This is a genomic window from Streptococcus suis, from assembly GCF_046032115.1.
In the GTDB taxonomy this organism is placed as follows: Bacteria; Bacillota; Bacilli; order Lactobacillales; family Streptococcaceae; genus Streptococcus; species Streptococcus suis_AJ.
The window spans coordinates 1-110,298 of sequence record NZ_JARQOZ010000003.1 but is presented as its reverse complement, the minus strand read 5'-3'; the positions used below and the strand labels follow the sequence as shown (position 1 = coordinate 110,298).

Annotated in this window: 101 protein-coding genes, 1 tRNA gene and 2 pseudogenes; 89 read left to right on the top strand and 15 right to left on the bottom strand. The window is 41.4% G+C overall.

Annotated features, from left to right (window positions below):
* Positions 1 to 84: 84 nt before the first annotated feature.
* The 25 genes from P7J36_RS02260 to tpiA all read left to right on the top strand — a co-directional run bounded on the left by P7J36_RS02260 (position 85) and on the right by tpiA (position 27,936).
* A complete protein-coding gene (locus tag P7J36_RS02260) occupies positions 85 to 432 on the top strand; it encodes a TrbC/VirB2 family protein (RefSeq protein ID WP_029175407.1) in 348 nt (115 codons plus the stop codon).
* A 10-nt stretch (positions 433 to 442) separates the two neighbouring features.
* Positions 443 to 1,519, top strand: coding sequence for a hypothetical protein (locus P7J36_RS02255; RefSeq protein WP_029175406.1), 1,077 nt, complete (start codon positions 443 to 445; stop codon positions 1,517 to 1,519).
* Positions 1,520 to 1,540: 21 nt separating this feature from the next.
* A complete protein-coding gene (locus P7J36_RS02250) occupies positions 1,541 to 2,413 on the top strand; it encodes an LPXTG cell wall anchor domain-containing protein (protein WP_408551055.1) in 873 nt (290 codons plus the stop codon).
* A gap of 26 nt (positions 2,414 to 2,439) precedes the next feature.
* Positions 2,440 to 6,834, top strand: a complete 4,395-nt coding sequence (locus tag P7J36_RS02245; protein ID WP_408551054.1) for an SspB-related isopeptide-forming adhesin — start codon at positions 2,440 to 2,442, stop codon at positions 6,832 to 6,834.
* A gap of 168 nt (positions 6,835 to 7,002) precedes the next feature.
* Positions 7,003 to 7,359 carry a hypothetical protein gene (locus tag P7J36_RS02240; RefSeq protein ID WP_024409885.1) on the top strand — a complete coding sequence of 119 codons (357 nt, stop codon included), beginning with the start codon at positions 7,003 to 7,005 and terminating at the stop codon, positions 7,357 to 7,359.
* Between the two features lie 12 nt (positions 7,360 to 7,371).
* Positions 7,372 to 9,936 carry an SEC10/PgrA surface exclusion domain-containing protein gene (locus tag P7J36_RS02235; protein ID WP_408551053.1) on the top strand — a complete coding sequence of 855 codons (2,565 nt, stop codon included), beginning with the start codon at positions 7,372 to 7,374 and terminating at the stop codon, positions 9,934 to 9,936.
* A 3-nt stretch (positions 9,937 to 9,939) separates the two neighbouring features.
* Complete coding sequence (locus tag P7J36_RS02230; RefSeq protein ID WP_024409883.1) at positions 9,940 to 10,578, top strand: hypothetical protein; 639 nt, start codon at positions 9,940 to 9,942, stop codon at positions 10,576 to 10,578.
* A 3-nt stretch (positions 10,579 to 10,581) separates the two neighbouring features.
* Positions 10,582 to 11,145, top strand: a complete 564-nt coding sequence (locus tag P7J36_RS02225) for a hypothetical protein (RefSeq protein WP_024389274.1) — start codon at positions 10,582 to 10,584, stop codon at positions 11,143 to 11,145.
* 14 nt (positions 11,146 to 11,159) lie between these two features.
* The gene (locus P7J36_RS02220; RefSeq protein ID WP_024389275.1) at positions 11,160 to 11,582 is read left to right on the top strand and encodes a single-stranded DNA-binding protein; all 423 of its coding nucleotides are present in this window, start codon (positions 11,160 to 11,162) and stop codon (positions 11,580 to 11,582) included.
* Positions 11,583 to 11,774: 192 nt separating this feature from the next.
* The gene (locus P7J36_RS02215) at positions 11,775 to 12,032 is read left to right on the top strand and encodes a hypothetical protein (protein ID WP_024389276.1); all 258 of its coding nucleotides are present in this window, start codon (positions 11,775 to 11,777) and stop codon (positions 12,030 to 12,032) included.
* Complete coding sequence (locus P7J36_RS02210) at positions 12,025 to 15,174, top strand: VirD4-like conjugal transfer protein, CD1115 family (protein WP_408551052.1); 3,150 nt, start codon at positions 12,025 to 12,027, stop codon at positions 15,172 to 15,174. Before P7J36_RS02215 ends, P7J36_RS02210 begins: the two co-directional genes overlap by 8 nt.
* 98 nt (positions 15,175 to 15,272) lie before the next feature.
* Entirely contained in the window at positions 15,273 to 15,752 is a 480-nt protein-coding gene (locus P7J36_RS02205; protein ID WP_172015969.1) for a hypothetical protein, read from the top strand.
* 119 nt (positions 15,753 to 15,871) lie between these two features.
* Positions 15,872 to 18,169, top strand: a complete 2,298-nt coding sequence (locus tag P7J36_RS02200) for a pLS20_p028 family conjugation system transmembrane protein (protein ID WP_408551051.1) — start codon at positions 15,872 to 15,874, stop codon at positions 18,167 to 18,169.
* A gap of 4 nt (positions 18,170 to 18,173) precedes the next feature.
* Positions 18,174 to 18,458: a BRCT domain-containing protein gene (locus P7J36_RS02195; protein WP_024389280.1), complete on the top strand. Its 285-nt coding sequence runs from the start codon at positions 18,174 to 18,176 to the stop codon at positions 18,456 to 18,458.
* A 137-nt stretch (positions 18,459 to 18,595) separates the two neighbouring features.
* Positions 18,596 to 18,901, top strand: coding sequence for a hypothetical protein (locus P7J36_RS02190; RefSeq protein ID WP_408551050.1), 306 nt, complete (start codon positions 18,596 to 18,598; stop codon positions 18,899 to 18,901).
* Complete coding sequence (locus tag P7J36_RS02185) at positions 18,901 to 19,548, top strand: hypothetical protein (protein WP_024389282.1); 648 nt, start codon at positions 18,901 to 18,903, stop codon at positions 19,546 to 19,548. The genes P7J36_RS02190 and P7J36_RS02185 overlap by 1 nt, the downstream gene beginning before the upstream one ends.
* 15 nt (positions 19,549 to 19,563) lie before the next feature.
* Positions 19,564 to 21,513, top strand: a complete 1,950-nt coding sequence (locus P7J36_RS02180; protein WP_408551049.1) for a virulence factor — start codon at positions 19,564 to 19,566, stop codon at positions 21,511 to 21,513.
* 13 nt (positions 21,514 to 21,526) lie between these two features.
* A complete protein-coding gene (locus P7J36_RS02175; RefSeq protein ID WP_029175399.1) occupies positions 21,527 to 21,787 on the top strand; it encodes a hypothetical protein in 261 nt (86 codons plus the stop codon).
* 13 nt (positions 21,788 to 21,800) lie between these two features.
* Positions 21,801 to 23,138, top strand: a complete 1,338-nt coding sequence (locus tag P7J36_RS02170) for a CHAP domain-containing protein (protein ID WP_408551048.1) — start codon at positions 21,801 to 21,803, stop codon at positions 23,136 to 23,138.
* Between the two features lie 12 nt (positions 23,139 to 23,150).
* Positions 23,151 to 23,738: a hypothetical protein gene (locus tag P7J36_RS02165; RefSeq protein WP_029175397.1), complete on the top strand. Its 588-nt coding sequence runs from the start codon at positions 23,151 to 23,153 to the stop codon at positions 23,736 to 23,738.
* A 152-nt stretch (positions 23,739 to 23,890) separates the two neighbouring features.
* The gene (locus tag P7J36_RS02160) at positions 23,891 to 24,709 is read left to right on the top strand and encodes a ParA family protein (protein ID WP_024389287.1); all 819 of its coding nucleotides are present in this window, start codon (positions 23,891 to 23,893) and stop codon (positions 24,707 to 24,709) included.
* On the top strand, positions 24,709 to 24,981 hold the full coding sequence (locus P7J36_RS02155) for a hypothetical protein (protein WP_029681423.1): 273 nt from the start codon (positions 24,709 to 24,711) through the stop codon (positions 24,979 to 24,981). The genes P7J36_RS02160 and P7J36_RS02155 overlap by 1 nt, the downstream gene beginning before the upstream one ends.
* Before the next feature lie 2 nt (positions 24,982 to 24,983).
* Positions 24,984 to 25,307, top strand: a complete 324-nt coding sequence (locus tag P7J36_RS02150; RefSeq protein ID WP_024389288.1) for a hypothetical protein — start codon at positions 24,984 to 24,986, stop codon at positions 25,305 to 25,307.
* A gap of 121 nt (positions 25,308 to 25,428) precedes the next feature.
* Positions 25,429 to 26,757 (top strand): ISLre2 family transposase, encoded by a 1,329-nt coding sequence (locus tag P7J36_RS02145; protein WP_029175396.1) that lies wholly within the window; start codon positions 25,429 to 25,431, stop codon positions 26,755 to 26,757.
* Positions 26,758 to 27,183: 426 nt separating this feature from the next.
* The gene (gene tpiA, locus P7J36_RS02140; RefSeq protein ID WP_408551047.1) at positions 27,184 to 27,936 is read left to right on the top strand and encodes a triose-phosphate isomerase; all 753 of its coding nucleotides are present in this window, start codon (positions 27,184 to 27,186) and stop codon (positions 27,934 to 27,936) included.
* 327 nt (positions 27,937 to 28,263) lie between these two features.
* On the opposite strand, the gene yidA is transcribed toward tpiA, so the two are convergent.
* Both yidA and P7J36_RS02130 read right to left on the bottom strand, forming a co-directional pair.
* Positions 28,264 to 29,073, bottom strand: a complete 810-nt coding sequence (gene yidA, locus P7J36_RS02135; protein WP_408551046.1) for a sugar-phosphatase — start codon at positions 29,071 to 29,073, stop codon at positions 28,264 to 28,266.
* The gene (locus tag P7J36_RS02130; protein ID WP_029171514.1) at positions 29,063 to 30,376 is read right to left on the bottom strand and encodes an HD domain-containing protein; all 1,314 of its coding nucleotides are present in this window, start codon (positions 30,374 to 30,376) and stop codon (positions 29,063 to 29,065) included. The genes yidA and P7J36_RS02130 overlap by 11 nt, the downstream gene beginning before the upstream one ends.
* A gap of 98 nt (positions 30,377 to 30,474) precedes the next feature.
* On the opposite strand from P7J36_RS02130, the gene P7J36_RS02125 reads away from it, so the two are divergent.
* The 3 genes from P7J36_RS02125 to P7J36_RS02115 all read left to right on the top strand — a co-directional run bounded on the left by P7J36_RS02125 (position 30,475) and on the right by P7J36_RS02115 (position 34,657).
* A complete protein-coding gene (locus P7J36_RS02125) occupies positions 30,475 to 31,362 on the top strand; it encodes a sulfite exporter TauE/SafE family protein (RefSeq protein WP_074391758.1) in 888 nt (295 codons plus the stop codon).
* Positions 31,363 to 31,373: 11 nt separating this feature from the next.
* On the top strand, positions 31,374 to 31,760 hold the full coding sequence (locus tag P7J36_RS02120) for a YwiB family protein (protein ID WP_408551045.1): 387 nt from the start codon (positions 31,374 to 31,376) through the stop codon (positions 31,758 to 31,760).
* A gap of 209 nt (positions 31,761 to 31,969) precedes the next feature.
* Positions 31,970 to 34,657 (top strand): cation-translocating P-type ATPase, encoded by a 2,688-nt coding sequence (locus P7J36_RS02115; RefSeq protein ID WP_408551044.1) that lies wholly within the window; start codon positions 31,970 to 31,972, stop codon positions 34,655 to 34,657.
* A 277-nt stretch (positions 34,658 to 34,934) separates the two neighbouring features.
* Here the strand turns inward: P7J36_RS02115 and P7J36_RS02110 are convergent, their stop codons facing one another.
* Complete coding sequence (locus tag P7J36_RS02110; protein ID WP_408551043.1) at positions 34,935 to 35,324, bottom strand: hypothetical protein; 390 nt, start codon at positions 35,322 to 35,324, stop codon at positions 34,935 to 34,937.
* A gap of 133 nt (positions 35,325 to 35,457) precedes the next feature.
* On the opposite strand from P7J36_RS02110, the gene P7J36_RS02105 reads away from it, so the two are divergent.
* The 6 genes from P7J36_RS02105 to ftsX all read left to right on the top strand — a co-directional run bounded on the left by P7J36_RS02105 (position 35,458) and on the right by ftsX (position 40,588).
* Positions 35,458 to 35,874 carry a TM2 domain-containing protein gene (locus P7J36_RS02105; protein WP_004298733.1) on the top strand — a complete coding sequence of 139 codons (417 nt, stop codon included), beginning with the start codon at positions 35,458 to 35,460 and terminating at the stop codon, positions 35,872 to 35,874.
* A gap of 170 nt (positions 35,875 to 36,044) precedes the next feature.
* Positions 36,045 to 36,533, top strand: a complete 489-nt coding sequence (locus tag P7J36_RS02100; protein WP_408551042.1) for a VanZ family protein — start codon at positions 36,045 to 36,047, stop codon at positions 36,531 to 36,533.
* A 40-nt stretch (positions 36,534 to 36,573) separates the two neighbouring features.
* Positions 36,574 to 37,701: a tRNA epoxyqueuosine(34) reductase QueG gene (gene queG / locus P7J36_RS02095; protein WP_408551041.1), complete on the top strand. Its 1,128-nt coding sequence runs from the start codon at positions 36,574 to 36,576 to the stop codon at positions 37,699 to 37,701.
* 34 nt (positions 37,702 to 37,735) lie between these two features.
* A protein-coding gene (prfB, locus tag P7J36_RS02090) for a peptide chain release factor 2 (protein WP_408551059.1) occupies positions 37,736 to 38,831 on the top strand; the annotation gives its coding sequence in 2 pieces (ribosomal slippage) (positions 37,736 to 37,807 and positions 37,809 to 38,831; 1,095 coding nt in all).
* Between the two features lie 142 nt (positions 38,832 to 38,973).
* On the top strand, positions 38,974 to 39,666 hold the full coding sequence (gene ftsE, locus P7J36_RS02085) for a cell division ATP-binding protein FtsE (protein WP_002936190.1): 693 nt from the start codon (positions 38,974 to 38,976) through the stop codon (positions 39,664 to 39,666).
* Positions 39,659 to 40,588, top strand: a complete 930-nt coding sequence (gene ftsX, locus P7J36_RS02080; RefSeq protein WP_408551040.1) for a permease-like cell division protein FtsX — start codon at positions 39,659 to 39,661, stop codon at positions 40,586 to 40,588. Before ftsE ends, ftsX begins: the two co-directional genes overlap by 8 nt.
* A 52-nt stretch (positions 40,589 to 40,640) precedes the next feature.
* Here the strand turns inward: ftsX and P7J36_RS02075 are convergent, their stop codons facing one another.
* From P7J36_RS02075 to P7J36_RS02065, 3 genes are read right to left on the bottom strand one after another with little or no spacing between them, the layout of a single operon-like run.
* Entirely contained in the window at positions 40,641 to 40,793 is a 153-nt protein-coding gene (locus tag P7J36_RS02075; protein ID WP_004298744.1) for a hypothetical protein, read from the bottom strand.
* Entirely contained in the window at positions 40,793 to 42,937 is a 2,145-nt protein-coding gene (gene feoB, locus P7J36_RS02070; RefSeq protein WP_408551039.1) for a ferrous iron transport protein B, read from the bottom strand. Before feoB ends, P7J36_RS02075 begins: the two co-directional genes overlap by 1 nt.
* Positions 42,934 to 43,404 (bottom strand): FeoA family protein, encoded by a 471-nt coding sequence (locus P7J36_RS02065; RefSeq protein WP_408551038.1) that lies wholly within the window; start codon positions 43,402 to 43,404, stop codon positions 42,934 to 42,936. Before P7J36_RS02065 ends, feoB begins: the two co-directional genes overlap by 4 nt.
* A gap of 168 nt (positions 43,405 to 43,572) precedes the next feature.
* Here P7J36_RS02065 and P7J36_RS02060 point away from each other — a divergent pair.
* The 16 genes and pseudogenes from P7J36_RS02060 (at position 43,573) to P7J36_RS01985 (ending at position 59,386) form a co-directional block, all read left to right on the top strand.
* Positions 43,573 to 43,645: transfer RNA gene (locus P7J36_RS02060), tRNA-Thr, on the top strand.
* Positions 43,646 to 44,213: 568 nt separating this feature from the next.
* Positions 44,214 to 45,941 carry an ABC transporter ATP-binding protein gene (locus tag P7J36_RS02055; RefSeq protein ID WP_024408167.1) on the top strand — a complete coding sequence of 576 codons (1,728 nt, stop codon included), beginning with the start codon at positions 44,214 to 44,216 and terminating at the stop codon, positions 45,939 to 45,941.
* Positions 45,941 to 47,680: an ABC transporter ATP-binding protein gene (locus P7J36_RS02050; protein WP_408551037.1), complete on the top strand. Its 1,740-nt coding sequence runs from the start codon at positions 45,941 to 45,943 to the stop codon at positions 47,678 to 47,680. Before P7J36_RS02055 ends, P7J36_RS02050 begins: the two co-directional genes overlap by 1 nt.
* 53 nt (positions 47,681 to 47,733) lie before the next feature.
* Positions 47,734 to 48,429, top strand: coding sequence for an HAD family hydrolase (locus P7J36_RS02045; protein ID WP_408551036.1), 696 nt, complete (start codon positions 47,734 to 47,736; stop codon positions 48,427 to 48,429).
* A gap of 153 nt (positions 48,430 to 48,582) precedes the next feature.
* Positions 48,583 to 49,152, top strand: coding sequence for a carboxymuconolactone decarboxylase family protein (locus P7J36_RS02040; RefSeq protein ID WP_408551058.1), 570 nt, complete (start codon positions 48,583 to 48,585; stop codon positions 49,150 to 49,152).
* Between the two features lie 255 nt (positions 49,153 to 49,407).
* On the top strand, positions 49,408 to 50,109 hold the full coding sequence (locus P7J36_RS02035; RefSeq protein ID WP_408551035.1) for an N-acetylmannosamine-6-phosphate 2-epimerase: 702 nt from the start codon (positions 49,408 to 49,410) through the stop codon (positions 50,107 to 50,109).
* Between the two features lie 57 nt (positions 50,110 to 50,166).
* Positions 50,167 to 51,480: an ABC transporter substrate-binding protein gene (locus P7J36_RS02030; protein WP_408551034.1), complete on the top strand. Its 1,314-nt coding sequence runs from the start codon at positions 50,167 to 50,169 to the stop codon at positions 51,478 to 51,480.
* A gap of 156 nt (positions 51,481 to 51,636) precedes the next feature.
* Entirely contained in the window at positions 51,637 to 52,524 is an 888-nt protein-coding gene (locus P7J36_RS02025) for a carbohydrate ABC transporter permease (RefSeq protein WP_029186299.1), read from the top strand.
* Between the two features lie 13 nt (positions 52,525 to 52,537).
* The gene (locus P7J36_RS02020; RefSeq protein ID WP_024376836.1) at positions 52,538 to 53,368 is read left to right on the top strand and encodes a carbohydrate ABC transporter permease; all 831 of its coding nucleotides are present in this window, start codon (positions 52,538 to 52,540) and stop codon (positions 53,366 to 53,368) included.
* Positions 53,369 to 53,386: 18 nt separating this feature from the next.
* Positions 53,387 to 53,842, top strand: a complete 456-nt coding sequence (locus P7J36_RS02015) for a NanQ anomerase/TabA/YiaL family protein (RefSeq protein WP_408551033.1) — start codon at positions 53,387 to 53,389, stop codon at positions 53,840 to 53,842.
* 32 nt (positions 53,843 to 53,874) lie between these two features.
* Positions 53,875 to 54,528 carry a DUF624 domain-containing protein gene (locus tag P7J36_RS02010; RefSeq protein WP_408551032.1) on the top strand — a complete coding sequence of 218 codons (654 nt, stop codon included), beginning with the start codon at positions 53,875 to 53,877 and terminating at the stop codon, positions 54,526 to 54,528.
* Position 54,529: 1 nt separating this feature from the next.
* A complete protein-coding gene (locus tag P7J36_RS02005; RefSeq protein WP_408551031.1) occupies positions 54,530 to 55,450 on the top strand; it encodes a dihydrodipicolinate synthase family protein in 921 nt (306 codons plus the stop codon).
* Between the two features lie 9 nt (positions 55,451 to 55,459).
* Entirely contained in the window at positions 55,460 to 56,350 is an 891-nt protein-coding gene (locus P7J36_RS02000) for an ROK family protein (RefSeq protein ID WP_408551030.1), read from the top strand.
* A gap of 8 nt (positions 56,351 to 56,358) precedes the next feature.
* The gene (locus tag P7J36_RS01995; RefSeq protein ID WP_408551029.1) at positions 56,359 to 57,321 is read left to right on the top strand and encodes an acetylxylan esterase; all 963 of its coding nucleotides are present in this window, start codon (positions 56,359 to 56,361) and stop codon (positions 57,319 to 57,321) included.
* Between the two features lie 148 nt (positions 57,322 to 57,469).
* Positions 57,470 to 57,850, top strand: a pseudogene (locus P7J36_RS01990) (beta/alpha barrel domain-containing protein); the annotation flags it as partial.
* 27 nt (positions 57,851 to 57,877) lie between these two features.
* A complete protein-coding gene (locus P7J36_RS01985; protein WP_398582571.1) occupies positions 57,878 to 59,386 on the top strand; it encodes a PTS transporter subunit EIIC in 1,509 nt (502 codons plus the stop codon).
* A gap of 103 nt (positions 59,387 to 59,489) precedes the next feature.
* On the opposite strand, the gene P7J36_RS01980 is transcribed toward P7J36_RS01985, so the two are convergent.
* Entirely contained in the window at positions 59,490 to 60,302 is an 813-nt protein-coding gene (locus tag P7J36_RS01980) for a MurR/RpiR family transcriptional regulator (protein WP_408551028.1), read from the bottom strand.
* A 99-nt stretch (positions 60,303 to 60,401) separates the two neighbouring features.
* Between P7J36_RS01980 and ybeY the strand changes: the two genes are divergently transcribed.
* From ybeY to P7J36_RS01920, 12 genes are all read left to right on the top strand, one after another.
* Positions 60,402 to 60,899: an rRNA maturation RNase YbeY gene (ybeY, locus tag P7J36_RS01975; protein ID WP_024376829.1), complete on the top strand. Its 498-nt coding sequence runs from the start codon at positions 60,402 to 60,404 to the stop codon at positions 60,897 to 60,899.
* The gene (locus tag P7J36_RS01970) at positions 60,880 to 61,281 is read left to right on the top strand and encodes a diacylglycerol kinase family protein (RefSeq protein ID WP_002935751.1); all 402 of its coding nucleotides are present in this window, start codon (positions 60,880 to 60,882) and stop codon (positions 61,279 to 61,281) included. The genes ybeY and P7J36_RS01970 overlap by 20 nt, the downstream gene beginning before the upstream one ends.
* Before the next feature lie 16 nt (positions 61,282 to 61,297).
* Positions 61,298 to 62,197, top strand: a complete 900-nt coding sequence (era, locus tag P7J36_RS01965; RefSeq protein WP_024376828.1) for a GTPase Era — start codon at positions 61,298 to 61,300, stop codon at positions 62,195 to 62,197.
* 146 nt (positions 62,198 to 62,343) lie between these two features.
* Positions 62,344 to 62,781 carry a GNAT family N-acetyltransferase gene (locus P7J36_RS01960; RefSeq protein WP_024376827.1) on the top strand — a complete coding sequence of 146 codons (438 nt, stop codon included), beginning with the start codon at positions 62,344 to 62,346 and terminating at the stop codon, positions 62,779 to 62,781.
* 276 nt (positions 62,782 to 63,057) lie between these two features.
* Positions 63,058 to 63,885, top strand: a complete 828-nt coding sequence (mutM, locus tag P7J36_RS01955) for a DNA-formamidopyrimidine glycosylase (RefSeq protein WP_408551057.1) — start codon at positions 63,058 to 63,060, stop codon at positions 63,883 to 63,885.
* A complete protein-coding gene (gene coaE / locus P7J36_RS01950; RefSeq protein ID WP_105151439.1) occupies positions 63,878 to 64,480 on the top strand; it encodes a dephospho-CoA kinase in 603 nt (200 codons plus the stop codon). Before mutM ends, coaE begins: the two co-directional genes overlap by 8 nt.
* Positions 64,467 to 65,672, top strand: coding sequence for a multidrug efflux MFS transporter (locus P7J36_RS01945; protein ID WP_408551027.1), 1,206 nt, complete (start codon positions 64,467 to 64,469; stop codon positions 65,670 to 65,672). The genes coaE and P7J36_RS01945 overlap by 14 nt, the downstream gene beginning before the upstream one ends.
* Complete coding sequence (rpmG, locus tag P7J36_RS01940; RefSeq protein WP_012775228.1) at positions 65,672 to 65,821, top strand: 50S ribosomal protein L33; 150 nt, start codon at positions 65,672 to 65,674, stop codon at positions 65,819 to 65,821. The genes P7J36_RS01945 and rpmG overlap by 1 nt, the downstream gene beginning before the upstream one ends.
* A gap of 46 nt (positions 65,822 to 65,867) precedes the next feature.
* Positions 65,868 to 66,101, top strand: coding sequence for a preprotein translocase subunit SecG (gene secG, locus P7J36_RS01935; protein WP_012027334.1), 234 nt, complete (start codon positions 65,868 to 65,870; stop codon positions 66,099 to 66,101).
* A 50-nt stretch (positions 66,102 to 66,151) separates the two neighbouring features.
* Positions 66,152 to 68,521 carry a ribonuclease R gene (gene rnr / locus P7J36_RS01930; protein WP_408551026.1) on the top strand — a complete coding sequence of 790 codons (2,370 nt, stop codon included), beginning with the start codon at positions 66,152 to 66,154 and terminating at the stop codon, positions 68,519 to 68,521.
* Positions 68,522 to 68,523: 2 nt separating this feature from the next.
* Positions 68,524 to 68,991: an SsrA-binding protein SmpB gene (smpB, locus tag P7J36_RS01925; protein ID WP_002935771.1), complete on the top strand. Its 468-nt coding sequence runs from the start codon at positions 68,524 to 68,526 to the stop codon at positions 68,989 to 68,991.
* Between the two features lie 391 nt (positions 68,992 to 69,382).
* Positions 69,383 to 70,552 carry a low temperature requirement protein A gene (locus P7J36_RS01920; RefSeq protein ID WP_408551025.1) on the top strand — a complete coding sequence of 390 codons (1,170 nt, stop codon included), beginning with the start codon at positions 69,383 to 69,385 and terminating at the stop codon, positions 70,550 to 70,552.
* A 263-nt stretch (positions 70,553 to 70,815) separates the two neighbouring features.
* Here the strand turns inward: P7J36_RS01920 and P7J36_RS01915 are convergent, their stop codons facing one another.
* Positions 70,816 to 71,859 carry a zinc-binding dehydrogenase gene (locus P7J36_RS01915; protein WP_408551056.1) on the bottom strand — a complete coding sequence of 348 codons (1,044 nt, stop codon included), beginning with the start codon at positions 71,857 to 71,859 and terminating at the stop codon, positions 70,816 to 70,818.
* Positions 71,860 to 72,013: 154 nt separating this feature from the next.
* On the opposite strand from P7J36_RS01915, the gene tehB reads away from it, so the two are divergent.
* The 3 genes from tehB to P7J36_RS01900 all read left to right on the top strand — a co-directional run bounded on the left by tehB (position 72,014) and on the right by P7J36_RS01900 (position 77,397).
* Entirely contained in the window at positions 72,014 to 72,874 is an 861-nt protein-coding gene (gene tehB / locus P7J36_RS01910) for an SAM-dependent methyltransferase TehB (RefSeq protein ID WP_408551024.1), read from the top strand.
* Positions 72,875 to 72,960: 86 nt separating this feature from the next.
* Positions 72,961 to 74,826: a C69 family dipeptidase gene (locus P7J36_RS01905; RefSeq protein WP_408551023.1), complete on the top strand. Its 1,866-nt coding sequence runs from the start codon at positions 72,961 to 72,963 to the stop codon at positions 74,824 to 74,826.
* A 120-nt stretch (positions 74,827 to 74,946) separates the two neighbouring features.
* Positions 74,947 to 77,397, top strand: a complete 2,451-nt coding sequence (locus P7J36_RS01900) for a heavy metal translocating P-type ATPase (RefSeq protein ID WP_408551022.1) — start codon at positions 74,947 to 74,949, stop codon at positions 77,395 to 77,397.
* Between the two features lie 57 nt (positions 77,398 to 77,454).
* Here P7J36_RS01900 and P7J36_RS01895 read toward each other — a convergent pair whose 3' ends face one another.
* The gene (locus P7J36_RS01895) at positions 77,455 to 77,775 is read right to left on the bottom strand and encodes a winged helix-turn-helix transcriptional regulator (RefSeq protein ID WP_408551021.1); all 321 of its coding nucleotides are present in this window, start codon (positions 77,773 to 77,775) and stop codon (positions 77,455 to 77,457) included.
* Positions 77,776 to 77,886: 111 nt separating this feature from the next.
* Here P7J36_RS01895 and P7J36_RS01890 point away from each other — a divergent pair, with 111 nt between their 5' ends.
* From P7J36_RS01890 to P7J36_RS01830, 13 genes are all read left to right on the top strand, one after another.
* The gene (locus P7J36_RS01890; protein ID WP_408551020.1) at positions 77,887 to 79,083 is read left to right on the top strand and encodes a dipeptidyl aminopeptidase; all 1,197 of its coding nucleotides are present in this window, start codon (positions 77,887 to 77,889) and stop codon (positions 79,081 to 79,083) included.
* 73 nt (positions 79,084 to 79,156) lie between these two features.
* Entirely contained in the window at positions 79,157 to 79,642 is a 486-nt protein-coding gene (gene tpx, locus P7J36_RS01885; RefSeq protein ID WP_099777119.1) for a thiol peroxidase, read from the top strand.
* Between the two features lie 236 nt (positions 79,643 to 79,878).
* Positions 79,879 to 80,745, top strand: a complete 867-nt coding sequence (locus P7J36_RS01880; RefSeq protein WP_408551019.1) for a helix-turn-helix domain-containing protein — start codon at positions 79,879 to 79,881, stop codon at positions 80,743 to 80,745.
* A gap of 235 nt (positions 80,746 to 80,980) precedes the next feature.
* Positions 80,981 to 81,109: a hypothetical protein gene (locus tag P7J36_RS01875; protein ID WP_257104730.1), complete on the top strand. Its 129-nt coding sequence runs from the start codon at positions 80,981 to 80,983 to the stop codon at positions 81,107 to 81,109.
* 20 nt (positions 81,110 to 81,129) lie between these two features.
* A complete protein-coding gene (locus P7J36_RS01870; protein ID WP_029170865.1) occupies positions 81,130 to 81,720 on the top strand; it encodes a TlpA family protein disulfide reductase in 591 nt (196 codons plus the stop codon).
* Between the two features lie 367 nt (positions 81,721 to 82,087).
* Complete coding sequence (locus P7J36_RS01865; protein WP_408551018.1) at positions 82,088 to 82,987, top strand: ATP-binding cassette domain-containing protein; 900 nt, start codon at positions 82,088 to 82,090, stop codon at positions 82,985 to 82,987.
* Positions 82,977 to 83,684 carry a hypothetical protein gene (locus P7J36_RS01860; RefSeq protein WP_408551017.1) on the top strand — a complete coding sequence of 236 codons (708 nt, stop codon included), beginning with the start codon at positions 82,977 to 82,979 and terminating at the stop codon, positions 83,682 to 83,684. The genes P7J36_RS01865 and P7J36_RS01860 overlap by 11 nt, the downstream gene beginning before the upstream one ends.
* A gap of 19 nt (positions 83,685 to 83,703) precedes the next feature.
* Positions 83,704 to 84,270 (top strand): hypothetical protein, encoded by a 567-nt coding sequence (locus tag P7J36_RS01855; protein ID WP_398582109.1) that lies wholly within the window; start codon positions 83,704 to 83,706, stop codon positions 84,268 to 84,270.
* 1 nt (position 84,271) lies between these two features.
* Positions 84,272 to 86,293: an ATP-binding cassette domain-containing protein gene (locus tag P7J36_RS01850; protein ID WP_408551016.1), complete on the top strand. Its 2,022-nt coding sequence runs from the start codon at positions 84,272 to 84,274 to the stop codon at positions 86,291 to 86,293.
* A 201-nt stretch (positions 86,294 to 86,494) separates the two neighbouring features.
* On the top strand, positions 86,495 to 86,938 hold the full coding sequence (locus P7J36_RS01845; RefSeq protein ID WP_408551015.1) for a MerR family transcriptional regulator: 444 nt from the start codon (positions 86,495 to 86,497) through the stop codon (positions 86,936 to 86,938).
* Positions 86,935 to 87,849 carry an amidohydrolase family protein gene (locus P7J36_RS01840; RefSeq protein WP_408551014.1) on the top strand — a complete coding sequence of 305 codons (915 nt, stop codon included), beginning with the start codon at positions 86,935 to 86,937 and terminating at the stop codon, positions 87,847 to 87,849. The genes P7J36_RS01845 and P7J36_RS01840 overlap by 4 nt, the downstream gene beginning before the upstream one ends.
* On the top strand, positions 87,850 to 88,509 hold the full coding sequence (locus tag P7J36_RS01835) for a putative quinol monooxygenase (RefSeq protein WP_408551013.1): 660 nt from the start codon (positions 87,850 to 87,852) through the stop codon (positions 88,507 to 88,509). It abuts the gene before it with no gap.
* A gap of 62 nt (positions 88,510 to 88,571) precedes the next feature.
* On the top strand, positions 88,572 to 89,705 hold the full coding sequence (locus P7J36_RS01830; protein WP_408551012.1) for a low temperature requirement protein A: 1,134 nt from the start codon (positions 88,572 to 88,574) through the stop codon (positions 89,703 to 89,705).
* A 33-nt stretch (positions 89,706 to 89,738) separates the two neighbouring features.
* Here P7J36_RS01830 and P7J36_RS01825 read toward each other — a convergent pair whose 3' ends face one another.
* The 4 genes from P7J36_RS01825 to P7J36_RS01810 form a co-directional block, all read right to left on the bottom strand.
* The gene (locus P7J36_RS01825) at positions 89,739 to 90,263 is read right to left on the bottom strand and encodes a hypothetical protein (protein ID WP_408551011.1); all 525 of its coding nucleotides are present in this window, start codon (positions 90,261 to 90,263) and stop codon (positions 89,739 to 89,741) included.
* Positions 90,264 to 90,535: 272 nt separating this feature from the next.
* Positions 90,536 to 91,417, bottom strand: coding sequence for a hypothetical protein (locus P7J36_RS01820; protein ID WP_408551010.1), 882 nt, complete (start codon positions 91,415 to 91,417; stop codon positions 90,536 to 90,538).
* A 12-nt stretch (positions 91,418 to 91,429) separates the two neighbouring features.
* Entirely contained in the window at positions 91,430 to 92,290 is an 861-nt protein-coding gene (locus P7J36_RS01815) for an ABC transporter ATP-binding protein (protein WP_408551009.1), read from the bottom strand.
* Between the two features lie 2 nt (positions 92,291 to 92,292).
* The gene (locus P7J36_RS01810; RefSeq protein ID WP_408551007.1) at positions 92,293 to 93,510 is read right to left on the bottom strand and encodes a hypothetical protein; all 1,218 of its coding nucleotides are present in this window, start codon (positions 93,508 to 93,510) and stop codon (positions 92,293 to 92,295) included.
* A 418-nt stretch (positions 93,511 to 93,928) separates the two neighbouring features.
* On the opposite strand from P7J36_RS01810, the gene P7J36_RS01805 reads away from it, so the two are divergent.
* The 9 genes from P7J36_RS01805 to P7J36_RS01765 all read left to right on the top strand — a co-directional run bounded on the left by P7J36_RS01805 (position 93,929) and on the right by P7J36_RS01765 (position 105,075).
* The gene (locus P7J36_RS01805; RefSeq protein WP_408551006.1) at positions 93,929 to 94,801 is read left to right on the top strand and encodes a helix-turn-helix domain-containing protein; all 873 of its coding nucleotides are present in this window, start codon (positions 93,929 to 93,931) and stop codon (positions 94,799 to 94,801) included.
* Between the two features lie 152 nt (positions 94,802 to 94,953).
* On the top strand, positions 94,954 to 95,091 hold the full coding sequence (locus P7J36_RS01800; protein ID WP_408551004.1) for a hypothetical protein: 138 nt from the start codon (positions 94,954 to 94,956) through the stop codon (positions 95,089 to 95,091).
* A gap of 40 nt (positions 95,092 to 95,131) precedes the next feature.
* Positions 95,132 to 95,467: a helicase BlpT gene (locus P7J36_RS01795; RefSeq protein ID WP_408551003.1), complete on the top strand. Its 336-nt coding sequence runs from the start codon at positions 95,132 to 95,134 to the stop codon at positions 95,465 to 95,467.
* A 90-nt stretch (positions 95,468 to 95,557) separates the two neighbouring features.
* Entirely contained in the window at positions 95,558 to 96,259 is a 702-nt protein-coding gene (locus P7J36_RS01790; protein ID WP_172028152.1) for an ABC transporter ATP-binding protein, read from the top strand.
* A gap of 11 nt (positions 96,260 to 96,270) precedes the next feature.
* Positions 96,271 to 99,636, top strand: coding sequence for an FtsX-like permease family protein (locus tag P7J36_RS01785; protein ID WP_408551002.1), 3,366 nt, complete (start codon positions 96,271 to 96,273; stop codon positions 99,634 to 99,636).
* Positions 99,637 to 99,716: 80 nt separating this feature from the next.
* A complete protein-coding gene (locus P7J36_RS01780; RefSeq protein WP_408551001.1) occupies positions 99,717 to 101,024 on the top strand; it encodes a hypothetical protein in 1,308 nt (435 codons plus the stop codon).
* 75 nt (positions 101,025 to 101,099) lie between these two features.
* Entirely contained in the window at positions 101,100 to 103,736 is a 2,637-nt protein-coding gene (gene polA / locus P7J36_RS01775) for a DNA polymerase I (protein ID WP_408551000.1), read from the top strand.
* Positions 103,737 to 103,748: 12 nt separating this feature from the next.
* A complete protein-coding gene (locus P7J36_RS01770) occupies positions 103,749 to 104,504 on the top strand; it encodes a hypothetical protein (RefSeq protein ID WP_024398989.1) in 756 nt (251 codons plus the stop codon).
* 130 nt (positions 104,505 to 104,634) lie between these two features.
* Complete coding sequence (locus P7J36_RS01765; RefSeq protein ID WP_408550999.1) at positions 104,635 to 105,075, top strand: CoA-binding protein; 441 nt, start codon at positions 104,635 to 104,637, stop codon at positions 105,073 to 105,075.
* A gap of 608 nt (positions 105,076 to 105,683) precedes the next feature.
* On the opposite strand, the gene P7J36_RS01760 is transcribed toward P7J36_RS01765, so the two are convergent.
* Positions 105,684 to 106,526: a DUF975 family protein gene (locus tag P7J36_RS01760; protein ID WP_408550998.1), complete on the bottom strand. Its 843-nt coding sequence runs from the start codon at positions 106,524 to 106,526 to the stop codon at positions 105,684 to 105,686.
* Between the two features lie 172 nt (positions 106,527 to 106,698).
* Between P7J36_RS01760 and tgt the strand changes: the two genes are divergently transcribed.
* Positions 106,699 to 107,841 (top strand): tRNA guanosine(34) transglycosylase Tgt, encoded by a 1,143-nt coding sequence (gene tgt / locus P7J36_RS01755; protein WP_002935810.1) that lies wholly within the window; start codon positions 106,699 to 106,701, stop codon positions 107,839 to 107,841.
* A gap of 234 nt (positions 107,842 to 108,075) precedes the next feature.
* A pseudogene (locus P7J36_RS01750) lies at positions 108,076 to 109,383 on the top strand (transposase).
* A 109-nt stretch (positions 109,384 to 109,492) separates the two neighbouring features.
* Here P7J36_RS01750 and P7J36_RS01745 read toward each other — a convergent pair.
* Positions 109,493 to 109,639, bottom strand: a complete 147-nt coding sequence (locus P7J36_RS01745; protein ID WP_014636443.1) for a hypothetical protein — start codon at positions 109,637 to 109,639, stop codon at positions 109,493 to 109,495.
* Positions 109,640 to 110,298: the final 659 nt, after the last annotated feature.

Sequence of the window (110,298 nt, the reverse complement as noted above, 5' to 3'; positions counted from 1 at the left end):
CAATAGTCAAGTTAACATTATTACACTCATTAAAAATTTGGGATTGAAAAATCCCCATAAACTTATTTTACGAGGAGGGCTTCTATGAAGGACACATTGACAAATTATTTCGGTGAAGTGAAGACCAAAGGCAGGAACTACTTGCTCAGTCTATCACTCTTTCTATCAGGCATCTTGACAAATACCGTCTATGCAGATGATCCTTTCGCAAAAACAGAAGAGTTAGCACAACAAGGTATTACTAAAGTGCAAGGAATTGGTATCGTGATGTTTGGATTGGCTGTTGTAGTGACTGGTCTAATCTATGGGTTCGGTGGTCGTGAACTTAAAGCAGGGATTAAGAAGCATTGGGTAGCTATTGCTATTGCGATTATTGCTGTTTCTGCTGGACCAAGTATCATTGAGTGGTGCTTTAACTTTGTGAAGGGGTAAGGTGGTTACAATGGCATTTATACCTTTTAAGAAAAGCAATAAATGCTTGGTGACAGATGACTTATTTCTTGAAGTGATCTGGGAAGATGGTAAGTCTCCAGATGATGATAGTGAGCTTCTTGGTATTATTGAAGGACTGGACCAACAGTATCTAGATTCCTTCCAGCATACCATTGAAGAGTCGCTACCTTATCTAACCTTCCTGCAAGCAGAACGACTATTTCAGGCTTTAAAAGAGGTTTACGGTCAGGTGCAGCTGAAAAAGGTGGCTATTTGCCACCTGGAAGGAAGAGAGGCGGTCTCTGAAGGGGAAGTCTATGCCAGCTCTTTCATCATTGATCGTAGGTATCAGAATTTACTCTTACCACTGATTCAATCTATTATGACTGAACTAGATTTTCAGCATTATACTTACCAGGAAAAGCGTGAGTATTTCATCAACCAGATTTATCCATCTTATAAAGCTAGTCTGGGGCTCCCAGAGTCAGCCCTGCCACTTTTTCCAGAAGAAGGGGAACAGGTGCTAGGTAACTCCTATCAACCGAGTCCAGTATCGAGCGTTTCAATGAATGCAACTCCAACAGTCCCTCATCAAGCTCCTAAAACACAATCCCTGAAGAAGGTGTACCTACTCATGGGACTTATTGGAGTATTGGCTCTCGGAGGGATAGCTTCATCTATCATTGCATATACGCAACTGGCCAAGCAGAATGAACAGGTTGCTTATCTCTATCAAGAATTAAAGCATACCCAGCACTTAGTAAGTACGGAGCATCAAGTAGATGTCTTCAGTCGCTACTTTTTACCAAATTATTATTCTGGTCAAAAAGAAAACCTGGTGGATTTTCTGTCTGATGGAGATGCAAAGTATACTGTCCCTAAAATAGGAACGCTGCAATCGGTGATTCTGGAGCAGATGACTTATGATTCAGATGCTAAGGAATATCAAGTTACCTATGTTCTTGCCGTCAAGCAGGAGGAGAAGACCACAAGTCTACGCCTTAGTTTCACGGTCAAAGTCTCGGAATCTAGTAAATACGGTTTTGTGGTGACCACAGAGCCAATGGAAACCAGTTATCTTAAATAAAAATGAAAGGAAATGCAACATATGAGAACCAAGGACTTATATGATGAAAATAACACACTGAAGCTAACCGTAGTATTTGGGTTGGCAACGGGGGCAGTCTTAACCTATGGTCAGCCTGCATATGCAGAGAACACCGCTTTAGAAACTTCTGCAACGGAAGTTGTGGCACTGCCAACTGATCCAGTTACCCCTGTTCCAGCGGACAATGCGGGGGATGATTCACCAGCTGAGAGCGAAACGACTGTCGATGTTTCAACTGTTCCAACTGATTCAACTGTTCCAATGACACCAACGAATACGACGGAAGAAATTCCAGTCGATCCGACATTGCCAACGGAAACTTCTGGTGAGACAACAGAAACGCCTGAAGCACCAAAGGAGTCAGAAACTCCAACTACCCCAGGGATGACTGAGACACCAACTGACTCTACCGTTGTTCCTCCAAGCGAGCAACCAAACACCACAGAACCGTCAACGGCAGTTGTAACTGACAACCAGCCTACAACACCGACTACGCCACAAGCAACCGAAAATAACAACACTCAAACGGCACCATTACAGCCTCAAGTAGATCCATCTCCTACGGTTGAAGAAGATTTTGAACCAATCGTAACGGACCAAGGCTACACTGTTATCAGTACTGAGAATAGTGTTGTTACGGTTGCTAACGTCGATGGTACAAGGTCGACAGGGAAAGCTGAAGACTTTGGTGGCGTAACTAATCAAAACGGAACCGTTTCTTTCATTACGAAAGAAGGGAAGAAGGAAACTTTGCCAGAAACAGGGGTAGTGGAGAATATCGCACTAACATTACTCGGATTTTTACTCCTATTATTCGGCTTTGTCATTTCTGGCAAAAATAATACATCAGAATCACACTACATTTACTTGTAAAATCAGAAAAGGATGAGATTTAAGGTATGAATAGAAAAGAAATTTTTAACAAATCGGCAGAAACTCAAGCACGCCAACGTTTGGTGACCACGAAGGCTTATGGTCTCGTATCAACAATCGCAATTGCAGGTGCAATTACTGTTGCAGGTGCTAATACTGTATCAGCTGATGAAGTAACGACATCAGTTGTGACAGAAACAGTGGTCACAACGGATAATCCAGCTACTAACCTGGTTGAAGTTCAGCCAGCTACACCAGTTGAAAATACGGACCTGCAAGCCCAAGCCAATACAAATACTGGGGCAATTGTAACACCAGTTGAAATGCCAGCACTTGATCGGGCAGTTGCAGAGGCAGAGGCAAACGGTGTAGTAGTGACTAAGGGTGAGACAGTGGTCCACGAAAGCCTTGAAGCTGCTCAACGTGATACAGCTAATCAGGAAGCGGTCGTTAAAAATGCAGAAGCTGAAAAAGTCGAAAACAATGAAGAAATAGCAGCTGCAAAGGCTACGAATGCCCAAATTGATGCAGACAATACAGCAGAAGCAAGACGTGTTGAAGAGGCCAATAAACAAGGTCAAGAAGCAACAGACCAGCGGAACAAAGCTGGCCAGGAAGCAGTAGATGCACGTAACAAGGCAGGTCAAGAAGCGGTAGATGCTCGCAATCAGGCTAAACTGGATGATATTGAAGCTGAAAAGTTAGCAGTTGAGGAGCGTAATAGGGTCGGTCAAGAATCAGTAGATGCTCGAAACAAGGCAGGTCAAAAAGCAGTTGACGAGCGTAACGCTAACGCTCTGGCAGAATGGGAAGCCAACAAAGAAACCATCATCGCAGCTGATGAAGCAGCAATGGCTGGCTATAACGAACGTAAAAAAGCAAATGAAGAAGCTAACGCAAAAGGTCAAGCTGAAGCGGATGCAAAAAATGCGGCATTGAAGGCTGAGTATGACAAAGCTCTCAAAGAATACAATGACTTGCTTGCTGAAAATGATGAAATTCAGAAACGGAACGATGCTGCAACGGCAGCCGCAAAAGCAGAAAATGAACGCTTGCAGGCGGAGTATCAAGCTAAATTGGTTGAAATAAAGTCAAAAATTGGTACAGAAGGTAATTTGTCAGAATTAACCTATCAATCTTTAGAATTTAATTCTGAACCAAATGCACATTATGAAGCATCTGGGGTCATCAATAAAAACGATTACGGATTTGTGTTACAAGATGGGGAGAGCTTAATACTGACCTATACAGGTATCGAAAATTCCACATACAATAACACAAAAATTGGTAAGGTAGTTTATACATATACCGCTAAAGGAGATGCTGTCAATTTGTCTCCCCTACAAGATCCAACCGTAACAATAAACTTTGTTGGAATGAATGGTTTAACAAGTGCAGGTGAAACTAGACTCGGATTTAAAGCGGAGTATTATGACGAAACAGGGAAAATAATTGAATTTACCAACGATACGCCAGCTCTTATTAGTCTTTCGTCCCTGAATAGAAACTCACCTTATTCTGGAACAGGAACAGGTGAAGGAGTGGAGCTTACAAGTAGTAATACGACCTTTATTCCAATCGTTGGTTCAACTATTGCAAAAGATGGGAATAAAATCTACTCCTCTATTATTGATAATTCTAACTCTGATAGAGGCGCACGATTTGACGGTACTAAAGGAGGGGTAGTTACAAATGATCCTAATAATTACTGGGATACATTAGATGGACCTCTTCGTTGGTATGGTGCAGGTGTACTAAAAGTTGATAGTGGTACAAATATTTCATTTGATATTGTGAATAATTGGGCAAACTCGGAACAAGGTAACACGGGGGCATACTATTTTGGCTTCAATACTAGGGTTGCTGCTCCTGTGTTACCTCCATTACCACCCCTCAAAGAAGTAACCCCAGAGAAGCTAAAACCAGTTCCTGCTACGCCACCAAAACTTGAAACGGTAACCTTTACCCCAACACCGTTCAATGAAGAACCACCAGCGCCATCTAAAATTCCAAACGAACCAACGTTTGAAACGTTCACTCCAGAGGTCTTTACCCCTGAAACATACACGCCTACGCCATATTCTCCTGAAGTCTTTGTTCCTGAAACATTTACCCCAGAGGTATACAATCCAATCACACCAGTTGTGAAGCCACATGTACCTGTTCCAGAATCGAAAACCATTAAAGCAACGGTCCATCCAGTTGCGGTCAAGGATGCTCCTGCGATTACAAAAGACGTTGTCAATACTGAAGGCACTAGCATCGATGGTGAGTTGGTTGCGAAAAATTCAACTGAGACGTGGGTACTCAATCCAGGGACACTGAAGGCTGGTCGGGAAGCAATGACTTCCGTTGTTCTATCAGATCCTTTCCCAGCTGGAACAAAACTCTTCAAAGATGAGACCGCTAAACTCAGTCCAGAATGGTTGGTTTCCTATGATGAAACTGGCAAGGCAATTGTGACTTTATCTGCAAACGGGCTTGCCAAGGTCAACGCAGACTTGGCTAAAGATTTCGTCCTTCCGACATTTAATGCTATCTTCACGGTATTGAATGATGCTGCGACGTACAAGAACGCTTACACAATGACTTTGACAACTAAGTCAGGTAAGACCTATACTGCAACATCTAACACGCCAGTGATCTACACACCAGGTTCTGAGACTCGTACCTACAACGGTAACGTAGTCGTGCGCTACTTTGACGTAGATACAAACGTCAAAATTGCCCCTAACCAAGCAGACCTCGAAGATGCAAAAGTTGGCACAGCGTATGATACAACGGACCAAAAACAAGAAGTCATCGCGCACGAAGGTAAGCTGTATAAACTTACTTCAAAAGTAGTTGGTTCTGAAACTGGTAAGGTGACTGACGGAACCATCTATGTTGATTACTTCTACAAAGTGGTTGAAAATGAACCAGGAAAAGGTAACGTAGTTATCCACTATGTGAACGAAGATGAAAAGACAGTCGCAAATGACGTTGTAGACTCTTCAAATGTTCCAACAGGTACAAGCTACGATACCACAGACTACAAACCTGGAAGGATTACAACTGAAGATGGAATCGAGTACGAACTGGTTCCTGAAAAGACAATTGGTCAGGAAACTGGAGAAGTTATCGAAGGAACTATGGAAGTGACATACGTTTACAAACGTATCACACCACGTCCAGAGACACCAACTCCAAATGATAGCTTGATTGAGCCAGAGAAACACCTTTACCAAGTGGGTCAGATAAGCGGAGCTAATTTGGATGGTCTTCAGTTACTTCCAAACAAAACATATTCCTATACCGCTGTTACAGACAACAATCAATATAAAGGGCTAAAAGCAACTCAGGGAGAAATTCTCAAAGGCTTCCTACCACTGGTTGATGATCCTCAAGACAATACAGTTCTGTTTGACTTCTCTACCCTGAAGACAACCCTAGCTGATGGCCGTGATGTATCTTCTGACTTTGAAGTGCGGTCTTATGAAAGTCTTGAAAAAGCGGATGCTGAAGTTGTAGCTATCCTAAAAGCTGCTAGAATTTCTCCAGATGGGTATTTCTCAGTTGTAGTTCCTAAAGGTCTAGATTTTGAGGGCTACTTTAACAAGTACGTGTTCACTGGTTTGAACCTGTTCCATACCTTTGACGCTAAGACAGAGGATTATATTGGAGACTTTAGCAATAAAGTATGGCAAATTGACTTTGGAAATGGCTACGCAGGCAATACGGTAGAAAACAACGTGCCAAAACTGGATGGTATTAAGAAGGTCCTGGAGTCAATCGGTTCTAATAAAGATCTGACTGACGGTACCATTGAATTGGGTCAAACCTACCCAGCTAAGCTTTCTTTCCCAGTTGTCAAGACAACGATTGATGGCAAGTTGAAATCACTTTATGGTATTGAAAACTTTGATGAAAACTTTGACGAGTACAACGGTGAGTTTTATGCCTTTGCTTCAGGTGATATGAAACTCAAAGACGGTTCAATCATTAAACTAGATGAAGAACTGACTCGCTACATTGTCCAAGAGTTGATTCGAGATGAAAAGACAGGACAAGTCGTGGCGGTTAAGTACACTGTGAATCCTGAGTTCTATGACCTTCTAGCAGAAGGAGAAGAAATCAAGATCGATGTCTACTCAATGTTGAAACGTATCACTTACGGTGAAAATATTGAAAATGAGTGGATAGTCTATGTTAACGATGTTGAAGTAGATAAGGATATTGTTACGACCGACACACCTAAGCCTAAGGCAGAAACGCCAGAGGTCCCAGAAACTCCTGTTACTCCAGAAACGCCAGTAGCTCGTGCGCAGACACTTCCTGCAACAGGTCAAGAAAGCTCTATGGCTTTGGCTGCACTCGGTGCAAGCATGGCAATAGCAGGACTTGGCTTAGCTCGTCGCAAGCGTGATTCTGAAGTTGACTAGCCTTTAATTGCAAAAATCCAGGTTCTTACAGGACTTGGATTTTTTGCAAAAAGTCAATGATAAAAAAAAACAAAAATCATTGACTTTGCAGATTTTATAGTGTATAATAATATTGTCCTAGAAAAAGTGTAGGGTAAATAACAGCAACTGAGAAAGGGGGGAGCTTTATTGAAAAAGTTGCATCTCAAGCTATCCAGTAAGGCTCATGCAAGATTAACCAAATATATTGAAGAGCAGTACACAGTGCTTGAAACCACTAGAAGTAGGGATGGAACCTTGGAGATGACCATTAGGTCGAGGAGCGAAAAACCTCCTGAGGTAGAAGAGATTCTAGTAAGCGAATACCTTGCCTGGAAAAAGTTAAAACAAGAGAATCCTTCAGTTGGAACGTGGTACCATGTCCGACATGGAGAACCTTACGGGTTATCTGGATGGCAAGTTAAACGCATTCTAGAGAAAGCTGGGGTGTATGATCCTAGCTTACAAAATGGAACACACTATAAAATCAAAAATAAAGAAAGTTAAATAGGTGATAAAATGGAAAAGAAATTAGTTAAAGGTTTGGCAGCTGTGGGTCTCTTGACTCTTGGATTAGGTTCTGTGACAACTTATGCAGAAGAAACTACACTAACTCCAGAAGTTGACAATGCTCCAGAAACTGTACAAGCTGAGAAGGTTGCTGATACAGTAGTAACAGCAGAACAAGTTTCAGAAGCGAAAGCAGAATTGGATGGCACTACGCAAGAGGTGACTAAGGCGCAAGCTAACGAGCAAACTGCTCAAAAGCAAGCAAGTCAAGCTAGCAACGATGTAGAGCAAGCCCAGGCTGAAGTTACTGAAGCCCAGGCTCTTGTAGCTGAAGCGACACCTGAAGTGATTGCAGCACAAGAAACTAAGGTAGCAGATACCAAGGCAGCAGTAACTCAAGCTGAAGAAGCGGTAGCAACTGCTGAATCATCTGTAACAGAAGCAAAAGGTGCAGTAAATCAACAACAGGTTGTTGTAGCTGCTGCAGAAAAGGCAGTTTCTAAGGAGCAAGCTGATGTAGACCAAGCACAAGCTGAAGTTAACAATGCTCAAGCTATCCTAGACGGTACGGGGCAGTCTAAACTCATTGCAGAAAGAGAAGCAGCTGAGCTTGCCGTTGTTGAAGCGGGAGCGGCTGTAACAGTAGCAGAAGGTGACTTGGTGGCAGCTAAAGAAGCAGATAAAACACGTACTATCATGCTTGATGCTAGCGAAACGAGCCTCAGAAACAGAGGGGTTGACGTGGCTAATGCTAAGAGTGCCTTGGATCAAGCAAACGTGACCGCTCAAAATGCGGCTACAGCCTTGTCAGAAGCGAACAAAGACTTGGCGGCAGCAACACAATTGGTTGACAGCTTGACGAAAGAATTGGCTAGTAAGAACACTATCACAGTTCCAGCAGGATATGCGGAGGCACTCAAAGCCTTTGCAGCAGATAAAACAGAAAGCAACAAGTCAGCAGTTGCTAACGCTTCTGCAACAGGAGTTTCGCTAAACCAGTTCAAGTCACTGGATAGCGACAAGAAAATTGTGATTTCTGATGTCAACAACTTGTCTCAAGCACAACGTGAGGAGTTGACACTTTTTGCGGTTGACTTGATGAACCAAGTTCGCAAACAAGTAGATACTTCAGCTGTTGTTGCTAATTTGTCTGCTATCTCATTTGCAGATGATGTAGCAAACACTTCAAAATCTTTAGGCCATGACTTGCAAGCTATCCCAGCCGCAGCAGGCAGAAAAGGATTAGACAGCACAGATGGCGTAAACTACTATGAGAACTTCTCATCTGGTTACTTTGATCCACGACAAACTGTTACGATGGATGACCTGAAGAAAGCAGTCTACAACACGATTTCTGAAATGCTGTTTGATGATGCAGACTCAAATTGGGGCCATTCAACTTCACTTGCAGGAGTTCGTACCACAACAAACTCCAAATATATCGGTCTTGATGTGAGCAAGCTTGACTATGAGTTTTCAACTGGAAATACAATGCCACTTGGACGAGTTCATATCCTGGGAGTATCTGATACTCAAATTGAAGATACTAGCAAGTTTGATACCACTTCAAACCTATCATCACGTAACATTGATAATGAGTTAGCGGCAGCTAAGTCTGCTCAATCAACTGCCCAAGTAACTCTCTCAAAAGCTCAAACAGCAGACTCTGATGCTAAAGCTGCGCAAACCTTAGCTCAGAGCAATTACAACAGCGCTCTAGTTGCTCAAACAAGAGCACAGGAGGAACTTTCCTACTGGCAAAATAAAACAGTACAAACTCCTGGAGCCCTTGCAGCACTTCAAACTGCTAAAGATAACCTGACAGCTGCTGAAGAACGTGCCAAGGCAGCACAGGATGCGGTAAATGCTTTCTCAGCCGACGTTGCGACTAAAAAAGCTAACCTTGATGAGAAGAAGGCTAAATTAGCAACTCAAAAAGCAGAGTTGCAAACTGTTAAAGCTAACTTGGATAAAGAAAAGCAAGAGCTTGAAAACTTGCAGGCTAAAGTCACTGAGTTTGAATCAACTCTTGCAAAAGCTAAGTCAACTCTTGCAACCACAAAATCTAACCAAGTAGCAAGCGAGAAACGCTTGAATGACTTGCTAAATGCTGATGACGTCCTTGCCAAAGCACAAGCGAAATTAGATGCGGCTAAAGCTACCTTGGCAGAAAAAGCGGAAGCGCTTGAAAAAGCGAAGTCAGTTCTTGCTGATTTGCTCGAAAAACAAGCGATTGACCAAAAAAATTACGATATCCTTTTGGCCCGCTTTACAGCACAAGAGGAAGCGAAACGCCAAGCAGAACTAGAAGCCAAGCGAGTAGCCCTTGAGACAACAGGACAAGTTGCTATTCCAGTTGTAGATGTAGCAGGTAAAATTGTTGACTATGTGGCTGGGAACAAACCAGCACCAGCAGGAACAACCAAAGCTGCTGCTCGTCCAGTTTCTACCTCATCTAGCAAGAAGGGAGCATTGCCTGAAACAGGTGATGCAGGAAGCATGGGACTTCTGGCAGTAGGTTTGATGACTTTGTTCTCAGCGGTTGGTTTGGGAAACAAACGAAAGAAAGGTTAATCAATGCTAGAACTGTTGATTTTTTCAAAAAATGTGACGAAGATTGTCAGACCTTTGCTTGTATCACTTATTTTGGTCGCAGCGGCAGCGTATGCCGTTACGACCTATACAAGTGAAGAGATTGCTGAAATCATCAAGTGGGGAACCCTTGGAATGTCCGCTATTTTGTTGGTCATTGGCAGCATTGTCGCAAGCGTAACCGAGGATTACCGTCGCTATATCAAGTATCCATATCGGTTGATTCTCTGGAGCGCCTCTCTGACCTTGTTAGGGATATTGGTGTGGCAGACTGACGGGGTTCTTATCCTAGTAAATTCCGTGCCGTATTTGGTGGGTGCCTGGATTGTTCTTACGCTCTACCATAGACAATTTAAGCGATTGATTACAAGTCTTGTCTTGAAATCTGAGCTTGATGACGAGCTGGACTACATTCCACACGATATTGAGAAGTCAGCAGCGATGGTAGCCAGTCAGATGGGAAATTCCATTAAAGAAAAGTACCGAAGTAAAATTAAGACAGTAGCCCTCACTCCAGGTAGGAACGGAGACACAAAGCTGATGGATTTTCCAGTCGGATTTGTGACAAATAAAAAGCGCCCTTCAGTACTATTTGAATTGATCGCAGCACTAGAAATGGAGTGAGAAATGACAGAACAGCAAAAAGCAGTTATTACCAAGGAACAAGCTAGATTTTTGGCACATCTTGAGCTGAAAAGCTATGCTGTCAAAATGGATGCCATTGCCAGAGCAAATACAGAACTGACTTTTCAGAGTGATTATGACCGAGAAGAGTTTGTGAAGGCAGTCATGGCAGATGATTGGGTCATTGACACGGGCCATTATTTAATCAATGTATTGGCTCCTTTGCAGGAAAAAGGCTTTATCACTGCAACCACAAATAATAATCCATTATCAGGCGAAGTTGTGTATACTGTCACGGCCGACGTGGCGAAGGCGGCACTCTTTACCGAGGAGGAACTTGGAAGCATTAAAGCCTTGCAGCCATACGTTAAGACAGAATTTTTGATAGCGGAGTATGATGCCATTAAACGCTATGGCCATGTGATGGACTGGTTGAATGAAGCAGACCAGGGACCTGGGACAGTAGAGGAAAGCGAAGTAGCTTCTCCAGAAGGATTGACTGTTGCAGATTCCAGTTCGGAGGAGCCAACGGTACACCATGCCAAAGCCAATTATCGTATCAAGTAAGAGGAGGAGAAGAGATGCAAACTTTTATTGCTGACGGAAGAGTAGCGAGCATTCCAGATGATGCTGTCGGCAGAACTTCTAAAGGAAATGCCAGCTTCAAATTCGAGTTTGTTTGTGATTCAAGTCTACAAGATGAACAAGGAAAACCAATACCAAGTTATTTCCATGTTCAGATATATGGCAAACAAGCTGAAGTGATGGCTCAAAGTCTTGTAAAAGGTTCTCCTATCCTGGTAAAGGGAGAAATTATCCAACGGCCTTATCAAGATAGTCAAGGCCAACGTCGATACTATCAATATATTTCCCCAGACCAGAATCGAGGGATCACTTTTCTGGAGACTAAGGATGCAGCCAACAGACGTAGACAGGGAATGCAGGTTCCACCGCCACCGCCTACTGACTATCCAGAACCATTTGATTCAGGAGAACCCTTCTAAACTAACAAAGTAGCATGTGAGATAAACCACTCACGTGCTATTTTTGTTTTAATCAGGGTCCTGAAGCCGCTGTTTATATATAAAAAGTTATATAACTTTTTATATATAGTTTCTACTTGTCCCCTTAACGCAGAAAAGGCTAATATCCCTTAGACTAAGAGTGTGCAAAAATATAAGAAAGGATGGTTGCTTATGATGAAGCAACAAGTAGAATATCAATCAGATGATCTGATGGCTGATTCACTTCAAATAGAAAATTTCCTGAAGCAAGGTAGAACATGCCATCTATATACTGTTCAATTGGGCATCGAAGCAGGTGTTAGCTCCTATCTGGAGCGTTACCAGCTAGCTTCCTCTCAGCAGAAATTCAAAATTTTCCTTTTCTCTACGCTTTATGGTGAGAAAATCAAACGCTTTTTAGAAGATATGCGAGGTGAGCAACGTGTTTAGTTGGCTAGAAGCGATTTATTACACTCTGGTCCAGCTTGCGAAGATTAATCCCTTTAATGCAATACTCATAGTCAGTTTTGTCAGCTATCTTTGTTACCAGGGGGTTAGGACTATCAGGAAGCCATTGCATGACTTTCTTCAGGTGATGAAAGGCTTTATAGATGATAAAGATATCATAAAACAATACTTCATGGACAAAAAGGAAGCGCTGCTACATCCCTGGAGACATCGACGTGAGGTTGACTGGGGCTCAGCTGGAAAAGAAATAGGGAAGAAAGCCTGGCGATATTTTAAACGATGTGCAACAATTGTTCCCTCATTCTTGTTCCTGCTCCTGGGGAATATTCTTTTTCGGCTCATCTACAAACTGCCCTTTGTTCAACCAGACAGGAAGCGTTTCGACAAAGAAATGAAGCCTCTGCTATATTTCAAAAATGTTCGTAGCTTTGTGCTTATGGGGATAGGGTTTAGCTTCATAGCCTTTATTATCACAAACTATTTTGTGACTGTATTAAGGGCAGCAATTCGTTTTCTTTATTTCTCGGTCATGAGTTTGCGAGATAGTAGCCTAGTAGCTAGCTTTGACATCGATAGCTTGTTAATTCAAAACCTATTCAATGCTAGGGTATTTGTGATTGCTCCAATTCTGGCAGTGCCTATCTTTCTGGTTAGTTTGGTGATAGCTTGGCGATCAGCTTGGGTAAACTTTGAGCAGTATCGAGACTATAACCACAATGAAGAAGGTGATGATCGCTTCGCGACAGTCAAGGAAATCCACCAACAATATAAGAAGGTCCCAAACAAGACAGAAACCTATCTAGGTGAAGGAGGGGTTCCTGTTCTCCACGAAACAAGGAAGAGCCTATCAGGACTAACTCTAGGTTCTCAAATGCTCTGGCAAAATCGTACGTTTAGCCGTTATCTGACGAACGCAGAAAGAATACTAGGGATCTATTCCAAACCTTCAGGGGACTACTATATAGAAGACAGCACAACAAACATGCTGGGTATTGGTATGACTCGTTCAGGTAAAGGTGAGGGCCATATCACGACAACAATTGATATTAATAGTCGGGCTGAGATACAGCCGTCTATGGTCTTGGCTGATCCGAAAGGTGAGCATTATCAATCCTCTTACAAAACCATGCGTCGACGTGGTTATGATGTCAATGTCCTATCTTTCCAGAATATGGACTGGTCAATGTCTTATAACCCTCTAGCTCTAGCAATTGCAGCTGCAAAGAAGGGCTACTATGAAATGACTCAGACAAGGGTAAATGCAGTCGCTGAAGCAATCTATCGTAAAACAAAACCAGGTGTTGGCAATGGTAACGCAAAATACTGGGAAGATACGTCTATTTCCCTCTTCAATGCGATTGCTATGGCTTTAATTGATCGTGCTAATGAAACCTTTAAGAATGGAGAAACGGATGCTTGGGACACTGTCACTGTTCGTAACATTGCCAAGTTTCTAACTGATTTGGGTTCAGAAGAAGTATTTGTTAATGACTTTGGAGAAATCGTTGAGAATCCAGACCGTGATCAGCCAGTTAAGAAGAAATCAAAAATAACAGTTTACTTTGATAACTTACGTAAGATTAACCAGGAACAGTTTTCTAAGTTTAGAGATATGGCAGACTTGAACTTCAGGTCCTCAGATTTTGCCTCTGAAGAGACCAAGGGGAACGTCTTCTCCAGTATGATGTCTGGAATCAACCTCTTCTTACAAGACAATATTGCCAAGCTCATGTCTAAAAATTCTATTGACTTGGAAGCGGTTGGTTTCCCACGTCGCCTGTCGATTAAGTTCCGATCAAGCTCTAATGTCGCTATGCGTAACGAATACGCCCACAAGACGGCCAAGGTTACGATTATCAGTCAAATAGCTTGGGGCAAATCAACTAGACAAGTTGTTCACGTAAACGCAGCTACGGCTCTTATCGATGGAGAGGGCTATCTAACCTATGTGATTGAGCCAAAACTTCCTGATAAGTTTTTAGTAACGATCGATTTTGATCATGAGAACAATGGTGACTCTATTATTCGTGATAGCACCTTCCAATTTTCAGCTGAAAAAGTTTATAAGAAACTTGGTAAGGTAGTTGCTCTGGACGAGTATACGAAGAAACCAATATTGGATTATATCAAAGTCTCCATCCTAGATAAGCAAGCAGACAGTCTTCTCCAGGAAGAGGATATTGAGTTTGTGTATTCAGATAATCCAAAAGTGATTTACCTGGTCACACCGCCAAACCGAACAGAATACAACAGTATTGTATCTCTGTTCCTGGATCAGCTGTTTAATGCCAATTATGAGCTGGCCCTGTCGAATGGTCGTAAATGTGTTAATCGCATCCTCCATATTCTAGACGAGTTCACCAATATTCCAGCCATTCCTCATATGGACACCAAGATTTCAATCGGTCTTGGTCAAAATATCTTATACTATCTCTGGATTCAGAACCTCAAGCAGCTAACTGACAAGTACGGTGAGAATACTGCTGAAACCATTAAGGAGAACTGTTCGCTCACAGTTTATATCAAATCAACGTCTAATACTACGAACACTTCCATTAGTAAGGACCTCGGTACTCGGACCATCACACGTCGCAGACGGTCAAGCAATATCCTAGATGAGGCTAATCCAAATGTAGCCATTGAAAATCCAAAACAGGAACTTCTAACGCCTACACAGTTAGCCAAACTCCAAGAAGGAGAAGCGGTTATCTTACGTGGAGTTAAGGGCCGTGACAATGTAGGCCGTAAGATAACAACGGACCCAATTTTCCTACACGAGAAAACCAGTCTACCGTATCGCTATATGTTCCTTCAAGAAGAGTTTGATCATTCGATGACCTTGGCTGATATTCCTGTAGAAAGTGGCCATAGAGAGCTTGACTTGCAGGATATTGCAGTAGGGGCCCAAAGTACCTTTGGTAAGATTATTGATTGGCGGATAGCTCTGACGGACCGTATGAGGACCAATGGAGAAACACCTAAATTGGCTACGAGAAGACAGGAGAATAAACCATTGAGCCAGGCCCGCTTCACCTCTCCAGTTGAATTGACTCAAGCTGTAATTGCTGAAGTTTTCGATGATGAGGACGAAGATGATATTTTCTTTGTGGATGATGTTATATAACAAGGTAAATAAAAAGTTATATAACAAAATATATAACCATTGAGCGAACATAATATTTCTGTTATAATGAAGCCAAGAAATATCAAGGAGAGTTCGCTATGAAGTTGAAACGTTATCTAAGTCTATTTATACTTGGCATCGCTCTGGTTGTTCTGGCAGCCTGTGGTCAAAAATCCACAGAAGATATTGTCAAAACTGAATTAAAGGATAGCTACGTTGGTTATTCTGAGGAGTCAGGCGGTGGATATCCGTTTAGAGCTGGGGATGATATATTAACCTTTGATAAAAAAGATAATTCAATAACGAATAGCTACGGAGACATGAAATACTTTTCTGTCGTCTCTGAAGAAGATATACCGTTGGACACACAGCGTGTAATTGACGAACTATCAAATGAACTAGAGGGGACTGATAATTTTACAATAATTGTTAGTCGTGAAAAAAATCCAACTTTAAAAGATTCTGAGGGAGCTTATCAAATTGCACTGTCAGACGGCGGAGAATCTATTCGTATTTTTTACTTAGGACGAGAGCCACGCAGTTTTGGCTACTATGATTTCTCAGGTAAAGCTAAATAAAGAAAAGTCTCAAATTTGAGGCTTTTTTTTGATGCCTCCCGTAACTTGTCCCCTTAACGCAGGAATCCTCATTATCTCTTATGATGAAGGTAGCTGATATAGAAAGTAGGTGCCTTTAATTGAATTATGACACTTTTTCCGATTTGGTCAACGATCTAGAAACAGGATTTTTAGATATTAATGGACCGATGAATGGAAATATTACAGGGGATAATGCGGAAAAGCTTGCTTCCTTTTATAAATACTGGAGTAGCTATCTTGAATCAATTCCAGCCTTCTTATCCTTTTTAGCTTATATTCCAGGAGGAATTGCTAAAGCTCTGTATTCCATTACAGCTAGTCTTGAGCGTGTCTTTAACAATATGTTCAAACTCTTTGGTTTGTTTGGTTACTTAGGAGATAGCAACACGGTTATAGGTCAGTTCTATTTTTGGTTTCAAGTTGTCGGAACCAGTCTCTTTAGCCTAATTCTGGTTGTTTCGGCGATAACTGGAGTCTTTACAAAGCCAGTCAAGTATAAAGGGGTGATTACCAATTTCCTCCTAGTCACAATGGTGACGGCCGTTCTTCCTCTAGCCTTGACGACTGTTTCATCTGTCATGGCCCAAGATGCGATGAATATCCAGACGATTTCTAGTGAAGGCACAGATGGGAGTAAGCATTATTCATCCTTAGCGATACAGCCTATGAAGAACAATATCGTAGATCTCAAGGTGTTGATCGACAATGACTTTTCAACAGAGTTGTTTCCCCTAGATGATTATGGCTACATTAAGCCGCCAAAAGAAGGTTCAACACCCGTAAATAATATTACGGATAGTCCTGGTAAACGAGATACTAGCGATTTTCCAACACGAATTGACTTTGGTGCTACCTATGGTGCCGCCAATTCTGAACTGTTGAATGAAATGGATGACAAACAAAAGGGATTAAAGGGATTATTTCTTCATAAACTTAATGCTAGTCAGACAGGAGTGGAGACGATTACTGAACACCGTGTTGTCGGTCAGTTAAATGCCTTTGAGCCAGTCTATATGCGGTACAAGGTCAACTGGATAGGGATGTTCATGCAGTACATTATCCTGATTGTCTTGCTGATTTCTATGTCAATCAAGTTTGTTAAGTCGGTCTTCGATATTGTGGTGGAAGCCATGATTTCACCAATCCAAGGATACTCTTCCTTGTCCAACTCTAAGAAGTATAAAGAGCTTTTACGCACAATGGGAGGTGCACTGGCAGGTATCTTCTTTGAAGTTGTGATTATGCGTGTAACCCTTGAAATCTTCCGAGATTTGCCAACTTTGTCGGTTTCGGCAGTAACAAAACTTTCAGGCGGTTTCTTTGATGGACTGAACATGTGGGAACAGTGTCTAGCGGCCTCCTTGGTATATATTGGCGTTTTCCTGGCAGCCATGCAGGGAGTGACAATGATCGAACGTTGGTTGGGTGTTTCTACTGGCCACAGTGACACTGCACAGCAATTGCTAGGTGCGATGATGATGGGGAACGCTTTTGCGACTGGAGCGGGTGCAGTAGGTAACGGTGCTATGGCATTGGGTGGTTTTGGTCTTGATATGGCTAAGAAAGCCCCAGGCGCAGTTGCAGCAGGGAGCAAAGTCCTTGGAAACAGTCTAGCAACGACAGGTGGCGGTATTCGAGGAGCTATCAACGCTGCTAGGGATCAAGGAGCCTGGAATGCAGCTAAAGGTGGTGTCAGCAACATGGTAGACCTGGCTGATGTGATGGGCAAAGAAGCAGTAGGTAAGGCGAAAGACTTTACAGGTGCTATAGCGGACAATTTAGGTAAAAAAGAACAAGCTGCTCATGATGCTGTCTACAAAGGTTTGAAGAATGATGCGGTTCCGCCACGACCAGGTTTTAATGATAATGGGGAGTATACTTTAAATCCTTCAGGTCAGTACGGTGGTGAAGGACTATCTCCTGAAGCTCCTTATGAATCCCAGGTGGTTGACAAGGGCGATAGTAGTCCGAATGACGGAGGTATTACTGATCCAAACATACAGTCAGCAGAAGTGTCTGACAACACCGACAGCGGTCCAAGTGGTGGAGGTATTATAGATCCAACGGCACCGCCTACAGAGCCAACTGGTGAAGCCTTTGGAGGCATCAGTGACCCAACTGGAACTCCCTCAGGAATATCTGGTAACTCCTCTGGTGGAATTAAAGACCCAGCTCCTTCATCTGAAAAAAGCACTCATCCAATTGAAAATAGCCCACTTCCAAATAATCCCCACAACAACTCTCGACCAACTGGCGGTTCAACCCCTCCTAGACGTAGTCTCGATCAATCGATGCAGCAAATGAACTACATGAAGCACCAAATGCAGCAAGCAGGTCAATACATGCAAGGTCAATCGCATATCAGCGGTGCAGAGATTGATGAAAATGAGGAGTAAATCAATGTTTGATGTTGCGGGTAAGGTTATTGTGATTACAGGGAGTTTACGCCCAATGACCAGGCAAGATGTAATTGCCTTTCTAGAGCGTAGAGGGGCGGTTGTTCAGAATTACATTTCGGCTCAAACAGATATTCTTATTGCTGGTCATAAGCAATTAAATCTCTTTGATCCTGATAAACGTTCCAAGAAATATGAGGCTGCTATGTCTAGAATAGCAGAAGGGCAGTCAATCATCATTTTGTCAGAAGAAGAATTTTTCAATATGGTTAAAGAGTCTCAGCTTTGAGGCTCTTTTTATGCATAAAGATATATAACTTTTTATATAACAAATATCGTGATTGTCAGCTAGGCAGTTTGTCCTCTTAACGCAGGAAATGTCATTATCTCTTATGATGGAAGTATTAAGAGAAAGGAATTAGATATATGGATGAAAAATACGGTGTTCCACGTGACATCTATGCCAAAGTAAAAATTATAGGGCTCTTTATGGCTGATATAGTCTTTGTAGGAGGTTCAACGGTTGCTGCGGTATCTGTTGGGACGAAGATATTTCCAACTAGCCAGTGGCCACAGTTGCTTGCTTTTATTCTCTTAACACCTCTGATGTGCCTTTACTTGGTTCTACCAACAAATGGTGGAAAGAAAAATTGGCATAGTATGCTTCTCTTTTTCAGAAGACGAAGGAAACGTTATATTAGCCTTAATTATCAAAGAAGGGAGGTTCACTAATGGCTATTAAGCAGGCACAAACACAGCCAATTGAAAAACGTCCGTTGGGACGAAAACAGGATACGAAGAAAGGCGGTCAAGAGTATTTTGACCTTCATTCCTGTGTGGAACTGCTCGATGTCAAATCAATCATTGATAACCGTCAAGCTTATATTCAATTGGTTGATTATGGCTATCTTCAGCTGATGGAGATTCCAGGGAAAGACTTGGGGTCGCTCTCTTATAACGAGATTAGACGTACTCTTGATAACTTTGAAACCTGGCTAACCAACTTTAACACAGATATTCAGATCGAGACCACGACTTTGCCAACTAACACTGATACTCAGATAATGGATCTTCGACACCATTTGAGCAAGGTTCGGCAGGAAAAAGCGAAGCTACTTCCTGACTCTCGTCGATATTTGCAACTACTGGATCGTGAAACATTGCTTATCAATGAAATTCAGGTTGAAGAGAGCATTCAACAAGAAATTTATAATACAGAGTTTATCCTCTGGCTCTTTGCACCTACTACAACAGAACTAGACGATCTGGTCCGTAAGGCCAAGACGAATGGAAATGGCGATTTTGTTCCACGTGAAATTACTAGGGTTAAGAAGGAACAAATTATCAAGCAGTATAACAACATGAATGAAAAGGTTTAAGAAGGGAAGGATAAGATGCCAGAACTATCAAAGCGTAGACAGCGACAGTTAAAAGCCCAGGGATATGACCTGGCCTTTCTCAGTCGGATTCAACCACAAGGAAATATTGATTTCAAAAAGGATGACCGTTCCTGGGTAAGTGGAGATGGCTACCATACAGTGCTTCATTTTTATGAGTACCCCTCAGAAGACTTGGACCGTTTTTGGTTATCCGACCTCATGCTGATTCCAGGAACACGTTCTTTTCTATCGCTTTACCGTGCAAATAATAAGGAACTGAAGGAAGACATAAAAGATGCCATCGAGGAAAAGTCAACTCGTATTACAGGCAACAGCAAGATCGTTGATAACCAGCGAGAAATGGATGAAATTAAAGATTTGACTCAATTGGATAGAGAGATCTCCAAGAAGAATATTGCAATGCTTGGTATGTATGTTCGGAATTATTCTTCAGCATCGACTAAAGAAGGTCTCTTTAAGAAAGTAGAGGACATTAAAGATAAGACTTCTAACTTCAAATCAACAATTCTCTCAGGTGAATTGGATTTTGAGTACCATGCACCATTCATACCAGCACAATATCAAATAGATTTGCCTAATCATAGAAGAGGTATTCCGATTAGAGCACGTGATTTGGCAGGTGGATACTTCTTTAACCATACTAAGCTAGAAGACCAAAGGGGTGTCTATATGGGATGGACACCGACCAAGGGAGCTGTAAACTTCAATTTCCTAGAACGGGATGAACGTCGGACCCGCTCGTTTATGATTGTTTCAGGGAATCCGAAGATGGGACAACGCTCCTTCCTTCTGAAGCATACAGACGGCCTCTATTCCAAAGGAAACTATATTCGTAATTTTGATGCCAATGGAACGTTCCTAGATCAAACAAGGCAGCAACATGGCATCATACTTGATTTATCAGGTGAAGCCAACCGCATTAACATTTTTCAGGTGTTTCCAACAGTTACCAACGAGGCAGGGACAGAAGTTGATAAGAAGAAATCCTATAATCTTCATATTCAAAAACTCAAGAGCATTTTCAAGCTACTTAATAGTGAAGTAACAGGTGATGATCTGACGACTTTTGGCGATATGCTTAATGAATTTTACATTGAAGAAGGCTTGTGGGCCCGTAATCCTAAGCTGAATCCAGAGAGACTGAAGGCTACGGACTTGGTAAACGAAGAATATCCTATCCTATCTGATTTTATTTTGTATGCAGAGGACTATAAGCGTAGTTTGATGAGCCAAAGTAACCCTGATGAAATAGAAATTAAATCAGTCAATCGTATTCATAAGACCTTCAATGAACTGCTAACAACAAATGCTGAGATGTTTGAAGGTACAACAGAATTTCAGGACATTTCTTCGGAGCAAGTAGTAACCTTTGACTTTTCAGGATTGAAGGGGACAACGCATTTGCTCAACGCTCAGATCTTTTCAGTTCTATCTTTGGTATCAGCTGATATTGTCAATAATGGTAAACGCTGTAAGCAGCTCATCAAGGCTAATCCAAGTCTGATGGAAATGGATATGGAGCATTATATTGTGAACATTAGCGAGGCTCAAACCTTAATTAATCCCAAGTATGAGAGCAGCGTGGAATTGCTGGCGGATATGATTGATTCGATGGGAGAGAATTTTGCAGGGGTGGTATTATCTGTAAACTCTCTTCGAGGCATCCTTTTTGAAACAGGAATCGGCAGTCATAAGGATCCCTATGTGATAGCAGTCCAGCGGATCTTTGGATTGATGCAGTATCGTGTATTTGCACAGACAGATGAGACGAGCATCCCTCTGCTTGCTAATGCTCTAGCAGGGTCTATGAACCAATCTGAGTTGGAAACACTACCTCGATTAGCTAAGGGCCAGCTCTTTATGAACATTGCAGGAGTTGGGAACTTAGTCTTCAACCAACAATTATTGACACCAGAAATTCAACGTTATGGTGGCATTCAGTAGAAAGGATGAGGGTATGTCAAATAAGAGACAATACAAACTTGGCCCAATTGCAAGACGAAAACAAGCTATCAATAACTATTTTACGGTCCGTAGAATTAGAAACCAAGAAATTAGAGAGTATTTTGCCTCTGAAGGAGAATCTGACCCTGAACGTTTGGCTGCTCAAGAAGCCCGTGATCGAGAGTTTCTAAAAAGTCTGAAGAAGTTAGGCATCGGATTCATTGTCTTTCTAATGTTCTATGCTGTCATAAAAACTATTCTAGGCTTGTGGTAGAAAGTAGGGTGACGTGAAAAAAGTTGTTTTCTTAAAAATACTGGTTCCACTGATTTCATTCCTTTTTCTAATCAGCATAGGTGTAACGATATTAGTAGGGGTTTTAGGTGCTGCTATTGGTGGGACACAAGAAAATTGTTCAACAGAAATAGTAACATCGACCTCTACGCAGTCTTCTGTATATTCAGGTGACGGTTCCATCGATTCATTTGTAAAGGAGCACAAGGAGGCTTATATCCTCTCCTGGAAGGCAGGTGGTTTTTTGCCATCTGCCTCCATTACTCAAACGATGATTGAAAATGGATTCAATTTCTCTAATCCTAACGGCACTTCTTTCTGGCAAGCTCACAATATGGGAGGAGTGAAAACCTCTACGAAGAGCGATTTTCCAGTTACAATTGCCACCTATGGTGAAGATAGTGTGGACCTATCGGGTACTAAGCCTGGAGCCAATGTTGGAGATGGGACAGGTGGAGCTTATACCTGGTTTTCAAGTTATGCTGCAGGGATCGTCGGCAAGGCGGAGTTTATGGCCCACCAGACTCTCTATACTGGTGCTATCAATAATACTGACGGCATTGCTACTTTAAGTGCCATTGCTGATGGTGGATGGGCTACAGATACCACTTATAAGACCAAGCTGATAGATATGTATAACACCCTTGGTAAAAAGTACCAGTGGTTGGATAAAGAGGCTATCAGTGCTCATGGAGACAAGCCATACAAGGCTGCTGCTAGTTCTGGTGATAGTAGTCCGTCAGATACTTTCACAAGTACAAGCAAAGATTGTAGTGACTCTTCTTCAGCTGTCGCTACTGATGGGACAGGGAAGGTTCCAGCAGATGCAACTGCCTGGGGCTATAGTCCAGATAATATTCCAGAGAGTTTGAAGCAGTATATTATTGACCCGAAAAGTCTCGGTATGGCATACGCAAGCTCTACGGGATGGTTTAACCCAGGTAGTGATTCTTTAGCAGGTCAATGTGTCAACCTAACTATCAGCATGGGTAATCACCTCTGGGGTCATTCAGGATCTGTTATTGGAAACGGGAAAGACCAGGCTGCAGCTTGGGCTAACATCTTTGGAAATACTGTTACAACAACACCTAAAAAAGGAGCTATCTTCTCTACGCAGACTGGAGGCGGAGGATATGGCCACACAGGGATTGTCTGCCATGTGTTTGAAGATGGTTCAATCTTGATTGTAGAACAAAATACAGTGCTATCAGGTTGGGATTATTTCAAGAAGCCTTATACCTGGAACTACCGTGTATGGAGTTCAGAACAGCAAAAGGCAGCGATCACTACCTTTGCCTACCCAGATGGTAAAGAACCAAAGCTAGGAAAGTAGAAGGATAAATCAATGAAAGAATGGATGAAAGAAAATTGGGTATATGTAATCGTTGTTGGATTAATGCTTATTTTCTCAGGAGTAGCAGCCTCCAAGAACTTCACGAGCAGCAAGCTTCAGGAAGAACCAAGAAGTGAGCAAACTAGCCCGTCAGAGGCTGAAACTGAGTCAGAACCAGTCCCAGAAACTGCGGATGAAAAGAACTATAGAACTGCCAAATTGAAATTAGAGCACCCGTATACAGAAAGCAGTGAGGAGGAGAAAGAGCAGGTAGCCCAAGCATTTGAAGAAGCCATTCAGATGATCGGTCAAGCCAGTCACCTGACTGAAGTAAAAGGAACGATAGAGAATCATCTGTCAATGAGTCAGGATGCTATGGTTCAAACTTTGACGATGGCGCTCCTGGTAAATGAATACAGCTACCAAGCCTCTCGGTTGGAAGTGACAAAGTCAGAAAGCGAGGACGTTGTCCAATTCCTTATTGTATTGACTAAGGCTGGGGAAGATAATTGTTACTTTGTTGGAAACTTCAACACTACCGTCAGTCAGATTCAGCTGAAGAATTATGTTGGTGGAAATATTGGTGGAACCTTTGGTTAATTAAATAATCGGATACATAACAATATGCACAAAAAGTTATATAACAATTTGTGCATATTTTGTTGACAAAAGGAATTGTATGTTGTAAAATAAGTATATAAAAAGTTATATAACTTTTTATATAACAATATCAAGGATAAGGGAGTCACTTCATGAAAATTCAAACAACAAACCTAGACAAAGGTGGCGGTGGGAAAAGCAGCCAGACCTTCAATCAGGGTGATTGGTTGTCACGTATTAAAAATAAACGGACCCTGTTGATTGATGGCGCAAGAGAATGTAATTTAACGCATTCCTTCGACGTAACCAGCGAGAAGACTATCTATGATATTTTTACAACTGGCGAGTATGAAATTTGTCGCATCAACGATAATCTTAGTCTCATTCGTGGGGATGAACGCTTAACGGATGAACAATTAGACCTATCCAGTAGAAATAATAAATACCTTCAGCTGTTCATGTGGTTTAGTGAGCATTACGATGAGCTAGCAGAACAGTTTGATATTATCTTGATCGATACCCACAATGACGAAAGTCTTGTGACAGCTAATTTTATTGCTGTTTCTGATATCGTCTTAGGAGTAACTGATGCTTCAACGAATGGTTTTCGTGCCTGGCTTGCTCTCAAAAGGTTTGTAGATCGGATTAAGAGTGAGGCAATTGAGGTTATCACCAAGAAGAGTTATGTCAAAGCAGAGCCTTATATTATTGGCAATAAAATCGAGTATTACGGAAACAATGTAACAGATACCTGTAACCAATTCCTGGATGTTATTCAAGAAGATGAGGCGTACCTGGGTTCTATTCAGAAGAAAGAGTTGGTTGCTAAGAGTCTAGTCATTAACCAGAGTGTGTTTGAGCAGCGTGAACAAATGACAGACAAACAAAAACAAGCGCACCAAAAGTTTTATGATAATATAGAGTATGTCTATCAAAACATCTTAAAAGTACTAGAAGGAGAGGCTGCATAATGACAAATAATCGTTTTGCCCAATTAAAAGAAAAATTTGAAAAAGAACCACCAAAAGAACGGACGCCAGTTCAGCGTGCAGGGGCTAATCGAAAAGCACCTGATAGTTATGATAGAAAAGGGCGTTTTGTCTTTTCGCTACACCATGACGTACGCCACAGCAAGCTAGAAGACCTAGTAGTTCACAATAGAGCGAGGTCAGCATCTGATTACTTGGAAAAATTGATTATCCAGGAATGGGAGAAACTTCAACAAGAATTATCAGGAGAATAGAAATGATCATTTTTGTCTCTTTTAAAAAACTGTTCCAAACATTTTTGTGGTTATTTACGGCTGCAGCATTATATGTTTTCTATCAGTTTATTGGTTTAAATATGTTTTTCTTACTCGTTATCGGACTACTAGCATTGAAATTTGTTCCAGTTCTAGTATTGCCGATTCTATTAATTGGGGTGGGGGTCCATTTCTCAGGTGATTTCTCGTTCATTGCTGATGGTATCGTCTGGGGCTTTTGGGGACTTGTGTCACTACCAATCTGTTATGCTTTTGCAGGAACTATCCATTCTACAATGAAGCAGCGAAAGCAAGAAATCAAATAATGTTAAGGGTCTTATCTTCAGGGATAAGGCTTTTTTGATGTCAAAATAAAAATAAATTTGAAAAGCATTTAACGAACGATTAAAATAGGGCTCGTTATTCTAAAATTAGAGGAGAGAGTCGATGTTAACCACTACTTTTGATGAGCGAGTGCTAAAAGAACAATTGTTTGATGAGAATGCACTATATTTTTATGATTTTGTGGCCAAGTATGATGAAGAAATGGTTCCTGTTATGAAGGCTAGGGGTTATACTTGTATACACTCAATGGAGCGGACAGTCGCTTTTACTTTTGGTGAATTTACTTTTCGACGTCGTCGATGGAAGAAGGGTGATAAGTGGTGTGTACCAGTTGATGAGAAATTGGGATTAACAAAGAATACACGTTTCTCCTGGGAATTCATGTATCAAATTGCTAAATTATCGACAATGATGCCCTATGAGAAGGTTACCCAGGTTATTCAGATGACCTACCATATCATTATCACAAAACCTATTGTTGTTAAAGCTGTCAAACTCTGCAACGAGTTGCTGACAGAACGTGAAGTCTATCGTTTTTACAAAGAGACTGAGGAGATAGAAAAGCGGAAGGTCGATGTGATATACATTGAGGGGGACGGTGTCATGGTCAAGGCACGTGACATAGACACGGATAACCGACACTATGATTTATCTCATTTCGTAGTTCATACTGGCAGTCAGAAAGTGGGGAGCAACCGATTTGAGCTGAAAGATAAAAAGGAATTTGTTGGTCTAGATAATCGATTGGCCAGAGAACAGGTACTAGACTATCTTTATAACACTTACGAGATAACAGACAATACCCTGCTGATTACCAATTCTGACGGTGGTCATGGCTATACCCCTTATGTTTTCAAAGAGATTGCCAAGGCTTTGAAAATTAAACGTCACGAACATTTTTGGGATGAGTATCATGTCAACCAGAAGCTAAAATCCTTCTTCAAGCCCTACTCAGAAGAGTTGCTAGACAAAGCTTTTCAGGCGATAAAACAACATGATAAAGGCAAACTACGTACAGTGTTAGACACTACAGAATCGTTAGTATTGACTGAAGAAGAAATGGAGGAGTTCGAGAAGTTCAAGAGGAAGCTTCTTAATAATTTTCAATACACTAAGCCAGCCGAGCTGAGAGGCTTTACTCATGCAGGGATAGGTATTATGGAGTCACAACATCGTAAAATCACGTATAGGATGAAGAAACGTGGCATGTATTGGACCGTTTTGGGAGCAGAGACAATGAGTCGTATCATAGTCCTCAACCACGAGGAACAACTCAGAGATTTATTTTTCGGCTCCTGGCGTGAAGAGTATGAAAAGATCGCTGAACTAGAATCTATTACAGCTGCGACAATCAAGCAAAAACTTAACCAGGTTGAACGAGAGTATACTCTCCATCACCTATACAATAGAGAAGGAAAGAAAAATCTCTGACAAGTAGATAAAAAGATATATAACAAGATATATATATAAATAACCTTTCCAGCGAAAGGCTTTTTGTGTTGCGTACAAATTCAGATTGGCACTTGCACAGTGTGCCTAAGTGTGCTATAATCTAACTAACTTAATCGAATAAAAAAAAGTGGCACGCCTCCTACAGCGTACCACTTACCGAGTAAGAACCTCTACTTCTTACTCAGTCTCTAATATATGATACAGGATAAAGGTATCACTGTCAAGGGCTGAGCAAGAAATTGTTCAGTTTTTTCTTTGCATCTCGGTAATTAGTTCTCCTCAAAAAATGCAGTACAGGGCATTCTAAAAAATTCTACCGCATACAAATGCACAGAAATTCTTTAATCTTAGCTAAGTTTATGCTATAATGTACCTTGTACAATAAATATAGAAGAGGTAAGTGAAATGTCACGTAAACCAATCATTGCCGGTAACTGGAAAATGAACAAAAATCCTCAAGAAGCACAAGCTTTCGTTGAGGCAATTGCAGGAAAATTGCCTGCTGACGACAAAATTGAAGCAGCTATCGCAGCTCCAGCTGTAGATTTGAACGCTCTCTTGTGGTTCGCTAAAGATTCTGAATTGAAAGTTGCTGCTCAAAACTGCTACTTTGAAGATGCTGGTGCCTTCACTGGTGAAACATCTCCAAAAGTATTGGCTGAAATGGGTGTTAACTATGTTGTTATCGGTCACTCAGAGCGTCGTGATTACTTCCACGAAACTGATGAAGACATCAACAAAAAAGCACACGCAATCTTCCGCAACGGTTTGACTCCAATTATCTGCTGTGGTGAATCACTTGAAACGTATGAAGCTGGTAAAGCAGTGGAATTCGTAGGTGCGCAAGTTTCTGCAGCGTTGAAAGACTTGACTGCTGAACAAGTAGCATCACTTGTTATTGCTTATGAGCCAATCTGGGCAATCGGTACTGGTAAATCAGCTACTAAAGACGACGCACAAAACATGTGTAAAGCAGTCCGTGACGTTGTTGCTGCTGATTTCGGTCATGAAGTGGCTGACAAAGTTCGTGTTCAATACGGTGGTTCTGTAAACCCATCAAACGTTGCTGAATACATGGCTTGTCCAGACGTTGACGGTGCACTTGTTGGTGGTGCTTCACTTGAAGCAGAAAGCTTCTTGGCATTGTTGAACTTCTAATATAGTCATTTAGTTTTTCTTTTATTGCTTCGACGTAAGAGGAAACTCCGTTTCCTTATTTCCAACTTCACACACTCCAATGGATTGTGTGAACTCGCTTTGCCGTACTCTGCAGGGGTGACTTGCTCCGCAAGTACTATCTCCAACCTTGCACAGTCACTCGACTGTACAAGCTGTCTGCAGCTATTGAAGCGAACTTACTTCGCCTTATCTCCAACCTCCAAAGGTTCCCCAAACCTTTGGAGCGAGTACTAAAAGTAAACTAAAAGACTATAACAAAAAGCATCGGATTTTGAATCCGATGCTTTTTTTTGATATTTTAAGAGGCTATTTCAGTACCCATTCTCTCAGAGCGTGGGCTACACCGCTCTCATCATTTGACTTCGTAATGTATTTGGCGATTTTCTTCAGTTCAGGATTTCCGTTTTCCATGACAACAGGATTACCAACAACTTCCAACATTGGACGGTCATTTTCTTGGTCACCGATGGCCATAGTTTGATCCATTGTTAGTCCAAGCTTCTTAGCTAGATGAATGATAGCTTGTCCCTTGTTAACTGTTTTAGGGGTGATTTCCAAATAAAATGGTGCTGATTTTGCAACGTTGTACTTCTCAGTCAAGCTGGTCGGAAGAAGTGGAATAGCAGCATCAAGAATTTCTGGCTCATCAACCATCATTGTTTTGATGATTTCCTTGTCAGCCATTTCTTCCGGAGTGCGATAGAAAATGGGTGCACTTACTAGTGTTGATTCGTAAATGGTGTATTTACCGATGTTACGGTTGGCAGTATAGATACCTTCCTTGGTGCTGGCATGCATTGGGAGCTTGAGTTTACGGGCAGCAGATTCGATGTCGAGATAATCCTCATAAGTCAAGGTATCTTTGACAATATCCTCACCAGTTGCTGCATCTTGGACTAAGCCACCGTTAAAAGTGATGACGTAGTCACCTGCTTCTGTAAGATTGAGTTCTTCTAAAATTGCTTGAACACCGGAAATGGGGCGACCAGTAGCAATAACAATTTTAACGCCTGCTTTTTTTGCTTCTTGGATTGCTGAATGTACTTCAGCTGTAATTTGGTGTTGACTATTTAGTAGTGTACCATCAATATCGATGGCGACAAGTTTAATGCTCATTTGATTCTCCAATTATAAAATGATCGTTATGTATATGGTTGTTAAAATCAGCTATTTGAGGTGCGAAAATCCCTGTTTCTTCTAACATTTCTTTTGGGAAATAGAAACGGCTATCGCCGTGGATTGTGCCTGATAGGGAGTGAACAATTGGTGATAGAGAGGATAGTTCTACCAAGGTTTCATCTTTGCGATAAATCTCAATTTGAGTCCGTTTCTTTTCTGCATTCGGACGGTAAATGTCATACGGCAAATCGAAGTTGTGGTGAATAGCAGTATAGTATTCTGGGTCAAAACCGACATCTGCGACCAGGCTACGCAGGCGGTCCAAAGCTTCCTCTTCTTCGGCCTTGAAAGTGATGGATTTGAGCACTTTCCTATTGATATAGCGCTGAGCTAAGTCAGATAAAATACGATCTGGTCCATCTATCCATGATTGAAAGTAAGTATTCATAACTCCATCATCCAGACTGAGGTAGTCGGTTAGACGGATACGATGCTCAAAAAAAGGTAATAGCCGAGGTGAAGTTCGTGCAAAAAACTCCTGTTCACTAGTATATAGTAGTTTGGCACGATTGAGTAAATTCTGCAATAGGACTTCCATAGAGCGGCTTGCTGGATGAAAATAGACTTGCATGTACATCTGGTAGCGGCTGAGAACGTAGTCTTCTACTGCATGCATACCAGATTCTTTGAAGGCAATTCCATTTTCTGTCGGGCGAATGACACGTAATATCCTAGTTAGGTCAAATTCACCATAGTTTGCTCCTGTGAAGTAGGAATCTCGTAATAGATAATCCATTCGGTCAACATCAATCTGGCTCGAAATGAGTTGAACGACCTGTTTATTTGGATAGGTGTGTTTGATAACACTAGCAACCTTGTCTGGAAACTCAGGCGAAACTTGTTTCAACAGAGCATTTATTTCCGTTTCTGGACTAGTAATAATAGCACAGGTCATTTCCTCATGGTCTGTATCAAATAGACGCTCGAAGGTATGAGAATAGGCTCCGTGTCCGACATCATGGAGTAGCGCAGCAACCATGGTCAGTAGGGACTCATTTGTATCCCATATTTGTGGATACTTGTCTTCAAATTTTTGAGTAATCCGTCTGGCGATTTCGTAGGCGCCAAGGCAGTGCGAAAAGCGGCTATGCTCGCCACCATGGAAGGTATAGGAAGTAGTCCCTAGTTGCTTGATGCGGCGTAGTCGCTGAAATTCTTTTGTATTGATAAGTTTATAAATCAGCTCATGATCAACATGTACATAGTTATGAACTGGATCGCGAAATACTTTTTCTATCATAGTTTTATTATAACAAAAAAGGGAGATAAATTCCTGATTTTTCTAAAACACAAGGATATTGCTATGTATCCAAAGGAATCTTTTGGTATAATGGAGAAATGAATAATCAAATTATCTTATTAACTATTCAGGTCTTTATTATAGCCCTGATTCTTTGGATGCTTTACACAATTCTATCCTATGCTAAAAAGCACGATATTTCTCTAAAAGAGAAATTTTGGACAGGATTTGGTATCGGTTATGTTACTGATTTGCTAGACACCTTGGGGATTGGAACCTTTGCAACGACAACCACTATGTTTAAACTGACAAAGTTGGTGGAAGACGATCGTAAAATTCCTGCGACCATGACAACGGCGCACATCATACCAGTCTTAGTAGAGGCGCTATTGTTTATTACGATAGTTGAGGTTGACATGGTCACTCTGATTGCTATGGCAGTAGCGGCATTTACGGGTGCCTTTGTTGGTGCCAAGGTAACTCAAAAATGGGATACAAAGAAAGTTCAACGAATTCTTGGGATTTTGCTAATTATTGCAGCCTGTTTCATGGTCTATCGCATGATTACTAACCCTGGCGCAGATCTTACCAATGAAGTAAAGGGCTTAACTGGTTGGAAACTGGCTGTTGGTATTGCCTTTGATTTTATGGTGGGAATGCTGATGAGTATGGGGCTGGGTAACTATGCTCCTGAGTTAATCTTCTTCTCATTGATGGGAATTAGTCCAGCGGTTGCTCTTCCGGTCATGATGTTGAATGCTGCTATGATTATGACAGCAGGTGCCAAGCAGTTTATCCAATCAGGACGAGTAAACTGGCCAGGAGTTCCAGGAATCATTGTCGGTGGGGTGCTGGGTGTTTTGACAGCCGCTTTCTTCTTATCAAATTTGGATATTAATAATTTAAAAATTTTGGTAGTCTTCATTGCAGCGTATACAGGCTTTACTCTGCTTCGTTCTTCCTTTGTTGCTAGGATTAAAAAATAGTAGGAGGATCTATGGATATTCATTTACGAAATGAAATTGATTTGGATGGGCAGATTGAGGTAGTGGATCAGCAATTTCAAGTGGAAGTTAAGGAAAAAGATGGCACTCTCTATCTCATTTATAGTAACGATGAAGCTGAAAAAGTTGTCATAAAATGTGACGAAGAAGAGTTAGTGATGACACGCTTTTCCACTCCGAAGTCTATTATGCGATTTATTTCTGGTAAAGAAGCTATTGTGACCATTCCTACACCGTTAGGAATCCAGCATTTTGTGACCGATACAAAACGTTACCAATTAAACCGTTCGGAGCAAAGTGTCCAGTTGCAATATGAATTAAAGGGATTGGAGAACCAGCAAGGTTTTGCTTCCTATGATTTGGAAATCTCGTGGAAATAATCTCTTATTTCCAGAAAAATATTCTTGAATTTCTCGGGATTTTTGATATAATAGTTAACAAATCGAGGGAGTAGCTAGCGGAAATTTCCGTGATATTGTCGTCAATCCGACTTGTTTCCGGCAATATATTAAATAGCGAGACTTGTTTTAATAAGACAGGTCTCTTTTTTATTTGTTAGGTAAAAAAGAGACCGAAAAGGAGAAGGAAATTGTCAAAAGAACAAAAACGCGATTTGTTTTATACACAAAGCGAAGAGCAAGTATTGTCAAGCATGGAGTCTTCTTTAGATGGTTTGTCTAGTAGCGAAGCTAGCAAACGTCTAGCAGACTATGGTCGTAATGAATTGGATGAGGGTGAGAAGCGTACACTCTTAGCGAAATTCTTGGATCAGTTCAAGGACTTGATGATCATTATCTTGATTGCAGCCGCAATTTTGACGGTGATTACAGAAGGTTCACATGGTTTGACAGATGCCATCATCATTTTGGCCGTGGTTATCTTGAATGCTGCCTTTGGTGTATATCAAGAAGGTCAAGCAGAAGCAGCTATTGAAGCTCTTAAGAACATGTCGAGCCCAGTTGCGCGTGCTCTTCGAGATGGACATGTTGTAGAGGTTGATTCTAAGGACTTGGTACCTGGTGATATCGTCTTGCTTGAGGCAGGTGACGTTGTCCCAGCGGATATGCGCCTGCTAGAAGCCAACTCCCTCAAAATCGAAGAAGCTGCTCTTACAGGTGAATCTGTTCCGGTTGATAAAGACTTGTCAGCAGTTTTGGCTGAAGATGCACCAATCGGTGACCGTGTAAACATGGCTTACCAAAACTCAAACGTTACTTACGGACGTGGTCTTGGTGTGGTTACAAATACAGGTATGTACACGGAAGTTGGTCACATCGCAGGCATGCTTGCCAATGCAGATGAGACAGACACGCCGTTGAAACAAAACTTGCACCAGTTATCAAAAGTCTTGACGTATGCAGTTCTTGTCATTGCTGCGGTAACGATGGCTGTTTCGGTATTTGTACGTGGCGAAGGTATCTTGCCTGCTCTTATGACTTCTGTAGCTCTTGCGGTTGCGGCTATTCCAGAAGGTTTGCCAGCAATCGTAACTGTTGTCCTTTCTCTTGGTACACAGGTCTTGGCTAAGCGTAACTCTATCATCCGTAAGTTGCCAGCCGTTGAAACACTTGGTTCAACTGAAATCATTGCATCAGATAAGACTGGTACCTTGACGATGAACCAGATGACTGTTGAGAAAGTCTACACAAACGGCCAATTGGTGGATGCTAAAGAAGCTTTGGATGCAAGCAATACAACGCTTCGTGTTATGAACTTTGCCAACGATACGAAAGTTGACCCAACTGGTAAATTAATTGGTGACCCAACTGAAACGGCACTTGTTCAATTTGGTTTGGATCAAAACTTTGATGTTCGTGAAGTCTTGGTTTCTGAGCCTCGTGTGGCTGAATTGCCATTTGACTCAACACGTAAATTGATGTCAACCGTTCACCAACAAGCTGCTGGAAACTTCTTTGTAGCTGTTAAAGGTGCCCCAGACCAATTGCTCAAACGTGTAACGCAAATTGAAGAAAACGGTACAATTCGTCCGATTACTGATGCGGATAAACAAGCCATTCTTGCAACTAACAAGGACTTGGCTAAGCAAGCACTTCGTGTCTTGATGATGGCTTACAAGTATGTTGATGCTATTCCTGAATTGGAATCTGAAGTCCTTGAAAATGACCTAGTCTTCTCAGGCTTGGTTGGTATGATTGACCCTGAGCGTCCTGAAGCGGCAGAAGCTGTTCGTGTCGCTAAGGAAGCTGGTATCCGTCCAATCATGATTACAGGTGACCACCAAGATACAGCTGAGGCGATTGCAAAACGTCTTGGTATCATCGATCCAAATGATACAGAAGACCATGTATTTACAGGTGCAGAGCTCAATGAATTGACGGATGAAGAATTCCAGAAAGTCTTCAAGCAATATTCTGTATACGCTCGTGTATCTCCAGAACACAAGGTTCGTATCGTTAAGGCTTGGCAAAATGATGGTAAGGTTGTTGCCATGACTGGTGACGGTGTTAACGATGCGCCATCACTTAAGACAGCTGACATTGGTATCGGTATGGGTATCACAGGTACGGAAGTTTCGAAAGGTGCTTCTGATATGGTCCTTGCAGATGACAACTTTGCGACTATTATCGTTGCGGTGGAAGAAGGACGTAAGGTCTTCTCAAACATCCAAAAAACCATCCAGTATCTCTTGTCAGCCAATACAGCTGAGGTATTGTGTATCTTCCTTGCTACCCTCTTTGGTTGGGACGTATTGGAGCCAGTTCATCTTCTTTGGATTAACTTGGTAACAGATACACTTCCAGCGATTGCCCTTGGTGTTGAACCTGCTGAACCAGGTGTTATGCAGCACAAACCTCGTGGTCGTAACTCAAGCTTCTTCTCAGGTGGTGTCTTGAGTTCGATTATCTATCAAGGTATCCTTCAAACAGCACTTGTCTTGGGCGTATATGGTTTTGCACTTCTTTACCCAGAGCACGCTGGAGATAACCATGCCATTCATGCGGATGCTCTTACGATGGCATATGTTACTCTTGGATTGATTCAGTTGGTGCATGCCTTCAACGTTAAGTCTGTTTACCAATCTATCTTTACCGTTGGTCCATTCAAGAACAAACTCTTCAACTGGTCAATTCCATTTGCCTTCCTTTTGTTAATGGCGACAATCGTTGTTCCAGGATTTAGCAATTTCTTCCATGTCTCCGTTCTCTCTCCAACTCAGTGGTTGGTAACCATTATTGGTTCAGGTCTCATGGTTGTTGTTGTAGAAATTGTGAAATTTGTACAACGTAAGTTGGGCTTGGATGAAAAAGCTATCTAATATAGTTATTCAGCTTATCTTTTATTACTTCGTTAACTCGCCTTGGGAGTGGGAAAGAACTCAACTAGTCAAAAAAGAGTTCGTCTTCCCACCCCCGCACAGTTGATTAGGTCAGATTTAGAGTGTGAAACACGAACAAATCTGCCAATCAACCACTGCGCTGAGATGTTGACACGAACTCTGAGAAGTGGCTTTGGACTTTTTGCCCAGCCTCCTGCGACTCGTTGCCTTGTACTAAAAGCAAACTGAGAACTATATCATTTGAAAAAGCTCAGATTTAGTGGTCTGAGCTTTTTTCTGTGCTGATAAGGTATTTTGGGAAGATTACTTGCCCCAAAAATGTAAAGATTAGAGATGTAGCAAGTAGGATTATCTTTATCATCGTAGAAAATTGGAAAAAGATGACAATTGGAAGGATAGCCAAGCTGAAGTAGTAGAGAATGAAGTATCTACTGTTTTCTACTATTTGGACCCTATCGCCTTCTTTAACTTGAATGCTTGATTTTTTATCCCCTCGAATGCTTAGTGTAACAGATGGTTGTGTAATTGGTAAGCTTAGAATTTTACCTTGAGTAACTGTCCCAGCAATTTTTCCATCTACCAGAAGCGGAAGTTTTTGGGAGGATAGTTGTTTGATAGGTTTTGGATAATGAATAATAACTTTCATATGAACCTCCTTGTAATCTAGTTTCATTATAGCAAAAAAAGAAAAAATGTAAACGATTTCTGACATTGTTTTCCCCTGTAGGCTTGCTTGAAGAATAAGAACCTGCTATAATTTTGAAGAGGTAGGAGTTTATATGAATTATCTTCAGAATTATATTTTAAGTAAAAGCAGTTATTTGCCATCTGATAAGTTATTCATTCTGCAAAAAGAACTAGAAGATTTAGATGATGAGGCTTTAAACGTTCTTATGATGGTTGAGATGCGTCAACCTCTTGTCGCTCTTATTTTGGCTATTTTCTTCGGTGAGTTTGGTGTTGACCGTTTTTATGTCGGGAATAAAGAATTGGGATTTGCCAAGCTGATTGCTTTTGCAGTATCTTTTGTTACGCTATTTATCTTGATTGGGTTCTTGTTATTTTTGGGACTTTATTTGTGGAAGTTTATTGATTGCTTCTTAATCATGCGAGCATGTAAGGAGGCGAACTTTGAGCGTTTGATGCTACAAATCCATCAATATAAGGCTTTTCAGCATAGCAATCAGACATTTTAAGTAAGATATTTTTGTGAATAAGGGGAGGCTTGGTATTGTCTTCCTTTTCTGTTTTTTAGCAGGATGTAAAGTACTTGTAATATGGAATGAGCTTTGTCACAGAAGTGACATTTTATGGAACAGCATTTATGATATAATGATAAAATATGCTAGTTGAGAGGAGAATTTCTATGCAGACAAAGAAAATGAGTATGTTTTTATTTTTTGCCTATCTCCTTTTACTTACTTGGATGATTGTCTTTAAGATGGACTTGAGCATCTTATATGGACGCTATGGTTATGCTAGTATAAACTTAATTCCGTTTGCAGGAACAGCAGTCTATGATGGAGTGCTGGATTTTCCAGAAATTCTATTTAATATTGTAAGTTTTATTCCCTTTGGTATTTATATGGAAATGCTATTTCGCAAGGCATCGTGGGTGGCTAATCTATGTTTGATTATGTTAGTGAGTCTCTGCTTTGAGGTTCTGCAATATCTTCTTTTACTTGGAGTTGCAGATATAACTGATTTACTGGCTAACGGCTTAGGGGGAGCAATCGGTATTAATATCATGTACGTATTGACAAGTATTTGGCATGAGAAGGCCTATGCTCGGATGAACGTTTTTTGCCTATTATTAACTTTATTTGTTATGTTAACAACTTATTTCTTTGTGTAAATCTTGCCAAAGCTATCATCTATTTGCTAAAATGAATGTAATGAATATCAAAGAAGAGATTATTAAATTATCTCAGGAAATAGGAATTTCAAAAATTGGTTTTACAACGGCTGATGATTTTGAGTATTTGGAGAAATCACTTCGTGCTAGTCAGGAAGAAGGGCGTTCTTCAGGCTTTGAACATAAGAATATCGAAGAACGTATTCGTCCTAAACTGTCTTTATCATCTGCCAAGACCATTATTTCTATTGCGGTAGCCTATCCTCGTCATTTACCTGTCAAACCGCAGAAAACTCAGTTCAAACGAGGTAAAATAACGCCGAATTCCTGGGGCTTGGACTACCACTATGTCATACAGGACAAGCTAGAACGTTTGGCTCATGGGATTGAGCAGTTGACGGATGGTTTGGAATATAAGGCCATGGTGGACACAGGAGCCTTGGTGGATACAGCGGTCGCTCGTCGTGCAGGAATTGGCTTTATCGGGAAGAATGGGCTAGTCATTTCTAAGGAATTTGGTTCCTATATGTTTCTAGGAGAATTAGTGACCAACCTGGACATCGAACCAGATCAACCAGTAGATTACGATTGTGGCGATTGCAATCGTTGTGTTGCAGCCTGTCCGACGTCTTGTTTGTTAGGGGATACGACTATGAACGCCCGCCGTTGTCTGTCTTTTCAGACACAGGACAAGGGTATGATGGACTTGGAGTTTCGTAAGAAAATCAAGACGGTCATTTATGGTTGTGATATTTGCCAGATTTGTTGTCCTTACAACAAGGGAATTTCCAGTCCACCTGTGGTGGAAATCGACCCTGATTTGGCTGAGCCTGAGCTGATTCCATTTTTGGACTTGTCAAATGGGCAATTCAAGGAAAAATTTGGTATGATTGCTGGTTCTTGGCGGGGGAAAAATATTCTCCAGCGCAATGCCATCATAGCCTTGGCTAATAGTAATGATCGCTCTGCTATTCCCAAACTCCTAGAAATCATCGATAAAAAACAAAATCCGGTCCACATGGCAACGGCTATCTGGGCCTTGGGGCAATTGGTCAAACAGCCCAATGATGAGATGGTAGACTTTATCGCAGGCATTTCATCGGACAATGATGATGTCATAGCAGAGCAAACGGCCTTTCTCAACATGGTCAAGGACTTGCAAATGTGATATAATAAAGATTATGAATAAAAATGAGGTGTATATGGATACAGCAGAAATTCGCCAAAAGATTGAAGAACTTGGCAAAAAATTAACTTCTTTTAGGGGGTCTCTTTGACTTAGAAGGTCTGGAAGAAGAGATTGCCATTCTTGAGAACAAGATGACGGAGCCAGATTTCTGGAATGATAATTTGGCAGCACAGAAGACGTCTCAGGAGTTGAATGAATTAAAAAACACCTACGGAAATTTCCATCAGATGTTGGATTTATATGATGAATCCGAAATTTTGCTAGATTTTCTAGCAGAAGACGAGTCAGTACGGGAAGAGTTGGTCGAGAAGTTAGCAGAATTGGATAAATCCATGATTGCCTATGAAATGACCTTGCTCTTGTCAGAACCCTATGATCACAATAACGCTATCTTGGAAATCCATCCAGGTTCGGGTGGTACCGAGGCGCAAGACTGGGGAGAAATGCTCCTGCGGATGTATCAGCGTTATGGAAATGCCAAAGGTTTTACAGTAGAAACCTTGGATTATCAAGCTGGTGATGAGGCAGGTATTAAGTCCGTGACTCTAAGCTTTACTGGGCCAAACGCCTATGGGTTGCTTAAGTCTGAAATGGGTGTTCATCGCTTGGTGCGTATCTCACCTTTTGACTCAGCTAAGCGTCGTCATACTTCCTTTACATCTGTAGAGGTAATGCCTGAGTTGGACGATACCATTGAAATTGAAATTCGTGATGATGAAGTCAAGATGGATACCTTCCGTTCAGGTGGTGCTGGTGGACAGAACGTCAACAAGGTCTCAACGGGTGTGCGTTTGACCCATATTCCGACAGGTATTGTGACTCAGTCAACTGTTGACCGTACTCAGTATGGCAACCGAGATCGGGCTATGAAACTCTTGCAAGCTAAATTGTATCAATTGGAGCAGGAGAAGAAGGCTGCAGAGGTCGACTCACTCAAGGGAGATAAAAAAGAAATTACTTGGGGAAGTCAGATTCGTTCCTACGTCTTTACGCCTTATACTATGGTCAAGGACCATCGGACTAGTCATGAAGTGGCTCAGGTAGATAAGGTCATGGATGGGGATTTGGACGGATTTATTGATGCCTATCTAAAATGGCGAATTAGCTAAGAACCTGTATTTACAAGTGAAGTGCTTGTAAATAAGAGCTAGTTTTTCGCTCATCAAGGAAGTTTTTTGAGAGAATACGGACTGTATTTTGAAAAAAACGTTCTCAAATCTAAAGAAAGGACTGTCTAAGACAGGAAATCCTATGGGAATAATAGAAATGAAAGACGTTTCCAAGAAATATGGAAACGGAACGACTGCCCTCAGGGGTGTATCAGTCAATGTTGAAGCAGGGGAATTTGCCTACATTGTAGGTCCTTCTGGTGCAGGTAAGTCAACCTTTATCAAACTCTTGTATCGGGAGGAAAAGCTCGATAAGGGGAGTCTAAAGGTTGGTAAGTTTGACCTTGCAAAAATTAAAAAGAGAGATGTTCCTCTTCTACGTCGTAGTGTAGGAGTGGTTTTCCAAGACTACAAACTCTTACCTAAAAAGACTGTCTTTGAAAATATTGCTTATGCGATGGAAGTTATCGGTGAGAAACCACGGAATATCAAGAAACGTGTAATGGAAGTTTTAGATTTGGTTGGTTTGAAGCACAAGATTCGTTCTTTCCCAAATGAACTTTCAGGTGGTGAGCAGCAGCGGATTGCTATTGCCCGTGCCATTGTAAATAATCCTAAAGTATTGATTGCTGATGAGCCGACTGGTAACTTGGACCCTGAAAACTCTTGGGAAATCATGAATCTATTGGAGCGAATTAATTTGCAGGGGACAACGATTTTGATGGCGACACACAATAGTCAGATTGTAAATACACTTCGTCATCGTGTTATTGCGATTGAAGATGGTCGTGTAGTACGTGATGAAGCGGAAGGAGAATATGGATACGATGAGTAATCGATTTTTTAGACACTTTATTGAGTCATTGAAGAGTTTGAAGCGAAATGGTTGGATGACGATTGCAGCCATTTCATCTGTAGCCATTACCCTTACCTTGGTTGGTCTATTTGCTTCAGTTATTTTAAACACAGCAAAGCTCGCTTCGGATTTGGAACAGAATGTACGTATCAATGTATACTTGAGAGCGAACTCAACCGATCAAGCTGAGACGATTGTGAACGAAGCAGGAGAGACGGTAGCTAATCCAGATTTCCAAAAGGTTTACAATCAGATTACAGCCTTAGAAAATGTACAATCTGTTACTTATTCAAGTAAGGATGAACAGTTGCAGAAATTAACAGCTACCTTGGGAGATACTTGGAACTTATTCCAAGGAGATGCCAATCCACTTTACGATGCTTATATCATTGATACGACAGATCCAAATTATGTTAAATCTGTGGCTGCAGAAATTGCAAAAATTGATGGTGTTACAGAGGTTCGAGATGGTGAAGTAGAGACAGAGCGTATTTTCAAGTTGGCTGATTTAGTTCGGACTTGGGGATTGGCAGCGACTGGTTTGTTACTCTTTACGGCGGTCTTCTTGATTTCCAATACCATTCGAATTACTATTATTTCTCGTAGCCGTGAAATTCAGATTATGCGTCTGGTTGGTGCTAAAAACAGTTATATTCGTGGACCATTCCTCTGGGAAGGTGCCTGGGTAGGGTTCCTCGGAGCTATTTTACCTTCTGTTTTAGTCTATTCTCTTTATAAGATGATCTATACTTCAGTAAATGCTAGTCTTGCTAGTCAAGATTTGTCTCTGATTAGTATGAATGTCTTTGTTCCAGGAATGATTGGCGCACTTTTTGTAATTGGTATTATTATTGGTTCCTTGGGATCAGTCATTTCCATGAACCGCTACTTAAAAATTTAATAGACAAGCTACATGTAAAAAGGTCTGCACAATAATGAGGCAGACCTTTTTGTTATGGATGTCTATGGTGAGAAGATTCGTTCATCTCTTGCTTAATAGCACAGTCGCAGGAGCAATCTCCGCAGGACCCTTTTCCTTTGATGAGACTGCGAATAGCAAGAGAAAATAAGATGACGATGATGAGAAAGAGGATAAGAGTAGGCATTAATATTCTCCTTTTTCTAATGTTTTTAGCGTGACGATTGGAAGAGTATTGGCTGGTTTTTTCACTAGGCTGTAGATGGCTGTGATAATTAGAAAGATAGCGATAAATGTCCAGATGGTCGGTAATTGTCCGTAGATAAGTACAAGACCAATCTGATAGATAGCCAAACTACTTGCATAGGCTAAACCTGTTTGGAAACCGATAGCAATCCATGTCCATTTGGCTTCTCCCATTTCACGGTGAATGGCACCAATAGCCGCAAAACAAGGGGCACAGAGGAGATTGAAGACTAGGAAGGAATAGGCTGATAATGCGGTATAGTCTTGTTGTAAAAGCCCCCAGAGTTCGGGATTTTCTTCGGTTGTTTCTCCTAATTTATAGAGGATACCAAAGGTGGCAATGACGGTTTCCTTGGCTAAGAGACCTGTAATGGCTGCAACAGTTGCTCGCCAATTTCCAAAACCAAGTGGGGCAAAGAGGAGAGAAAAACTGCGTCCAATGAAGGCTAAGATACTCTCATCTGTTTCTACCATTTGTAAGGACCAATTATAGGAACTGCTGAACCAAATAATGATGTTGGTCACAAATATAATGGTACCAGCTCGTTTGATAAAACTAAGTGCCTTATCGAATGCATACCGGAGAACCGTACTGAGTTTCGGTAAGTGATAAGATGGTAATTCCATGATAAAGGGGCTTGCGACTCCACCGAGCTGCTTGGTCTTTTTGAGGGCCATACCAGATAGGACAATGGCTCCCATTCCCACAAAATAGGCACTCGGTGCTATCCAGGGATTATCTGGGAAGAAGGCACCAGCAACTAAGGAAATAATGGGCAGTTTAGCGGAACAGGGCATGAAGGTTGCTGTCATAATGGTGATTTTTCGGTCCTGTTCATTTTCAATGGTGCGACTAGCCATGACTCCAGGAACGCCACAGCCTGTGGAAATCAACATGGGAATAAAGGATTTGCCTGATAGACCAAAACGTCTAAAAATCCTATCCATGACAAAGGCTACTCGACTCATATAGCCGATGTCTTCCAAGATTCCCAAGCAGACGAAGAGGACGAAAATTTGTGGTACAAAACCGAGGATGGCTCCGCATCCTGCAATAATGCCATCAAGGACCAGAGATTGTAGCCAGCCAGCGATTTCAAATCGATCTAGATTTTCCTGAATAAGGCCTGGAACAAGCTCTCCGAATAGGACATCATTCACCCAGTCCGTCCCCATTGTGCCAACCGTTTGAATAGACAGGAAGTAGGTCAGCCACATGACTGCCGCAAAGATAGGGAGGGCAAGAAAACGATTGGTAACAAGTCGGTCTATGTTATCAGACAGGTTAAATGCCTTATCGCTGTCTTTTGTGACCAGTTCTGTGATTTTCTCGATAAATTGGTAGCGTTGATTGACGATAATGGCTTCCATATCGTCTGCGTAAATTTTTTCCAAAATGGCAATGATTTCGGTCAAATCAAGCATGTCTTGTGCATTGAGTTGCAATTGGTCTAGAATGACTTGATCTTGTTCGAGTAGCTTAATGGCGTAGAAGCGTTTTTGATGATTTGGGATGGAATCCGATAATAGGTCAATAACTTGGGCGAGACCGGCTTCAAATTGCTTATCATACTGAGGATAGATTGGCTCGGCTTGCTGATTGGTAATTTTTTCTACTTCATGGAGGAGCTGGGATATACCTAGCTTTTTTAGTGCACTGATAGGCTGTACAGGAACTCCCAGTTGATAGGAGAGCTGGTCGCTGTTTATTGAACGACCTTGACTTTTCAGGGCGTCTGTCATATTGAGGGCGATAACAGTAGGAAGGCCCATTTCTAATAACTGCAAGGTCAGATAGAGATTTCGCTCCAAGTTTGTTGCATCAAGGACGTTGAGGATAGCAGCTGGTTGGTCCGCTATCAAATAATCTCTGGCAACCCGTTCTTCTGGTGTGTAGGGAGACAGCGAGTAGATACCTGGTAAATCTTGAATTAGTAAATGTTTCCGCTTTTTGATTGTTCCAGATTTTCTTTCAACGGTGACTCCAGGCCAGTTACCGACACGTTGGTTGGTTCCTGTTAGGAGGTTGAAAAGAGTTGTTTTTCCGCTATTTGGATTTCCTGCAAGGGCGATGTGTTTTGTCATTTCTTCACCTCGCTTGTGAGTTGAACACCAATCATTTGCGCTTCGGATTTGCGTAGTGTAAGCTCGTATCCTCTCAAGGTAATTTCGATTGGATCGCCCAGGGGAGCGACTTTTTTGAGAAATAGCTGCGTGTTCTTTGTAAGTCCCATATCCATGAGGCGACGACGGAGTGCACCTGTTGCATAGATGTCCATGACCTTAACTGAGCTACCAATAGGTGCCTCAGATAGATTGATTATTTCCGTAGCTGACTTTTCTAGTAAAACCAGAGATTCAATAATTTCTCTGTCTAGGGCTAGACGGCTTGCCTTGACTTGGAAAATAGCATTGGTCTTGGTTTTTGAAATGATGCGAATCTCTTCTCCGACTTTTAAACCCAAGTGCGCTAAGTGTTTACGAATATCATCTTGCGTTAGACAATCTTTGACTAAATAAGATTGTCCAACTTGAAGGTTTTGCAGTTTCATATCGTTTCCTTTGTGATTTTTATAACAATAGTATAGCATAATTCCTTAAAAGTGTCAGATAATTTTTAGGAATGACTTATTTTCGGACTTGTTTTCTCTTTATTTTTTTCCATATTTCCAAAAAATCCATTGACTTTTTTTAGAGATATGATATACTAGTCAAGTACTGCTGGTTTAGCTCAGTCGGTAGAGCGCATCCATGGTAAGGATGAGGTCGCCGGTTCAATCCCGGCAACTAGCATCGAATACTATAGAAAGACCTTGTTTGACAAGGTTTTTTCTTATTTTTGTCCTAAATTCGCCCCAATTGTCAAAAAATCCCTTGACATGAATGTTTATTATGGTAGAATAGGGCTTAGAAATATGAAAGGAGTAAAACAAATGAACAAGCAACTTGTCATGCAGCAAGCTATTTTTTATCATACACTCCTTTCTAAGCAGGAAAACAAAGCTCATTGATGAACTTTTGTCGTTTTTCGTGGGCTATATTTTGAAACATTGAGACAATCAAGCGCTGTGGCCATGGTGTGATAAAAATTGTCGACTATGTTCAAGAGCTGGTCTATTTTTGTGGACTTACGCAAGCCTAGGTGGAGTGAAATGCTTCCCTGGGCTTTTTTGTGCGCTTAGAAAGGTAAGGTCTATCAACTGTTGCTCATTGAATATAGTCTTTTAGTTTACTTTTAGTACTAGGCAACGAGCCGCAGGCATAACTAGAGTTAGGCAAGGCGAGTTAACGAAGTAATAAAAGAAAAACTAAATGACGATAAAGTGGCAAATGATAGGTTATAGATTTGTAAAGGAGATATATGTTTCGATTAATTTTTGACTACATCAAGCGTCATAAGTGGCTCTATCTATTGGTTGCTGTGACCTTGATTATTTATGACGCCACACTTTTGCTACCAACGCAAATCATACAGCGGATGGTCGATATACTGACCAAGAATGAATTGACACAGACCATATTGGTTCAGGAGATGACCTTATTGTTATTGGTAACAGTACTGAACTATGCAACAGCCTTCATTTGGCATCTGAAATTATTTCAGGCCTCTGTCAACTTCAAGTTTGACATGCAGCAACGTGCCTTTAAAAAATTAGTAACCATGCGGACTCCATTTTATGAAAAATTCCGTTCAGGAGATGTCATGACTCGTTTTTCAACGGATGTGGATGGTCTGATGGAGATGGTGGGTTACGGTCTTATGATTGTCGTCTATGCAGGCGGTATGTTGGCTTTTATCATTCCCACGATGTTCTTTATTGATTGGAAAATTTCGCTAGTAGCTTTACTACCGATGCTATTCATGACACTATGTATATTTTTTATCGGGAGAAAACAAGATAAGGCGATTGATGCCAATAGGGAAGCTGTAGCCCAGCTCAATAATGAAGTTTTGGAGGTCATCGAAGGCATTCGAGTGACTCGGGCTTATAGTAAAAAAGCCACTCAAAAGGCTCAATTTCAAGCTCGTACCAAGCAATTGGCTCAGGGTGGGGATCGCATCACTTCCTTGCAATCATTGTATAATCCATTAGCCACAGTCTGTTTGGGATTATCTACTATTTTCGTGCTTCTCATGGGGGCACAAGCCGTGAAAGCAGGGCAACTGACCTTGGGACAAGTAATTGCCCTTCAATTGTATGTTGGTTCGCTTTTAGAGCCGTTTTGGACACTAGCAGATTTCATCCTTGTTTATCAGACTGGTAAGACATCTTTTGAAAAACTGCAAGAGCTGATTGAGACGGGTGATGATTTGGAGGCTGATGGTTCTAAGGAAATTGCAGAGCTGTCTAGTATTTCCTTCAAAAATTATAGCTTTAGTTATCCACAGGCGGAAAGAGCCAGCCTACAGGACATCAATTGGACACTGAAAGCAGGGCAAACTGTAGGTATCGTTGGGAAAACTGGTTCGGGAAAAACGACCTTGGTTCGTCAATTCTTACGCCAGTATCCGATTGGTCAGGGAAATTTTTTCATCAATCATCAATCTGTTTTAGACTTTAAACGTTCTAGTATAGAGGAAAAAATTGGCTATGTTCCACAAGAACACATTTTGTTTTCAAGGTCTGTTGGAGAAAATATTGCCCTTGGGAAAGTAGCTAGTAGCTCTGAGGAGATTGAACAAGCCATTGCCACAGCAGCTTTTAGTCAAGATTTAAAACGGATGAGTGATGGTCTTGATACCATGATTGGTGAGCGTGGTGTGTCTATCTCTGGCGGTCAGAAACAACGGATTTCCATCGCCCGTGCTTTCCTGCGAGAGCCAGATTTGCTAATTCTAGATGATTCTTTGTCGGCAGTGGATGCTCGGACAGAACGCCAGATTATCCAAAATATTCAAAAAGAGCGTGCGGGCAAAACCAATGTCATCGTGACCCATCGTCTATCTGCTGTCAATCATGCAGACTGGGTACTAGTCTTGGATGAGGGGCGTATCGTTGAGGAAGGGCGTCCAGCTGATTTGCTCGCCCAAAGAGGTTGGTACTATGAACAATACCAACGACAACAAAGCCAGGAAGGAGGAGAGTAATGACAATTTTAGGTTTTTTATTAAGACAAATCGGTCGTGTTAAGTGGCTATTTATAGTAGCTGTCGGCTTCTATCTATTGGCTTCGACCATGGTTCGATTGGCTCCTCTGCTGATTCAGCAGGCGATTGATGGACCGATTACGGATTTAAGCAAGGGTTTGCCCTTTGATGAAGCTGTTTTCTTAAACCAGTCAGTTCAATACATGGGAATGATTATTCTGGGAGCTATTGGCTTCTACCTATCTATGCGTTTACTCATGCATTGTGCCAATCGTATTGCTGAAAATCTACGTAATCAAGCCTACGATGTTATGCAACGGTTGCCTATTTCTTATTTTGATGATAAGCCCGCCGGAAAAATTGCAACTAGAATTGTCAATGATACAGAAACCCTGCGGACACAATTTTATGGGACCTTAGTTAATGCCTTTAACAATATTGTTCGTTTGCTCTTTACATACGGTGTCCTATTTTACATGAATAGGAGTCTCGGTTGGCTGATGTTACTCTTAATACCACTCTATATCGGTATTCAATTTGCTTACAAGAAAATGACAGACAAGCCGATGAAGGATTTTTATGATGCAAGGAGTGACGTCAATACGCAGGTGAATGAGACCATGAATGGTGCAAGTTTGATTCAACTTTTTGGACAAGAAGAGCGCATCATGAAAGAATTTGAAGTGACTGCTGACAAGATGCGTCGGGCAGATAATAAGATTATCTGGGCCCAGTCTCTTGCCACGTGGAATCTGAGTGGTTTTCTGCAAAATTTGGTCATTGCTGCGATTTTAACGGTAGTCGGCTATCAGTTTCTTGCGGGACAGGATGGAGTTACAGCTGGGAAACTCTTTGTTTATGTCAACTATATCGAAGGAGTCTTCATTGCTTTGGGAGCGCTGGTTCAACAGTTCCCAAATATGCTTCGCTCTTTTGAAACAGGTAAGCGTCTAATGGCCCTTCTAGAAGAAGAGGTGGAGGACGACTGTGATCGTATTTTGGAAGTTGAACAAGGGCAAGTCGTGTTTGAACACGTGAACTTTAGCTATGAAGAAAACAGACCAGTTTTGAAAGATATTACCATTTGGGCAGAAAAAGGAGAAACAGTTGCTCTGGTTGGGCATACTGGGTCTGGTAAGTCTTCTATTATGAACCTCCTCTATCGTTTCTATGATCCACAGGAGGGACGTGTACTGATTGATGGGAAAAACATCCGTGATTATTCTCGTGAAAGCCTGCGCAGTCACATGGGGATTGTTTTGCAAGATCCCTATCTCTTTACAGGGACGATTGCCAGCAATGTTTCCATGAATGAAGAGGAAGCAGATAGAACAAGAATCCTGCAGGCGCTAGAAAAAGTTGGTGCATGGCCTATGCTATCTCGCTTAGAGAAAGGGATTGATGAACCGGTTGTTGAGAAGGGGGCGGCCTTTTCAAGTGGGGAACGTCAGTTGATTGCCTTTGCGCGGACACTCTACTCTGATCCTAAAATTCTGATATTGGATGAAGCAACTTCTCATATTGATACGGAGACGGAAGAAATTATCCAACATGCCATGGAAGTGGTGAAAGAAGGTCGGACAACCTTTATTATTGCTCATCGACTTTCTACCATTCAAAATGCAGACCAGATTCTTGTCTTAGATCAAGGTCGAATTATTGAACATGGGAAACATGAAGAATTGGTTGCACGTGGTGGAGTATATGCTCAAATGCATGAGATTCAAGCAAAGGTGTAATAAGCAGTTAAAAATTCCAAGCTTTGGCTGGAATTTTTTGCTATAATTGATTCATGAAAGCCTTAATTTTTGATGTAGATGATACGCTTTATGATCAGATTCAACCGTTTGAACGTGCTTTGGAAAGACATATTGAGGTAGCAAGGGAGCAAATTGAACCACTCTACCTTTCCTTTCGCAGATATGCGGATGAAGTATTTGAAGCGACAGCAATTGGAAAGATGAGTCTGAAAGACAGTCATATTTATCGGATGAAACATGCTTTGGCAGATTTTGGGTATCGGGTGTCTGATGCAACAGCCTTAGCTATTCAAATAGATTATGATTATTTTCAAGGGCAGATAGAGCTCAGTCCAGTGTTTCCAGAAATATTTTCGTGGTGTCAGGCGCAAGGAATTGCAATGGGGATTATTACGAATGGACCTTATAGACATCAGTTGAGAAAGATACGCACGATGGGGTTAGTTAATTGGTTTGAGCTAGAACATGTCCTTATTTCTGGACAAGTTGGTATTACAAAGCCAAATCCTGCTATTTTTCAACTAATGGAAGAACGTTTGGGGGTGTCAGGCGAAGATATTTGTTATCTAGGGGATTCGTTTGAAAATGATGTGGTAGGAGCGAAAGCTGCGAATTGGAAGGTAATTTGGTTTAATCATAGAAAGAGAGTAGATCCAGTAGCTCCGTATCAGGCAGATAAAGTGGTGACAGATTGGGACGAACTGGTCGAAGTTATCCAGTCTTTCTAGTGGTTTCTGCAAGGGATTGTCAATTTTTTATAGGTGTGATAGGTAAAATATATTAGCAGGATACCTGTCTTTATGATAGTATAAAATGTAAGCATAGAAGTATAGGTTTGAATCCAAGCAGATTTTTATTCCTACTCTATGAAATTTTTTAAAATGGAGTATCCTATGACACAAGTTTTCTTTCCTATCCATATTCTAGAGACTGTTAGTCCAGAATTACGAGAAAACCTTGCGACGGTCAAGAGAAATAACGGGGGCTATATTCCTAATCTCATCGGTCTATTAGCTAATTCTCCTACAGCCCTAGAAACCTACCAAACTGTTAGTGGTATCAATCGCCGTAGTAGCCTGAATCCGACCGAGCGTGAAGTGGTACAAATTACGGCTGCCCTTGCCAATGGCTGTGGATTTTGCGTGGCAGGTCATACGGCTCTTTCTATCAAGCAGGTTAAGATGCCAGATGTTATTCTACAAGCTCTACGCCAGGGAACTCCCATCGAAACAGATACAAAATTAGATGCTCTCGCTCGATTTACTCTGGCTGTTATTCATGAAAAAGGTAAGGTTGGACAGCCCTTGCTAGAGGAATTTTTCCAAGCAGGCTATACAGCAGAAAATGCTTTGGATGTTGTACTGGGAGTTAGTCTTGCAACCCTTTGCAACTATGCAAACAATTTGATTAACACACCAATCAATCCCGAATTGCAGCCCTATGCACTTTAGAGTTGGTATTCACAGTTCACAACTTCTTACCATATGAAACTAGATCAGTTAGAGTGATGCTCTGGCTGATTTTTTGTATGGTAAAACTAGTTTTAAGAATAGAAAATATTTTAGAAACTAGTTTCAAAATTGTTGGTTTTTGTAAAAAGTAAGAAAGTAGATTTTATGTATAAAAAACTATTGAAAAAATATAAATATATTATATAATGACATTGTAAGCGCTATCTCGGATCCGATAATAGAAAGGAGAATGGAATGGCTACCATTAGCAAGGAAGTCCTAAAGGAACAAATAAAAGATGGCTTGATCATTTCTTGCCAGGCTTTACCAGGTGAACCTCTCTATCGGGAGGAAGGGGGCATAATGCCCTTACTGGTTAAAGCAGCAGAAGAGGCAGGAGCAGTTGGAATTCGAGCAAATAGTGTCCGAGATATAAAAGAAATAAAGGAAGTTACAGACTTACCTATTATCGGAATTATCAAAAGAGATTATCCTCCACAGGAACCTTTTATAACTGCGACAATGAGGGAAGTTGATGAACTGGCAGCCTTAGATATTGAAGTGATTGCCTTGGATTGTACCAATCGAGAACGGTACGATGGGCTAACAATCGTAGACTTCATCAAACAAATAAAGGAAAAATATCCAAACCAACTCTTTATGGCAGATATTTCAACCTATGAAGAGGGGATAACGGCCTATGAGGCTGGAATTGATTTCGTTGGGACAACCCTTTCTGGCTACACTTCATATAGCCGACAGGAAGATGGTCCAGATATTGAATTGGTTGATCGACTCTGTCGAGCGGGTATTGATGTCATCGCTGAAGGAAAAATTCATTATCCGGATCAAGTCAAAACCATCCATGATCTAGGTGTTGCAGGTATCGTTGTTGGCGGGGCTATTACCCGACCAAAAGAAATAGCAGAGCGGTTTATCCGAGTGTTGAAACAATAAATATGTAGTCTAAGCACCCTTTGGGGTAAGCAAAATAATAAAAAAAGGAGAAGAATGATGAAGAAAATCATACATTCATTGTTAGCTGGTGTGGCAGTTTTGTCACTTGCAGCATGTAGTGGTGGTAGCAGTAATACAACTGCTGAAAAAACTGCTGATTCTAGTGCTTCTGGCAAGACAGAAATCACTTGGTGGGCCTTCCCAGTCTTCACTCAAGAAAACACAGAAGACGGTGTTGGTACCTATGAGCAAAAAATTATTGCTGCCTTTGAAGAAGCAAACCCAGACATTACTGTAAAACTCGAAACCATTGACTTTACATCTGGGCCAGAAAAAATCACAACTGCTATCGAAGCAGGTACTGCTCCAGACGTCCTCTTTGACGCACCAGGTCGTATTATCACTTACGGAAAAAATGGTAAATTGGCTGACTTGAATGACCTCTTTACAGACGAATTTGTCAAAGATGTAGCCAACCAAAACATTATCCAAGCATCTAAGGCTGGTGATACTGCTTATATGTACCCACTCAGCTCTGCTCCATTCTACATGGCCTTTAACAAAGCGATGTTGAAAGACGCAGGTGTGCTTGATCTTGTCAAAGACGGCTGGACTACTGACGACTTTGAAAAAGTGATCAAAGCCTTGAAAGATAAAGGCTACAACCCAGGTTCCCTCTTCTCTAACGGTCAGGGTGGTGACCAAGGTACTCGTGCCTTCTTAGCAAACCTTTACAGCGGAAGCATCACTGACGAAGGTGTAACCAAATATACAACTGACTCAGAACAAATGATCAAAGCCTTGGATAAGGCAGCTGGCTGGATTAAAGACGGTTACATGATGAATGGTTCACAATATGCAGGTGGCGATGACATCCAAAACTTTGCAAACGGTCAAACATCTTACACTATCCTTTGGGGTCCTGCTCAAAACGGTATCCAAGGGCAGTTGCTAGAAGCTTCTAAAGTAGAAGTACTTGAAGTACCATTCCCATCTGAAGATGGTAAAGCAGCTCTTGAGTACCTTGTAAACGGCTTTGCAGTCTTCAATAATGGCGACGAAGCACGCGTAGCAGCAGCTAAGAAATTCATCCAGTTCATCGCAGATGATAAAGAATGGGGTCCTAAGAACGTTGTTCGTACAGGAGCATTCCCAGTTCGTACATCATTTGGTGCCCTTTATGATGATGAACGTATGGCTATGATTGATAAGTGGACTCAATACTACTCTCCATATTACAACACCATTGACGGATTTGCTGAAATGAGAACTCTTTGGTTCCCAATGCTTCAAGCTGTATCAAATGGCGAAAAAGAAGCAGAACCAGCTTTGAAAGAATTCACTGAGCAAGCAAACGCAACGATTAAATAAATGAATTGAATGAGGCTCCTTTTCTCTGTCAGTTTCCTACAAAGATATAGAAAGGGAGCCATTCCTTTTATGCTTTATGAAAATCAACAACTATTTTTTCAGTAGGTATTTTGATTTTCATTGAGAATGATTCCGAATAGAATAGAGGTGTTCTCGGTGCAGATAAATAAGATTAGAATGCGGGAGACCATTGTATCCTATACATTCTTAGCTCCTATTCTCATTTTCTTCACTATTTTTGTACTAGCTCCAATGATTATGGGATTTGTCACCAGTTTCTTCAACTATACGATGACAGATTTTAGCTTTGTTGGGCTGGATAACTATGTACGGATGTTTAATGATCCGATTTTTATCAAATCTTTGATTAACACGTTGATTATCGTGGTTGGGTCAGTGCCAGTCGTTGTCTTCTTTTCAGTCTTTGTGGCTTCACAGACCTATGAAAAGAATGTCATCGCTCGCTCTTTCTACCGTGCGGTCTTCTTCCTACCTGTTGTAACAGGTTCGGTTGCTGTTACGGTTGTTTGGAAATGGATTTATGATCCGCTATCAGGTATTTTGAACTTTGTCTTGAAATCTGGTGGAATCATCGACCAGAACATCAGCTGGTTGGGGGATAAGCAATGGGCCTTGTTAGCCATTATCATTATTCTTTTGACAACTTCGGTTGGTCAGCCTATTATCCTCTACATTGCAGCTCTGGGAAATATTGATAATTCCTTGGTAGAAGCAGCGCGTGTGGATGGTGCCAACGAACATCAGGTTTTCTGGCAAATCAAATGGCCAAGCCTCTTACCAACCACTCTTTATATTGCAGTGATTACAACCATTAACTCTTTCCAATGTTTTGCCCTTATTCAGCTCTTAACTTCGGGTGGTCCAAACTATTCGACTTCGACCCTCATGTACTATTTGTACGAAAAAGCCTTCAAGTTGTCTGAATATGGTTATGCAAATACCATGGGGGTTTTCTTGGCAGTCATGATTGCCTTGATTTCCTTTGCCCAATTCAAGATTTTGGGTAATGATGTGGAATACTAGAAAGGAGGAGACCATGAAAAAGAAAACCATTACGCCGTTTGGTGTTATTTCAACCATTATTTTGCTCTTGTTGACTATCCTTTTCATCTTTCCTTTCTATTGGATTATGACAGGGGCCTTTAAGTCACAACCGCATACTATTGTCATTCCACCTCAGTGGTGGCCAACCCAGCCAACACTGGAAAACTTTACCAAGTTGACGGTACAAAACCCTGCCTTGCAATGGCTATGGAACTCCGTCTTCATTTCCTTGGCAACCATGATTTTGGTGTGTTCAACTTCCTCACTAGCAGGCTATGTTTTGGCTAAGAAACGCTTCTATGGTCAGCGGATTTTGTTCTCTATCTTTATCGCAGCCATGGCTTTGCCAAAACAGGTTGTTCTTGTGCCCCTTGTTCGGATTATCAACTTTATGGGGATTCATGATACGCTAGCTGCTGTGATTCTGCCACTTGTTGGTTGGCCATTCGGTGTTTTCTTGATGAAACAATTCTCAGAAAACATTCCAACCGAGCTCTTGGAATCTGCTAAGATTGACGGTTGTGGTGAGCTATCCACTTTCTGGAATGTTGCCTTTCCAATTGTCAAACCTGGCTTTGCTGCTTTGGCTATTTTTACCTTCATCAACTCATGGAACGACTACTTCATGCAGTTGGTTATGTTGACATCACGTCAGAATTTGACCATTTCGCTGGGTGTTGCGACCATGCAGGCTGAAATGGCAACCAACTATGGTGTCATTATGGCAGGTGCTGCTATGGCTGCTGTCCCAATCGTTACCGTCTTCCTTGTCTTCCAAAAATCCTTTACACAGGGTATTACTATGGGGGCTGTTAAGGGATAAGTTCATGGAGAAAGTTGCATGATTTACGATCATATTGAACATGTTAGGCACTATAAGGGCCTGCATCCTAACTTGGATCTTGCCTTGGCTGTTCTGGAAAAGGGAGATTTTCGAGAGCAGGAGCTGGGCAAGTATGAAGTTGCAGGCCAGGATGTCTATTATTTCCTCCAAGAAAATACCCTCTCTGAGGAGTTTAAGGAGGAATTTGAATACCACCGTTCTTATGCAGATATTCATTTTGTCATCAGTGGTCAGGAACAAATTTCCTATGGTTGCCGTCTGGTTGGAGAGGATACTGGATTTGACCAGGCAGGTGATATCGGTTTTGTTCCCAGTGAAAAATGGGTGGATTGTCTACTAGATGGGAATTACTTTGCTATTTTCCTACCTGGGGAAGTTCATCAGCCAAACCAATGGGCAGGTGATGCCAAGACAGTCCGAAAGTGTGTGTTTAAAGTCTTAGTAGATGACTAAGTCCTTTATAAGATAGAAAGGGGAAGAAGAGGATGAAAGGAAAAGCTGGTAGAACGCTGGTTCAGTCCCTGTTTGATGTCCATCATCCAGCCTGGCAACTGGTAGAAAAAATCTTCGATTTAATGCTCTTAAATGGCTTAACTGTTTTGGCAAGTCTCCCTCTTTTTACCTTGGGAATTGCCAAACTTGCCCTCCAGGCAAGTTTATGGGACATGCATGAAGAGGGGAAAATCAAGGTCTGGTCGACCTACTGGGGACATTTTCGTCGGCAGTGGAAACAGGGTCTAGTCTTGTCACTGGTAGAAATTGGGCTAACGACATGTTGCCTTTTGGACCTCTATCTAATCTGGGGGCAGGCAGGTCTAGTCTTTGATAGTTTCCGTGCAAGCTGCATTGCTATCTTGCTCTTTAGCCAGCTGCTCTGGATCTATGTCTATCCGCTAGCCAGTCGTTTTCAGCTCCACTTAAAAGACTTGTTTTTGCAAGGGATTTTCTACCTTGGGACTATGTTGTCTCTGACCTTTGTGGTCAGTCTTGTCTTCCTCTTCTTGGTAGCTGTGCTCTTCTATTCAGACCTCACCCTCTTGATTGGTCTGGTGAGTTTCCTATTTTTTGCCTATGCTGGCCTATCCTTTCTATTTATTAGAGAATTTGGGTCACGATTACAATCGTTAAAAAGGAATTAGAATGAAAGATTTATCGAAATATCATGGTATTATCCCAGCCTTTTATGCCTGTTATGATGAGGCTGGTGACATTAGTTCAGAGCGTGTAAAAGCTCTGGTTCAATATTTCATTGACAAGGGTGTTCAAGGGCTTTATGTCAATGGTTCATCTGGCGAATGCATTTACCAAAGTGTGGCAGACCGCAAGCAAATTCTTGAAGCGGTTATGGAGGTTGCCAAGGGCAGATTGACCATTATTAACCATGTGGCCTGCAACAATTTGAAGGACAGTGTGGAGCTAGCGCGCCATTCGGAAGAATTGGGTGTCGATGCTATTGCAGCTATTCCACCGATCTATTTCCGTTTGCCTGAGTACAGCATCGCAGCTTATTGGAACGGCATTAGTGCAGCTGCACCAAATACCGATTTCATCATCTACAACATTCCGCAACTGGCAGGTGTGTCCCTGACACCAAGTCTTTATAAGGAAATGTTGAAAAATCCACGAGTGGTCGGAGTGAAGAATTCTTCTATGCCGGTTCAGGATATTGATACCTTTGTTAGTTTAGGCGGTGAAGATTATGTGGTCTTCAATGGTCCAGATGAGCAATTTCTCGGCGGTCGCCTCATGGGGGCTAAGGGAGGGATTGGTGGTACCTATGGTGCTATGCCAGAACTCTTCCTACGGCTCAATCAGTTGATTGCTGACAAGGACTTGGAAACAGCCCGTCAATTACAGGCAACCATCAATACTATCATTGGTAAATTGGTGTCTGGTCATGGGCACATGTACGCTGTTATCAAGGAAGTTATCCGTATCAATGATGGCTTGGACATTGGCTCTGTTCGGGAACCTCTAACTGCCTTAACAGAAGCAGATCTTTCCATCGCTCAAGAAGCAGCTCTGTTGATTCGGGATGCCAAGGAAAGATTTGGTGCCTAGGAGGTGTCTATGAAAACCTATCTTGCTATTGATATCGGCGGAACCCAGATAAAATACGGTCGCCTAGATGCAGCGGGTCAGATTCTAGAAAATTACAAGATGGATACGGAAGCCCACAAGGGCGGTCCCCATATCCTTGCGACAGTCAAAAAACTAGTAGCAGATTTCCATGCCCAATTCCCGCTTTCAGGTGTAGCCATTTCCTCAGCAGGTATGGTCGATCCTGACAAGGGAGAGATTTTCTATTCGGGACCGCAGATTCCAAATTATGCTGGAACCCAATTCAAGTCTGAAATTGAAACAAGTTTCGGAATTCCTTGTGAGATTGAAAATGATGTTAACTGTGCAGGGTTGGCAGAAGGGATTTCAGGAGCTGGTCAAGATTGCCAGATTAGTCTTTGTTTGACAATTGGTACGGGTATTGGTGGTTGCTTGCTGGTGGACGGTCAAATCTTCCACGGCTTTAGTAATTCGGCTTGTGAGGTGGGCTATCTCCATCTTTCTGATGGTGCTTTCCAAGACCTGGCTTCAACGACGGCTCTTGTCCAAGAAGTGGCTCGCCTGCATGGTCAGGATCCAGCAGACTGGAACGGCTATAAGATTTTCCAAGAAGCCAAGGCTGGAGATGCCCACTGTATTGCGGCTATTGATCGCATGGTCAACTATCTCGGCCAAGGCATTGCCAACATCTGCTATGTAGCCAATCCAGAAGTGGTTATTCTTGGTGGTGGTATTATGGCGCAAAAGGATTATCTCTTTGAGAAAATCCAGGCAGCCCTTAAAGAAAACTTGGTTTCTAGCCTAGCAGACAAGACCAAGCTAGCCTTTGCAGAGCATGAGAATGCAGCTGGTATGCTGGGTGCCTTTTATCATTTCCAGCAGAAGCAAGGTCTGGGTTAGGAGGAACTATGATTGATACAATGTCTCTGCAGGAAATGGAGTCTTATCTTGGCAGACAGGAAGTCCCAACAGATTTTGAACAGTTTTGGCAAGGTCATCTTGCCAGTTTGCCAGACTTACCAGATTTTGAATTAGTGGAGAAAGAGGTCGGCCTAGAAGGGGTTGCTTGTTCCGAGTTGACCTTTATCGGTCAAGGAGGCTCAAAGATTTTTTCTAAAGTCATTTTTCCAAAAAAAGAAGAAAAAATACCAGTGCTCTTTTATTTCCATGGTTACCAAGGTCAAGGTCCAGACTGGTCAGAATTACTGAAATACACAGCCGTCGGAATTGGCGTTGTAGCAATGGATGTCAGAGGGCAGGCAGGTCGCTCTCAAGATTTGGGTTGCTTTGAGGGAATAACCGTCAAGGGTCAGGTGATTAGAGGGATGGTCCAAGGTCCAAATCATCTCTTTTATAAGGATGTTTACTTGGATGTTTACCAGTTAATTCGTCTTGTGTCAGGATTTGCAGAGGTTGATGCCAATCGCTTGATGAGTTACGGAGCTTCTCAGGGAGGAGCCCTAGCCTTGATTGCAGCAGCCCTCTATCCAAATTTGTCTAAGACTGTCTCTATTTATCCCTTCCTATCCGATTTTAAGCGGGTATTGGAATTGGGCAACAATAGTGAGGCCTACGATGAACTTTTCCGTTATTTCAAATATTCAGACCCATTTCATGAGACTGAGTCAAAAATGTTGGATACACTATCCTATATCGACATTAAAAATTTTGCTAGCATGATAAAATGTCCTGTTGCTATGGTGACTGGTTTGGAAGACAGTGTTTGTCCACCCTCTACTCAATTTGCAGTTTACAATCGTTTGCAGGTAGAGAAGCAAATGAAAATCTTACCAGATTATGGACATGATGCTATGCATGTAAAGGTCAATGACTATGTCTATGATTATTTAATTGGGACAAGTTTTTTGTAATCCCAATTTGTAACATTAAGCTAGATAGAAAAGCTATCTATGTTAGTCTTAGATAAACGACTACATTTGTCTAAAAGAAACTAACATAAATGACCTATATCCGTGAACCACAAATGAACTTGTGATGATAGTGACATACTACTAATAATGCACGAAGCGTGAGCGTTATGACGGACTCGATGTTGTTGATTTCATTAAGCAAATCAAGGAAAAATACCCCGAACAACTCTTTATGGCAGACATTTCAACCTATGAAGAGGAGATAACGGCCTATGAGGCTGGAATGGATTTCGTTGGGACAACCCTTTCGGGGTATACATCCTATAGTAGGCAGGAGGAGGGACCAGATATTGAATTGGTTGACCGCTTGTTCCGAGCAGGTATTGATGTGATAGCGGAAGGGAAAATACACTATCCTGACCAAGTAAAAATTATTCATGATTTAGGTGTGGCAGGAATCGTTGTAGGTGGTGCAATCACGCGTCCAAAGGAAATCGCAGAGCGGTTTATTAGTGCTTTACATAAATAATAAATAGGTTATAGAAAGGAATGGAGTATGAATTTTAAGAAGTTTTCTCAGCTAGGGCAGGCCTTTATGCTACCAATCTCAATTTTGCCTGTTGCTGGTCTCTTACTGGGAATTGGAGGCGCTTTATCAAATAGTAATGCTGTAGCACAATTTCCTGTATTGGATCAAGCGTGGTTGCAAGCTGTATTCACTATCATGAGTACGGCAGGTAGTGCGGTATTTGCGAATTTAGCGTTGATTTTTGCTATTGGTGTTGCTGTCGGATTAGCGGATGCAGATAAGGGTACAGCCGGACTATCCGCAGGTGTTGCATACCTTATTTATACCGCTACAATTAGTGGCTTTCTAACTCTTTTTGCAGGGGAAGGAGCAAGTATTGATACTGGTGTTCTAGGAGCTTTGGCGATTGGTATCACTGTTGCAACTTTACACAATAAATACCGAAAAATTGAATTACCAGCCTTTCTTGGTTTCTTCGGTGGCTCTCGCTTTATTCCAATTATTTCATCATTTGCAGCAATTGCGATTGGTTCCATTTTTTATATAATTTGGCCACCGATTCAGAATTTGTTAGTTGATTTTGGTAAGGCAATAGCAGAGATGGGAAGTTTTGGAACCTTCTTATATGGTTTTGGTTTACGTTTGACAGGTGCGTTTGGCTTGCACCATACCATCTATCCAATGTTTTGGTATACTTCATTAGGTGGAAGTGAAGTAGTAGCAGGTGAGACAATCCAAGGTGCGCAAAATATTTTCTTTGCCCAATTAGCGGATGCGAATCATACAGGATTATTTACTTATGGAACTCGATTTTTTGCTGGTCGATTTGCAACGATGATATTTGGTTTACCAGCATCATGTTTGGCTATGTATCATGCCATCCCTAAGGAAAATCGGAAGAAAGTTGGTAGTTTTTATTCGAGCAGTGCATTAACGTCCCTATTGACAGGTATTACGGAACCAATTGAGTTTTCTTTCTTATTTGTGGCTCCATGGCTATATGTCGTTCATGCATTTTTAGATGGACTATCATTCTTAGTTGCGGATCTCCTGCAAATTCGTATTGGGAACTCATTTTCTGGTGGGCTTATTGATTACTTGATTTTTGGTGTTTTCCAAGGAAATGACAAAACCAATTGGATTTACGTGATTCCTGTAGGTTTGCTTTGGGCAGCAGTTTATTATCTAGTTTTCAAATTTTTAGTAACCAAATTTCACGTGCTAGTTCCTGGTATGGAAAGCAGTGATCAAGCATCGCATTCTGAAAAAGTTTTATCAAACGGTTCTAGTCTTCGTGATAATGCAATTGCTATCATCGATGCTCTTGGTGGAGCAGATAATATTGAGAATGTGACTGCCTGTGCGACTCGATTAAGAGTATCGCTTAGAAATAGTGGTCTTGTGGATAAGGGAGTTATTCAGTCTATAGGTGCAACGGCTGTTTTGGATGTAAAAGGAGGAATACAGGCTATTTTCGGAGGTAAGGCTATTCTGTATAGCCAAGAAATCAATCAAATTCTTGGTCTTGAAGAATAGAGTTAGATTTAAGCGAATTAAAAGCATTCAAACTGTACCTATCGGGTATTTTTGAATGCTTTTTGTTTTATTAAGATTGTTGTGAAATAGAAAGACGGATGAATTATTCTCTAATAGTTTGCTTGAAAATATTCTCTTTTTTCTCCTTGTCAATAGCCAAAAAATAGGCGTAGATAATATCTAGCATGATGAGTAGGGGAATTTGGGGTGAGATACGATTGCCGTAATTGAGGTGGCGGACAGAGGCGACTGGAATGATTTGGTCAAAAGTCGGATGGGGAAAACTCTTAGTTGTTAACAGGGCGGTAGGAATCCCCTTTTGAGCAGCCAGGTGGAGATGCTCCATGACCTCTTCTGTCTGACCAGACAGAGAAAGACCGATAACCAAGCAGGTCTGATCTAGGATATTGGTTGTCCAAATGAGGTTGTTTTTATCAGTAATTGCATCACAGACAACACCCAGTCGCATAAAGCGGGATTTGATTTCCATTGCAACCAAACCAGAACTGCCGATTCCATAAAAATAGACACGCTTACTACTGTCAATCAGTCTGGCAATTTCTTCCAATTTTTCTTCATCAACGAGTTTATTGGTAGCAGTTAGGATTTCCTCATAGTCTACCAAGACTTTTTTTGTCAGGCTTCGCTGTAATTTTTCAAAATGTTTATCCAAGTATTCTTGGTTATTCTGAAAGGCAAAGACAAATTCTCGATAACCTGAGAAACCGCATTTTTTGGCAAAACGGGTAAGAGCAGATGGAGAAATGTGGAGTTGCTGTATAGTGTTTTCTTGGCTAAGATCGGTGCTAGATGGGTCTAACTGAGTAAAATAACTGGCAATCTGCTTTTCAAGTCTAGTCATCTGATCCAGATGAGACTCAATGATGGCAGTGATGTGTTTCGGTGTTTGTAACATTTTCCACTCCTCTGATAGCTTCTGAGGATATTATACCACTAAAAACCCCTCATTGATAGGTTTTATGATATAATGGAAACGTAAAAGGAATGTAAGATTATGTATATCGAAATGATTGATGAAACAGGGCAGGTTTCTGCTCAAATGCAGGAGCAGATTACGGAATTGCTCCAGTTTGCTGCCGGAAAAATTGGCAAGCAGAGTAAGGAAATGGCTGTGACCTTTGTGGACAATAAGCGTGTCCATGAGGTTAACTTGGAGTACCGAGGAATTGACCGTCCGACAGATGTTGTCAGCCTAGAATATAAGCCAGAGTCGGAGATTGTTTTTGATGAGGAAGACTTACTGGACAATCCTGAATTGGCTGAAATGATGGAAGATTTCGATGCCTATATTGGTGAATTGTATATTTCTATCGATAAGGCGCGTGAGCAAGCTGAAGATTATGGTCATAGCTACGAGCGTGAAATGGGCTTTTTAGCTGTACACGGTTTTCTGCATATCAATGGCTACGATCATTATACGCCAGAAGAAGAAGCAGAAATGTTTGGTTTACAAGAAGAAATTTTGACGGCCTATGGACTTACAAGAGAATAATTCAAAAAATCGCTGGAAAAACCGAGAGCTGATTGCCAGTCTAGAATTTGCAGTGACGGGTTTATTGACGGCTTTCAAGGAAGAACGCAATATGAAGAAGCACCTTGCTTCAGCTATTCTTGTAGTGCTTGCGGGACTTATTTTCCAAGTATCTGTGACAGAATGGCTCTTCCTCTTGCTCAGTATTAGTCTGGTTATCGCTTTTGAAATTGTGAATTCGGCTATTGAGAATGTGGTGGATTTGGCGTCAGACTATCATTTTTCTATGTTGGCAAAGAATGCAAAAGATATGGCAGCAGGGGCAGTCTTATTTGTGTCAGGCTTTGCCTTGCTGACAGGATTGATTATCTTTGTGCCGAAAATTTGGGACTTTATTTTTTAGAATATAAGGAGAATACATGACATTTAAGTCAGGTTTTGTGGCGATTTTAGGTCGTCCAAACGTTGGGAAATCAACCTTTCTCAACTATGTAATGGGGCAAAAAATTGCTATCATGAGCGATAAAGCTCAAACAACCCGTAACAAGATTATGGGCATTTATACGACAGAAGAAGAGCAGATTGTCTTCATTGACACCCCGGGAATCCACAAGCCTAAGACGGCTTTGGGTGACTTTATGGTGGAATCTGCCTATAGCACCCTTCGTGAAGTGGATACGGTCCTCTTTATGGTGCCAGCCGATGAAAAGCGAGGCAAGGGTGATGACATGATTATGGAACGCCTTAAACAGGCAAAAGTTCCAGTTATCCTCGTTGTTAACAAGATTGACAAGGTTCATCCAGACCAGCTTTTGGAACAGATTGATGATTTCCGTCAACAGATGGACTTCAAGGAAATTGTGCCAATTTCTGCTACCCAAGGGAACAATGTCAACCGACTCATGGAAATTCTCAAGGAAAACCTGGACGAAGGCTTCCAATATTTCCCAGCGGACCAAATCACTGACCACCCAGAACGTTTCTTGGTATCTGAGATGATTCGGGAGAAGGTTCTACACCTGACTCGTGAGGAAATTCCGCACTCTGTGGCCGTTGTCATCGATTCCATGAAACGTGATGAGTTTACTGACAAGGTCCATATCCGAGCGACGATTATGGTAGAGCGTGATAGCCAGAAGGGCATCATCATCGGCAAGCAAGGAGCCATGCTCAAGAAAATTGGTTCCATGGCTCGTCGTGATATTGAACTCATGCTAGGAGATAAGGTCTTCCTCGAAACCTGGGTCAAAGTCAAGAAAAACTGGCGAGACAAAAAACTCGACCTCGCCGACTTTGGTTATAATGAGAAAGAGTATTAAAAACGTCCGGGGGACATTTTTAACCCGAGCTTGAAAATGGGAAAGCGAGGAAGGTTCGGGGGACTTTCTCCAACAGAATAGAATGAATTAATTTCAAGCGTGAAGCACCACTTTTGTGGTGTTTTCCGTCGTTACGGTGAGATATTATGACGATTAGAGCAGTTAATGAACAGACTCTTTCTATCTGGGCTACTTTTGCAAGTCAGGTTTGGCAGACAAAAGAGCAAGTTTTGATAGAAGAATTTTCAAATAATGAGTTTCCTTTTGAGTTTTTGTATTACTCTCAAAGTGAGGAGCCAATAGCGTGGATTAGTTTGTCGCTTCGCCACGACTATGTAGAAGGATGTCAGGCGGGTCCAGTTGCCTATTTAGAAGGGATTTTTATTAGCCCGAATTACCGTAGTCAAGGGATTGCGAAAGAACTGTTGAATTTTGCTGAGCATTGGGCTAAAAGTCAAGGGATATGCCAACTAGGATCTGATGCGGAACTGGATAATCTACTGAGCCAGAATTTTCATATCAAACATGGCTTCCGAGAAGTTAGCCGAAACGTTCACTATGTTCGAGATTTGAATAGTGAATAAAAGTATGTCTATCAAAAATTTAGTTAAGAAAGGAAAGCCGATTAGGCGTTGTCTTGAACACGCCTAGGCCTCTGTGAAAATCACAACCGTGACCTAGGTGCCTAAGCACCGTCGGTCAGGTTTCTATTTGCTTTGTAATTTTGTTAGAAAGGACGAGTGTTTGCGTACTTGAACCCGAGCTAAAAGCTCGGAAAATAGATAGAGCTCCTTATGTGCAAGTCACATAGCGTCGCTCTCCTAATTTTCAGTCGCTTTTTACGCTCTTGGTATCGTACATTGCCCGAATTGCCTGAGGTTGAGACGGTTCGTCGTGGTTTAAATCGGTTGGTTAAGGGAAAGGTTATTTCCAAGGTGGAGGTAACCTATGCTCCCATGATTAAGACAGGTGTGGATGCCTTCTGCCAAGACTTGATTGGTCAGGAGATTTTAGATGTGGACCGTCGTGGCAAGTATCTCTTGATTTACCTGACAGACCATGTCCTCATTTCTCATTTGCGGATGGAAGGTAAGTACAATTTCTTTCCTGACCAGGTGCCTGCCAACAAACATTTCCATGCCTTTTTTACTTTTTCAGATGGCTCGACCTTGGTTTATCAGGATGTCCGCAAGTTTGGCACAATGGAACTGCTGGGCAAGGCAGATGTGGGTGCCTATTTTATCAGTCGAAAAATTGGTTCTGAGCCGACGGAGGAAGATTTTGTCCTAGAAGAATTTGCACTCAAGTTAGCTAAGTCGAAAAAGCCCATTAAGTCGCATCTTTTGGACCAGTCTTTGGTGGCTGGTTTGGGAAATATTTATGTCGATGAGGTCTTATTCAAGGCACAAGTTCATCCTGCTCAAGCAAGTAATCAGCTATCGGCTGAGCAGGTGGCAGACCTCCGTCAAGCCACCATAGCAGTTCTACAACTGGGAATCGAAAAAGGTGGATCAACCATTCGGACCTACAAAAATGCCTTGGGCATGGATGGGACCATGCAGGATTATTTACAAGTTTACGGAAAGACAGGGCAGTCCTGTCCCCGTTGCCAGACAGAGATTGTCAAAATCCAGCTGGGCGGACGGGGGACACATTTCTGTCCCACGTGTCAGGTGAAATATGGCTAAAATTATCGGTTTAACAGGCGGAATAGCCTCTGGAAAATCAACAGTCACAGCTTTTCTGCGACAACAGGGCTATCCAGTCATCGATGCGGATGCGGTCGTCCATGAATTACAGGCCAAGGGCGGTAAACTCTATCAGGTCTTACTGGCTGAGTTTGGGGAAGCTATCCTGTCAGCTGATGGAAATTTAGATAGGTTCAAACTGGGTCAGGCTGTTTTTGCGGATAGCAAGTTGCGGGCTCGCCTGTCTGACCTGCAGAACCAAATTATCAGACAGGAGCTGTTAGACAGAAGGGACGCCCTCAAGCAGACGGAGCAAGTTATTTTCATGGATATTCCTCTGCTCTACGAGGCGGATTATAGTGGGGAAGTGGATGAAGTTTGGCTAGTTTATGTCGATAGAGCGCAGCAGTTGGAACGGCTTATGAAACGTAATGGTTTAGCTGTTCAAGATGCGGAAAATCGTCTGGCTGCTCAGCTTTCTTTAGAGGAAAAACGGGGCAAAGCCCAGGTGGTGATTGACAATAGCGGAGCGGTTGAGACGACCTTAGCACAGGTTGCGCAACTTTTGGAGGAATTAAAGGATGGACGACGGTAGTAGTTATTGGAAGCAGAATTTGAAGGTGGCTTGGTTGGGAAATTTCCTAACAGGGACGAGTTTTACCTTGGTTATGCCTTTTATCTCGGTTTTTGTGGAAGAGTTGGGGGTAGGTCCTGGACAGGTGGAATACTATGCAGGGCTGGCAGTGTCGGCCAATGCCTTTGCAGCAGCAGTTATGGCGCCCATCTGGGGGAGTTTGGCGGACCGTTACGGTCGCAAGCCCATGATGGTGCGGGCTGCTTTTGCGATGATTTTTACTATGGGTGGTATGGCCTTTGTACCAAATGTTTTTTGGTTGCTTGCCTTACGTGTCCTAAACGGGGTATTTACAGGGTACATTCCCAATGCGACTGCCTTGGTTGCCAGTCAGGTTCCAAAGGATAAGACGGGGTATGCTCTGGGGACCTTATCAACAGGTGCGGTAGCGGGGAATTTGATTGGTCCGACCCTGGGTGGTATCTTAGCAGAGATGTTTGGCGTACATACGGTATTTTTGCTGGTAGGACTTCTTTATGCTATCGTTGTGGTACTGACCGTTTTCTATATTCGAGAGGATTTTATTCCAGTCAAAAAAGGCGAAGAAATGTCGGTTAAAGAGGTATTTGAGCAGGTGAAAGATCGGCAGATGCTGGTTGGGCTTTTTGTGACTTCTATGATTATTATTGCAGCTGCTCAGGCCGTCGTTCCTATATTGACCCTCTATGTGCGGCATTTGGGACAGACAGATAATCTGTTATTTGTTGCTGGTTTTATCATTTCCTTGCCTGGCATGGCATCGCTAGTGACATCAGGTTATTTAGGGAAAATTGGTGACCGTATTGGCAATCATCGCCTCCTGTTAATTGCTTTGACTTACAGTCTGTTGATTAATGTTTTCTGTGTTTTTGCAGAAAATCCTTTCCAGCTTGGTTTGTTGCGATTCATGTATGGTTTTGGGACAGGAGCATTGTTGCCTTCGGTCAATTCTCTTTTGACCAAGTTGACCCCAAAAGAAGGGATTTCAAGGATATTTTCCTACAACCAACTCTTTAATAATCTAGGTTCTGTTGTTGGTCCCATGATGGGGTCTGCGGTGGCTGCTCACATGGGTTATGACTGGGTTTTCTATCTGTCGAGCGGACTTGTCCTCTTTAACCTTATCTGGTCTTTGACCAATTTTAGAAACTATTTGAAAGTAAGGGATGTTTAGTGAGAGTTAAAATCAATTTACAATGTTCAGAATGTGGTAGTAAGAACTACTTGACTAGCAAAAACGCCAAGACTCACCCAGATAAGATTGAAGTCCTTAAATACTGCCCAAAAGAGAGAAAAGTAACCCTCCACCTTGAAACTAAGTAGGTTTTATGGTATAATGTCATAAGTTATTGTAGAAAGTGAAAAAAATATGTATCAAGCATTATTAGCAATTCTGTTGATTTTATCTGTTATTTTGATTGTAGTGATTTTTATTCAACCGGCTAAAAACCAGTCTAGCAACGTCTTTGACTCTTCTAGTGGAGCCTTATTTGAACGTACAAAGGCCCGTGGTTTTGAAGCGGTGATGCAACGCATTACAGCTATTCTTATTTTTCTTTGGATGCTGGATGCGCTGGCACTTGTTATCATTTCAAGTAAGTAGATAAATCAGACTGGGACTTGTTCTTGGTCTATTTTTTTAGTAAAGGTAAGATGAAAAACGAAATTATAAACTATATTAAAGAAGTTGGTCCTGTGACCATGGACCAGCTGGCAGATCAGTTTGGAGCTAGTTCTGCTAAGAGCTTCACAGACTTGGTCAAGCTGGTTTCCAGTATGGAAGGAAGCCGTCAACTTGTCTTTGATCAAGCAGGTCGAGTTACTCTTCCTGCTCCAAAAATCTCCAAAAACAAGGTGACCTTGCAGGGTATTTTCCGTGCCCACAAGTCAGGCTTTGGTTTTGTGACCATTGACGAGGAGGAAGATGACCTCTTTGTCAGTCGTGACGATGTCAACTTCGCTATCGAGGGCGACCGAGTGGAAGTGGCTATCAAGAAAGTAGCGGACAGGCTCAAGGGGACGGCTGCGGAAGCGGAAGTCATTGATATTTTGGAACATAGCCTGAAAACAGCGGTGGGCTTAATTGTTTTTGACGAAGACAAGCCAGAATATGCAGGCTACATCAAGTCTAAAAACCAGAAAATCGCACAGAAGATTTACATCAAAAAGTCACCTCTGGTATTGACCGGAACGGAAATCCTCAAAGTCGATATTGAAGCCTATCCCAACAAGAAACGGGACCACTTTGTTGCGACTATTCGGGATGTGGTGGGCCACAAGGACGATGTGGGAATCGATGTCTTGGAAGTTTTGGCATCCATGGACATCGTGTCGGAATTTCCTGATGAAGTCTTGACGGAGGCCAATCGAGTGCCAGAAAGTCCGTCAGAACAGGACTTTGAAGGACGCTTGGACCTGCGAGATGAAATCATCTTCACCATTGACGGTGCGGATGCCAAGGACTTGGATGATGCGGTCCATATCAAGAAGCTCAAGAACGGTAATCTGGAACTGGGTGTCCATATTGCTGATGTCAGCTATTATGTGACCGAAGGCTCTGCTTTAGACCAGGAAGCTGTCAAACGCGGAACTTCTGTCTATGTGACCGACCGTGTGGTGCCGATGCTGCCAGAACGTTTGTCAAACGGCATTTGTTCCCTTAATCCAAATGTGGATCGCCTGACCCAGTCGGCTATTATGGAAATTGACCGTAAGGGCAAGGTAGTTAAGCACTGGATTGGCCAGACGGTCATCAAAACCACCTTCCGCATGACCTATTCCGATGTCAATGATATGATTGCGGGCAATCAGGAAAAGCTTGCTACATACAAGGCAATCGTGCCGAGTGTGGACCTCATGGTCAAACTCCATGAAAACCTGGAAACCATGCGCTACAAGCGTGGGGCTCTCAACTTTGATACAGCTGAAGCCAAAATCATCGTCAACAAGGACGGTCTGCCAGTCGATATTCAACTGCGTCAGCGGGGCATTGCCGAGCGGATGATTGAGTCCTTCATGCTGGCTGCCAACGAGTGCGTTGCTGAGCATTTTGCCAAGCTGGACCTGCCTTTCATCTATCGGATCCACGAGGAGCCTAAGTCAGACAAGCTGCAAAAGTTCATCGACTATGCAACCAGCTTTGGTCTGACCGTCTATGGTACGGCCAGCTCTATCAGTCAGGACGCCCTTCAGGACCTCATGGAGCGGGTTAAGGATGAACCTTATGCGGATGTCCTCAACATGATGTTGCTGCGTTCTATGCAGCAGGCACGCTACTCGGAGCACAACCACGGCCACTACGGTCTGGGTGCCGAGTTCTACACCCACTTCACCAGTCCGATTCGCCGCTATCCCGACCTGCTGGTTCACCGTATGGTGCGGGAATATGGTCATAATCCTGCGGAAAAAGCAGAGCATTTTGAGCAGGTTATTCCTGAGCTTGCCAAGTCTTCGTCCAGTTTAGAACGCCAGGCCATTGAGGCAGAGCGGGAAGTAGAAGCCATGAAGAAGGCAGAGTTCATGCAAGAATTTGTTGGGCAAGATTTTGACGGTGTCGTGTCTAGCGTGGTCAAGTTTGGGCTCTTTGTCGAGTTGCCAAATACAGTTGAAGGCCTGATCCATGTCACCAACCTTAACGAATACTACCAGTTCCACGAGCGGACTCTGACCTTGCAGGGTGAGAAATCTGGTCGGGTCTTCCGTGTCGGTCAGCCAATCCGTATCAAACTAACGCGGGCGGACAAGATGACAGGGGAAATCGATTTTGCCCACGTGCCGTCCGAGCTGGATATTGTCGAAAAAGCTTTGAAAGCCAAGCGGAGAACGGCTAGTCACTCCAACCGTGACCGTGATGATCGGTCAGGGCGAGGACGGGGCAAGCACCACAAACAAGAAGCTGCTGGTCGCGACAGCGGACGTCACAAGTCTGGGAAAGACCACAAGTCTAAGACTGGAAAGTCAGACAAGAAAAAGAAACCATTTTACAAAGAAGTGGCTAAAAAGAACAAGAAGAAAAGGAGATAGGCATGGCCAAGGGTGAGGGCAATGTGATTGCACAGAATAAAAAAGCCCGCCACGACTATACCATTGTCGATACAGTGGAGGCGGGTATGGTCCTGACGGGGACGGAGATTAAGTCTATTCGTGCGGGGCGGATCAACCTCAAGGACGGCTTTGCCCAGATCAAGCAGGGCGAGGCTTGGTTGGTCAATGTCCATATCGCTCCCTACGATGAGGGCAATATCTGGAACCAGGAGCCAACGCGGACCCGCAAGCTCCTCTTGCGGAAGAAGCAAATCGAGTCCTTGGGCAATGAGGTTAAGGGAACAGGGATGACCCTGGTGCCCCTCAAGGTCTATATCAAGGACGGCTTTGCCAAGGTCTTGATTGGGCTTGCCAAAGGGAAGCACGACTACGACAAGCGAGAGTCCATCAAACGCCGTGAGCAAGACCGTGATATTAAGCGGACCATGAAGGCTATCAATAGTCGCTAGGGCTGGGAGAAATCCTGGTCTTTTGCATTGTGGCAGTAAGAAAATCTCATATTTTGCTTCAAAAATGTTTATAGTTGATTTTCGAAATGGTGAAAGAATTAGCATTTCATATATAGGAAGAATGCGGTGTTTTTACCTAGCTCAAGTTTATGCTTTAAATCAGTAGCTATGAAGACATACAGATTCCATCTTTCAATGCTTTACAGGGTAGAGTGGAATGTGCAAAAATAGGAAAATCAATGATAGTCGCAATTTATTCTAATTTGGATTTTTAAACGAGAGCATATTAGGAAGTCTTAGACAGTGAGTCGACAGCAACCTATCTACCCACAGTTGGCAGGAATTTCTGATATAATATGTAAAGAAAATTTTAGTATAGAGAAAGGATTTTATGTCTGAAAAATCTGTTCGCGCAAAGCGTGTGTCAAATTATGAGCTCTTTTTTGACCTGGCAATGGTGTTTGCTATCGGGCAACTGACGTCTGCTATTCATTTGGAGCATGTTAGTTGGTTAGAAATCTTTTCATTTATCATTGCCAATATTACACTATGGGTTATCTGGATCAATGAAGTTTTCTATTACGAGAAATATGGAGATTCTAGGAGGATCGATTTTTTCAGTGTCATAGCTCTTATGTTCTTCCTTGGGAATCTTGCTTTTGAACTGAATATGGATTCTAGATTTTGGCTGGAAACGACGGGTGGAGCATCGTATTTTAACTGGCTTTTGATCGCATGTTATTGTGTCATTATTATCCAGTATTTTTTAAAGGGGCGCCATCTGGGCTTTAATCGAGATATGAAAGTATCCATGGGACTTTTAGGTATCTATATACTTTCGGTTCTACCATTTGCTTTGGGCTTATTTACTGGGAATATTTTGGTCGTCGGTATATACTTTTTACCACTCATTTTACCTCGAATTGCCAATTATTATTTATACAGAGGGGTAAAATCTGAAACCAACTTCCCCCATGCATTGGAGCGGTCTCAACTTGTAACGATACTAACCTTTGGAGAAGCGGTTATCGCCATCATCAGTACCTATCCTTTGTCATCAAGCCTTTACCAGGGGGCACTCCTCTTTTTTGCAATGGCAGCCCTCTTTATGTTTTATATGGCACAGACCTTTGTCGGGATCAATCATCACCAAGAAGCTAATGTAACGCCTCTCTTTTATTTCCATGTCCTGATTTTCCTTGGTGTTAATTCTTTTACAGTTGGTTTGGAGTTTCTAGCTGACCATCACCACGCCAATCTAGGACTTTGGTTCTTTATTACTGGTGTTGTACTCTTTTTTATTGGAACTTTAATGACGACAACTTACAACCAGTCCATCTATCTTCTTAAAAGGAAACACTACTTGATGTTTGGAGTAGGTATCCTTCTGTTCATCATTATCGGCTTCTTAATCGGGGCTCATATTTTGCCACTTTCTATCCATACAATTATCATGGTAACGCTTGGTAGCCGATATTACTTTATGATTCGACGACATGCCCGTGAGAGGAATAATATCCCTCATCCAGATCCAAAACTGAATCTAAGAGATTTTTCATAAAATAGGCTCTGTCAGAAATGGCAGTGTTTTTATTTAGAAACAAAAGAGCATATGGATTGAAAGTATAAATGCTAAAAAATAGACATAGGTCAACAACTCATTCCTAGCAGCTAGAAAATAGAAAGGATTCAATCAATAAGCCCCCACAAGGTTGAATATACCGAGTGAGGGCTAATTAATATTTTGTGGGGAGGGAGATTCAATCATTGGTAACTAAATCTGACATAGCAAATAATTGAATCTATTCTGTTATGCTTGAGAACTTAATCCACCGTAATCATAGCTTTAATAGTTTTACGGTTGGCCATGTCTTTGTAGGCTTGGTCGATATTGTCTAGGCTGTAAGTTTGAGTGAAAACTCGACCTGGGTTGATGTCGCCTTTGAGAACAGCATCGAGCAAAATTTCCTTATCATAGGTTGTGACAGAAGCAGAGCCTCCACCGATAATGATATTTTGAGCAAAAGTTGAGCCAAGGGCATGGTTGTTGTAATGAGGCACACCGACAAAACCGATACGACCACCATTGTGAAGAACACCGAGGGCTTGGTCAATAGAGGCTTCTGTTCCAACACATTCGAGAGCAGCATCCGCTCCACCACCTAGGATTTCACGAACTTTGGCAATGCCTTCCTCGCCCCGTTCTGCCACAACAGCAGTTGCACCTGATTCCAAAGCCATTTGCTGGCGATCTGCGTGACGGCTCATCATGATAATCTGAGAAGCTCCGCGCATTTTTGCAGCAATGACGGCACATTGGCCAACCGCTCCGTCACCGATGACGACGACCTTGTCGCCTGGTTTGACATCTGCTACGCGGGCTGCGTGGTAGCCTGTTGGCATAACATCAGCTAATGTCAAAAGGGATTTAATCATGCCTTCTGAGTAGTCACTTGGCTGACCAGGAACTTTGACCAAGGCCCAATTTCCATAGTGGAAACGAACATATTGTGATTGGTAATTGTTGCCCCAGTTGGTGTAGCCTGGATGGTTGTCACAAGTACCGTCAAAGCCAGCACGACAGGCATCACAGTGTCCGCAACCATGTGTAAATGGAACGATGACAAAGTCACCAGGAACAAGTGTTGTAATGTCTTCGCCTACCTCTTCAACGATACCGATAGCTTCATGACCAGAGTTGGTGTCACCGTGGTCATGGTGAATATCTTCACCGTAGCCCCAAAGGTCTGACCCACAGACACAGGCCCGCACGACCTTGATAATGACGTCATCCTTGGCTTGAAGGCTTGGTTTTTCGATTTCGGCAACGGTCATCTTACCGGCTTTTTCATAAATAGCTGCTTTCATATTCATCACACATTTACTTTGCAAGTAAATATCCTTTCTAATTGATATGAAATATTATACACCTTAGAGTTCACTCTAAGTCAAGTAAAAAATAGGTTTGAATTCATATTTTCTTTATGATAGACTAAGTGTATTGGAAAGAAAAGGAGAGATAATGACGGTTTTAGTTCCTTACAAACGCATGCCTATTTGGAATCAGGATACGGTTCCCCAGCATTTTTTGACCAAGCACAATACCAAGGTGGGTACTTGGGCCAAAATTAAGGTCTTGAGAGGTCAACTCAAGTTTGAGCCGATTTCAGATGATAATGAGATTTTGGGAGAATATGTTTATGGTCCGACAGACGATATTCCTTTTGTGGAGCCACAGGCTTGGCATAGGGTGACCCTGTTGACAGAGGATACGGAGTTTTTCTTGGAATTTTTCTGTCAGCCAGAGGATTATTTTACTAAAAAATATGACTATACACGGACGCATTCGGAAGTCTTGGAGGCCTTGAAAATCATCGAGCCCTGTAAGGTTTTGGATTTGGGTTGTGGACATGGCAGGAACAGCCTTTATTTGACCCAGCAGGGGTTTGAGGTGACGGCGGTTGACAAGCACGTGCCGAGTATTCAGACACTCTTGCAGGTCAAGGAAGCAGAGGATTTGGATCTACAAGCTGGGATCTATGACATCAACTCAGCCAGTCTGGAGCAGGATTACGACTGGATTATCTCGACCGTGGTCTTTATGTTTTTGGAGAGTGATCGTGTGCCAGCCATTATACGCAATATGCAGGAGCAGACACGGCCGGGTGGTTATAACTTGATTGTAGCGGCCATGGATACGGAAGATGCACCCTGTCCTATGAATTTCTCCTTTACCTTCGGAGCGGGTGAGTTGAAGGAATACTATCGTGACTGGGAATTGGTCAAGTATAATGAAGATTTTGGCCAGCTCCATAAGCGTGATGAACATGGTAATTTCCTCAAAATGCGGTTTGCGACTATGTTGGCTAGAAAAAAAGGATAATTTTTTTGAAAGTGCTTGCAAGGCAGGTGCTTTTGCGTTACAATATATGTGCAAATGGGTATTTTATTATATGAAAGGAGAAGTCTATGAAAAAGACTTTTGTTCGTATAGCCACATTTCTAATGTTGGTTTGCCTATTCCCTGCTCAACTTGTTCAGGCCTGTTCAGGCTTTATCATTGGGAAAGGGTTGACAACGGATGGTTCTATCCTTTATGGTAGAACGGAAGATTATCCCTATCCACCAGATAATGGAGCGCACAATAAAAATTATATTGTGGTTCCAGCAGCAAGCTATGCTGAGGGAGATATGTTGGTGGATGAAACATTTGGTTTTACAGCACCACACTTGGCAAATGAGTTCAAGTACACCTCTACGCCTGATGCGGCGCGTGGGGATGGTTCAAATGGTAATTATGGGGCGCATGGTTTTAATGAAAAAGGCGTATCCATGACTGCTACTGTAACAGCTATTCCAAATGCTAAAGTCTTGGCAGTTGATCCTCTAGTTGAAGCTGGAGGGCTGGGAGAACCAATTTTGATTGATTATGTTCTTCCTAGGGTCACTAGTGCGCGTGAAGGTGTTGAGCTGATTGCAAAGACAATCGATGAAAAAGGCTCAGCAGAAGGGAATATTGTTATTATTGCTGACAAAAATGAAGTTTGGTACATGGAAATTTTGTCAGGACACCAATACGTAGCCATCAAGTTCCCTGAAGACAAGTATGCAATTTTTGCAAATACTTACTATCTAGGTCATGTTGATTTTACCGATACAGAAAATGTGATTGCTTCTGCAAAGGTTGAAGAAGTAGCCAAACAAGCGGATAATTATGTGACAGTTGATGGGCAGTTCCATATCGCTAAATCATACGGCCCTGCAACTTATGCTGAAGCAGACCGTTCCCGTGTGTATGCAGGTATTAAATTGATGGATCCAGCATCGCCTGTAACTTATGAAGATGCTGTGTATGATTTGCTACGTCAGCCAACAGATCCAAGTCGTCGCTTTAGTTTACAAGATACCTTTGCCTTACAACGTAACCGTTTTGAACATCTTCCAGAATTTCGTCCAGACGATGAAGCGGGCAAGGTAAAACAAGGGGATAACGGTGCGAATGACCAAGCAACAGATGCAACGTATAAATACGCTCTTGGTAATGAAAATGTCATTGATGCTCACGTTTATCAAATAAAAGATAGTTTGCCGTCTGCCTTTGGAGGGATTGTTTGGTTGGGACTTGGTCAGACTAGAAATACACCATATGTACCATTCTATGGACTTGTAACAGATACTTATGAAGCCTTTAAAAATCGCTCAGCTTCTTATGATACCAATTCATGGTATTGGACAGTACAAAATATTGATAAGATGGCCATCTCACACCCAGAGTTATTTGGTACATCGATTCAAGAAAAATGGATTGCTCTTGAAAATGAATGGATTGCTGCACAGGCAGCTCTTGATGCTCAATATGCGGGACTTTCAGAAGATGCAGCTGTAGCTCTAGCTCCAACTGTAACTGAGGAAACCTTGGCGCGTTCAGCAGACATTTTTGCCCTATTAAAAGCTGTCGAGGCTGAAATGATGGCTAAAATTGAAGCTACAACCACTCCGTCATCCAGCAGCACCGACTCATCAAGTAGTACTGAACCATCCACTAGTACCGAACCATCGACCAGCACTGAGCCATCATCAAGTGGTACCGAAACCTCAACCAGTACTTCAAGCAGTACAAGTCAGTCTACAAGTGGTTCTGACACAGTTACGGATTCTTCTTCATCAAATGGAACAGTAGTGTCTTCTGATAAGAAAGTAACCCCTACCAATCAAAAAGGCAAATCAAGTCTTCCTAGTACAGGTGAGCAAGTCAGCATGTTGTTGGTGGCGTTAGGTGTTGCAGGAATTTTAACAGCTATTTTCCTTAATCGAAAAAAATCCGGTAAAGAATAAATGAATATGTAAAAGTAGGTTGGATTGATTTCAATCTACTTTTTTGAAACAATTTTGTTTACAAATGTAGTCAAAACGTGTATAATATGATTACAAATGTAGTCAAAAAAGGAGAATGACATGAAACATGCAACCTATCCCGTTACAGGCATGACCTGTGCCTCTTGTGCCATGACAGTTGAAAAAGCTGTCGGTAAATTAGCAGGAGTAGAAGAAGCCAGTGTCAACCTAGCAACTGAAAAATTGAGTGTTAACTACGATGAAAAGCTTTTGGGACTAGAAGATATTCGTCAGGCAGTTGAAAAGGCGGGATACCAGTTAGTTGATAACTTTGTGAACGAGTCTTATGACATTTCAGGCATGACCTGTGCTTCCTGTGCCATGACGGTTGAAAAAGCTCTGGGCAAACTAGAGGGAGTAGAAGAAGTCAGTGTCAATCTGGCAACAGAAAAGGCAACTATTCGTTATAGCCGTGATAGGCAAAATCCAGCTAGTCTTGAAAAAGCAGTTGAGCAGGCAGGCTATCAGCTAATCAGACCAGAAGATGTAGAAGAGACGGTGGACAAGGGACCAAGCAAGGAAGACAGTCTTTGGCAACGATTTGTCTGGTCAGCAGCATTTACTCTTCCACTGCTCTATATTGCTATGGGGCCAATGTTACCTTGGGGTGGGCTTCCATTACCAGCCTTGCTCCATCAACCACTAGTTTATGCGGTCAGCCAAGTCATCTTGCTCATCCCTGTCCTTTATTTGGGACGCAGTTTTTTCCAAAAAGGCTTTAAAACTCTCTTGCAAGGCCATCCCAATATGGATTCCTTGATTGCTGTTGGGACTGGGGCAGCCTTGGTTCAAGGTCTTTTGATGATTGCTTTTCTTCTGATGGGGAAAGAAGTGGCCATGCACGGTCACCATCCTGAACTGTATTTTGAATCAGCTGCCGTTATCTTGACGCTGATTACCCTTGGAAAATATTTTGAAGTGAGATCTAAAGGTCAGACTTCTGAGGCCATTAAGAAGTTGATGAATCTGGCTCCCAAGACTGCCCAGATCCTACGAAATGGGCAGGAAATGCAAGTACCGATTGAAGATGTGGTGGTAGGTGACCAGGTCATTGTTCGCCCAGGTCAGCAGATTCCTGTTGACGGTCAAGTACTAGAAGGTCAGACACGTGTCGATGAATCCATGTTGACAGGTGAGAGCCTGCCAGTGAAGAAGGCTCTAGGCGATACTGTTTTTGGCGGTACCCTTAACCAGCAAGGCGCCATTACCATGCAGGCTACCAAGGTTGGTCGTGATACGACTCTGGCTCAGATTATTCGTTTGGTAGAAGAGGCTCAAGGGTCTAAGGCACCCATCGCCAAATTGGCTGACCAAGTTTCTGCCGTCTTTGTGCCAGTTGTCATGGGCTTGGCTTTCTTGTCCGGTCTTGCTTGGTACTTCCTCGGTCAAGAATCATGGATTTTCTCTCTCAGTATCATGATTTCTGTCTTGGTTATCGCCTGCCCTTGTGCTCTGGGTTTGGCAACCCCAACAGCCATCATGGTAGGGACTGGTAAAGGGGCAGAAAATGGTCTTTTGTTCAAGTCTGGTCAAGCTATTGAAACCCTACAAGCTGTGAACACCATTGTCTTCGACAAGACAGGGACCATTACTGAAGGCAAGCCTCAGGTGACTGACATTCATCTCTTGTCTGCTAAAAATCGTGAGCAGGTTCTCCAACTGGCCGCAAGTGGCGAGCAATTTTCCGAGCATCCTCTGGCTCAGGCTCTCCTGCAAGCAGCTCAGACAGAAAAGATTGATCTCTTGTCCGCCACCGATTTTCAGGCTCTTTCAGGTCGTGGTCTTTCGGTGACAATAGCAGAGCAGACTATCTATCTGGGTAATGAACGGTTGATGCGGGAACAGGGAATTGATGTTTCCCAAGGGCGTGCAGTTGCGGAGGCATTTGCCCATCAAGCCAAGACGCCTGTTTTCCTAGCCAGCCAGCAAGAATTACTAGCAGTCATTGCCATTGCTGATAAAGTAAAAGAGACCAGCCGTCAGGCTGTCCAGGCTCTGCAAGTTATGGGATTAGAAGTGGTCATGTTGACAGGGGACAATGAAAAAACTGCCCAAGCCATTGCCAAGGAAGTCGGCATTGAGCAGGTAGTCAGTCAGGTCCTGCCAGATGACAAGGCCAACCAAGTCAAGCTCTTGCAAGAACAGGGCAAGACAGTCGCCATGGTAGGGGATGGCATTAACGATGCCCCAGCCCTCGCTCAAGCCCATGTGGGTCTGGCCATTGGTTCAGGGACAGATATTGCCATTGAGTCTGCCGATATTGTTCTCATGCATAGTGACATTTTGGATGTGGTCAAGGCTGTTAAACTCAGCCAGGCAACCATGCGGACCATCAAACAAAATCTCTTCTGGGCCTTTGCTTATAATGTGATTGGCATTCCAATCGCCATGGGTCTATTACATGTATTTGGTGGTCCTCTGCTCAGTCCTATGTTTGCAGGTGCAGCCATGGCCCTTAGCTCAGTGTCAGTCGTCTTGAACGCTCTGCGATTGAAAAGGGTGAAAATGTAGAAAAAAAGATTTAAGAGAGAAGTATCTGTTCAAATGATGCTTCCATCTTAAATCTTTTTATTTTTTAGGTTTCAGTTCTTCTTCATGGTCTTTTATCCACTGCTTGATTTGAAGGAGCAAGGGGAGAAATTCTTTACCTAGAGGGGTTAAGCGATAGAAAACCTTGTACCCTTGTGAAGCTTGTCCGATTTTTTCAACCAAGTTTATCTCGATGAGAGCCTTGAGATTTTGGTTGAGCACTTTTCGAGATACCTGCCCAATTTCTCTCTCCAAAAGGGCAAAATGTTTGTCTCCTTCTGCCAATGCTAGGATGATGGCGACGGCCCATTTTCCAAGTAATGGAAGGGCGAGCTCGCGTAATGGATGCTGTTCTGTCATAGGAACCTCAAAGTAACTTCTATTTTTCTTCTTGTAACTATTATATACTAAAATTGTATTTTTACAGAAAATAGTGTGGAATTTACAAATGGCCAATAAAGGAGTTAACCGATGAAACATCATTTCTTTTCATTTTTCCCGTTTGAATTTGAAGCGACAAGGGTGCTCTGGTATGCACCCTATGGAGGAGCCGACTATGCAGAAGTTGCACGAATTTGTGAAAAAATCAAAGCAGGAAAGGCAGAATCTTGGTATAAAGAATGGTCAGATTTTGGACATCATTTGATAGAGGAGGTAAGCCAGTATCGGTCAGATATTTCTAAAGGTAGGGCTTATTTGAGGGCTAGCCGGTATTTCCAAGCGGCAGAATTTTTCTTACATCCGACTGATAAACGGAAACTGGAAGCTTATGAAAAATCCGTTGCCTATTTTTATCGAGGCTTGGATTTGTTGTCTATTCCCTACGAACAATACCCTGTCCAATATCAAGGCAAAACCCTGCGGACCCTCCTGTTTAAACCTCAAAATGGTAGCCCTAAGGGGACCTTCTTTGTCTGCGGAGGTTTCGATGCCCTACTGGAGGAATTATATTTTACATCCGTTGTTCCTGCGTTGGAGCAAGGTTATCAAGTCATACTCTTTGAAGGACCGGGTCAGTCCCATCTTATTCGCTATGAAAATTGTCCCTTCACTGCCGATTGGGCAAGTGTCTGCCAAGCAGTGGTGGACGATTATGGTAAAAGAGGTCAAGTATGTTTGCCAACTATTGGTTTGGGAATTTCTTTAGGAGGACTTTTGATGGCGCGTGCAGTATCTGCTAGACCGAAACTATTTGATAAGGTCGTTCTGTTTAATTATTTTCCAAGTCTGGTTGAATCGTTTAAGATTTCAATTCCGAAGTTTTTACATCCTTATGTAGAGAAGGGCTTTCCGGACTTGTTGGAAAAGGTAATAGAGAAATACATTTCAAAGCAATTCTTCCTAAACTGGCAAATTGAACATGCTAAATGGGTCTTCGGCGCGGATAACTTGAATGACTTGCTTAGGAAGGCGAATGAATTTACAGAAGTGACGTTTACAACAGACGGGCTCATCTTTTTGTCGGAAGGTGACAATTACTATGATTATCATATGGGGCTAGATTTTTTTAATCAACTACCGAGTAACAACAAGCACCTGGTCGTCTTTCATCGCGATAGTATCTCCTCATGGCATTGTCAGAACGGTGCATCCTATGCGACGAATGACCACATGTTTGATTGGTTAATAAGAAGACGCTTGGAAGATGAAAAGAGCCTGAAAATATAAATACCAGCCAAAAAACTGGTATTTTTGCTTATAAACGCTTACAATAGATATATTAAGTGCAAGGGAGATGTTTATGACAACTTTTATTGGAAAACCAGTGACCTTGGTAGGTCCGCAATTAAGAGTGGGAGATACTGCCCCTGATTTTGTCCTCATGGCAAATGACTTGAGCCTGAAAAGTCTGAAAGACTTTGGCAAGCAGACTAAGGTCATCAGTGTGGTGCCTTCTATTGACACAGGGATTTGCGATACTCAGACCCGTCGCTTCAATCAGGAACTGGCTGACCGTGACAATACGGTTGTCGTGACGATTTCAGCAGACCTGCCTTTTGCCCAAAAACGCTGGTGCGGGGCTGCAGGTTTGGAGGATGCCATCACCCTGTCTGACTACTATGATCATGCCTTTGGTAAATCCTACGGTGTACTTATGCGAGAGTGGAATTTGCTGGCGCGTGCGGTCTTTGTCCTTAATGCCGACAATGAAATCACCTATGTAGAATACTTGGACAATGTCAACGAACATCCAGATTATGATGCAGCTTTGGAGGCTGTTAAATAAAAGAATATTACGGTGTCTGAACAGGCATCGTTTTTTAACGCTTAAATTATCCTGCTAGAAATTTATTGTGAAGATAGGTTGTGATAAGAGGGGATGTTCATGATTTAGTATGAAACGAAGAGATAACATACATATTCTGATATAGATTTTATAAATAATATGCAAATGGATATTTTTATTGTCTTTAAAATTCATAAGTGTTAGAATAGTTATATAATACGAGTGAGGTAACAACGATGAGTATACAATTAGGCTCTAGGTTAAAACAAAAAAGAAAAGAGATGAAATTATCTCAAAAAGAATTGGCAGAAGGTATTTGTAAACAAGGTCAAATTAGTAGAATTGAGAGTGGTGCTTATACTCCAGGCTCTGAATTGCTTTTTGAATTATCAAAAAAACTAAATGTTTCGATGAATTACTTTTTTGAAGACACTGTTTCTGAGCAGAAAGAGGAGTTAGCAGAATTCAAAACTGTTGTACGAAATTTCTTAGTCCATAGAGACTACCAAGGACTACGATATGTTTATGAATTGGAGTCTAATAATAAACATCGTTTATCGGTAGCAAATCAATTATACTTAGAGTGGATAGGTGGATTAGTCGATTTTTATTTTTATGATAAAAAGAAGGAAGCTATATCTAAAATGGAATATCTACTTAAACAATTGGAGAGTTCTTATTTATTTTTTTTACAAGTATCAAATACACTCCTAAATTTTTATTTTGATGTTAATGATGAAGAATTATTTGATGTACAATTTGAAAGACTGGCAGAAAAAACGGATAATTTCCAACCTATCACGATTGAAGAATTGGAATTAAAAATTAAACTTCAATATAACATTTCACGTTACCTATGGCTAAAGAAGGATTACATCCAAGCTATAGCTAGCATCACAAAGGCCATCGAATTTTGTAGGTCACACAGAAGCTATTATTCTTTACCCGATTTATTTTGTTTACTAGGTAATGTCCATGAAGAACTTGGAAATACAGAGAGTGCGAAACAACACTTTCGTCAGGCATATTTTTTATATAAATTGGATGCTAACCGTCAAATGGAATTGAATCTGGAGCGATATATAGAAGAAGACAAAATCTAGGAATCCCAATGACCTAAAGATTGACAAGAGTTGATAGTAGATAAGTATATATTTAAACGCAGGGAATTAGCCAATTTGCTAACATGATTTCTGCGTTTTTAATTTGCAAAATTCTTTTAATTATATCACCGGAAATACATATTAGAATATAATTTTTAAAAATACGAATTTTTTATTTTTTATATTGACAAGATAAAAGAGTTATGATAAACTACAAATGAAAGGGGTTACAAAAATGAAAAAGAAAGATTATATTAAAATTGTTCAACTTTTAATTTTGCTTTTAACCTTATTGATTTTTATTAATAATAAAGTGATTTTGAACGGAATTGATCCAGGTGCCTTAAATATTTACTTTAAATAGGGTTAGGATGGTGAGGTAGTATGAAGCAAAGGTGTTATTTTATTTGGTTAATGGGAATAGTTGCCCTTTTTATAATAGGCCTTTGTGTGAAAATGTATGAGGATAAAGGTAAGACTGCTTCTCAAGTACAAGTAGCTGCTATTCGGGAAGTTGAGAAAGAATTTGTGCAATATAAGGAAATTTGGGAAGGAACTACATTCCCAACACTTTCGGTAATAGATAAAGAGGAGCAGACGATTGTATTTACATCAGAATTAAAGAAACCCAAATTATATGTTATGTGGGCTAGTTGGTGTTCAGATTGTCAAAGAGAGCTACCAGTAATTGAAAAAATCTATCTTACTTATAAGGACGATATTGACTTTGTTTTAATTGACTTAGTTGGTTTTCGTGATGAAACAGTTGAAAAAGCTCTAAACTATTATAATGATAATAAGTTTACTTTTCCTATTTATTTTGATGTGGATCAAACTGTGGTTAATAGTTTAGAATTAAAAGCTATACCAACGCTTTATTTTGTAAATTCTAACAATCAAATTGAAAAAATATTCATTGAAACGGTTGATGAGGATTCTTTGAATAGAGAAATTTCTAAATTGGCTAATAGATAGTTTTCAATTTTAAAAAGTGACAGCATATCAATAAAGAGGAGACAATATCATGAAAAAACTTACTAAATTACAAAAAATGTTTGTAGTAGCTGGTCGTTTTTGCATTATCGGATTTCCAGGTGGTGGCGGGTTCCTTTGTTGGGATTGATAAAAATTAGTTCATAAAACAAGAGGTGTGCCATGAGAAAATTGAAAATGAGAGAAAAAACAAAAATAACAGCTGGTCAAATTTGTCTATACTATTGGTATGGAATCGGTTTCCTTTGCTGGGATTAGTTTACATGGTTCCGTTCACCAAATAATTTAATAACTTGACTGGTCGATAGTTTGTCACTTTTCTATCGACTTTTCTTTTTAGGAGGTTGCTATGGCAAATACATTATTAAATGTTACAGCAGTATCCAAAACTTACGGAAAGCAAAAAGTTCTAGATAATATTAGTTTTGATATTAACTGTGGAGAAATTTGTGGTCTAGTGGGAGAAAATGGTGCTGGCAAAACTACCTTAATCCGAATTCTTGCAGGATTGATTTCGAGTAATTCTGGTGAAATAAGCGGTTTAGAGAGTCAAGCTGTTTCCTGTATTGTAGAGTCACCTGCTCTGTATCCCCATTTATCTGCAGGCGACAATCTTCGTGTTCAAATGATAGGTTTAGGAATTGGGGCGGATATAGATAAAGTCAAAAATCTATTACGTATGGTTGGACTTGAGGGTGTAGATTCTAAGAAAAAAGTGAAAGATTTTTCTCTTGGAATGAAGCAACGTTTGGCAATAGCCTTGGCTATCTGTGATTGGCCCAAACTACTTATATTAGATGAGCCAATAAATGGTCTGGACCCTGTAGGAATTAAGGAAATTCGTGAGATTCTTCTGCTTTTGAAAAATGAGTATCGTATGACCATTCTAGTTTCAAGTCATATCTTGTCTGAATTAGACTTAGTCGTTGATAAGTATATCATCATGAGCAAAGGAAAAGTGTTACAAATAATCCAAAAAGATGCCTTGCAAAACCTACTCCAAACCAAACGGATTGTTAGAGTGGATAAGGAGCATGAAGCGCTTGAAGTGTTACTTTTCGAGGGAATTGAGGCGGTAGTGACCGATGAAGGAATAGAGCTTTCAGAGATTGGGAAATCAACCAGCTGGATTATTGATTGCTTACGGAAAAAAGGTATTCAAATCGAGGAAATCATTAAATTTCAACCGAGTTTTGAATCCTATTATCTATCTTTGATCACAAGAGAGGAGGTTCCTCATGTTCCATAAAGTGAAATCAGACTTTTATAGGGTATGGAAAGAAAGGAGTTTATTTTTTCCAGTCTCTCTGGTGATTCTTTTAGGAGTACTCTTCGCTTATCTGATGAGAGAAACTGATGGACAAGGAGGTATTACGATTATTTTATCTTCAGTGGCAGGGTTTATTCCTCTATTCTTCTCAAGTGCTTGTAATCTAGTCTGGGGAGAAGAATTTGCCAATCGCACCATTAACCATGCAATCATAAAAAGCTCCTCTCGTTTTTCAGTTTACCTTTATAAATTGTTTGAAACCTTGTCCCTGTGTTTTGCATATACACTTTTACTGTTTGTTACAGTAATTGTATGTAGAATTTTTTTGAATGGACAAGTAGATGTGGGTGAATCATTTGACCTACTCATTAAACAGTTGCCATTTCATCTCTGTTTTTCGCTACTGTGTCTGTTTATTTTTCAGTATGTAGATAAGATTTATCAAGCCTACCTTATTTATACCATGATTGTCTTGATGTTTGATAATTTAGTTTCGTATGTTACAACAAGTCTCTTGGCAAATGATGTCTTTTCTCATTTCTTTCTATTTAATCAGGTAAAGTTAATCACAAATCAAACAGAATTTTTTACTCCGTCTAGTCTCATTGCATTGATATTTAGTGTTGTCTATTTATTGAGTTCGTACTTACTTTTTTCTAGTAGGGAGTTTAAATAGTTTAAGGAGGGCACTTGTAATGAAAAAAATAATCCCATTTTTCATTTTAATCATTACTTTTTTAGGAGTTGCGATTTACCTAAGTTTAGAGAGTGACAAAACAGATGTAGAAATTGCTAAGTCTTGGACTGTAACGAGCAAAGAAATTAATACGATTGAAATCTATGGTAGCGAACAACCTTTTGAACTTGAAATTGTGGAGACTGACAATGAAGTGACGATGATTAGTTTGACAGGGAAAATTTCTGAAACAGCAATGTCAACACTTGAGAAGGCAGATATAGGTACAAATGATGCTTATATACCATTGGGTAAAAAGGGTTTTAAGTTAGTCACCGTCGCAAGTGGGAAGAGTAGTTTAAAAGCAAAAATTGAATTGGCAAAAGGTGCTACATTTAAAGAAGTTTATGTTGATACATGGAATGGTACTGTAGATATTACTCTGCCTCGAAGTTACGATGGAGGATATGATGTCAATTTGAATAGTGGGGCAAAGTTACTAGAAGTTCCTGAAGAAGGAGCTAATAAGGCAAGTATTCTCAAAATAGATGCCTATGCCGATGTTAGCATCAGAAAGGGTGATTAAGATGATTACTCATCATAAACAGGTTTCTATGTTGGATTGTGGCTTGGCTTGTATCAAGACGGTCTTGTCTTATTATGATATATTTCCAGAGAATATTGACACAATTTTTGATGTAAAAAATGATCAAGGTATGTCCTTATTAGATATTGAAGAGACTTTGAGTCAATTCCATATAGAATCTGATTCATTTCAAGTGGAGCAAGTGGAAAAATTAAAACAACTAGAATTCCCTGCTATTGCAGTTGTAAATAGAAGCGGGTTATCGCACTATATTGTTTTACTGGGCTATAATGAAGGTTCTTTCACCATATCTGACCCCGAGCAAGTATCTTTTAGTCATATAAGTTTTAATGACTTATTATCGCAATTTTCAGGAATTGTTCTAATACCAACTGGAAATAAAAAGACATTGCCAAAGTTCGAAAGTATCATCAAAAATGGAGATAAGGTAGATTTATATCGTAAGTTTATTGGAACTATACCTAGAGCACAAAAAATCACTTTGTGGTGCTATGGTATTCTAAAGCTTGTCTTACCAATTATGATGTCATTGGTGCTTCAATTTATAGTTGGTAATATTTTTACGATACCTATTAGTAATCAAATTTTCATTGTTGTAATTGTTTTATGCAGTTTATTAATTTTCAAATTGATTTCCAGCTTAGAGATAAAATTAAAAACTGAAATTGAAAACAAGCTCATGAGAGAGGTCTTATATGACTACTATGTTGATAAAATAGAGAAATTTGACACGACTAAAAATTATGATTATGTTATGGGATATTTTTGGAATTTATTATCTTCTATTTCAGGTATTTTTCAAAAATTCTATCTGAATATTTATATTTCAATACTATTGTTTTCCCTCGGAATATTAGGGTGTCTTGATTTTAAAATTTTTTTGGTGACACTTGTATCGCTTGCTTTTCTTTTTATCTATAACAGGTATCGGTTGATAGAAGTTGAAAATAATCAACGTAACATGGTTACTAAAAGTTCAAATTTCACCTATTTGGTAGAAAGTTCTTTAGATGGTATTTATGATATTTTAACCTTTGATAAAGCTGATGATTTTAAGGAGGAATTTGAACGTAGAATTGATGAGTTATTGCAAGTAAAATTAGATTCAGCTGTGTTAAACACAGAAATTACTATATCTGTCCAACTATTTACAGTTTCTACAACTAGTTTTCTATTATTGTCTTCACATTTATATTTTACAAGCTCATCCATACTAGTTTTTTCCAATATTGTATTATTGTTATTGTTACTATCAACTATTTTACAACCTCTTCTAACTAATTTGGTCTCTTACTACAAGTCAAAATATTCACTAGATTTTATTACTTTTGAAAACGCAATGATTGAGAAAGAAGTGGAAAATAAAAGAATTGGTATTGACACAATTGAAACAATTGAATTAAAACAATTGTCTATCAAATTTGATGAAAAAGTTATTTTTCAAAACTTATCCTTTACAATGGAAAAAGGAAATATTTATTTGATAGAAGGAGATAATGGGGCGGGTAAATCGACATTAATAAAAGTGTTGCAAGGTATTCTAAGTCCTACATCAGGTGAATTATGTTTAAATGAGAAAACGTTTGGGACTTTAAAACATACAGATATAACACAATATGTTAGTAGTTACTCAAACGAATATAGATTGTTTGCTGGAACAGTGATGCATAATATGTACTTTGATTTATTTACAAATTCTCATATAAATAAATTTGATTTCAATAGATTTTTAGGATTACACCATAATTATCAAGTAAATTCTCAAGGGAAAAATTTATCTTTGGGTCAGCAACAACGATTATTGATACTGAGAGCCTTGGTCCAAAAAAATAAGCAGGTTTTTGTATTTGATGAGCCAACTAGTAATTTAGATGAGCAATCTAGAAAAGAATTCATACAGATGTTATTAGAATTAAAAGAATCAGGAAAAATAATTTGTATCGTTTCACATGACAAAAATTTACAGTCTATTGCAACAGATACTATATGTCTAAGTAGGTAGTATTTGATTGCATTTGTTCAAATTCATCCAGTTCGATGTAGAATACCTGGACAATGTCAACGAACATCCAGATTATGAAGCGGCTTTGGAGGCTGTTAAATAAAAGAATATTACGGTGCCTGAATAGGCATCGTTTTTTGTTTTTTATATTGACTTATAGTGAACTACAAGTGTTATAATGGCATACAGGAGGTGCAGACCATGGACAAACTCGGCTACACGATTGCGGAAGTCAGTCAAAGATACCAGATTAATAGTAATACTCTACGTTATTATGAACGAATTGGCTTACTACCAGATGTTCCAAGAGCCAGCAATGGACATCGCTATTTTACAAAGGAAATCCTGACTTGGCTGGAGATGATTATCTGTTTGCGTCACTCAGGTGTCAGTATTGAAACGCTGACAGAGTATGCTTCCTTGTTGAAGGAAGGAAATAGCACCGTTAAGGAACGGGAAAACTTGTTGCGGGAGCAGTTGGCAACTCTCTATCAGAAGCAGGCCAACCTCCAACGCTCCATTGACCGCTTGGAGAAAAAAATAGCCTTATATGAATCAGGTGAGATTGAACAAGACCTTTCCTACTTTGAAGACTATGCGATTTTATCCGATGAAAAGGATAGTTGGAAGGAGATAGAAGTATGAAAATAGATGTATTTGCCCATGTATTGTTGCCCCAGTTTTATCAGAAAATGTTGGTCCTTGATCCAGCCTTGCCTCAAAAAATGCCTTTTTTACAGAATCCTATCCTACAAGATATGGAAAAAAGGCATGCTCTGCAAGATCCAGCTGTCAAACAGATTATTTCATTTGTCAATGTCAATCCAGAAGATTATCTGGAAGCAGAGCCAGCCTTGGCTTTGGTAAAAGAAGCCAATCAAGAACTCTTGGAAACTGTTCAGACCTACCCAAATCAATTTCTAGCTGGCGTAGCTATGCTGTCTTTGAACAATATTGAGGGAAGTTTGGAGATTTTGGAAGACTTTGTCGCTAAAAATCCTGAAATTGTTGGTGTACAGCTATTCTCAAGACACCTTGGGCTGTCCGTTGCGGACAAAACATTTAGACCAATCTTCGCCAAATGTGAAGAATTAGATATTCCTATCTGGTTGCACCCTGTATTTGACAATCGCAAACCAGATAATAACATTGTTTTTTCATGGGAATACGAGCAGAGTCAGGCCATGCTGCAATTGGTTCAGGCTGGGATCTTCCAAGATTATCCTAATCTGAAAATCATTGTTCACCATGCAGGAGCCTTAGCGCCTTTCTTTAGCGGACGGATTCAGCACATTTTGCCAGAAAAACAGGTGGAGGACTTCCGCAAGTTCTATGTGGACACAGCTATTTTGGGCAATCCAAAGGCACTAGAATTGACCCTTGACTATTTCGGACTGGACCATGTTCTCTTTGGAACAGATGCTCCTTTGGGTATTGCACCTGCAGGGGCTACGCAGGTCATCTCAGACGCTATTGACTCCCTGCCCTTATCTCAAGAGGACAAGCAGGTCATTTACTCTGAAAATATCAGACTATTACTGAAGGAGGCAAAATAGATGAGTAAGCCAGTTGTTCATTTATTTCATCTAGGAGTTGATGAGAAAAATCGTGATAGTTTTTATCAAGTGGGTGTGAAGAATTTCCAGACCTCTTATGAAGAGGAAGCAGGCACCCTTGCCATGTACGCCAGTTCTTTAAAGGAAAATCCGTTGGAGTACAAAGTTTTTGAGGTCTATGCAGATGAGGAGGCCTACCAAAAGCATCGGAATTCTCCGCACTTTAAAGCTTATGTAGAGCAGGTGGGCTCCAAACTCACCAAGCGGGAAGTCTTTGAAGTAGAAGCCTTGTTTTTGGAAGAAAAATTGCCGTCGGGTATCTGGTTGGAAGCAGAAGACCATTTCTTAAAATTTGCCCAGGTTCAAGTAGAAGTGGGGAGTGAAAAATCTTTTGAAAGAAGTGTCCTGCTGAATATGCAAACTTCTATAAAAGAAGAAGCAGGTGTTTTAGCCATGTATGCCGTCAAGGATTGTCAGCAATCAAATCGTTATTATTTCTACGAAGTGTATGTGAGTGGGAAAGCCTACGAAGACCACCGTCTGACTCCGCATTTTCAACGCTATATTTCAGAAACGCAGGATTTGGTGGAAGAAAAAATCTTACAGGACTTAGAAAACGGTATCGCCATCTCGAGAGGGCAACTAGCTTTTTCTAGCTAATTTGTATCCTCTAACTTTCTGTGCTATACTGGTGGAATGAAAAAATTTTAACAGGAGATTCTATGCCATTTATCAAGCATAAAAAGGTCGAGTTGACCGAATTATTTTATGATTTAGTTTATGTCTATACAATCAGTCAGCTGACGTCGATAATCCACCATGCCCATCAGGGTGTTGTCAGTCCCCAATCCTTTTTTAACTTCTCAGTTGGACTGATTATTTTTATCAATTCTTGGATGGTGCAGACTGTCTTTACAAACCGTTTTGGAAGTAACAGCTTAAGAAATATCATTTTTATGTTTTTACAGATGATTTGTCTTTTGGTGGCATCAAGTGCAGTTGCAGGAGATTGGCAGACTAGTTTTGTATGGATTTTTCTACCCATGGCCATTATTTCCTTGCTGCTTCTGGTTCAGTACATTTTAGAATATTTCCAGACTTCAAACGATGCGGATCGGAGTTTGATGAAGCAGTTTTTCTATATCCTCGGTTTGCGGTCTGTCATGCTCTTTCTTTCCTTATTTTTCCCTTATGAGATAGGTATGTGGATTGCCTTGGTCGGTATTCTCACGACCTGGTTGCTACCTGGATTGCTCAGTGATCCCAACCGTGGCTTTGTTTCGGCTGACTTGAATCCAGTAAATTTTCCACACTTGATAGAGCGCTTGTCACTCTTAGTGATTATTACCTTTGGCGAGTCCTTGATTGGTATTTCAGAGCATTTCAGTCCAGAGAATTTTTCTTGGGAATCCATTGCGATTTTCATTACTCTGACAAATCTTTTCATGGTCTATATTGTAGAAGTGGACCACCTGCTTGATGTAGAACGGGAAGAAACTGGGATTCGTGCCATTTATAGTCACTACCCCATACTCTTTGGGCTCAGCTTGATAACCATAGCCCTCTCATTTTTTGGAAATGGTGACATGAATGCCCAATACACCGTCTTTTATTTTTACGGTGGCCTAGTCCTCTTTATGCTCGGACTCCTTCAGCACAATGCCTACAACAAGCAAGGCAGAACCCTATCCAAGCAGTTTCATATTACCCAGCTTCTGCTCATCAGTATCGGCTTTGGAATTAGTCTACTAGTCTTTTCTCAGTCATGGAGTTGGTTGATCGTGACCAGCTTGATCGTGACTAGTCTGATGATGATTGGTTTTGTTGGTTTTAACATTGGTCATTCGGCAGAATAAAGAATCCCGCTTCGATCGAAGTGGGATTTCTGTTTACTGACGCTCGATGGTCAGGCTGATTTTGACGATTGGTTTGCCTGGCGTCCGCTTGGTCCACCAGTCTTTAATGTGGAAATAGCTGAGCAGGGCAAGCAGGATTGGATAGGCAGTTGACCAGACACTGATGAGTGAGTGGAGTTTTGAGACTTGAAGCACCAGTGATTCCTTGGTTGCCAAAAGGATGCTCTTATCGCGAATGTAGTCTTGAATGCTGTCAAATAAGACCTGCATATCACCAATTTTTGTCAGAGGAGTTTCAGCGAACAAGGTCTGAATGTCCATCCCAATCGCCTGAACATACAGTTCTTGTAAGGATTGGACATTTTTCCATAAGTCTAGTCCAGTCGAGAGACTAGTCACCAGACCAAAGACAATCAAGCCGATTGAGCCCCAGAACAAGAGGCTGTAGCCCCAAAGAATGAGCTTGTTAATCTTGCCATCCATGAGCTTGAAGGCCTTGATGAGCTTGCCGGCTAAGAAGTAGAAGAGAATGATTTCGACTAGGCAGATGAGGACCATGATAATAAGGAGGATAATTGCCCGTCGTACCCAGCCCTATTAGATTGCTGATGTTTTCTAGGTCAAATTGGAAGAGGCCGTGGATTAGCTTGTTAAAAAATGGTACTTGGAAAAAGAAAATCAACCAAGAAAGAGTCAGATAGATGGAACTCCAAACAAATGGAGATAGGGATAATTTTTCACTTTTCATGCCTTTCTTATGCTAACGTTTGCACACCAAGGCATTGAAACATATGTTCAGTTTTAAGTCTAGTGACTGGCTTGTTTTCGGCCTATTTTCGTGTATACTTTTCTAGGATTTTAGCAGTTGCTAATCGGATAACAGCCAGATAGAAAACGGTCACACCAGCCATTTCTAGCAGGAGTTTCTGCAACTGCTTTCCTACTGTTATGGTAGACTGAGGATTTGTGCCAATCAGAATGGGATAGTGTTCTTGGAAGGTAAATTGGAACTGATGTGCCAATAGAAGCAGCATGAATAGGATGAGGGCATAGATAGCAACTTGTAGCAGAAGAGCAAGTTGGGTCAGGCTAGTGGCATATTGACCAGGGGATAGGCCGTTGATAAAGAGGAGACCACGATGTTTGGAAAGGTCAGACATCAGAAGCCAGACTAAGAGACAGCAGATGACGAGAGGAATCATATAGTTACTAGCTGGAAGAACTTGTAACAAGGTCAGATAAACATCCTTGGGAGCAGTAGGGTAGTGAAAGGTAAGAGTTTGCTCTAGAACTTTTTTATAGACTGTGATACGTTCTGCCAGTTCGCTGTTCGTAAAATGGTTGATATTGTGCCCGTTTGCCTCCCAGTTTTGCATGGTCTGGTAGAGTTCTAACTCCGTTTCCAAGACCTCCTGACTTTTTCCTTGGATATGTTCCTTTTCTAAGTAGGTGGTCGTCAGTTCCAAGAGTTTTTTATAATAATCCATGCTTTCCTGGTCTAAGGCTTGAGCTTCCTTATCGTCAGCATACAAGAAGGTTTCAGCTTCTTTTTTGACTTGTATGATACGGGTTCGATCTTCAAATCGCAGGTTTTCGGCCTCTAGGACATTCCGATAAGATAGTGCAAGTGGGATAAGAGCCACAGCGGTCATGAGGGCTAGAAAAATAGCATTACGTTTCAGTCGTAGAATGAAAAGAGTTAGGGTGTTCATAGTCAGACCTCCCTATTCAAATAGTTCTTTATAGATTTCTTCGGACTGGTGCTCCTGAATGCTAATATCCAAAATTTCCACCTGACAAGTCATGACTTGGTCAAGGTAGAAATGCAGACTGTGAACACTGGTGTCTACCTGAATGCTGTCATTGGCCAAAGTCAGTCCCTTCACTTGCCCAAGTTGCTGATAAACGGTCTGGTTGTCGCTGGTTTGAATGGTGTACTGTCGTCCAACCTGTTCCAGTTTTCTCTCGATGATTTTTCCCTGTTTGAGAAAGAGCAGCTGGTCGGTTAGCTGGTCCACCTCGTTTAATTGGTGGGAAGACACGATAATGGTTGAACCATTTTTGGCTAGTTTCTGGAGCAGTTTTCGGGTTTGAATGTAGCTAGTCGGGTCCAAGCCGTTCAAGGGTTCATCCAAGAGCATGACCTGGGGATTGTTCATAATACCGATAGCCAGCAGGAGATGTTGCTTCATTCCCAGGGAATAATTTTTGACAGGGATCTTCACATAATCACGGATACCGATTTCTTGGATGACTTCCTCAATCCGCTCTTTGGGTAAACCTTGGATAGTTTGGACCAATCGCAAGTGTTCTAGCCCCGTCAATTCAGGGTAGAGGACACGGTTGTCCTGCAGGTAGGCAAAGGTTTGGTAGACAGTTGGATTATCGTGCTTCATGCCATTTATTGAAATCTCTCCCGAATCAAAGGTTTGCAGGTTGGCAATGCAGTCTAGGAGGGTTGTCTTTCCAGAACCGTTTGGTCCAATCAAAGCCCAGATTCCAGGTTCTACCAGTTCTAGGTTTAGCTGGTCTAGTATTTTCTTTTTCCCGTAGGATTTGCACAAATTGTGTATGGATAATCGCATGGTTAGACCTCACTTTTTCTTGTCAGGAGATAGAATTGCAGGCAATAGATGAGCAGGTTACTGATGAGAAGAACCGTAAAGACTTTTGGAATGCTGTATCCTGTTAATTGGTGGTAGATGATAGCACTTCCGTCCGCCAGATTGCCTGCGTTCCATAGGCTAAATGGATTGAAGATATGGGGATAGAAGTTGGCAGAGATGACAAGTCCTAGTGTGACAACTAGTCCAGCCAGGCCATTTTTTAAGACTCTAGCCAAGGTCTGTGCCACTCCCAGCAAAAATAGCAGGTAGAGATAGTGCATGCCACAGGCCAGCAAGATGACTTGGTAAATAGGTTTAATGGTTGTGGTGATAAAACTGTAAGCCAGTCCCTTACTGGTATAGGTGGTGACGGGATAGATCCAGCTACTATTGCCATTTAGCAAAAAAGCGATGAGCAAATGGCTCAGATATAGGGTTAGAAAGAGGGCAGTATATAGTGTTAGAAAGGCTAGGTATTTATTGGTTGTAATTCGAATTCTAGTCAGCCCCAGGGTCTGTAAAAGGCGAATCTGTCGGCTAGTTCTCTGCTGGTCTTTGATGAAAAAATTGGTGAAAGTTAAGAGAAAGAGAGGAAGGGTGATGACCAGGCCTAGCTGTTTTTGACCCTGCCAGATTTCATGACTGGTTCCTTTTAAGGCCTGCTGGCCCAGGCTCTTGACGATTTCTCTATCTGTTGGTGTTTTGGGATGTTCAAAGGCCGTTAGGTAAAGCTCAGTTGGAAAGGCTGAGGGTATCCCTTTTTCTAGCAGATACTTGGAAATCAAGAAGGTATTTTCGATGGTTTGTGGGGCAAATTCATAACTTTGATAGACAAGGCTGATATACTGTCCATCCCTCTGGTAGTTCTGGATATTTTTCTCATAAAAATAGGTCCAGTCCTCCTTCTTGACCGCCTCAATCTCCTTTTGGTAGTTGGCAATATAGTTTGTAAAAAATGTTTGTTCAGCCTGATAATCTTCTTCGCTGAGAGTTTCATTCTGATACTGTGTTTCTAAATCTTGTATGATATTTTCAAAATTCCGGATAGACTGTTCATAGTGTTGGATGACTTTTAATTTGGCTTGCTGATTGCGGTAGCCTGCTAGAAGAGAACTAGCTAGAATAGTCATCAACAAGACCAAGATAGCGACCAAATTTTTCTTGCTACGGAAAAATAGCTTTCCTTCAATTTGAAACATAGATACCTCCAAAAGAGAAGAGATTGTAGGGGCAGGTATTAATTTTTATCTAGAGATAGTTCCTGAATAGTAGGCTAAGTAATAACCGTCACTAGTTTTTTGATAATCGGTTAAGCGTAAATAACCATCGTACTTTACACCGTGTGGATATTCATCGTAATATCTAGTTTGAGTTAGATTTTTAACTACGAATAATTTTCTGTTAATGTAATAGGAACAGGGTGATGCTGGTCAAGATAATCAGATAACCCTTTTTATTTTGTATCTTCCAATCAATTATGGAAATTCTCTTGTCTATATACTATTATATGTAATTATCTGAAAATCGTCAATATAAAAAATGAAAATTTTGATATAAAAATGACGATATTCATCTTATAATGGTGTATAATATTATTAAATAAATTTGGAGTATGTTATGAATAGTATAAGTGGTAGTCGTTTTAAGCAACGAAGAAAAGAACTTGGACTGACTCAGAGTGTCTTAGCTAAGGATATTTGTGAGCAGAGTTTGATTAGTAGAATCGAAAATACCAACCTTTCTCCCTCATCGGAAATCCTTTTCCTATTGTCTAATAGGTTGGGTGTGACCATGAATTATTTTTTTGAGGAATTTGTTCAAGAAAGTAGACATAGCATTGGAAAAATACGAACTATTTTATCCCAACAATTGCTTCTCAGAAATTATGAAATTGTAGAGCAATTGTATATGAAAGAGGTGGAAAGCAGACACTTATTGAATGAGGAAGATAAGGCCTATTTAGACTATATTTTTACCTTGGTTCAATTTTACTTATACAATGAAAGGGATTTTGCGACAAAAGAGTTTGATAGACTAAGTGCTATTATCGCTCCTCATTACTATTTTTATTTAGATTTTTTGAACAGTTACGCCAGTTTTCTAGGTGAAGTTGGTGAAGATGACAAATATATGGAGTTGGTCAGCAATGTAAAATCAGAGGTGAATAAGCTTGATTTATCAATCAATGCTGACTTTCAAGCCTATATAAAGATTGGTTACAATTATGCTAGATTTCTTCTAAAACGCAAACAGACGAACTTAGCTTTAGATGAAGTGACAGAACTGATAAACCAATTGAATGCCTATAATAGTAGTTTTTTATTGCCAGATTTACTATGTTTGTTGGGGAATATCAGCAAAGGCTTATTGAGAGAAGATGAAGTTTTAGATTTGTATGAGCAGGCACTAGTTTTATACAAGTTACAAGGAAATACAAAGTTATATTTGTCATTGAAGAATTTTTTAGTAACAATGGGTAAGGAAATATAGTGAAAAATTAGTTATATCAAAAAGGAGGTATGTATGAAACGGATAGTTAAATTTGTGTGTCTGCTTCTCGCAATCGCAATAGTAATCTTTCCTGTAAACAGGATTGTAACGAGAACTTCTGACGGATTTGATCCTGGAGGAATTCATACTCAATGAAAATCAAAAACAGACTAGGCGACGCTGATGCAGATAGAACTGAAGTTCATCAAATCAAGTCAACAACGTCTGATTTTGATTTTCGAAGAGTATCATATTATGAAAAAGTAAGGGACTTGTATATTTTTGTCTAATTTGATATACTAAATTCATCAAAAACAAGGAGGGTCTTTTATGGAAAAGACACAGATTATTCAAGACGTTTTGGCCCTCATTCAAGACTTGAATCAGGCCTTTCAAGCAGATAAGCGGGGGACAGTTGATGAACAACGGTTCCAGCATAATTTGACAGAGACGACACGCATATTGTCGGAGGCCAAGTCGGTCACCAATACAGAACTGATTGCGATTGAGAAATTCTACCGTTCGACCAGTTTTTTGGTTGGACTGGGCGACCTGCGGTTGAGTGAGAAAAGCAGGCAGGCTTGGAAGGCCTTTGATCGTTACTACTACCAGACCATCAGAGAAGAATTGAAACTCTATGGTGGCTCTGCTATTGCCCAAGTATAATAGATGATAGAAGAGGGTGAGAATCCCTCTTTTGTGCTATAATAAAGTATAAGAATTTAGCCGATAGAAAGAGAAGAAGCGAGGTGTGCCATGTCCTATATCCAAGTAAAGAATTCGTCAAAATACTACCAAATGGGGGATGCGACCATTGTGGCCAATGACGGTGTGTCCTTTGAAATTGAGCAGGGTGAGCTAGTCATCATTCTCGGCTCGTCTGGTGCTGGCAAGTCCACTCTGCTCAATATCTTAGGCGGTATGGATAGCAATGACGAGGGGGAGGTTTGGATTGACGGTGTGGACATCGCCAAGCTGTCGAGTCATGAATTGACCAACTATCGCCGAGATGACGTTGGCTTTGTCTTCCAGTTTTATAATTTAGTCGCCAACCTGACCGCAAAGGAAAATGTGGAGCTAGCTGCAGAAATTGTCAAGGATGCCTTGGATGCCGAGGAAGTCTTGGAACAGGTCGGACTCGGTCACCGTATCAATAATTTCCCCGCTCAGCTTTCAGGCGGCGAACAACAACGTGTGGCCATTGCCCGTGCCGTTGCCAAAAAGCCTAAAATTCTTCTCTGTGATGAACCGACAGGTGCTTTGGACTACCAAACTGGTAAGCAGGTCTTGCAAATCCTACAAGATATGTCCCGCAAGCAAGGTGCTACGGTGATTATCGTGACCCACAATAGTTCACTGGCTCCCATTGCTGACCGAGTGATTCGAATGCGGGATGCCCGCGTGCATTCGGTGGAGCTGAATGCAAATCCGCAGGATATCGCTAGTCTAGAATATTAGTGGGGGAGCCTATGAAAAAGAAAATCTACTGGAAGGATATGAGGCAATCCCTCCTTTCTTCCAAGGGACGTTTTCTGTCCCTATTTAGCCTAATGATGCTGGGAGCCCTAGCTCTGACAGGTCTGAAAGTAACTGCTCCCAATATGGAACAAACAGCCCAAGCCTATATTACTGACCAGAAAACCATGGATTTGGCAGTCATTTCTGGTCTGGGGATTAGTCAAGAAGACCTTGATGAAATAGGGTCAATCGACGGAACAACAGCTGAGGCTGGCTATTTTAAGGATGTGGTTGCTAAGAAAAATCAGACTGCGGTTCGGCTTTTTTCAGCTCCGAAGTCTATTTCCACCTATAAGCTTATAGAAGGCCGATTGCCCAGTCAAAAGGGGCAAATAGCTCTGTCTCCTTCCTTACAAGCAATCTATCAATTGGGAGATACATTTCAAGTAACCGAGCCTGACAAGGACGGCACTATCATGACCCAAACGACCTTTACCGTTGTTGGTTTCGTAGCTTCGGCGGAAATTTGGGATAATGAAACCATGGGCATGGCCGCAAGTGGAGATGGTCAATTGACAGGCTATGGAGTTGTTGCAGAGGATGTTTTTCAATCTGAAGTTTTTACCATAGCTAGAATTGTCTATGATGATTTGGCAAATTTGCCTTACTACAGTCAAGCCTATCAGGAGAAACTGGACCAACACCAAGAAGACCTAGAAAAGCTATTGGCAGATAATGATGAACAGCGGTTGGAAACCATTCAAGCAGAAGGGCAAACGGAAATTTCCCAAGGAGAAAAAGAAATTGCCCAAGCTCAATCTCAGCTGAACCAAGCAGCAGAAGATTTGGCAACTGGTCAGGAACAAGTCGCAAGCGGTCGCAGTGAATTTGCGCGTGGACGGGCAAAGCTTGTTCAGTCGGAAATGGAATTACGAGCCGTCCTTGCCCAATTGTTGCAAACCAAGTTTCAATTGGATGAAAGTAAAAAAGAGTTGGATAGCCGCAAGGCTCAGCTGGACCAGACGGCTTCATTTCTAGAAGGAAACCAAGAGTCTTTGGACCAAACGGTTCAGCGTTTAGATACGGCAAAAGTTGAATTGGATAGGCAAAATGCCCAACTCAGTCAAACGGCTTCACAAATTTCAACTGGTCGTGCCAACTGGTACCAAAACCAACAAAGTTTAAATCAGCTGATTGCCAATCAAGTTCAAGTTGGCCAAACCTTATCTGACTATCCTGACTTATTGGCTAGACAGGAAGCCTTGGACGCAGAAAAAGCTCGCTTAGATCAACTTGAAGCTAACTATGAGCAAGCCAACCAAGACTATATCAATAATTATGATTATTACCAATCCAAGGTTGCAGAATATGAAACAAACCTAGCTGACTACAACATCTGGAATCAGGAATACCAGACTAGTTTAGCCCACTACCAAGCAGGTCTAGCTCAGTATGAGCAAGGTCTAGCAGCCTATCAAAAGGGTGTTTCAGATTATGAATGGGGTGTTAGTCAATTAGAATCTTCTGACTTGAAACTGCGTCAAGAAGAATTGCGATTGGAAGAAGCAGACAAGGAATTAGCTCAGGCTCAATCCCAATTATCAGAAAAACAGGCGGAAGCCAACCAAGAAATCAGCCAGGCCCAAACAGAGATTGCTCAAGCCAAATCCGACTTGAGCAAATTAGAAAAATCTCCCTATCAGATTTACAGTCGGACCAGCCTTCCCGGTGGAGATGGCTACACCACCTATAGCAATGCGACCAAGTCCATTGCAGCAGTAGGCAATGTCTTTCCAGTAGTTCTCTATCTGGTCGCAGCTCTAGTTACTTTTACCACCATGGCCCGATTTGTCGATGAAGAGAGGATCCAGTCAGGACTCTTCAAGGCACTTGGCTATACCAATGGTCAGATTATGGCTAAGTTCATTCTCTATGGTTTGGCGGCAGGTCTGGCAGGAACAATAGTCGGCATAATAGCAGGGAATCTCCTCTTGTCTCCACTTATTTCCAACATTATTACGCAGACAACCGTGATAGGACCAGCTAAACTTCATTTTTATCCCCTTTGGACAGGTTTAGCCTTGCTCCTGTCTCTGGCTTCCTCCGTCCTTCCAGCCTATCTGGTAGCTCGCAGAGAATTGACAGAGAAACCAGCCCAGCTCCTGCTTCCAAAACCTCCCGCTGCTGGCTCCAGCATTTGGCTAGAAAAATGGCCAGCCATCTGGTCCCGCTTGAGCTTTACCCACAAGGTGACTGCCCGCAATATCTTTCGTTACAAGCTCCGCATGCTCATGACCATCTTCGGTGTGGCAGGGACAGTCGCCCTCCTCTTTGGCGGTCTTGGCATTCGTTCCTCTATCTCAGGGGTTGTCCAACGGCAGTTTGGGGACTTGATCCATTATGATATGTTGGTCGTGGAAAATAGCAGAGCAGAGGAGAAGGACTTAGACAAATTAACAGACTTTCTCCAGTCAAATCAAGTTGGTCAATCCTTGCCAGTGGCTTTTGAACAACTCCATCAAACAGTGGAGACAAATGGCCAAAGAAAGAAGGTATCGATCAGCCTCTTTATTTCAGACCGTCAGGATTTAGGAAATCTAGTCAGTCTTGAAACATCAACTGGTCAGTCTATTCAACTGAGTGGCAGGGGTATTGTCCTCACAGAAAAACTCGCAGCAATCTACGGTGTGACAGTCGGAGACAAGCTATCGCTGACCTTGGAGGATAAGGAAGTGCCGGTCAGGGTCGCTGCTGTGGCGGATATGTATGCTGGACACTTTATCTATATGACTAGAGGTTACTATGAACAAGTGACGGGCAAGTCAAAGACTGCCAATGCCTATCTGATAGAGCTGAAAGATGACCAGACCAGCCATGTTCAAACGATTTCTAGCCAGCTGCTAGCCATGCCAGCGGTCAGGAGTCTGGTGCAAAATACCTCCCTCATGTCCATGCTCACATCTATTGCAGGCTCACTACAGACCATTATGACCATCTTGGTGGTCTTGTCCATCTTGCTTGGTTTGGTTATCCTCTACAACCTGACCATTATCAACATGTCTGAGCGGATTCGAGAACTATCGACCATAAAAGTTCTGGGCTTTCATAATAAGGAAGTGACCCTCTATATTTATCGGGAAACGATTGTCCTTTCCTTGATTGGTATGGGCGTTGGGCTGATTGGCGGAATCTACCTTCACAAGATTCTTCTTGCCATGATTGGTTCGGATAGTATTCGTTTCAATCCCGCAGTCGGTCTGGAAGTTTATGCCATTCCAATTCTAGCCATTATCGGAATTCTAGCCGCCCTCGGTATCTATGTAAATCATCACCTGAGAAAGGTGGATATGTTAGAAGCCCTCAAATCTGTTGAGTAGTGCTTGGTGCACAAAAATCCTAGTTTCGGCTAGGATTTTTTTCTCGGTACAGCTTCTGAAAAATATGCTATAATCTTGTCATGAAAAAAATAAGTGATTTAGGACTAACAGGTCGAAAATTAGTTGGAGAAGGTCTGATTTTAGTCTTCATCGGTCTTGGATTTTTAATTGCTGGTTGGCACTTTTCAGGACTGATTCTTCGATTTGTTCACGCAGGTTTATTCTTTTTGGCTTTATATGAATTAAGCATGATATTTTTCAGAAAGAAGAAATCGAGTGAAAGTGTGCTTGCCCTAGTGGGAAAAGCAGTATTATTTGGTATTTTGGCAAGTATTGATTTGGCTATTCAAATTCCTCTCTATTTTGCAGCTATTTTTATAGGGATTTACCAGCTTTTTACGGCAGTCATTAATTTCATTACTTTTTATCTATATAGAAAAGATGGGGTGCAGCCACGGATTCGTTTTTTGATTGACGGAGTTTGGCTATCCCTGTTAGGCATCGCCTCTCTCTTTGTATCAGGCACACAGCTAGTTGTTCAAACAATTGTCATCGGTGGGTATCTGGTCTTGTACGGACTAACTAATCTGCGTGATGGCTTCTTGTTTGAGGAGGCTATTGAGCAACAAAATCTTAAGCGCCATGTCCGTTTGCCCCTACCATTATTTTTAGCAGCTTTGATTCCTCGTATGACCCTGCAAAAAGTCAATGATTACTTGGCGGATAATAAGGGACAAACAGCTCAATCTATCTATAACCGCCACAAAGAAATTGCGGAGCTTCCAGCATTAGAAGTCTTTGTACACGTTGGAGAAGAAGGGGTCGGAGCAGTTGGGCATGTTGATTTGAGTTACAAAGGACAGGTTTATGGTTATGGTTCATACGATGTCCTGTCTGAGCGTTTGGGTGGTGCGATTGGTGATGGAGTCTTGTTCAAAGCAGAGCGCCAAGCCTATATTGACTTCTGTAATCAAGAAGGAATGACTATGTTGGGTTATCAGCTAAGCCTGACACCTGAACAGGAAGAAGCAGTTGAGGCTCGATTGGCTGACATTGATAATCTGCTCCTACCTTGGAATCCAAGTCCTGAAAAAGTATCGAAAACAGCCGATGGCCAGCCGATTGAAATGTATGCCTATCGAATGAAAGAGGCAATACATGCGGAATTATTCAAATTTAGAAAGTCTAAATTTAAAACCTATTTCGTCCTATCTACTAATTGCGTTCTTCTGGCTGATTCTGTGATTGGACAAGCTGGAACCGATATACTTGGTATGCGTGGATTTATCGCACCTGGAACCTACCAATCTTATCTGGATCAAGAATTTGAAAAGCCACATAGTTTAGTAGTCGCAAAGAACATTTATTATCGAAAAGAAAAATCCTAGTCGCTAACTGGGATTTTCTGTTATTCCAGCCCTCCATCACCCACAAAACTCCCCCATCCATGCTATAATAGAGACATGAAAAAAAATAAATTACTACTCATCGATGGCTCTTCGGTAGCCTTCCGTGCCTTCTTTGCACTTTATAACCAAATTGACCGCTTCAAGAATGCCAACGGTCTGCATACCAACGCCATTTACGGCTTCAATCTCATGCTGGACCACATGATGAAGCGGATTGAGCCGACCCACATCTTGGTGGCTTTTGATGCCGGAAAGACCACCTTCCGTACTGAGATGTATGCCGATTACAAGGCGGGCCGGGCCAAGACACCAGACGAGTTCCGCGAGCAGTTCCCCTTCATCCGTCAGATGCTAGATGCCATGGGGGTCAAGCACTATGAGCTGGCTCAGTACGAGGCAGATGACATTATCGGTACCTTGGACAAAATGGCAGAGCGGACAGAGGTGCCTTTCGATGTGACCATTGTTAGCGGTGATAAGGATTTGATCCAGCTGACTGATGAGAACACCGTAGTCGAGATTTCTAAGAAAGGCGTAGCCGAATTCGAAGAATTTACCCCAGCCTACCTCATGGAAAAAATGGGGATTACCCCTACTCAGTTTATTGACCTCAAGGCTCTAATGGGAGATAAGTCCGATAACATCCCTGGGGTGACCAAAATCGGTGAAAAAACAGGTCTAAAACTCCTGACAGAATTTGGTTCTTTGGATGGTATCTACGAAAACATTGACAGCATGAAGGCTTCTAAGATGAAAGAAAACCTGATTGCTGATAAGGAACAAGCATTTCTTTCTCGAACCCTTGCCACCATTGACACCAATGCTCCAATCGAAATTGGTCTGGATGACATTGTTTATCAAGGTCCTAAGGTGGATGAACTGGGACAATTTTATGATGACATGGGCTTCAAGCAATTAAGGGCTCAGTTAGGTACGACCAGCTCGCAAGAGGAAGCGGTACTCGATTTCCAAATCGTAACGGAAATCAGCCCCGCTATGCTCAAACAAGATCAGTTTTTCTATTTTGAAATCTTGGGTGAAAATTATCACCGAGAGGACTTGGTGGGACTAGCTTGGGGAGACAAGGAGCAGATTTATGTCGGAGAGCCTGAGCTACTTGATAGTCCAGTCTTGCGTGACTTTTTAGAAAAACAAACCATAAAAACCTATGACTTTAAGCGTGGAAAAGTTCTTCTCGACCGAAAAGAGATTACGCTACCTCCAGCTACTTTCGATAGCCGTCTAGCCAAATACTTGCTTTCCACCGTTGAGGACAACTCCCTAACAACCATTGCCAACCTCTATGGTCAGACCAGTCTTGTTCCAGATGAGGCAGTTTATGGCAAGGGTGCTAAGTTAGACTTGCCAGAACGCGAGGTCTTTTTCCCACACTTGGCACGTAAGGTTCAGGTTTTGATTGAGACAGAAGAGCCGATGTTGACCAAATTAGAAGAAAATCAGCAATTAGATCTTTTGTTTGACATGGAGTTGCCACTGGCAAATGTTTTAGCCAAGATGGAAATTGCTGGTATTAAAGTGGAAGCTGAGACTCTCAAAGCTATGCAATCTGAAAACGAAGTTTTGATTGACCAGTTGACCAAGGAAATCTATGAACTAGCTGGTCAGGAATTTAATATCAATTCGCCTAAGCAGCTTGGGACCATTCTCTTTGAAGAGATGGGACTACCATTGGAATATACCAAGAAAACCAAGACAGGCTATTCAACAGCAGTAGATGTCTTAGAACGATTAGCGCCAATTGCACCAGTTGTTTCAAAAATCTTGGAATACCGTCAGATTACCAAGCTTCAATCAACTTATGTAGTCGGCTTGCAGGATGCCATTTTAGAAGATGGTAAGATCCATACCCGCTATGTACAGGATTTGACACAAACAGGTCGCCTATCTTCGACGGACCCTAACTTGCAAAATATCCCTGTTCGTCTAGAACAAGGGCGCTTGATTCGTAAGGCATTTGTGCCATCGCTTGAGGACAGTGTCCTCTTGGCTTCGGATTATTCCCAGATTGAATTGCGCGTCTTGGCTCATATTTCTAAGGATGAGCATTTGATTGAGGCCTTCCAGCAAGGTGCAGATATTCACACTTCGACAGCTATGCGGGTCTTCGGTATCGAAAAAGCTGAGGATGTGACACCAAATGACCGTCGGAATGCCAAGGCTGTAAACTTCGGTGTCGTCTATGGTATTTCAGATTTCGGTCTATCCAATAACTTGGGGATTACACGTAAGGAAGCTAAAGCCTATATCGATACCTATTTTGAACGCTTCCCAGGAATTAAGAATTACATGGAAACCATTGTTCGTGAGGCACGTGATAAGGGTTATGTAGAGACGATTTACAAACGCCGTCGTGAATTACCAGATATAAACTCTCGCAATTTCAATGTCCGTAATTTTGCGGAACGAACAGCCATCAACTCACCAATTCAAGGTTCGGCCGCAGATATTCTCAAAGTAGCCATGATTAATCTTGACAAGGCTTTGACTGAAGCAGGTCTTGCGACACGTATGTTATTGCAAGTACACGATGAGATTGTTTTGGAAGTCCCAGTGGCAGAGCTAGAAACGGTAAAAGCCATGGTAAAAGAGACCATGGAATCGGCGATTAGCCTGTCTGTACCATTGATTGCGGATGAAAATGAGGGACCGACATGGTATGAAGCTAAGTAAGAAAGGAAGAGTATGAAAAAGATAGTTCTTTGTATTGGTCTATGTAGTCTTCTGCTCGCAGGTTGCGGAAAAACAGCGCAGAAGGCAGAGAAAACACCAGCTTCTTCAGGGGAAGAGTTTTCAACCACTTTACCGATTTTGCAAGAAAAGCAGGATACTACGAACGAACAGTTCAATGTTCTAGCAAATGCAGAGCTTATAGCTGTTAATAGTACACCACCTGCTGACGAAACACAAAAAGGCCACAAGATTTATGCGGCCAATAATGGTGTTGCTGAAAAAGATGAAAATGGGAATATCAAGGAATATTTCCGTTATTATGATGTGCCATCTACTTGGACAATTAATGCAGAAAATACTCAGGATGAGACAGTCGCTGCAGTCTATGATGTTAAAGAAGGTTCCAGCAATTACATGGTCCAACTCTATAATATCAATGCTTTTAATCAGTCTCCATTGGAAGACGGTCGCAATATGACGCCGGAGGAATTAGAAGCACGGATGCTTGAAACAAATCATTCTTTCAGTGAAAAAACGGTTGTCACAATCAATGGTCAGGAATGGCAGGTTGGGCGACAGTTATTAACAGATCAAAAATTGGCTCGTCTGACTTTTTATCGGATGGAATCAACAGCTGCTTATGATGACTCCGTGGTTGTGGGTTCGATCTATTATTCCTTAGATCCAGGAACCGATAAAGATCGGACCAACCTTAAAAAGGTTATTGGGCAAGTTAAGGATGTCGTGTACCAAATTGCTAAAAAATAATCAAGGTAGACAAGCTATAATCAGTAACGAGTTAAAACTGACAAGATTGTGTTATAGCACACCTATAGCACACCTTATTCATTAAGCTTTTATTGATTCTAACATTTAATATACATTAAAGGAGGTCTCTATGTCTTATTCCTTCCAAAATCCTAGTCAGGACACTATCTTTGACTATTTGAAAAATGCTAAGACTATTGCGGTGGTCGGTTTGTCTAGTCGAGAAGAGACAGCAGCCTACCGTGTTTCCAAGCTCATGCAGGAAGCGGGCTATAAAATTATTCCAGTTAATCCCAAGGCTGCTGGTGGGACTATTTTAGGCGAGTTGGTCTATAGTAGTCTAGCAGAGATTGACCAACCTATTGATATTGTAGATGTCTTCCGTAGAAGTGAATTTTTACCAGAGGTAGCACAGGAATTTATCCAGTCGAACGCCAAAGTTTTCTGGGCTCAACTTGGTTTAGAAAGTCAAGAAGCAGAAAAACTGTTGCGTCAGGCAGGTCGTAACGATATTGTCATGAATAAATGTATCAAGATTGAATATCTTGAAATGAAAGAACAATACGAATAGAGGCTGGGCAAAAAGCCCAGCGGCTACTACTCAGAGTTCGTGTCAACATCTCAGCGCAGTGGTTGATTGGGTTTAACAGTCCAGTGGACTGTTAAAGGTTGGAGATAAGATTTGCGAAGCAAATCTCAGCAATTCGTGTATTACACTCCAAATCTGACCATTACGACTGTTGCGAACAAAGTTCGCTTCATCTCCAACCTCCAAAGGTTCCCCGAACCTTTGGAGCTATGCGGGGGTGGGAGTGAAACAGTCTGGGGATAGACTGTTTCAGCTCAACAACTAGAAATAAAGACTTGTTGACGAACTCTTTTTTAGACCAGTCGAGTTCTTTCTCACTCCCTTTTTCATCGAAAAAGCAGCTCAATGAACCATTGAACTGCTGGATGACTCTAAGTGAGGAACGCTTAGAATTGGAACAAATTACTACACATGGCGTAAAAATAGAAAGGAAGAAATCTGCTCCAATACCAAGCAGGCTAAAATAGTCCTTTGTCGCTCCTCAGTCATAGTATAACACAATCCAACTGTTTGTACCAATTATTACTATATTTTTTTCTTAAATATCAACATAAAAAGCGTAAAAATAAGAGCATATATCGCTCTTATTTTTATACGTAACTCATTTTCTTAGCCTGATCATCTAAAATGTCTTCATGGAAGTGCATTTGTGCAGCATAGTGATACGGCCATACATATAAACCAGCCAGGCCAAATGTAATAATAACAAGAAGGAACCAGCCAATGAAGGATAAATCAAGTGTAAAGCGTTTAAACTTGTAACCTTTCATCAACTTTCGACTAGACCGAATGATTGAAAAGGCACTTGTATATTCTTCGCGTTCCAATTGTTCAAACAAGATATATTCTATCTGTGAGTAAGCATAGATTTGTGGAATATAGAGAGCCAACCCTAAAAGCATAAGTAGGATACCTCCCATGGCCATTAGCCCCAGTATGGCAAGGATTTCCATAGGAAGCGCATTAGGATCCAAGGTTTGACTGGATGCAGCTATAATCGTAATCATCGTTCCAGCACCGATAAGTAGACCGATACCAAGGTAAAACAGGAGTCCCCAAAGGAAGAGCAAGAAACTTTTTAAAATGTAGGTTCGAAAGATTTTCCAGAAATCTTTATGATTGAAAATCATCAACGCATCTTTAAATGATGTGGAAGTTTTTACCCCTTTGATAAGATGAAATATAGTGCATATAATGGATAAATGCAGTAGTCCTAATAGCAATCCGTAAAATAGTGGAAACAAGGAGGTAGAAATAAAGTAGCTAGGACTAGCAAGTTCCTCAGCTGTTACTCCAGCAAGGCTATTGCGAGAGAAAGAAATTAACTGAACGATAACAGAAATAGTGACGGGGATGACGGCCACTTGATAGATACCAGGTGTCTCGTTTAGTGTTTGGCGAGCCCGCTCACGTATATTAGAAATTGTAAACATCTACATAACCTCCTTGCTGAATATTGTAACATAATTCTAGATGACAAGCTAGGCTTTTTTTGATAGACTGGAAGGTGCTGTGGAGATTGGTTGTTTTTGGGTAAAATTGACTGATTGACCATACAAGACTAAATTCCTAGGACTGTTTTTCCTAGTGGGAGGTAAATAAAACATGACAGATGTTCCAATCAAGTATCGCTTGATTAAGAAAGAAAAGCACACAGGTGCACGTTTGGGCGAAATCATTACCCCACACGGGACCTTTCCAACTCCGATGTTTATGCCAGTTGGAACTCAGGCAACGGTAAAAACCATGTCGCCTGAAGAATTGAAGGCGATGGGTTCAGGAATTATCCTATCCAATACCTATCATTTGTGGCTTCGTCCAGGTGACGAATTGGTGGCGCGTGCAGGTGGCTTGCACAAGTTTATGAATTGGGATCAACCGATTCTGACTGACTCAGGTGGCTTTCAGGTTTATTCCTTGGCCGATAGTCGCAATATCTCAGAAGAAGGTGTGACCTTCAAAAACCATCTCAATGGTAGTAAGATGTTCCTGTCACCTGAAAAAGCTATCTCTATTCAGAACAATCTTGGCTCTGACATTATGATGAGCTTTGATGAGTGTCCGCAGTTCTACCAGCCTTATGATTATGTAAAAAAATCCATCGAAAGAACAAGTCGTTGGGCAGAACGTGGTCTCAAGGCTCACCGCCGTCCGCATGACCAAGGCTTATTTGGTATTGTCCAAGGTGCTGGTTTTGAGGATCTTCGTCGCCAATCAGCCCATGATTTGGTTAGCATGGATTTTCCAGGATACTCTATTGGAGGATTGGCTGTTGGTGAAACACACGATGAAATGAATGCTGTACTGGACTTTACGACCCCTCTTTTACCGGAGAATAAACCACGATATCTCATGGGCGTTGGAGCACCAGATAGCTTGATTGATGGCGTGATTCGTGGGGTTGATATGTTTGACTGTGTATTACCAACACGTATTGCGCGTAATGGAACCTGTATGACCAGTCGTGGACGTCTTGTGGTGAAAAATGCTCAGTTCGCTGAGGACTTTACACCGTTAGATCCAGAGTGCGATTGCTACACATGTAAAAACTACACACGTGCGTATCTCCGCCATTTACTTAAGGCCGACGAGACGTTTGGTATTCGTTTGACAAGTTATCACAACCTCTACTTCTTGATTAATTTGATGAAAAATGTCCGTCAAGCAATCATGGATGACAACCTTTTGGAATTCCGTCAAGACTTTATGGAAAAATATGGTTATGGCAAGAATGGTAGAAACTTTTAACGTTGAAAATAACCCTCGATAATAAGCATGATTAAAATAATTTGGCTCTATAATTTCTAACTTAATTTCATAAGAAAAACACCCCAATCGTTAGATTTTGTGTCTAACTTTGGCTCTATAATTTCTGTAGTGGGTAAATCCACCATAGAGATTATGGAGCCTTTTTGAGTATATACAAAAAGTCCCATATGACCTATAATGAAAAGCAACCACACTCACATTAGAAAGACTCATATGGAACAACTTTATCATACCACAGAACTAATCGGAATCAAAGACAAAAACATCAAAATTCTCTTTGTTTTGAAACATCAGACCCATCTAGAAATCAGGGCAAAGCTAGATTATGACAGCCCTGGTTGTCCTCATTGCCAAGGAAAGTGTATCAAGTACGACTTTCAAAAGTCGTCAAAGATTCCGATTTTGGATTGCCAGGGCCTTCCGACCCTCCTCTTGCTTAAGAAACGGCGGTTTCAATGCAAATCTTGCCAAAAAGTGACTGTAGCTGAGACAACTCTAGTCAAGAAAAACTGTCAGATTTCCCAACCTATTTGGGAGAAAGTGACACAACTCCATACAGAAAACATGACCAATATAGCCATCGCTAGGAGATTACATATCTCCGTATCGGTCGTCCAGAGGAAACTGGCTCAGTTTCAATTTGAGCATGATTTTACGAAATTACCAAAAGTCTTGAGCTGGGATGAATTTAGTCGGAACAAGGGAAAACTCGCCTTTATTGCTCAGGATTTTGAAACGAGACGCATTGTGACCATTCTAGAGAATAACCGCCAAGAAACCATAAAGAACTATTTCTACAAGTATCCTAGGGCGGTCAGAGAAACTGTCGAGGTCGTAACCATGCTATGTTTAGCGCCTACTACAAATTGGCTAGCCCCTTCGCTCTCCAATTTCTAGGCTCAGGCTGAAACAGTCTATTCCCAGACTGTTTCACTCCCAAAAGCTAAAATTGTCCTTGATAGATTTCACATTATCCAACACCTGAGCCGTGCTATGATGACGACTAGAATTGATATTATGAAGACTTTCGATACGCGTTCCCTACCTTATCGATCCATGAAAAATCACTGGCGTATTCTCCAAAAAGATAGTCGAAAACTGTCTCGAAATCGCTTCTATTCTCGCACTTTTGGGCAAACAGTAACACCGAGAGAGGTTGTCCAGAAGACATTGGATTTCTCTGAGGAACTGAAATTCTATTACGAACTCTATCAGATCCTACTCTTCCATTTCCAAGAGATGAACTCGAAATATTTCTTCGAGCTTCTAGAAGACAATTTGGATCTTGTCAATCCTGCCTTTAAAACTGTTTTTAAAACGTTTCTAAAGTATAAAACGTACATCACGAACGCCATGGAGCTTCCATATTCAAACGCTAAGCTGGAAGCGACCAATAAACTCATCAAAGACATCAAGAGGCAAGCGTTCGGCTTTAGGAACTTTACGAACTTTAAAACCAAGATATATATTGCTTTGAACATCAAAAATGAGAGAACGAATTTCGTCCTCTCTAGGTGTTAGCTTTTCGTCTACCCACTACAGTTGACAAAGAGCCCTAACTTTTGGGGTGCAGTTCATTTTTGGAAATCGCTTTTTTTTATTGTCTAAACACTACGTTTTGTAATTGGTGTTAACTGAAAGTTAATTCTTCAAATTTTGTACAAAAGTTTTCTGTAACCTTCTTGAGATTAATTGTAAGTATGCTGGCTACACGATCGCTGTGAATCAGAGGTGTTGCACCTGGATTTAGCTCCAATGCCTTCTTAATGGTCTTCATATCTAGTGGGCTAACATTATGATGACAATTCTCATAAGAGATGATAGAACACAATCATATTTCTATTTAATAGCATTGAGATAAGTTCTGACACCTAAACTGTATTGTAATTATGTGATATCATTATTCAATATTTGGTTTTGGGCTGTGAATTCTCGATTGATCAAGTAATCTACGTAGAATCTCTCACCAGCTTTTGTACAAGACTGTCTTATACGACGTATTACAAAGTTTGAGCCTTTTGATGGGGCTAAGTTGTTATTCCGAATTTATTCTGAATTTTCTTAGGTTTATTGGTATATAGTGTCCTGTATAGAATTCAACCAATATGGATTACTGGTAGACATCAATGTTACAGCAGATTTCAATCATGATTTCCATTTGGAAAGCCTACTATTTTTTCTACCATTTGTCAAGCCTATCAAGGTATTTGACGAAAAATATTTTGAGTTCAATAGTCAAAATAAGGAAATTGTTTTATTTTGGACTACACTTTAGTGTAAAAAGTGCATACAAAACCAACACCTTATGTTGAAATTTTTTGATAAGGTGTTACAATGATAGAGCATAAACAGTTTTACCGATTTTGGGTTGAAATATAATCGTAAAGTTTGTTATGCGTTATGAGGTAATACATTGTCCGAATGAGACGATGTATG

Excerpts from the sequence above, each read along its gene's own strand:
- P7J36_RS02260 (WP_029175407.1), top strand. The coding sequence starts at position 85 with ATGAAGGACACATTGACAAATTATTTCGGTGAAGTGAAGACCAAAGGC.
- P7J36_RS02255 (WP_029175406.1), top strand. The coding sequence starts at position 443 with ATGGCATTTATACCTTTTAAGAAAAGCAATAAATGCTTGGTGACAGAT.
- P7J36_RS02250 (WP_408551055.1), top strand. The coding sequence starts at position 1,541 with ATGAGAACCAAGGACTTATATGATGAAAATAACACACTGAAGCTAACC.
- P7J36_RS02245 (WP_408551054.1), top strand. The coding sequence starts at position 2,440 with ATGAATAGAAAAGAAATTTTTAACAAATCGGCAGAAACTCAAGCACGC.
- P7J36_RS02235 (WP_408551053.1), top strand. The coding sequence starts at position 7,372 with ATGGAAAAGAAATTAGTTAAAGGTTTGGCAGCTGTGGGTCTCTTGACT.
- P7J36_RS02230 (WP_024409883.1), top strand. The coding sequence starts at position 9,940 with ATGCTAGAACTGTTGATTTTTTCAAAAAATGTGACGAAGATTGTCAGA.
- P7J36_RS02225 (WP_024389274.1), top strand. The coding sequence starts at position 10,582 with ATGACAGAACAGCAAAAAGCAGTTATTACCAAGGAACAAGCTAGATTT.
- P7J36_RS02220 (WP_024389275.1), top strand. The coding sequence starts at position 11,160 with ATGCAAACTTTTATTGCTGACGGAAGAGTAGCGAGCATTCCAGATGAT.
- P7J36_RS02215 (WP_024389276.1), top strand. The coding sequence starts at position 11,775 with ATGATGAAGCAACAAGTAGAATATCAATCAGATGATCTGATGGCTGAT.
- P7J36_RS02205 (WP_172015969.1), top strand. The coding sequence starts at position 15,273 with ATGAAGTTGAAACGTTATCTAAGTCTATTTATACTTGGCATCGCTCTG.
- P7J36_RS02195 (WP_024389280.1), top strand. The coding sequence starts at position 18,174 with ATGTTTGATGTTGCGGGTAAGGTTATTGTGATTACAGGGAGTTTACGC.
- P7J36_RS02190 (WP_408551050.1), top strand. The coding sequence starts at position 18,596 with ATGGATGAAAAATACGGTGTTCCACGTGACATCTATGCCAAAGTAAAA.
- P7J36_RS02185 (WP_024389282.1), top strand. The coding sequence starts at position 18,901 with ATGGCTATTAAGCAGGCACAAACACAGCCAATTGAAAAACGTCCGTTG.
- P7J36_RS02180 (WP_408551049.1), top strand. The coding sequence starts at position 19,564 with ATGCCAGAACTATCAAAGCGTAGACAGCGACAGTTAAAAGCCCAGGGA.
- P7J36_RS02175 (WP_029175399.1), top strand. The coding sequence starts at position 21,527 with ATGTCAAATAAGAGACAATACAAACTTGGCCCAATTGCAAGACGAAAA.
- P7J36_RS02165 (WP_029175397.1), top strand. The coding sequence starts at position 23,151 with ATGAAAGAATGGATGAAAGAAAATTGGGTATATGTAATCGTTGTTGGA.
- P7J36_RS02160 (WP_024389287.1), top strand. The coding sequence starts at position 23,891 with ATGAAAATTCAAACAACAAACCTAGACAAAGGTGGCGGTGGGAAAAGC.
- P7J36_RS02155 (WP_029681423.1), top strand. The coding sequence starts at position 24,709 with ATGACAAATAATCGTTTTGCCCAATTAAAAGAAAAATTTGAAAAAGAA.
- P7J36_RS02150 (WP_024389288.1), top strand. The coding sequence starts at position 24,984 with ATGATCATTTTTGTCTCTTTTAAAAAACTGTTCCAAACATTTTTGTGG.
- P7J36_RS02145 (WP_029175396.1), top strand. The coding sequence starts at position 25,429 with ATGTTAACCACTACTTTTGATGAGCGAGTGCTAAAAGAACAATTGTTT.
- tpiA (WP_408551047.1), top strand. The coding sequence starts at position 27,184 with ATGTCACGTAAACCAATCATTGCCGGTAACTGGAAAATGAACAAAAAT.
- yidA (WP_408551046.1), bottom strand. The coding sequence starts at position 29,073 with ATGAGCATTAAACTTGTCGCCATCGATATTGATGGTACACTACTAAAT.
- P7J36_RS02130 (WP_029171514.1), bottom strand. The coding sequence starts at position 30,376 with ATGATAGAAAAAGTATTTCGCGATCCAGTTCATAACTATGTACATGTT.
- P7J36_RS02125 (WP_074391758.1), top strand. The coding sequence starts at position 30,475 with ATGAATAATCAAATTATCTTATTAACTATTCAGGTCTTTATTATAGCC.
- P7J36_RS02120 (WP_408551045.1), top strand. The coding sequence starts at position 31,374 with ATGGATATTCATTTACGAAATGAAATTGATTTGGATGGGCAGATTGAG.
- P7J36_RS02110 (WP_408551043.1), bottom strand. The coding sequence starts at position 35,324 with ATGAAAGTTATTATTCATTATCCAAAACCTATCAAACAACTATCCTCC.
- P7J36_RS02105 (WP_004298733.1), top strand. The coding sequence starts at position 35,458 with ATGAATTATCTTCAGAATTATATTTTAAGTAAAAGCAGTTATTTGCCA.
- P7J36_RS02100 (WP_408551042.1), top strand. The coding sequence starts at position 36,045 with ATGCAGACAAAGAAAATGAGTATGTTTTTATTTTTTGCCTATCTCCTT.
- queG (WP_408551041.1), top strand. The coding sequence starts at position 36,574 with ATGAATATCAAAGAAGAGATTATTAAATTATCTCAGGAAATAGGAATT.
- ftsE (WP_002936190.1), top strand. The coding sequence starts at position 38,974 with ATGGGAATAATAGAAATGAAAGACGTTTCCAAGAAATATGGAAACGGA.
- ftsX (WP_408551040.1), top strand. The coding sequence starts at position 39,659 with ATGAGTAATCGATTTTTTAGACACTTTATTGAGTCATTGAAGAGTTTG.
- P7J36_RS02075 (WP_004298744.1), bottom strand. The coding sequence starts at position 40,793 with ATGCCTACTCTTATCCTCTTTCTCATCATCGTCATCTTATTTTCTCTT.
- feoB (WP_408551039.1), bottom strand. The coding sequence starts at position 42,937 with ATGACAAAACACATCGCCCTTGCAGGAAATCCAAATAGCGGAAAAACA.
- P7J36_RS02065 (WP_408551038.1), bottom strand. The coding sequence starts at position 43,404 with ATGAAACTGCAAAACCTTCAAGTTGGACAATCTTATTTAGTCAAAGAT.
- P7J36_RS02055 (WP_024408167.1), top strand. The coding sequence starts at position 44,214 with ATGTTTCGATTAATTTTTGACTACATCAAGCGTCATAAGTGGCTCTAT.
- P7J36_RS02050 (WP_408551037.1), top strand. The coding sequence starts at position 45,941 with ATGACAATTTTAGGTTTTTTATTAAGACAAATCGGTCGTGTTAAGTGG.
- P7J36_RS02045 (WP_408551036.1), top strand. The coding sequence starts at position 47,734 with ATGAAAGCCTTAATTTTTGATGTAGATGATACGCTTTATGATCAGATT.
- P7J36_RS02040 (WP_408551058.1), top strand. The coding sequence starts at position 48,583 with ATGGAGTATCCTATGACACAAGTTTTCTTTCCTATCCATATTCTAGAG.
- P7J36_RS02035 (WP_408551035.1), top strand. The coding sequence starts at position 49,408 with ATGGCTACCATTAGCAAGGAAGTCCTAAAGGAACAAATAAAAGATGGC.
- P7J36_RS02030 (WP_408551034.1), top strand. The coding sequence starts at position 50,167 with ATGAAGAAAATCATACATTCATTGTTAGCTGGTGTGGCAGTTTTGTCA.
- P7J36_RS02020 (WP_024376836.1), top strand. The coding sequence starts at position 52,538 with ATGAAAAAGAAAACCATTACGCCGTTTGGTGTTATTTCAACCATTATT.
- P7J36_RS02015 (WP_408551033.1), top strand. The coding sequence starts at position 53,387 with ATGATTTACGATCATATTGAACATGTTAGGCACTATAAGGGCCTGCAT.
- P7J36_RS02010 (WP_408551032.1), top strand. The coding sequence starts at position 53,875 with ATGAAAGGAAAAGCTGGTAGAACGCTGGTTCAGTCCCTGTTTGATGTC.
- P7J36_RS02005 (WP_408551031.1), top strand. The coding sequence starts at position 54,530 with ATGAAAGATTTATCGAAATATCATGGTATTATCCCAGCCTTTTATGCC.
- P7J36_RS02000 (WP_408551030.1), top strand. The coding sequence starts at position 55,460 with ATGAAAACCTATCTTGCTATTGATATCGGCGGAACCCAGATAAAATAC.
- P7J36_RS01995 (WP_408551029.1), top strand. The coding sequence starts at position 56,359 with ATGATTGATACAATGTCTCTGCAGGAAATGGAGTCTTATCTTGGCAGA.
- P7J36_RS01985 (WP_398582571.1), top strand. The coding sequence starts at position 57,878 with ATGAATTTTAAGAAGTTTTCTCAGCTAGGGCAGGCCTTTATGCTACCA.
- P7J36_RS01980 (WP_408551028.1), bottom strand. The coding sequence starts at position 60,302 with ATGTTACAAACACCGAAACACATCACTGCCATCATTGAGTCTCATCTG.
- ybeY (WP_024376829.1), top strand. The coding sequence starts at position 60,402 with ATGTATATCGAAATGATTGATGAAACAGGGCAGGTTTCTGCTCAAATG.
- P7J36_RS01970 (WP_002935751.1), top strand. The coding sequence starts at position 60,880 with ATGGACTTACAAGAGAATAATTCAAAAAATCGCTGGAAAAACCGAGAG.
- era (WP_024376828.1), top strand. The coding sequence starts at position 61,298 with ATGACATTTAAGTCAGGTTTTGTGGCGATTTTAGGTCGTCCAAACGTT.
- P7J36_RS01960 (WP_024376827.1), top strand. The coding sequence starts at position 62,344 with ATGACGATTAGAGCAGTTAATGAACAGACTCTTTCTATCTGGGCTACT.
- coaE (WP_105151439.1), top strand. The coding sequence starts at position 63,878 with ATGGCTAAAATTATCGGTTTAACAGGCGGAATAGCCTCTGGAAAATCA.
- P7J36_RS01945 (WP_408551027.1), top strand. The coding sequence starts at position 64,467 with ATGGACGACGGTAGTAGTTATTGGAAGCAGAATTTGAAGGTGGCTTGG.
- secG (WP_012027334.1), top strand. The coding sequence starts at position 65,868 with ATGTATCAAGCATTATTAGCAATTCTGTTGATTTTATCTGTTATTTTG.
- rnr (WP_408551026.1), top strand. The coding sequence starts at position 66,152 with ATGAAAAACGAAATTATAAACTATATTAAAGAAGTTGGTCCTGTGACC.
- smpB (WP_002935771.1), top strand. The coding sequence starts at position 68,524 with ATGGCCAAGGGTGAGGGCAATGTGATTGCACAGAATAAAAAAGCCCGC.
- P7J36_RS01920 (WP_408551025.1), top strand. The coding sequence starts at position 69,383 with ATGTCTGAAAAATCTGTTCGCGCAAAGCGTGTGTCAAATTATGAGCTC.
- P7J36_RS01915 (WP_408551056.1), bottom strand. The coding sequence starts at position 71,859 with ATGAAAGCAGCTATTTATGAAAAAGCCGGTAAGATGACCGTTGCCGAA.
- tehB (WP_408551024.1), top strand. The coding sequence starts at position 72,014 with ATGACGGTTTTAGTTCCTTACAAACGCATGCCTATTTGGAATCAGGAT.
- P7J36_RS01905 (WP_408551023.1), top strand. The coding sequence starts at position 72,961 with ATGAAAAAGACTTTTGTTCGTATAGCCACATTTCTAATGTTGGTTTGC.
- P7J36_RS01900 (WP_408551022.1), top strand. The coding sequence starts at position 74,947 with ATGAAACATGCAACCTATCCCGTTACAGGCATGACCTGTGCCTCTTGT.
- P7J36_RS01895 (WP_408551021.1), bottom strand. The coding sequence starts at position 77,775 with ATGACAGAACAGCATCCATTACGCGAGCTCGCCCTTCCATTACTTGGA.
- P7J36_RS01890 (WP_408551020.1), top strand. The coding sequence starts at position 77,887 with ATGAAACATCATTTCTTTTCATTTTTCCCGTTTGAATTTGAAGCGACA.
- tpx (WP_099777119.1), top strand. The coding sequence starts at position 79,157 with ATGACAACTTTTATTGGAAAACCAGTGACCTTGGTAGGTCCGCAATTA.
- P7J36_RS01880 (WP_408551019.1), top strand. The coding sequence starts at position 79,879 with ATGAGTATACAATTAGGCTCTAGGTTAAAACAAAAAAGAAAAGAGATG.
- P7J36_RS01875 (WP_257104730.1), top strand. The coding sequence starts at position 80,981 with ATGAAAAAGAAAGATTATATTAAAATTGTTCAACTTTTAATTTTGCTT.
- P7J36_RS01870 (WP_029170865.1), top strand. The coding sequence starts at position 81,130 with ATGAAGCAAAGGTGTTATTTTATTTGGTTAATGGGAATAGTTGCCCTT.
- P7J36_RS01865 (WP_408551018.1), top strand. The coding sequence starts at position 82,088 with ATGGCAAATACATTATTAAATGTTACAGCAGTATCCAAAACTTACGGA.
- P7J36_RS01860 (WP_408551017.1), top strand. The coding sequence starts at position 82,977 with ATGTTCCATAAAGTGAAATCAGACTTTTATAGGGTATGGAAAGAAAGG.
- P7J36_RS01855 (WP_398582109.1), top strand. The coding sequence starts at position 83,704 with ATGAAAAAAATAATCCCATTTTTCATTTTAATCATTACTTTTTTAGGA.
- P7J36_RS01850 (WP_408551016.1), top strand. The coding sequence starts at position 84,272 with ATGATTACTCATCATAAACAGGTTTCTATGTTGGATTGTGGCTTGGCT.
- P7J36_RS01845 (WP_408551015.1), top strand. The coding sequence starts at position 86,495 with ATGGACAAACTCGGCTACACGATTGCGGAAGTCAGTCAAAGATACCAG.
- P7J36_RS01840 (WP_408551014.1), top strand. The coding sequence starts at position 86,935 with ATGAAAATAGATGTATTTGCCCATGTATTGTTGCCCCAGTTTTATCAG.
- P7J36_RS01835 (WP_408551013.1), top strand. The coding sequence starts at position 87,850 with ATGAGTAAGCCAGTTGTTCATTTATTTCATCTAGGAGTTGATGAGAAA.
- P7J36_RS01830 (WP_408551012.1), top strand. The coding sequence starts at position 88,572 with ATGCCATTTATCAAGCATAAAAAGGTCGAGTTGACCGAATTATTTTAT.
- P7J36_RS01825 (WP_408551011.1), bottom strand. The coding sequence starts at position 90,263 with ATGGTCCTCATCTGCCTAGTCGAAATCATTCTCTTCTACTTCTTAGCC.
- P7J36_RS01820 (WP_408551010.1), bottom strand. The coding sequence starts at position 91,417 with ATGAACACCCTAACTCTTTTCATTCTACGACTGAAACGTAATGCTATT.
- P7J36_RS01815 (WP_408551009.1), bottom strand. The coding sequence starts at position 92,290 with ATGCGATTATCCATACACAATTTGTGCAAATCCTACGGGAAAAAGAAA.
- P7J36_RS01810 (WP_408551007.1), bottom strand. The coding sequence starts at position 93,510 with ATGTTTCAAATTGAAGGAAAGCTATTTTTCCGTAGCAAGAAAAATTTG.
- P7J36_RS01805 (WP_408551006.1), top strand. The coding sequence starts at position 93,929 with ATGAATAGTATAAGTGGTAGTCGTTTTAAGCAACGAAGAAAAGAACTT.
- P7J36_RS01800 (WP_408551004.1), top strand. The coding sequence starts at position 94,954 with ATGAAAATCAAAAACAGACTAGGCGACGCTGATGCAGATAGAACTGAA.
- P7J36_RS01795 (WP_408551003.1), top strand. The coding sequence starts at position 95,132 with ATGGAAAAGACACAGATTATTCAAGACGTTTTGGCCCTCATTCAAGAC.
- P7J36_RS01790 (WP_172028152.1), top strand. The coding sequence starts at position 95,558 with ATGTCCTATATCCAAGTAAAGAATTCGTCAAAATACTACCAAATGGGG.
- P7J36_RS01785 (WP_408551002.1), top strand. The coding sequence starts at position 96,271 with ATGAAAAAGAAAATCTACTGGAAGGATATGAGGCAATCCCTCCTTTCT.
- P7J36_RS01780 (WP_408551001.1), top strand. The coding sequence starts at position 99,717 with ATGAAAAAAATAAGTGATTTAGGACTAACAGGTCGAAAATTAGTTGGA.
- polA (WP_408551000.1), top strand. The coding sequence starts at position 101,100 with ATGAAAAAAAATAAATTACTACTCATCGATGGCTCTTCGGTAGCCTTC.
- P7J36_RS01770 (WP_024398989.1), top strand. The coding sequence starts at position 103,749 with ATGAAAAAGATAGTTCTTTGTATTGGTCTATGTAGTCTTCTGCTCGCA.
- P7J36_RS01765 (WP_408550999.1), top strand. The coding sequence starts at position 104,635 with ATGTCTTATTCCTTCCAAAATCCTAGTCAGGACACTATCTTTGACTAT.
- P7J36_RS01760 (WP_408550998.1), bottom strand. The coding sequence starts at position 106,526 with ATGTTTACAATTTCTAATATACGTGAGCGGGCTCGCCAAACACTAAAC.
- tgt (WP_002935810.1), top strand. The coding sequence starts at position 106,699 with ATGACAGATGTTCCAATCAAGTATCGCTTGATTAAGAAAGAAAAGCAC.
- P7J36_RS01745 (WP_014636443.1), bottom strand. The coding sequence starts at position 109,639 with ATGAAGACCATTAAGAAGGCATTGGAGCTAAATCCAGGTGCAACACCT.